The organism is Desulfosporosinus burensis, assembly GCF_054657535.1.
The window spans coordinates 173,015-288,357 of sequence record NZ_BAAHYN010000008.1 but is presented as its reverse complement, the minus strand read 5'-3'; the positions used below and the strand labels follow the sequence as shown (position 1 = coordinate 288,357).

The 115,343-nt window shown below is 42.8% G+C and carries 111 protein-coding genes, 3 pseudogenes and 2 riboswitches (2 of these 116 running past the window's edge); of the genes and pseudogenes, 15 read left to right on the top strand and 99 right to left on the bottom strand.

What is annotated here, in order from left to right; genetic code table 11:
- On the bottom strand, window positions 1-583 hold the start of the coding sequence (gene pdxR / locus ACYQ3Q_RS16200) for a MocR-like pyridoxine biosynthesis transcription factor PdxR (RefSeq protein WP_459929566.1). The gene continues 929 nt to the left of window position 1, outside the view; the window shows 583 of its 1,512 coding nt (coding positions 1-583); the start codon lies at window positions 581-583; its stop codon lies off the left edge, out of view.
- A 278-nt stretch (window positions 584-861) separates the two neighbouring features.
- Here pdxR and ACYQ3Q_RS16195 point away from each other — a divergent pair, with 278 nt between their 5' ends.
- Window positions 862-1,584 (top strand): AzlC family ABC transporter permease, encoded by a 723-nt coding sequence (locus ACYQ3Q_RS16195; RefSeq protein ID WP_459929565.1) that lies wholly within the window; start codon window positions 862-864, stop codon window positions 1,582-1,584.
- Window positions 1,577-1,894, top strand: coding sequence for an AzlD domain-containing protein (locus ACYQ3Q_RS16190; RefSeq protein WP_459929564.1), 318 nt, complete (start codon window positions 1,577-1,579; stop codon window positions 1,892-1,894). The genes ACYQ3Q_RS16195 and ACYQ3Q_RS16190 overlap by 8 nt, the downstream gene beginning before the upstream one ends.
- Before the next feature lie 604 nt (window positions 1,895-2,498).
- On the opposite strand, the gene ACYQ3Q_RS16185 is transcribed toward ACYQ3Q_RS16190, so the two are convergent.
- From ACYQ3Q_RS16185 to ACYQ3Q_RS16090, 20 genes and pseudogenes are all read right to left on the bottom strand, one after another.
- A complete protein-coding gene (locus tag ACYQ3Q_RS16185; RefSeq protein WP_459929563.1) occupies window positions 2,499-3,056 on the bottom strand; it encodes a flavodoxin family protein in 558 nt (185 codons plus the stop codon).
- Window positions 3,057-3,931: 875 nt separating this feature from the next.
- Entirely contained in the window at window positions 3,932-5,161 is a 1,230-nt protein-coding gene (locus ACYQ3Q_RS16180) for a (Fe-S)-binding protein (RefSeq protein WP_459929562.1), read from the bottom strand.
- Between the two features lie 96 nt (window positions 5,162-5,257).
- A complete protein-coding gene (locus tag ACYQ3Q_RS16175; RefSeq protein WP_034144843.1) occupies window positions 5,258-5,446 on the bottom strand; it encodes a ferredoxin in 189 nt (62 codons plus the stop codon).
- Between the two features lie 892 nt (window positions 5,447-6,338).
- Window positions 6,339-7,088 carry a hypothetical protein gene (locus ACYQ3Q_RS16170; RefSeq protein WP_459929561.1) on the bottom strand — a complete coding sequence of 250 codons (750 nt, stop codon included), beginning with the start codon at window positions 7,086-7,088 and terminating at the stop codon, window positions 6,339-6,341.
- Between the two features lies 1 nt (window position 7,089).
- On the bottom strand, window positions 7,090-10,548 hold the full coding sequence (locus ACYQ3Q_RS16165; RefSeq protein WP_459929560.1) for a RecQ family ATP-dependent DNA helicase: 3,459 nt from the start codon (window positions 10,546-10,548) through the stop codon (window positions 7,090-7,092).
- Between the two features lie 470 nt (window positions 10,549-11,018).
- The gene (locus tag ACYQ3Q_RS16160) at window positions 11,019-12,776 is read right to left on the bottom strand and encodes a hypothetical protein (RefSeq protein WP_459929559.1); all 1,758 of its coding nucleotides are present in this window, start codon (window positions 12,774-12,776) and stop codon (window positions 11,019-11,021) included.
- 275 nt (window positions 12,777-13,051) lie between these two features.
- Window positions 13,052-13,525: a hypothetical protein gene (locus ACYQ3Q_RS16155; protein ID WP_459929558.1), complete on the bottom strand. Its 474-nt coding sequence runs from the start codon at window positions 13,523-13,525 to the stop codon at window positions 13,052-13,054.
- A gap of 97 nt (window positions 13,526-13,622) precedes the next feature.
- Window positions 13,623-13,814 carry a YwbE family protein gene (locus ACYQ3Q_RS16150; protein ID WP_034145824.1) on the bottom strand — a complete coding sequence of 64 codons (192 nt, stop codon included), beginning with the start codon at window positions 13,812-13,814 and terminating at the stop codon, window positions 13,623-13,625.
- A 21-nt stretch (window positions 13,815-13,835) separates the two neighbouring features.
- Window positions 13,836-15,026: pseudogene (locus tag ACYQ3Q_RS16145) on the bottom strand (DEAD/DEAH box helicase); the annotation flags it as partial.
- A gap of 241 nt (window positions 15,027-15,267) precedes the next feature.
- Window positions 15,268-16,017 (bottom strand): N-acetylmuramoyl-L-alanine amidase, encoded by a 750-nt coding sequence (locus ACYQ3Q_RS16140; protein ID WP_459929557.1) that lies wholly within the window; start codon window positions 16,015-16,017, stop codon window positions 15,268-15,270.
- 592 nt (window positions 16,018-16,609) lie between these two features.
- On the bottom strand, window positions 16,610-17,761 hold the full coding sequence (locus tag ACYQ3Q_RS16135) for a sodium ion-translocating decarboxylase subunit beta (protein WP_459929556.1): 1,152 nt from the start codon (window positions 17,759-17,761) through the stop codon (window positions 16,610-16,612).
- Window positions 17,762-17,776: 15 nt separating this feature from the next.
- The gene (locus ACYQ3Q_RS16130) at window positions 17,777-18,157 is read right to left on the bottom strand and encodes a biotin/lipoyl-containing protein (protein ID WP_459929555.1); all 381 of its coding nucleotides are present in this window, start codon (window positions 18,155-18,157) and stop codon (window positions 17,777-17,779) included.
- A 25-nt stretch (window positions 18,158-18,182) separates the two neighbouring features.
- A complete protein-coding gene (locus tag ACYQ3Q_RS16125; RefSeq protein ID WP_459929554.1) occupies window positions 18,183-18,515 on the bottom strand; it encodes an OadG family transporter subunit in 333 nt (110 codons plus the stop codon).
- Between the two features lie 33 nt (window positions 18,516-18,548).
- Entirely contained in the window at window positions 18,549-20,096 is a 1,548-nt protein-coding gene (locus tag ACYQ3Q_RS16120) for an acyl-CoA carboxylase subunit beta (RefSeq protein WP_459929553.1), read from the bottom strand.
- A gap of 18 nt (window positions 20,097-20,114) precedes the next feature.
- Entirely contained in the window at window positions 20,115-20,522 is a 408-nt protein-coding gene (gene mce / locus ACYQ3Q_RS16115) for a methylmalonyl-CoA epimerase (protein ID WP_459929552.1), read from the bottom strand.
- Window positions 20,523-20,577: 55 nt separating this feature from the next.
- Window positions 20,578-20,970 (bottom strand): cobalamin B12-binding domain-containing protein, encoded by a 393-nt coding sequence (locus ACYQ3Q_RS16110; protein WP_459929551.1) that lies wholly within the window; start codon window positions 20,968-20,970, stop codon window positions 20,578-20,580.
- A gap of 15 nt (window positions 20,971-20,985) precedes the next feature.
- Window positions 20,986-22,680, bottom strand: a complete 1,695-nt coding sequence (locus tag ACYQ3Q_RS16105) for an acyl-CoA mutase large subunit family protein (protein WP_459929550.1) — start codon at window positions 22,678-22,680, stop codon at window positions 20,986-20,988.
- 402 nt (window positions 22,681-23,082) lie between these two features.
- Window positions 23,083-24,957 carry a sigma 54-interacting transcriptional regulator gene (locus ACYQ3Q_RS16100; RefSeq protein WP_459929549.1) on the bottom strand — a complete coding sequence of 625 codons (1,875 nt, stop codon included), beginning with the start codon at window positions 24,955-24,957 and terminating at the stop codon, window positions 23,083-23,085.
- 70 nt (window positions 24,958-25,027) lie between these two features.
- Window positions 25,028-25,465 (bottom strand): annotated as a pseudogene (locus ACYQ3Q_RS16095) (C-GCAxxG-C-C family protein).
- A 113-nt stretch (window positions 25,466-25,578) separates the two neighbouring features.
- The gene (locus ACYQ3Q_RS16090) at window positions 25,579-26,112 is read right to left on the bottom strand and encodes a hypothetical protein (RefSeq protein ID WP_459929548.1); all 534 of its coding nucleotides are present in this window, start codon (window positions 26,110-26,112) and stop codon (window positions 25,579-25,581) included.
- Between the two features lie 135 nt (window positions 26,113-26,247).
- Here ACYQ3Q_RS16090 and ACYQ3Q_RS16085 point away from each other — a divergent pair, with 135 nt between their 5' ends.
- Window positions 26,248-26,361: a carbamoyl phosphate synthase preATP-grasp domain-containing protein gene (locus tag ACYQ3Q_RS16085; RefSeq protein ID WP_459929603.1), complete on the top strand. Its 114-nt coding sequence runs from the start codon at window positions 26,248-26,250 to the stop codon at window positions 26,359-26,361.
- A gap of 58 nt (window positions 26,362-26,419) precedes the next feature.
- On the opposite strand, the gene ACYQ3Q_RS16080 is transcribed toward ACYQ3Q_RS16085, so the two are convergent.
- Window positions 26,420-26,623 carry an efflux RND transporter permease subunit gene (locus ACYQ3Q_RS16080; protein WP_459929547.1) on the bottom strand — a complete coding sequence of 68 codons (204 nt, stop codon included), beginning with the start codon at window positions 26,621-26,623 and terminating at the stop codon, window positions 26,420-26,422.
- A gap of 91 nt (window positions 26,624-26,714) precedes the next feature.
- On the opposite strand from ACYQ3Q_RS16080, the gene ACYQ3Q_RS16075 reads away from it, so the two are divergent.
- On the top strand, window positions 26,715-27,074 hold the full coding sequence (locus tag ACYQ3Q_RS16075; protein WP_459929546.1) for a GIY-YIG nuclease family protein: 360 nt from the start codon (window positions 26,715-26,717) through the stop codon (window positions 27,072-27,074).
- A gap of 5 nt (window positions 27,075-27,079) precedes the next feature.
- Here ACYQ3Q_RS16075 and ACYQ3Q_RS16070 read toward each other — a convergent pair whose 3' ends face one another.
- From ACYQ3Q_RS16070 to ACYQ3Q_RS16055, 4 genes are all read right to left on the bottom strand, one after another.
- A complete protein-coding gene (locus ACYQ3Q_RS16070; RefSeq protein WP_459929545.1) occupies window positions 27,080-27,289 on the bottom strand; it encodes a hypothetical protein in 210 nt (69 codons plus the stop codon).
- A 485-nt stretch (window positions 27,290-27,774) separates the two neighbouring features.
- Window positions 27,775-28,041 carry a hypothetical protein gene (locus ACYQ3Q_RS16065; protein WP_459929544.1) on the bottom strand — a complete coding sequence of 89 codons (267 nt, stop codon included), beginning with the start codon at window positions 28,039-28,041 and terminating at the stop codon, window positions 27,775-27,777.
- Between the two features lie 140 nt (window positions 28,042-28,181).
- Window positions 28,182-29,435: a DNA polymerase Y family protein gene (locus tag ACYQ3Q_RS16060; RefSeq protein ID WP_459929543.1), complete on the bottom strand. Its 1,254-nt coding sequence runs from the start codon at window positions 29,433-29,435 to the stop codon at window positions 28,182-28,184.
- A 107-nt stretch (window positions 29,436-29,542) separates the two neighbouring features.
- Window positions 29,543-30,001 (bottom strand): hypothetical protein, encoded by a 459-nt coding sequence (locus tag ACYQ3Q_RS16055; protein ID WP_459929542.1) that lies wholly within the window; start codon window positions 29,999-30,001, stop codon window positions 29,543-29,545.
- A 427-nt stretch (window positions 30,002-30,428) separates the two neighbouring features.
- On the opposite strand from ACYQ3Q_RS16055, the gene ACYQ3Q_RS16050 reads away from it, so the two are divergent.
- Entirely contained in the window at window positions 30,429-30,797 is a 369-nt protein-coding gene (locus ACYQ3Q_RS16050) for a hypothetical protein (RefSeq protein WP_459929541.1), read from the top strand.
- A 64-nt stretch (window positions 30,798-30,861) separates the two neighbouring features.
- On the opposite strand, the gene ACYQ3Q_RS16045 is transcribed toward ACYQ3Q_RS16050, so the two are convergent.
- The 13 genes and pseudogenes from ACYQ3Q_RS16045 to addB all read right to left on the bottom strand — a co-directional run bounded on the left by ACYQ3Q_RS16045 (window position 30,862) and on the right by addB (window position 50,253).
- On the bottom strand, window positions 30,862-31,944 hold the full coding sequence (locus ACYQ3Q_RS16045) for a GIY-YIG nuclease family protein (protein ID WP_459929540.1): 1,083 nt from the start codon (window positions 31,942-31,944) through the stop codon (window positions 30,862-30,864).
- A pseudogene (locus ACYQ3Q_RS16040) lies at window positions 31,922-32,158 on the bottom strand (hypothetical protein); the annotation flags it as partial. The gene ACYQ3Q_RS16045 and the pseudogene ACYQ3Q_RS16040, both read right to left, overlap by 23 nt.
- A 43-nt stretch (window positions 32,159-32,201) precedes the next feature.
- Window positions 32,202-32,549 carry a hypothetical protein gene (locus ACYQ3Q_RS16035; RefSeq protein ID WP_459929539.1) on the bottom strand — a complete coding sequence of 116 codons (348 nt, stop codon included), beginning with the start codon at window positions 32,547-32,549 and terminating at the stop codon, window positions 32,202-32,204.
- A gap of 184 nt (window positions 32,550-32,733) precedes the next feature.
- Complete coding sequence (locus tag ACYQ3Q_RS16030) at window positions 32,734-32,994, bottom strand: hypothetical protein (protein ID WP_459929538.1); 261 nt, start codon at window positions 32,992-32,994, stop codon at window positions 32,734-32,736.
- A gap of 458 nt (window positions 32,995-33,452) precedes the next feature.
- Window positions 33,453-34,310: a DegV family protein gene (locus ACYQ3Q_RS16025; protein ID WP_459929537.1), complete on the bottom strand. Its 858-nt coding sequence runs from the start codon at window positions 34,308-34,310 to the stop codon at window positions 33,453-33,455.
- 245 nt (window positions 34,311-34,555) lie between these two features.
- Window positions 34,556-35,800, bottom strand: coding sequence for a (Fe-S)-binding protein (locus ACYQ3Q_RS16020; RefSeq protein WP_459929536.1), 1,245 nt, complete (start codon window positions 35,798-35,800; stop codon window positions 34,556-34,558).
- A 23-nt stretch (window positions 35,801-35,823) separates the two neighbouring features.
- A complete protein-coding gene (locus ACYQ3Q_RS16015) occupies window positions 35,824-36,666 on the bottom strand; it encodes an FAD/NAD(P)-binding protein (RefSeq protein WP_459929535.1) in 843 nt (280 codons plus the stop codon).
- On the bottom strand, window positions 36,666-37,682 hold the full coding sequence (locus ACYQ3Q_RS16010) for a 4Fe-4S dicluster domain-containing protein (protein WP_459929534.1): 1,017 nt from the start codon (window positions 37,680-37,682) through the stop codon (window positions 36,666-36,668). The genes ACYQ3Q_RS16015 and ACYQ3Q_RS16010 overlap by 1 nt, the downstream gene beginning before the upstream one ends.
- A 10-nt stretch (window positions 37,683-37,692) precedes the next feature.
- The gene (locus ACYQ3Q_RS16005; RefSeq protein ID WP_459929533.1) at window positions 37,693-38,646 is read right to left on the bottom strand and encodes a 4Fe-4S ferredoxin; all 954 of its coding nucleotides are present in this window, start codon (window positions 38,644-38,646) and stop codon (window positions 37,693-37,695) included.
- Window positions 38,639-39,106 (bottom strand): hydrogenase iron-sulfur subunit, encoded by a 468-nt coding sequence (locus tag ACYQ3Q_RS16000; protein WP_459929532.1) that lies wholly within the window; start codon window positions 39,104-39,106, stop codon window positions 38,639-38,641. Before ACYQ3Q_RS16000 ends, ACYQ3Q_RS16005 begins: the two co-directional genes overlap by 8 nt.
- A 40-nt stretch (window positions 39,107-39,146) precedes the next feature.
- Entirely contained in the window at window positions 39,147-42,179 is a 3,033-nt protein-coding gene (locus ACYQ3Q_RS15995) for an FAD-dependent oxidoreductase (RefSeq protein WP_459929531.1), read from the bottom strand.
- Between the two features lie 233 nt (window positions 42,180-42,412).
- Window positions 42,413-46,558, bottom strand: a complete 4,146-nt coding sequence (locus tag ACYQ3Q_RS15990) for a UvrD-helicase domain-containing protein (protein WP_459929530.1) — start codon at window positions 46,556-46,558, stop codon at window positions 42,413-42,415.
- Window positions 46,555-50,253: a helicase-exonuclease AddAB subunit AddB gene (addB, locus tag ACYQ3Q_RS15985; protein WP_459929529.1), complete on the bottom strand. Its 3,699-nt coding sequence runs from the start codon at window positions 50,251-50,253 to the stop codon at window positions 46,555-46,557. The genes ACYQ3Q_RS15990 and addB overlap by 4 nt, the downstream gene beginning before the upstream one ends.
- A 133-nt stretch (window positions 50,254-50,386) precedes the next feature.
- On the opposite strand from addB, the gene ACYQ3Q_RS15980 reads away from it, so the two are divergent.
- Window positions 50,387-51,112, top strand: a complete 726-nt coding sequence (locus ACYQ3Q_RS15980) for a polysaccharide deacetylase family protein (protein ID WP_459929602.1) — start codon at window positions 50,387-50,389, stop codon at window positions 51,110-51,112.
- 12 nt (window positions 51,113-51,124) lie between these two features.
- On the opposite strand, the gene ACYQ3Q_RS15975 is transcribed toward ACYQ3Q_RS15980, so the two are convergent.
- The 23 genes from ACYQ3Q_RS15975 to ACYQ3Q_RS15865 form a co-directional block, all read right to left on the bottom strand.
- Window positions 51,125-51,973: a YitT family protein gene (locus tag ACYQ3Q_RS15975; RefSeq protein ID WP_459929528.1), complete on the bottom strand. Its 849-nt coding sequence runs from the start codon at window positions 51,971-51,973 to the stop codon at window positions 51,125-51,127.
- Between the two features lie 144 nt (window positions 51,974-52,117).
- Entirely contained in the window at window positions 52,118-53,392 is a 1,275-nt protein-coding gene (locus ACYQ3Q_RS15970; protein ID WP_459929527.1) for a DUF4349 domain-containing protein, read from the bottom strand.
- Window positions 53,389-53,901, bottom strand: a complete 513-nt coding sequence (locus tag ACYQ3Q_RS15965; protein WP_459929526.1) for an RNA polymerase sigma factor — start codon at window positions 53,899-53,901, stop codon at window positions 53,389-53,391. Before ACYQ3Q_RS15965 ends, ACYQ3Q_RS15970 begins: the two co-directional genes overlap by 4 nt.
- 452 nt (window positions 53,902-54,353) lie before the next feature.
- Window positions 54,354-55,766, bottom strand: coding sequence for a cardiolipin synthase (gene cls / locus ACYQ3Q_RS15960; RefSeq protein ID WP_459929525.1), 1,413 nt, complete (start codon window positions 55,764-55,766; stop codon window positions 54,354-54,356).
- A gap of 222 nt (window positions 55,767-55,988) precedes the next feature.
- Window positions 55,989-56,789 carry an energy-coupling factor ABC transporter ATP-binding protein gene (locus ACYQ3Q_RS15955; protein WP_459929524.1) on the bottom strand — a complete coding sequence of 267 codons (801 nt, stop codon included), beginning with the start codon at window positions 56,787-56,789 and terminating at the stop codon, window positions 55,989-55,991.
- A gap of 69 nt (window positions 56,790-56,858) precedes the next feature.
- Window positions 56,859-57,620, bottom strand: coding sequence for a cobalt ECF transporter T component CbiQ (cbiQ, locus tag ACYQ3Q_RS15950; RefSeq protein WP_459929523.1), 762 nt, complete (start codon window positions 57,618-57,620; stop codon window positions 56,859-56,861).
- Between the two features lie 72 nt (window positions 57,621-57,692).
- The gene (locus ACYQ3Q_RS15945; RefSeq protein WP_459929522.1) at window positions 57,693-57,995 is read right to left on the bottom strand and encodes a hypothetical protein; all 303 of its coding nucleotides are present in this window, start codon (window positions 57,993-57,995) and stop codon (window positions 57,693-57,695) included.
- Complete coding sequence (locus tag ACYQ3Q_RS15940; protein WP_459929521.1) at window positions 57,992-58,723, bottom strand: energy-coupling factor ABC transporter permease; 732 nt, start codon at window positions 58,721-58,723, stop codon at window positions 57,992-57,994. The genes ACYQ3Q_RS15945 and ACYQ3Q_RS15940 overlap by 4 nt, the downstream gene beginning before the upstream one ends.
- Window positions 58,714-59,853, bottom strand: coding sequence for a pyridoxal phosphate-dependent aminotransferase (locus ACYQ3Q_RS15935; protein ID WP_459929520.1), 1,140 nt, complete (start codon window positions 59,851-59,853; stop codon window positions 58,714-58,716). The genes ACYQ3Q_RS15940 and ACYQ3Q_RS15935 overlap by 10 nt, the downstream gene beginning before the upstream one ends.
- 4 nt (window positions 59,854-59,857) lie before the next feature.
- Window positions 59,858-60,775, bottom strand: coding sequence for a GHMP family kinase ATP-binding protein (locus ACYQ3Q_RS15930; protein ID WP_459929519.1), 918 nt, complete (start codon window positions 60,773-60,775; stop codon window positions 59,858-59,860).
- Entirely contained in the window at window positions 60,775-61,332 is a 558-nt protein-coding gene (locus ACYQ3Q_RS15925) for a cob(I)yrinic acid a,c-diamide adenosyltransferase (RefSeq protein WP_459929518.1), read from the bottom strand. Before ACYQ3Q_RS15925 ends, ACYQ3Q_RS15930 begins: the two co-directional genes overlap by 1 nt.
- On the bottom strand, window positions 61,329-62,765 hold the full coding sequence (locus tag ACYQ3Q_RS15920) for a cobyrinic acid a,c-diamide synthase CobB (protein ID WP_459929517.1): 1,437 nt from the start codon (window positions 62,763-62,765) through the stop codon (window positions 61,329-61,331). The genes ACYQ3Q_RS15925 and ACYQ3Q_RS15920 overlap by 4 nt, the downstream gene beginning before the upstream one ends.
- A gap of 292 nt (window positions 62,766-63,057) precedes the next feature.
- The gene (cbiB, locus tag ACYQ3Q_RS15915; protein WP_459929516.1) at window positions 63,058-64,035 is read right to left on the bottom strand and encodes an adenosylcobinamide-phosphate synthase CbiB; all 978 of its coding nucleotides are present in this window, start codon (window positions 64,033-64,035) and stop codon (window positions 63,058-63,060) included.
- A gap of 4 nt (window positions 64,036-64,039) precedes the next feature.
- Window positions 64,040-65,575 (bottom strand): cobyric acid synthase, encoded by a 1,536-nt coding sequence (locus ACYQ3Q_RS15910; protein ID WP_459929515.1) that lies wholly within the window; start codon window positions 65,573-65,575, stop codon window positions 64,040-64,042.
- 39 nt (window positions 65,576-65,614) lie between these two features.
- On the bottom strand, window positions 65,615-66,253 hold the full coding sequence (locus tag ACYQ3Q_RS15905) for a precorrin-8X methylmutase (protein ID WP_459929514.1): 639 nt from the start codon (window positions 66,251-66,253) through the stop codon (window positions 65,615-65,617).
- The gene (locus ACYQ3Q_RS15900; protein ID WP_459929513.1) at window positions 66,250-66,618 is read right to left on the bottom strand and encodes a sirohydrochlorin chelatase; all 369 of its coding nucleotides are present in this window, start codon (window positions 66,616-66,618) and stop codon (window positions 66,250-66,252) included. The genes ACYQ3Q_RS15905 and ACYQ3Q_RS15900 overlap by 4 nt, the downstream gene beginning before the upstream one ends.
- Window positions 66,615-67,382, bottom strand: coding sequence for a precorrin-6A reductase (gene cobK / locus ACYQ3Q_RS15895; RefSeq protein ID WP_459929512.1), 768 nt, complete (start codon window positions 67,380-67,382; stop codon window positions 66,615-66,617). The genes ACYQ3Q_RS15900 and cobK overlap by 4 nt, the downstream gene beginning before the upstream one ends.
- The gene (gene cobJ, locus ACYQ3Q_RS15890; RefSeq protein ID WP_459929511.1) at window positions 67,379-68,068 is read right to left on the bottom strand and encodes a precorrin-3B C(17)-methyltransferase; all 690 of its coding nucleotides are present in this window, start codon (window positions 68,066-68,068) and stop codon (window positions 67,379-67,381) included. Before cobJ ends, cobK begins: the two co-directional genes overlap by 4 nt.
- A 26-nt stretch (window positions 68,069-68,094) precedes the next feature.
- Window positions 68,095-69,228, bottom strand: a complete 1,134-nt coding sequence (locus ACYQ3Q_RS15885) for a cobalt-precorrin 5A hydrolase (RefSeq protein WP_459929510.1) — start codon at window positions 69,226-69,228, stop codon at window positions 68,095-68,097.
- Window positions 69,225-70,013, bottom strand: a complete 789-nt coding sequence (gene cobM / locus ACYQ3Q_RS15880) for a precorrin-4 C(11)-methyltransferase (RefSeq protein WP_459929509.1) — start codon at window positions 70,011-70,013, stop codon at window positions 69,225-69,227. Before cobM ends, ACYQ3Q_RS15885 begins: the two co-directional genes overlap by 4 nt.
- Window positions 69,994-70,731, bottom strand: a complete 738-nt coding sequence (gene cobI, locus ACYQ3Q_RS15875) for a precorrin-2 C(20)-methyltransferase (RefSeq protein ID WP_459929508.1) — start codon at window positions 70,729-70,731, stop codon at window positions 69,994-69,996. Before cobI ends, cobM begins: the two co-directional genes overlap by 20 nt.
- Window positions 70,728-71,957 (bottom strand): precorrin-6y C5,15-methyltransferase (decarboxylating) subunit CbiE, encoded by a 1,230-nt coding sequence (gene cbiE / locus ACYQ3Q_RS15870; RefSeq protein ID WP_459929507.1) that lies wholly within the window; start codon window positions 71,955-71,957, stop codon window positions 70,728-70,730. Before cbiE ends, cobI begins: the two co-directional genes overlap by 4 nt.
- A 202-nt stretch (window positions 71,958-72,159) precedes the next feature.
- A riboswitch (cobalamin riboswitch) is annotated at window positions 72,160-72,343 on the bottom strand.
- Window positions 72,344-72,530: 187 nt separating this feature from the next.
- Complete coding sequence (locus ACYQ3Q_RS15865; protein ID WP_459929506.1) at window positions 72,531-73,226, bottom strand: Crp/Fnr family transcriptional regulator; 696 nt, start codon at window positions 73,224-73,226, stop codon at window positions 72,531-72,533.
- Between the two features lie 101 nt (window positions 73,227-73,327).
- On the opposite strand from ACYQ3Q_RS15865, the gene ACYQ3Q_RS15860 reads away from it, so the two are divergent.
- The gene (locus ACYQ3Q_RS15860) at window positions 73,328-74,044 is read left to right on the top strand and encodes a 4Fe-4S binding protein (RefSeq protein WP_459929505.1); all 717 of its coding nucleotides are present in this window, start codon (window positions 73,328-73,330) and stop codon (window positions 74,042-74,044) included.
- Between the two features lie 208 nt (window positions 74,045-74,252).
- On the opposite strand, the gene ACYQ3Q_RS15855 is transcribed toward ACYQ3Q_RS15860, so the two are convergent.
- From ACYQ3Q_RS15855 to ACYQ3Q_RS15820, 8 genes are all read right to left on the bottom strand, one after another.
- Complete coding sequence (locus tag ACYQ3Q_RS15855; protein WP_459929504.1) at window positions 74,253-74,393, bottom strand: tautomerase family protein; 141 nt, start codon at window positions 74,391-74,393, stop codon at window positions 74,253-74,255.
- Between the two features lie 14 nt (window positions 74,394-74,407).
- Window positions 74,408-74,563: a hypothetical protein gene (locus ACYQ3Q_RS15850; protein WP_459929503.1), complete on the bottom strand. Its 156-nt coding sequence runs from the start codon at window positions 74,561-74,563 to the stop codon at window positions 74,408-74,410.
- A 164-nt stretch (window positions 74,564-74,727) separates the two neighbouring features.
- The gene (locus ACYQ3Q_RS15845; RefSeq protein ID WP_459929502.1) at window positions 74,728-75,705 is read right to left on the bottom strand and encodes an Rpn family recombination-promoting nuclease/putative transposase; all 978 of its coding nucleotides are present in this window, start codon (window positions 75,703-75,705) and stop codon (window positions 74,728-74,730) included.
- A 434-nt stretch (window positions 75,706-76,139) separates the two neighbouring features.
- Window positions 76,140-77,267, bottom strand: a complete 1,128-nt coding sequence (gene cbiD / locus ACYQ3Q_RS15840; RefSeq protein WP_459929501.1) for a cobalt-precorrin-5B (C(1))-methyltransferase CbiD — start codon at window positions 77,265-77,267, stop codon at window positions 76,140-76,142.
- A gap of 135 nt (window positions 77,268-77,402) precedes the next feature.
- Entirely contained in the window at window positions 77,403-78,215 is an 813-nt protein-coding gene (locus tag ACYQ3Q_RS15835) for an energy-coupling factor transporter transmembrane component T family protein (protein WP_459929500.1), read from the bottom strand.
- On the bottom strand, window positions 78,206-80,002 hold the full coding sequence (locus tag ACYQ3Q_RS15830; protein WP_459929601.1) for an ABC transporter ATP-binding protein: 1,797 nt from the start codon (window positions 80,000-80,002) through the stop codon (window positions 78,206-78,208). Before ACYQ3Q_RS15830 ends, ACYQ3Q_RS15835 begins: the two co-directional genes overlap by 10 nt.
- A 70-nt stretch (window positions 80,003-80,072) precedes the next feature.
- Window positions 80,073-80,588: an ECF transporter S component gene (locus ACYQ3Q_RS15825; protein ID WP_459929499.1), complete on the bottom strand. Its 516-nt coding sequence runs from the start codon at window positions 80,586-80,588 to the stop codon at window positions 80,073-80,075.
- Between the two features lie 19 nt (window positions 80,589-80,607).
- Complete coding sequence (locus ACYQ3Q_RS15820; protein ID WP_459929498.1) at window positions 80,608-81,426, bottom strand: AIR synthase family protein; 819 nt, start codon at window positions 81,424-81,426, stop codon at window positions 80,608-80,610.
- 108 nt (window positions 81,427-81,534) lie between these two features.
- Window positions 81,535-81,709, bottom strand: a riboswitch (cobalamin riboswitch).
- Window positions 81,710-82,067: 358 nt separating this feature from the next.
- On the opposite strand from ACYQ3Q_RS15820, the gene ACYQ3Q_RS15815 reads away from it, so the two are divergent.
- Window positions 82,068-83,306: an IS4 family transposase gene (locus ACYQ3Q_RS15815; protein WP_459926809.1), complete on the top strand. Its 1,239-nt coding sequence runs from the start codon at window positions 82,068-82,070 to the stop codon at window positions 83,304-83,306.
- A 286-nt stretch (window positions 83,307-83,592) separates the two neighbouring features.
- Here ACYQ3Q_RS15815 and ACYQ3Q_RS15810 read toward each other — a convergent pair whose 3' ends face one another.
- The 10 genes from ACYQ3Q_RS15810 to ACYQ3Q_RS15765 form a co-directional block, all read right to left on the bottom strand.
- The gene (locus ACYQ3Q_RS15810) at window positions 83,593-84,090 is read right to left on the bottom strand and encodes an L-2-amino-thiazoline-4-carboxylic acid hydrolase (protein WP_459929497.1); all 498 of its coding nucleotides are present in this window, start codon (window positions 84,088-84,090) and stop codon (window positions 83,593-83,595) included.
- A gap of 21 nt (window positions 84,091-84,111) precedes the next feature.
- Entirely contained in the window at window positions 84,112-84,321 is a 210-nt protein-coding gene (locus ACYQ3Q_RS15805) for a hypothetical protein (RefSeq protein ID WP_459929496.1), read from the bottom strand.
- Between the two features lie 23 nt (window positions 84,322-84,344).
- Window positions 84,345-84,773, bottom strand: coding sequence for a hypothetical protein (locus ACYQ3Q_RS15800; protein ID WP_459929495.1), 429 nt, complete (start codon window positions 84,771-84,773; stop codon window positions 84,345-84,347).
- A gap of 25 nt (window positions 84,774-84,798) precedes the next feature.
- On the bottom strand, window positions 84,799-86,610 hold the full coding sequence (locus ACYQ3Q_RS15795; protein WP_459929600.1) for an oxidoreductase: 1,812 nt from the start codon (window positions 86,608-86,610) through the stop codon (window positions 84,799-84,801).
- Between the two features lie 473 nt (window positions 86,611-87,083).
- Window positions 87,084-87,374, bottom strand: coding sequence for a MaoC/PaaZ C-terminal domain-containing protein (locus ACYQ3Q_RS15790; RefSeq protein WP_459929494.1), 291 nt, complete (start codon window positions 87,372-87,374; stop codon window positions 87,084-87,086).
- 41 nt (window positions 87,375-87,415) lie between these two features.
- A complete protein-coding gene (locus tag ACYQ3Q_RS15785; RefSeq protein WP_459929493.1) occupies window positions 87,416-87,547 on the bottom strand; it encodes a hypothetical protein in 132 nt (43 codons plus the stop codon).
- A 252-nt stretch (window positions 87,548-87,799) separates the two neighbouring features.
- Window positions 87,800-88,186, bottom strand: a complete 387-nt coding sequence (locus ACYQ3Q_RS15780; protein ID WP_459929492.1) for a methylmalonyl-CoA mutase family protein — start codon at window positions 88,184-88,186, stop codon at window positions 87,800-87,802.
- Between the two features lie 47 nt (window positions 88,187-88,233).
- Complete coding sequence (locus ACYQ3Q_RS15775) at window positions 88,234-88,356, bottom strand: hypothetical protein (RefSeq protein WP_459929491.1); 123 nt, start codon at window positions 88,354-88,356, stop codon at window positions 88,234-88,236.
- Window positions 88,356-88,841: a CoA transferase gene (locus ACYQ3Q_RS15770; protein ID WP_459929599.1), complete on the bottom strand. Its 486-nt coding sequence runs from the start codon at window positions 88,839-88,841 to the stop codon at window positions 88,356-88,358. The genes ACYQ3Q_RS15775 and ACYQ3Q_RS15770 overlap by 1 nt, the downstream gene beginning before the upstream one ends.
- A gap of 256 nt (window positions 88,842-89,097) precedes the next feature.
- Window positions 89,098-89,571 (bottom strand): DUF2680 domain-containing protein, encoded by a 474-nt coding sequence (locus ACYQ3Q_RS15765; protein WP_459929490.1) that lies wholly within the window; start codon window positions 89,569-89,571, stop codon window positions 89,098-89,100.
- 753 nt (window positions 89,572-90,324) lie between these two features.
- Here ACYQ3Q_RS15765 and ACYQ3Q_RS15760 point away from each other — a divergent pair.
- The 5 genes from ACYQ3Q_RS15760 (at window position 90,325) to ACYQ3Q_RS15740 (ending at window position 92,489) form a co-directional block, all read left to right on the top strand.
- The gene (locus tag ACYQ3Q_RS15760; RefSeq protein WP_459929598.1) at window positions 90,325-90,672 is read left to right on the top strand and encodes a glutaredoxin family protein; all 348 of its coding nucleotides are present in this window, start codon (window positions 90,325-90,327) and stop codon (window positions 90,670-90,672) included.
- 211 nt (window positions 90,673-90,883) lie between these two features.
- Window positions 90,884-91,120, top strand: a complete 237-nt coding sequence (locus ACYQ3Q_RS15755) for a LysE family translocator (protein ID WP_459929489.1) — start codon at window positions 90,884-90,886, stop codon at window positions 91,118-91,120.
- Window positions 91,121-91,125: 5 nt separating this feature from the next.
- On the top strand, window positions 91,126-91,428 hold the full coding sequence (locus tag ACYQ3Q_RS15750) for a helix-turn-helix transcriptional regulator (protein ID WP_459929488.1): 303 nt from the start codon (window positions 91,126-91,128) through the stop codon (window positions 91,426-91,428).
- Between the two features lie 101 nt (window positions 91,429-91,529).
- Window positions 91,530-92,000, top strand: a complete 471-nt coding sequence (locus ACYQ3Q_RS15745) for a PaaI family thioesterase (RefSeq protein ID WP_459929487.1) — start codon at window positions 91,530-91,532, stop codon at window positions 91,998-92,000.
- Window positions 92,001-92,048: 48 nt separating this feature from the next.
- Window positions 92,049-92,489 carry a DUF3795 domain-containing protein gene (locus tag ACYQ3Q_RS15740; protein WP_459929486.1) on the top strand — a complete coding sequence of 147 codons (441 nt, stop codon included), beginning with the start codon at window positions 92,049-92,051 and terminating at the stop codon, window positions 92,487-92,489.
- 294 nt (window positions 92,490-92,783) lie between these two features.
- Here the strand turns inward: ACYQ3Q_RS15740 and ACYQ3Q_RS15735 are convergent, their stop codons facing one another.
- Window positions 92,784-93,155 carry an alanyl-tRNA editing protein gene (locus tag ACYQ3Q_RS15735; RefSeq protein ID WP_459929485.1) on the bottom strand — a complete coding sequence of 124 codons (372 nt, stop codon included), beginning with the start codon at window positions 93,153-93,155 and terminating at the stop codon, window positions 92,784-92,786.
- A 200-nt stretch (window positions 93,156-93,355) separates the two neighbouring features.
- On the opposite strand from ACYQ3Q_RS15735, the gene ACYQ3Q_RS15730 reads away from it, so the two are divergent.
- Both ACYQ3Q_RS15730 and ACYQ3Q_RS15725 read left to right on the top strand, forming a co-directional pair.
- Complete coding sequence (locus ACYQ3Q_RS15730) at window positions 93,356-93,718, top strand: type II toxin-antitoxin system RelE/ParE family toxin (protein WP_459929484.1); 363 nt, start codon at window positions 93,356-93,358, stop codon at window positions 93,716-93,718.
- Window positions 93,708-93,977 carry a helix-turn-helix transcriptional regulator gene (locus ACYQ3Q_RS15725; protein WP_459929483.1) on the top strand — a complete coding sequence of 90 codons (270 nt, stop codon included), beginning with the start codon at window positions 93,708-93,710 and terminating at the stop codon, window positions 93,975-93,977. Before ACYQ3Q_RS15730 ends, ACYQ3Q_RS15725 begins: the two co-directional genes overlap by 11 nt.
- Window positions 93,978-94,038: 61 nt before the next feature.
- Here ACYQ3Q_RS15725 and ACYQ3Q_RS15720 read toward each other — a convergent pair whose 3' ends face one another.
- The 18 genes from ACYQ3Q_RS15720 to ACYQ3Q_RS15635 all read right to left on the bottom strand — a co-directional run.
- Window positions 94,039-94,638 (bottom strand): TRAP transporter large permease subunit, encoded by a 600-nt coding sequence (locus tag ACYQ3Q_RS15720; RefSeq protein WP_459929482.1) that lies wholly within the window; start codon window positions 94,636-94,638, stop codon window positions 94,039-94,041.
- Window positions 94,551-94,844: a hypothetical protein gene (locus ACYQ3Q_RS15715; protein WP_459929481.1), complete on the bottom strand. Its 294-nt coding sequence runs from the start codon at window positions 94,842-94,844 to the stop codon at window positions 94,551-94,553. The genes ACYQ3Q_RS15720 and ACYQ3Q_RS15715 overlap by 88 nt, the downstream gene beginning before the upstream one ends.
- Window positions 94,845-94,940: 96 nt before the next feature.
- Window positions 94,941-95,138 carry a hypothetical protein gene (locus ACYQ3Q_RS15710; protein WP_459929480.1) on the bottom strand — a complete coding sequence of 66 codons (198 nt, stop codon included), beginning with the start codon at window positions 95,136-95,138 and terminating at the stop codon, window positions 94,941-94,943.
- A gap of 221 nt (window positions 95,139-95,359) precedes the next feature.
- The gene (locus tag ACYQ3Q_RS15705; RefSeq protein WP_459929479.1) at window positions 95,360-96,706 is read right to left on the bottom strand and encodes a sigma-54 interaction domain-containing protein; all 1,347 of its coding nucleotides are present in this window, start codon (window positions 96,704-96,706) and stop codon (window positions 95,360-95,362) included.
- Between the two features lie 274 nt (window positions 96,707-96,980).
- The gene (gene nrfD / locus ACYQ3Q_RS15700; RefSeq protein WP_459929478.1) at window positions 96,981-97,862 is read right to left on the bottom strand and encodes an NrfD/PsrC family molybdoenzyme membrane anchor subunit; all 882 of its coding nucleotides are present in this window, start codon (window positions 97,860-97,862) and stop codon (window positions 96,981-96,983) included.
- A gap of 12 nt (window positions 97,863-97,874) precedes the next feature.
- Complete coding sequence (locus ACYQ3Q_RS15695) at window positions 97,875-98,483, bottom strand: 4Fe-4S dicluster domain-containing protein (protein WP_459929477.1); 609 nt, start codon at window positions 98,481-98,483, stop codon at window positions 97,875-97,877.
- A gap of 17 nt (window positions 98,484-98,500) precedes the next feature.
- A complete protein-coding gene (locus ACYQ3Q_RS15690; RefSeq protein WP_459929476.1) occupies window positions 98,501-101,002 on the bottom strand; it encodes a molybdopterin-dependent oxidoreductase in 2,502 nt (833 codons plus the stop codon).
- Between the two features lie 83 nt (window positions 101,003-101,085).
- Complete coding sequence (locus ACYQ3Q_RS15685; protein WP_459929475.1) at window positions 101,086-102,426, bottom strand: dihydroorotase; 1,341 nt, start codon at window positions 102,424-102,426, stop codon at window positions 101,086-101,088.
- 165 nt (window positions 102,427-102,591) lie between these two features.
- Complete coding sequence (locus tag ACYQ3Q_RS15680; protein ID WP_459929474.1) at window positions 102,592-103,467, bottom strand: thiamine pyrophosphate-dependent enzyme; 876 nt, start codon at window positions 103,465-103,467, stop codon at window positions 102,592-102,594.
- 3 nt (window positions 103,468-103,470) lie between these two features.
- Complete coding sequence (locus ACYQ3Q_RS15675) at window positions 103,471-104,628, bottom strand: transketolase C-terminal domain-containing protein (RefSeq protein WP_459929473.1); 1,158 nt, start codon at window positions 104,626-104,628, stop codon at window positions 103,471-103,473.
- Window positions 104,625-106,304: an NAD(P)-binding protein gene (locus tag ACYQ3Q_RS15670; RefSeq protein WP_459929472.1), complete on the bottom strand. Its 1,680-nt coding sequence runs from the start codon at window positions 106,302-106,304 to the stop codon at window positions 104,625-104,627. The genes ACYQ3Q_RS15675 and ACYQ3Q_RS15670 overlap by 4 nt, the downstream gene beginning before the upstream one ends.
- On the bottom strand, window positions 106,301-106,846 hold the full coding sequence (locus ACYQ3Q_RS15665; protein ID WP_459929471.1) for a 2-oxoacid:acceptor oxidoreductase family protein: 546 nt from the start codon (window positions 106,844-106,846) through the stop codon (window positions 106,301-106,303). The genes ACYQ3Q_RS15670 and ACYQ3Q_RS15665 overlap by 4 nt, the downstream gene beginning before the upstream one ends.
- 513 nt (window positions 106,847-107,359) lie before the next feature.
- Complete coding sequence (locus tag ACYQ3Q_RS15660) at window positions 107,360-109,636, bottom strand: xanthine dehydrogenase family protein molybdopterin-binding subunit (protein ID WP_459929470.1); 2,277 nt, start codon at window positions 109,634-109,636, stop codon at window positions 107,360-107,362.
- A gap of 19 nt (window positions 109,637-109,655) precedes the next feature.
- On the bottom strand, window positions 109,656-110,117 hold the full coding sequence (locus ACYQ3Q_RS15655; protein ID WP_459929469.1) for a (2Fe-2S)-binding protein: 462 nt from the start codon (window positions 110,115-110,117) through the stop codon (window positions 109,656-109,658).
- Complete coding sequence (locus ACYQ3Q_RS15650) at window positions 110,114-110,977, bottom strand: FAD binding domain-containing protein (protein ID WP_459929468.1); 864 nt, start codon at window positions 110,975-110,977, stop codon at window positions 110,114-110,116. Before ACYQ3Q_RS15650 ends, ACYQ3Q_RS15655 begins: the two co-directional genes overlap by 4 nt.
- A gap of 594 nt (window positions 110,978-111,571) precedes the next feature.
- Window positions 111,572-113,305: a sigma-54 interaction domain-containing protein gene (locus ACYQ3Q_RS15645; RefSeq protein WP_459929467.1), complete on the bottom strand. Its 1,734-nt coding sequence runs from the start codon at window positions 113,303-113,305 to the stop codon at window positions 111,572-111,574.
- Window positions 113,306-113,531: 226 nt separating this feature from the next.
- Window positions 113,532-114,944: a trimethylamine methyltransferase family protein gene (locus tag ACYQ3Q_RS15640; protein ID WP_459929466.1), complete on the bottom strand. Its 1,413-nt coding sequence runs from the start codon at window positions 114,942-114,944 to the stop codon at window positions 113,532-113,534.
- Window positions 114,945-114,958: 14 nt separating this feature from the next.
- Window positions 114,959-115,343, bottom strand: the final stretch of a protein-coding gene (locus ACYQ3Q_RS15635) for a hydantoinase/oxoprolinase family protein (RefSeq protein WP_459929465.1). It continues 1,577 nt past the right edge of the window; the window shows 385 of its 1,962 coding nt (coding positions 1,578-1,962); the start codon falls outside the window, past its right edge; the stop codon is at window positions 114,959-114,961.

Here is a 115,343-nt window from a genome sequence, read left to right as displayed (position 1 = left end):
ACCCTGAGAGAGTCAGTATGTTCTCTGTCGAAGCCGGTATGCCCTTCTCGCTCAACATTGTGGCGATTGCCCTTCTCAATGGGTTATAACCTTCTATAGCAATATGTCCAAAATCACCCGGGGCGGCCCTTCCAATATTGCGTTTAAACAACTCGGTAAAGGTCTCCATAGGATAAAGGGCCGGATCAGGCATGCCAGCGGCCAGAGATATAGTACCTTGCGCAGGAGCAGAAAGCATATCCCTTAAGATTGACGCTGACGGACTTTGAGGATAGGCGGTAAAGAGTTGGGGCCAGGGAACTTCGTTTAGGGACTCAACATCTCGTGTTTGGGCTACATAAGTCCCGCTACCCACTTTTGTCCATACCAAACCCTGTTGTTCTAACTTGCGATAGGCATTGATAGCAGTTGTGCGGCTAACAGCAAAAAGGTCAGCTAATTCCCGCTCAGGCGGTAGCTTCGTACCTGAAGGCAGGATTTGCTTTTGGATTTTGTCAGTAATGAGTAAGGCAATTTGTAGATAGAGCGGTTGCTTATCTGAGGTATTCAGCTCTGCGCTATTCAGAAATTTGGATATGTCCATTTAGCATTTCCCCTTATTTTGTATCCAATTTCTATTATATCTGTGAAATTGGATATTTACAATGTTTTCCTAACTCGTTAATATTTAAAGAAAACTTGCTAACGCCGAGCGCTGGCCATGACTTGAACAGGACGTTCGAGATTAGAACACCGCCATGGATGGCAAGGTGTCGTGATGGCTAGATGCCGTGATGGCGAGAAGGGACCTTCAGAAAGTATACAGCGTAAGTTATACATTTCTGATAAGTATTAGAAAAATTAAAAGTAGGTGGAATGATTATGCGATTATCAAATCTCCTCTCAGGTCAGAACGTACTAGCGGAAGAAGCATGGGTGGCACTCCGCGAGTGCACTCCCGTGGTGCTCGGGGTAGTGCCCTTTGGTATCACCTGCGGGATAATGGGGCTTACAGCAAAAATGTCCGGCGTAGAAACTATTTTAATGTCTGTCTTTGTTTTTGCTGGTGCGTCACAGTTCATTGGCATTACCATGCTGGGTGCAGGCATAACGGGCTGGGGAATTGTTATACTTACTACCTTGCTGGTAAACTTGCGCCACTTGATTATGGGATCATCCTTGGCGCCCTATATGATTAGGCTGCCATTTCCCCTCCAAGCACTCCTGGCATTCTTTTTGACCGATGAAGCCTATGCCCTGACCATTAGCCGAATTCACAAGGCCAAATATAGTGTGCTTTATCAATTGACCGTGAGTACTGTGCTTTATCTAGTTTGGGTTTTGGCTACTGTAGCCGGGGTAGTTTTAGGTAGCTACATTTCCGACCCCTTAACTTGGGGGCTTGATTTTGCCATGCCGGCAACGTTTCTGGTATTGCTGATACCGCTGTTGGCAGACCGCGTCAGTCTAATTGTATTCGGTGTAGCTGCATTGGTTTCAGTATTTGCTGCCCTGTATTTACCCGGTAAGTGGTATATTATTATCGCCTGCCTTACAGCCAGCTTAATAGGGGGCTTATTAGAGGGGGATAGCAAACATGCGTGACGAAATTTTTTACATCATTATAGGGATGGCCTTAGTTACTTATTTTACCAGAATCGGAGCTCTAGCCTTGTTCCGGTTTACAGGGGTACCAACTTGGTTAAACAGATGGTTAAAATATGTCCCAGTTGCCATATTGACAGCCTTAATCGTACCATCATTACTTTTACCCAAGGGATATTTGGATATTAGTTTAAACAATCACTACCTGATTGCGGGCATCGTTGCAGCTTTTGTGGCTTATAAGAGCCGTAATATTATTGCCACCTTGGGTATAGGAATGTCGATTATGTTTGTCCTGAAGTTATTTTAGATAACCACTTTTTTCAAATGCCCTACAATTACGAAAGCGACCTTACTGGTCGCTTTTACGGTCTATTAACCTTAATTCTATTTTGCGAATTGAAACGATATTGTCGTATAAAAAGCTTACGGTTTTATCGTCACTCTTCTTTACTGCATTGGTAGTGGTAATTGCCGTGATCATTATCACCAATGCGACTGTTTAGGAGGTTCTGTATTAAAAAGAGTATTTTTTGTAATCCTAGTTGTTGAATTGTTACTGGCAGGATGTGTAAAGCTGGAAAGTAACAACATGATAAAGGCCGACAATATACGGAAGGATTATGATGGATAAAGTACATATTGGCAGGGTAGTTCCACAAAGCTACTAGAAACTATTACCTAAAGACCGATGAGAAAAGCATCCTTGGGTAGCCACTTTGGCATACCAAGGATGCTTCTTTATGTAACAAATACCGAAATCAATTTGTTCATGTCCCAATTCTATGGATAATGTGAATTGGATTGCGAATGTATTCTAATAACACCGGGCATACAGTAGGCATTCTCCCAAATATTTTTCATACTATATTATTGCACAATATTCCATGAAAGCTCAGCACATATGAATATGGTTATAGCGTTGACTTCCCGTACTCCTCTGCTTTCATAAGTGCGTCTGTTGCCTTAATATCGCCTTTTTCATTAACCTTAGGGACTGCCAGAACTCCTTTGTCTTCCCATTTCATATAGTGGGCAATTTCTCTATAGGTTGCTATTATTCCGTCAAATATTTTCATACCTTCATCTGCCCCACATACCATCAAAAAGCTTTCTTTGATCTTCAAAGGGCGTTTACAACTTTTCCCTACATAAGCATACATTTTATCGATGGCTGCTTTGATTTGTGCAGGAAAGCTAAACCAATATAAAGGTGTGGAGAAAACGATGATATCCGCCGCTTCTAATAAAGGTGCAAGTTCATCAAAGTCATCTTGAAAAGAGCATGGTTTTCCTTTGCTCCAGCATGTTTTACAAGCTTTACAGCCGCTAATCTCTTGCTTGGTTGTTTCAAATTTTATCACTTCATGTCCAACGGATATTGCTCCTTTTATAAAAGCATCTGCCATCCTGTCACTATTTCCATTTCTCCTTGGGCTTCCAGTCAATACCAATATATTTTTCTTTTCCAACCTGTTTGCCTCCCTATAATATTATTACTATAGAAGTTTCTCCTCTATATCCCACTGCGAGCAGATCAAGGACACGTTATTTTCCTACAAGTGTATATGAAATAAGATTTTGCTTTTCTCGTTTGGCGGAACCCCTATTAAACAAACAATACCCATGAAAATTGCCGCTATACCAACATGACCAAAAGACCAATTATTCCTATCATAATAAATGTCAAACCATATATACTCCACATGATTGCATTGGCTCTACGAAAGCCAGCGTCTTGTATATAAATTCAACATTTACCTGTACATACCTCCCAATTCAACAAATTAAAGCAAGAACTTTTTTAAGTTCTTGCTTTGTTCATGTCCCGATTTATGGATATTTCAAAACTGATTTATGATAACAAAGCTTTTTCACGAATAACTTTACTATCATAATCGCTTTCAACTTTCAGAAGTCTCGGAAGACCTCCTCGAATTCAGCGGACGAAAAACGCATCAGAATTCGTTCTCCCACAACGGTTACGGGTCCTCCAGGGGCATTGGTAACTTTTAACCTTTCTTTGAAGTTTTTTGGAATTAGAACATCTTACTTTTCCTGTCATGTAGCTATCTAAACATAACTTGCCCTTAGCCAACGATTTAAATCAACAGGTATATATTCGTCCGCTATTTGGAACAAGGGTAGGGACAATACCTAAACCTTTTGAATCAAATCTTCATGGCTCTTGCTAACACAGCGAGTTTGTTTATCGTTTTCCGGTTACGCACAGTCGCTGGTACATCCAACTTCCGAAGATTATTAGCAAGCTTTGAATTTTCTGAAAAGTCAAAACTAGTCTTCTTCCATTTCACCAGTGCAATTGTACTGGTGAAATGGAAATAACTCAATGAAAGAATTGCTTCTCCTCATCTACCAAACCCAATGCAACTTCAATTAAGGCAGTGAGATGCATCATTTTCATACCAAGTTTGTAATGCTTATTCATATCAACAAACTGGTCCATACAGTTATGGCAAGGGATGCACCCAATTTCTGCACCTGTAGCCACTAATTGATCAACTTTAGGTTTGGCTTTAATCATACGCATTGCTTTAGTTGCAGCCACGGCACCAGCTCCTCCGCCAGCTCCACAACAAAGGTTATACTCTCTATTAGGAAACATTTCGCGAAAATCCATTACAGTGTTACTTAACACATAGCGTTGAGGCTCAACAATTCCTTCTTTACGAACCGTATTACAGGGATCATGTAGGGTTACTGGGATTGTATTTCTGGTCTTATCTAGTTTTAATGTGCCGTCTTTAATCCAATCGGCATACAACTCGACTATATGGCGAACAGGGAACTGTTTCCCTTTCCAGTAATCTCGTGCAAACACTCGGGTCGATCGGAATGCATGGCCACATTCAGTGACAATAATTTCCTTAGGGTTTAGCCTCTCAACTTCTTCAAACATCGGGCGTGAAATTTCATCGAATTCATCGTTTTTACCTGTGAACAAACAAATATTAGTAGCATCCCAGCGCTTAGAGCTGATCGTAAAGTTTGCCTTTGCGGCATGGAAAACATTTAAAATACTTTGCAAATCATTTGGATAATGTTTAATTTCTCGAGCATTGAATCCAAAGAAGAAATCTGCATTTGGAACATCTAAAGGAATCTTGTAAGTTGGATCTTTGAGATCCTCCTGCATCATTTCCTCAATCCGATCAAGAGTCTCGTCATAATCAATTTGTTCGACACCCATTTGATTACCTGTACGTATATGATCATCAGCAATAACTTGCAAATGACCAGGCGGCATTGCCACTTTCCCTCGAAAGGCTCTCGTGAGTGCGTTAATATTCACCCCCATTGGGCATTGCACAGTACATCGATCACACATTGTACAATTCCAGATGAAGGGATCGTTTTCTGCTTCTTCTCGCATACCTAGAACTACTTTACGTATAAATTTACGAGGGTCTTGATCCTCATGTAGATCGCTATAAATGCAGCCAGCTGTACACATACCACAAGTGAGGCAATTAGAAAAATCGTAGCCCTTCAATAATTCTGCCATTTCATCACGTAAGGTTGGATCTAAGTTTTTAATTCTTATTGGTTCTCTCATCTTACGATCACCTCCGACATTAAATTGATATTCGCTTTATATGTAAAAAGCGGATACTTGATATCCGCTTTTACTGTTTTACCTTACATCTATTAATTATTCAAAAGTAATACAGTGTGCTGGGCAGCCCTCGGCAGCTTCTTTGGCGGCCTCCTCACATTCACTAGGGACTGGGCTTGTGTAAGCTACTGCTATCCCGTCTGCCCCCATCTTAAAAACCTCAGGACAGAATTCAGGACATGATTCACACCCGATGCACTCATCTTGCGATACTATTGCAATCATAATGTATCCTCCTCAAATTTATTTCTCTTTGAACAAATCGTCACAAAGTTTTGCAATCTTCTTTTAGCAATTCTTTTTGTGTTTTAAATTCTGGATCCGCACCTCATGTGACCCGTTCCATCTCTTCCTAGCATCTGAAATACCTCCTTATGGTTATTGATGAGTATTTCGGGGTGAAAGAGCCGCTTTAGCGGAAAAAGAGAGCCGCCTTCACGCTCAAACTGAGCCACCTTCACGGAACAGAGAGCCACCAAAAAAGTCGATTTTCTCTGGGGTTAAACTTGACATGGGGCCCCACGGGATGTGCTTCAGTGGGTCGAGGGGTGTGGCTAAAAGGAAGACTGTCTTTTGGGTAAGCCCCACCCCCTTGATTTAGGGTAGCACATCCCTACCCATGTCAAGTTTTAATTTCGGGTCTGTAACAACGGCTTGAAACTAGGGCGGCTCCCTTGAGCGTGAGTCTGGCTCTTTTATTCCGTGATAATGGCTCTATTTCGCCGACACAGTGGTTCTCTCGGAGCGAAATATTCATTATTGACATATGCCCTTTATGGTTCTAATTATACTCCGTTTAGAACATATGTCAATAATAGTTCTGACATAATTTGTGCGTTAATTTGCCAGGAGGTTCTCGGGCAAATTTTCTAGCTATAAAAAATCCTCCTGTCTTGTATTCTTTGTTTTTAACAGAATACCAAAGTCAGGAGGTTTTTTCGCGACGCTATTTAGTCCACGCTTACGTATATATGGAATGGAAATGATGTTCAAAAATTGTTACCAATTTGCACATCATTTCCATTCCATTTAAGATCTCATTACCAGAAATATAATACAACTATGATACCCCATTATGGCAACCAAAATACAGGTATTGATTGGCAGTACTCATTAACTACCGCAAAATCAATATCAATAGTATTATAAATAAAACACTGTTAATGGCCACAAATATTTTAAAGTTCTTAGCTAATTCTTTATATTTGTCATCAGCGCGCATTGTTTCTTTAAAAAACTCTTCAGAAAGATTCATTAAACTCCGTTCTGATTCACTTTTTAGCTTAGATGTATCTGTATTGATTTTTTCCATAATTTCATCAAGAACCTTATTATTTTTTAACAACTTATATACTTCATCACTAATAACCTTTGCAACTTCCTTTTTAGATGGTGCTATTTCCTTTTCATTGGTTGTTAGAGAATTGATAATTTTCATCAGTTCTCTTTTATTTTCTTCTTCGAGTTTATTAATCTTTTCATTAATCTTTCCGTCTAGATCAGATAGGTTGTTTTCATTTTTAACTTGAATATCTTTCCACTTTTCCTCATAGGCTTGATTCATCTGATTTATATATAATTCAAATACACCTTTTTTTAACTCAATCTCATTAAATAATATGACTACTTTCTTGTAATAATCATTAAAACTTTCTATAGACTTTGAGGATAGTTCTTTATCGCTAATATATTTCGCATTGAGCTGTTTTATTTCTTCATCATAGGCTGCTATTAATTCTTTCATTTGACTTTCAAGAGTATATTTTAAATCTGAAGTTTCATTGATTAACTTTTCATATTCAGCGAGACTCTTCTCTAAATGCGTTATGTCTTTTTCTAATCTTTCATCTAATTCAAGCAAATCCAATTTAATTGCTCCTTGCCAATTTATTGTTTAGGGTGTTAATTTTGCTATTAATAAATAGCTTGTAAACAATCTCTTTAGTGGTACCACTTTTTAAGTCTTTAATTAAACAATTGGCAACTTCCAAATTAATAATCAACGCTTCATTCGTTATTAGTATTTCCTCTACTAGTTTTTCGTTAATATCAATAATGTCGTTTAGAACCCCTATAACTGCCTTAGTGTCGTTATTTCTAAAAATTGAAGAAACTAGTTCAAAGGCTTGATTTTTTGCATAGGCATCAACTTTATCTCTTTTGAGAGTGATCAGACTCCTGAAATAAAGCGCTACCGGATTATCCGTATAATCTTCTAGGTGCTTCATTGCTTTAATCTTGGCACGTTCTTGTTCGTTTTCTTCATACATAATATTAAGCAATTCTTTAGCTTTTGGGTAATCTAACCTATTTGAAGCCATTAGACTATGATAATCAGTAAATAATTTATCGATTCGTAACTCCCTTGTAACCGAAATGGACTTTTCGTTACTTATACCTTCAATATCACAGAATTTACAACCTTCTAGACCGTAAGTCACGCGATCTTGGAAATAATCCATCAGAAATTGACGTCTACATTTTGTATCATTATTAACATACTGCCAAATACTTTCTAACATATTATACTTTTGTCTTTTAATGCTTTGGAGCCTCGTTATTATCCGTTCTATTACGCTTGCCATTTTCGGATTAATAAAAACGTTTGGATTTACTTCTACTTCAAATTTAACACTACCATCATCAAAATAACTTAAAGTATAATAATGTTTAATGATTCCCTGCATCTGAAAATAAAACAAGTATGTTTGATATTTGCTAGAGTTGTTTGCTTGAATAGCGAATGTAAACTTTGGCTTGTCATTTGAATTCTGTACCAGAAACTGATAGCATTCGTTAAGATTAAGCGTCATTTCATTGGCATCCGGATAATTTTCATTAATCAATTTTGCCTGCATCCCATAATCACATTTTATCCCATTTGTATATTTGCATCTCCATCCGTAGACACATTCGGGTTCATAATTATTAATACTAGCTTGGTGCTGGATACAATCAGGTGTTCTTGCCCTTGAAATGATAATTGAGTGAGCATGCTGTCTATCATGTCCTAATCGTCCAGCTTCTTGATAATATGCCTCCAGGGAATTTGAATAGCACATATGAATAATATACCTAATGTTGGATTTATCGATTCCTATTCCGAAGCCCTTTGTTGAGACGAGCAACGGAAACTTATCTGTTTTGAACTTATCTTGTATATCGCATCTTTCAATATCACTAAGCTTAGAATGATAGAGATTCGACTCAATCCCACTTAATCTAACTTCATTGAGAATATGTTTTGTTCCATATGACCTGGTGGTTGCACCCCTCGCATTTGCATAGATTGTGAAGATAATACCTGAACCGTCTTTATGAAGATCATGTATATCTTTCTTTTGCAAAATCATGGGTATGTCTTCTATTAACGCTTTTCTCAGATTGATCTCTTTGCCACTTTCAATAGGTAGATTAATAACTTGAAAGCTAATTTCATTACGGGCTAAGGATTTTGAACATATTACATTGGCTTTATTTATCCTAAAAATGTTCAGGATATCTTCTTTGACTTTTGGAGATGCTGTTGCAGTTACTGCAATAATATTTGCAGAGCCAATCGTTGTAACTACATCTAAAAGCTTTAAATATGATGGTCTAAAATCATGTCCCCATTCTGATGAACAATGTGCTTCATCAATAATAAAATAATCAAGGCTAATGTTCTTTAGTTCCTCTTGTAATTCTAGTTGGAAGCCCCTCATTTGGAATCTTTCCGCTAATACATATAAGACCTTTAAACTACCTGCCTTAAATCTACTTAAGGTTTGTCGCTTTTCGGCAGCCGATTCTGAACCATCAATATAGTCCACAAACTCAAATCCGATAGTCTTGAGATTTGTAATTTGGTCTTTGATTAAAGATTTTAAGGGTGAAACAATTAACGACACTCCGTTCCCAAGCAGGGCTGGCAACTGATAGCAAATGGATTTTCCAGCGCCACTAGGAAGTATTCCTAAAATATCCTTACCCATTAGGGCACCTTTTACTAAGTCGTACTGACCTTCTCTAAAATCATCAAATCCCCATATTCTCTTTAATAGATATGTCAAGTTCTTCTGGTTTACATTATTAAATATGAATTTACTTCTATCTAAATTTGAATAATATATAAATACTTGTGAATTAGATGAACAAACTATTTTTAGACCATTAGATTTCTCAATAACTATATTTTTAAATTCAAGTAAGTCTCCAAATTTAAAATGCCCTAACTCAATGTCTTTCCCCACAATGAGGCCTTGGTTCCCATGACCATCACAAAACTTATAGGTATTATTGATTCTATCTCCAACAACATTCACTTTAACGATATTTCCTGAGCCCAAATTCAAAGTAGATAAGTCTGTGCATATATCCCCAAGACAACTATTAGATAAAATACTAAATCCCCATTTTAATCTGTTCTTGTAAAAATCATCAATATATTCAGGTTCATGTTTTTCCGCATAGAGACGATCAATATAACTAATCAAATCACCCTTTGAACTATCAGACGTTTGAAAAACCCAACATTGATCACAACGTCCACAACTACCACATGGTGCTATACTTTTTAAGTTTGTTATATGATGGACTTCATGCTTCAAGCGGTTTAGCGACTTGATAGCCGATTCGCTTGCGGGTTCAATAAGAATTATATCTCCATTCGTTGTGAGATTCTTCGACGTTTGAATGAGTAGATGTTTTATGCTTTTATAATTTAGCTCAGAAGTGATATTTGATAATACGACTAGATCATACTTCCCGGTTATGATTTGATCAGTTATACCTGCTTGCTTGGGGGAATTAATTGTAATATTTTTAAGATCCGCGATATTGGTTAATCTACTTGAAAAATAACTAACATTTTCTGCATAGACCTTTATATTGTCCTCGGACCTCTCCATCGAATTGATCTCTACTTTATCAAAAATGCTTTCTTCACCATGGAGCTTACATAGATTATTGAGCAGGATTATTAAATCAAGTAAGGCAAAGGTTGTAGTACCTACCCCACTTCCGATATCAAGGACTCGCAGTTCTCTGGACATTCTTTTTCTTCTCAGCAATTGAAGTAGCACAAGCTGAACCATAGGAATATTTAACAACATATAATACATTGAATAAAAGTATGGAATATCACCAACATACGACACTTTTCTATTATGATTTCTTAAAGATTCATAGCAATTTAAAAAAAGCTCCTTTTGTTCAGCCCATTCACTTCCATATTTATTAATTAATACATCTTTAATAGAATCTTCAATTATTTTTGATTGTGTAAACCTGCTACCAGGCGCAATGATATTCACTGCTGTATCTAATATCTTGTAATAGTTATTCATACTAACTCTCCTACTAAGATGATTAGTTAATCTAAGGGCCCTTGTGCCACATTTATAGCTCTAATCTTCTTCAATCTAATCATTGTTGTTACTTCTATATTTTTCAACTAATACCTGCCAATTTCTTTTTAATTTACCATTGTAATAAACGGGAATGTAAATTATATAACAGCGATATCATATTAATCATCAAACGGAGGTTTGATTTTCTTTTTAAGGATATACAAACTCAAAGAACAGCCCTCTATGCCTTCAATGGCAGGAGAACTGTTCTTTGCATGTTAAAATTATCTGATGTAGGTAATGAGGTTGGGCTTTCTGATTAATATTTCTTATATTATAGAACTTTCTTATGTCTCAAATCAAAAAATCTATTATATCCCAATTTGTATACATGATACAATAAAGTAGGAATCCCAAAAGCTAAAAAAGAATGGCTTACGAAGTAGCCATAGTTTAGGCTATTGTGTTTACTTTGTTATGCATATCCCATTTTCACTGGGATTAAGGTTATACCAAAACACGATCCGCCCGTCTGCCAAAACGCCGAGGATATAAGTTTTGGCGGCTTTGACAGAGATAACTTTCGGCTCGGTCAGTAATGTATTATGATTCAGGCGGTTAAGGTAAAACATATCCTTAGCGTTATCACTATCATCCCGCTTGTAGGTTATAAAGGAGGCATAGTTTTGGCCGACATACCAAGAGTCTGGCATCCTGATATCACCTGTGTCGCCGGGATCCTTAAGACTAAGCTCCTTAACGCTCCCTGTCCAAAAATCTAAAAAAAGTAGTTTAGACTCAGCTATTTGTGTTAATTTATTATAGAGATAGGTATTTACCTCCAGCAGACCGGAATCATACCTGATGAGGCCTGTTGAAGAGCATTCTGATGCGATACCATGAACTTCCACAGTCCCACTTTCCAGATTGCACAATGTATAACCCATGGCACCTTCATAACCAGTCATGGTGGTGATAACCTTTTGCTCATCGGCTACAAACCGAGGGTCCCTGTGAAAGGAATTCTCCAGCAATTCACTGCCAGTAATCGGTACTGTTGGGGAAAGCAGTTTTTCAGTATTATCAGTAGAGTTAAATAGCTTGACGCCTGTTTCATCGGTATAAACATATTTTAATCTATCACTCGAAACGTCGTAACCCCCAAAAAACACATCAGGATTACCTTGGGCATTGTAATGAGGTTCACGATTTATTTTCTCAGTGATTGTTATTGGTAATAAAGACATTTTCGATTGCTCAAGGGTTTTATCAATAGCTATTATTCTATCTTTAAGTCGGATCACAATACTTTCTCCTATCAGACTTACATCCGTTGGCGTAAAATTCCCGCTTACATCAAGTTTCTTTTCCACGTTCATAGTCTCAGGCTTGACAAGCATTAGGGAAGCATTTCCCCTTTTTTGATTGGGAGTATAGGCAAGAATCAATTTGCCGTCAACCTCACCCAACATTGAAAGCTCTTCCATATTACCTGCAAAGCCTTTAATTTGAGCGAAGTATTGATAATCACCCGTTAAGACAACGAGATGGTTATTAACATAATCCAACCTGCCACTTACAAAGTATAGGCTGCCATCTTCATTCTGTTTTAAGTTGTAAGACTTGGTCAACTCGATGCGACCGCTCTGAGGTGGTCCAGAATGTACTAAAACGGCCGTAACTGTGCCATCGCTGCTTCTTGTAACTTTATCTAGGTGATCTCCCCACGAGTTGACTGCATTATAGGATGGGCGAGTTCGTGGAGTGCCAAAGTCAAAAATGAATGCACTTTTTTGCTGGTCATAGGAACCAGCCTCAAGATTGGATACATCAAGGCTGGTCAAATTAAAATAACGCTCGGCATATTCAAGAACTGTATCCAAGGGAAAAAGCCGGTTAGTACTGTCTGTGTCAGCAAGGACCAAGCTTTCCTTGCCGTGTTCCGCAACATACTTAAACCAGCAGTACATCGCCACATTAAGCGGATCTATATCATGGGCGGTGTTAAACTCACGGGTGTTCCCTAAAGTAGCAATTGAATCATAAAAGTATTCCTGCCAGAGCCTTTCCAACTCAACCGGATCAGTTATTTCATCGTATTTCAGGGCTGCCTCCTGCATCATTTTTTCAGGAGCTTGCCCGGGCGAACCCTGGGTGCTCTTTTGGCATCCGGCCACAAGGGCCAGCAAGAGAACAACTACGACTAACGTTATAGCTTTTTTCATCTTTATAGAACAACTCCTGCTTAACCTTCTACTTTCTATCTGACATAAGATTTGGTTGACTACTAGAATTCAACATTTTACCTATATATTCCTGCAATAGTTATAAATGTTAGTGATAATTCATATTACAAATAATAAAGCTGACTCTACACAATCCAGTAAAGTCAGCTTTATACATATAACTAACAAGTTTATTCGTAAAATATTTAATTTGAGACTATAAGGGATCCAAATATTTGGATCCTTTTTTGGGGCCATAAAAACGTTTCTTTAGATTAATAGGAATCCTTTTTTGCTAAAGAACTTGTCCTAATGAATAACCAAGTAATAAAGATCCACCAACATAAGAAAGTAAAATAAGCAAACAATGGATAAAACCATGATTTGAAGTCAAACAAACCGACATTATGAACTAAATAGCCATAACCCACACTAAATAGTGCAAAGGTCAGGATGTAAAGATATAAAAACGGTCGTCGCTGCGGTAAAAAGCGGAGATAGATTATAACTGTAAAAATCCAACTAGGAGGAGAGAGTAAATTTTGGCCTAAAATATCGAAAACACCAGCATTTGTAAACCAAATAATGTGTAGTAGGTTCTGGAATAGACCTACTACCAGTACATCGCCGAGTCCGCCTAAAATTAATCCATATATAAAATATTCCTTGAAATCTTTTTTAGGTACGTATATGAGTATGACAATAAACGCTATTAACAAATATACCGGATAGAAAAAAGTTGTTGCCATAAAATACTCCTTGCCAAATATTTGATTATTTATCGATTAGTCTCTCAAATGAACAAGAATATATACACATTTGGCATCAGTACAACACTCTAAGCTTCTATTTTATTTCTTTTACCCTGCCAACAATACCACTTTCAAGCATGACCTTGATGCCATGGGGGTGGTTCGGCGAATTGGTGAGCAGTCTTTTAACGACACCTTCTGTAAGCTTACCGCTCTGTTGATCTTGTTTTTGTACGATCATTACAATCGAACCGATTTTGACCGCACTTCTTTTCGTTCCATCCATCATTTTGATCCTTTCCTTAGCCTAACGATCCGCCTTACTGACTTTTCTGAGTCGGCCCTTAATTGGTTTTTGTTGAAGCTCGCGGGACACCAGCTCCCCTTTATGATTTAAAATTTCTACATAGGTCGAAATATCGAGGATGTTAATAATGCCTATATCCGCTGCTGTTATACCCTCAATACTACAGAGGGTGCCAACTATATCAACCGCCCTCATTTTCGTTTTCTTGCCCGCATTGATATGCAATTTCATAATGCCTTCGCTAAGCTTGGCACCTTTGTTTTCTTTGAATTCAGGCGTTGCGTTTATCTTCTCAGTAAATCCTTCTTCAGCTTTTAGAACGGCTTCTTGATCGGGCCTTACACCGAGTGGGATTTCGTTTCCGATAAACCGATGAATATCCTCAAGCAACCTATTGTCTGAAGGTGTGACAAAGGTTATGGCTTTACCCATGTAGTCAATGCGTCCTGTTCTGCCTATCCTATGAACATAGCCTTCACAGTTATTTGGTACGTCAAAATTGATCACAAGACCAATTTGGTCGATGTCGATACCCCGGGCTGCTACATCGGTTGCTACCAAATATCTAAAATGTCCGCGCTTAAAATGTTCCATGACCCTGAGACGATCCCTTTGCTCCATGCCACCATGAATCTTATCACATGTAAAACCTTGATAGTCTAGTTCTTCATAAACTTCATCTACTTTGAGCTGAGTATTGCAAAATATCATACAGCTGTCAGGGTTCTCAACAATCACTAAGTCTTTAAGAAGTTGTAGCTTCTGGTTTTCGCTGACTTCGAATCGAGTTTGTAAAATCCGACCTGCCACTGGATCTTGTTCTTCAATGGCCACATCCATTGGATTATTCATGTAATGGCTACATAACGCACTGATATCCGAAGGCATTGTAGCCGACAAAACAATAGTCACTCGATCTTTAGGGAGTGCTTCTAGAATCCTTTCAACTTGTTCAACAAAACCCATTCTTAACATTTCGTCCGCTTCATCGATGACTAAATACTTAATTTTAGAAGGATCAAAAGTCCCTCTATCCAGATGGTCAAAAATCCGACCCGGTGTTCCAACCACCACATGCGTTTTTTGCTTCAATTCTTTTTCTTGAATGTAAAAAGGTGACTTTCCAAAGAGCGCAGAGACTTTAAGTCTCTTAAATCTGCCAATATGAAAGAAATCTTCCTTTAAGTACACCTTCTATCAAATCCTATTGAACCATCTTCTCTTCTTCGACATCTTCTTAAAAGAAGCCAATGAGACCATTTCAATGCCAGTCAGGGCATCTATAATATCAAGTTCAAAACTCATTAATAGAAATATCATGTATTGAGCTTATTATATCATAACTAAATGACAACGGTCATAGAGTATCGTTTTAAGCAGGTCATAGCTGACCTGCTTCGTTTATGGCTCATATTAATAAGAAGAAATTATTTTACTCCAGGTACTGCGCCACAGCAGCGGCTGTTTGATATTTATCTTTTCCACTCAGCAGTACTTCGTTCGGATGTTTAGTCGTCGGTCCACCAACTACGATCAACTTTTGAGAACTCATGGCTTCGGCGGGAACTGAGAGATCTTCTGGCCGCACGAATATAGCACAGTTACCATTTTTCACCGATACATCTGCACCGGCCCAATAATCTTCTTTCGTATACAACAAAACAGCTACTTGTAACACGTCATTTCCCCCTTGCAAATCCTTAAATAGTCGATCCCAAGGAAATCCTGTTCCTGGACACCTTGATCTGTTGACTGAGTCAATCCGGTAATGCCCGATGATATTATCACGAGTCACTGGTATATCTAATTTCCCAATTAGCCACCGATGTAAAGCAAGTGTAGCCTGGTACTGCGCTTCAGGCATTATATTTCCGCTTTCTCCTTCATGTTCAATGCTTATTGTGTAATAATTAGGGTTAACTCCTGGAATAAGCAAAGGCCAACTCGGTTTATTTACACTGCCATTTGCCCATGCTGGATTTCCGATATCCACATACTGATGGATTACACCGTTCTTGCCTATTCCGAAATGTGAACTAACTTTACTTGCTGGATTGGCAAACCATGCGTCAGTACCGGTTAGGGTTCCGCTCATAATGTGGTTTACAATCGCGATTATTTTATAACCCTTTGGGCTACTGAAGTTTGGCGATCCAATCCAAATGATGTTTGGTTTATCCATTTCTACGCTCCTTTTCTAGTTATAATACGTACACAGATATAAGAATGCCACTATTAAACATAGCTACAGCCAGCTCTATGATCACTCCAAAAATGACTAATAAACCCTTAATAAGCCATTTTATAAGCTAGTAGCATAAAGGCTTATTGATACTCTATATGCCAAAGCTCGCTGGCATCCCATGGACAACAGCTCATGTAACAAGCTTGAGGCCCGAAGGGACATTTTCCTCCGCAGAGGACAAATGTTCCTTCGGGCCAGCGCCGAGCGTCGTAACCCTCCCCCGTTAGTCTACGTTCTTCCTCATGATATAAATAGTACGATGTTGACATGTAAACAACGTGAGAAGCCGCTTTTAATGCGGCTTCTCACTTCGTTAGTATAGATAAGCGTTGTGGGGGTCTTTGCTTGCTTCGCTTCACATCACTGTTTCTAATCCTTATTCGACCGTCCTTGCCATCGATCTAATTGTGAAGTGATAAACAAAAACAATCCTATTAACAAGTACCCTCCGTAAGCTGACCAAAGTTGTGCCAAAGGAATCGCCCCACATCATCTGTATTAAAGGAAGGTGAACTCAGTATTTTTATTATTAATGGCCAAAAAGAGTCAAGAGCACCCCTGCAGCAACAGAAGTCCCAATAACTCCAGCAACATTAGGTCCCATGGCATGCATCAGGAGGAAGTTGGAAGGATTTTCTCGTTGACCAACCACCTGGCTGACCCTTGCGGCCATAGGTACTGCAGAAACACCTGCAGAACCTATCAGAGGATTTATTTTTCCTCCCGATACCCGATACATGATTTTCCCGATGAGCAGGCCGCCCATAGTGCTAACTGCAAAGGCTAGTAACCCCAACCCGATCAGCATGAGTGTTTGGGGTTTTAAGAAAACCTCTGCATTGGCAGTGGCACCCACGGTTAAGCCCAGAAAAATAGTGACAATATTAATCAGCGCATTTTGTGCGGTATCCGAAAGCCTCTCAACAACCCCACTTTCTCTAAATAGGTTGCCAAGCATCAACATCCCAATCAACGAGGCTATTGAAGGAAGCAGGAGTACTATGATTGACGTAACGATGAGTGGAAATACAATCTTCTCTAACTTGGTTACCTCCCTCATCTGGTCCATCTTAACCATTCTTTCCTCTTTTGTGGTCATCAGCTTCATGACGGGTGGCTGAATAAGAGGGACTAGAGCCATGTATGAATAAGCCGCTACTGCTATAGGGCCTATCATATGGGGGGCCAGCTTGGACGCTAGAAATATAGAGGTAGGACCGTCCGCCCCTCCAATAATTCCAATACAAGATGCTTCTTGGGGAGTAAAACCGAGAAGAAGAGCAATAACAAACGCAAAATACACTCCGAATTGGGCGCCAGCTCCCAATAATAAACTGGAAGGCCTTGCAATTAATGGCCCAAAATCTGTCATTGCTCCAACGCCTAAGAAAATTAGCGGTGGAAATATTTCTAAATGGACCCCCTGAAATAAATAATATAAAAGACCTCCTACCGCTTCACCTTGGGGAGGGTTCATAAGCCCTGTTAGGGGCAGGTTGACAAGAAACATTCCAAAAGCGATCGGAAGCAGCAGCAAAGGCTCAAAGCCTTTCCTAATAGCACAGTAAATTAGTACTAAAGAGATGCAGATCATCACGACATGCCCTATGGTTATTCCTGTAAACCCTGATATTTTCCAAATATCTGTCAGTGCCTCTATGAGTTTTGTCAAAAATGACATCTTAACATCCCCTCATCATTTGAGTAATATCAAAATATCCCCCATCTTAACTTGTGTATTCTTAGAAACCATAAGTTTACTAACAACGGCATCGCGAGGAGCCATAATCTCATTTTCCATTTTCATAGCTTCAAGGATAAATAATACCTCTCCTTTTTTCACGATCTGTCCCTCATTTACTTCTATGCTCAGGATAGTACCCGGCATGGGCGCTTTGATCGTTTCTTCAGCACTGGACACTTCGGAAGAGGAGGCATCCCTGGATCTCTCAGATGTTTTTACCGACGCTTCCACGACATTCCTAGCTGTCCACTTGGCATGATTTTTTGATTCAACAATCTTTTCGACCTCTACTTCAAATCTCTTGCCGTTGATGGTTACATTGTATTTCATCATTAAACCTCCAAAGTATCGTTGTTTTCTAAAGCGCTTTGATTGACTTTATTTGAAGCCTGCTTAACGGGATATCTGCATAATTGCTGACGACTGCCATAATTATGGCCATTATCTCATCATCCACTATGCCTAAATCCACCGTCTCGCAGTCAGTAAAGCTTTCCCTATCAAGGTTAACTTTGTCCTTATTGCCTGGTAAAGCAGCCATTACAGGTTGCTTAAATCGCTCTGAGTAAAAGCCTATCAGCTTCGATTGTCCGATGATAACCGCCCATAAGACAATAAGAACTAGGAAAACAATCCCCATTCCAATCAGGGCAGTATTCACACCGAGTAGCAGTTTATCGACTACGGTCATCCTGCACCCTCCAATTTCAAGAAAAATCTCTTTTTAAAAAGGAATATTGCCATGTTTCTTACTGGGATGCGATTCTCGCTTAGATCTTAGCATGTCAAGACTTTGGATGATCGTTTTTCGGGTATCACGCGGGTCAATAACATTGTCGATCAAACCCTTAGCACTGGCAATATAAGGGTTTGCGAACTTTTCTCTGTATTCAGCGGTCCTTTGTTTCATGGTAGCCTTAGGGTCAGCGGACTTCATAATTTCGTCCCGGAAGATAATATTGGCGGCCCCATCCGGTCCCATAACTGCGATTTCTGCCGTCGGCCAGGCTACTGCTACATCTGCACCTAAAGAGCGACTACACATGGCGACGTAAGCGCCACCGTAAGCCTTCCGGAGAATAATCGTAATTTTAGGGACAGTGGCCTCTGAATAAGCGTAAAGGATTTTAGCTCCATGACGGATAATTCCACGGTGTTCTTGTTCAACCCCTGGCATAAAGCCAGGAACATCGACAAAGGTTACCAGGGGTATATTAAAGCAATCACAAAAACGTACAAACCGCGATAATTTATCAGAAGCATCAATATCCAGGCAACCAGCGAGATAGGCTGGTTGATTAGCAATAATTCCGACCGACATTCCCTCAAAACGAGCAAAACAGGTTACGATATTTTGAGCAAAATCTGAATGGACTTCAAAGAAGTCACCACCGTCGACTAGCAGACTGAGGACATTTCGGACATCATATTGTTTATTGGGTTCTATCGGTATCACATTCAGAAGTTCGTCCCCTTCTGTTTCAGGGGGCTGATCCTCAAACAAAGGTGCTTTATCGTGGTTGTTTTGAGGTAAGAAGGTTAATAACTGCCTGACCATTGCCAAGGTTTGTATTTCCGAATCGGCAAGGAATTGGGCTACGCCACTAGTATGATTATGGGTCATAGCCCCGCCTAATTCCTCGGTGCTGACCTGCTCCCCTGTCACCGACTTAATAACTTGGGGACCAGTAATAAACATTTGGCTGGTCTTCTCCACCATAAAGATAAAATCCGTAATAGCTGGAGAATAGACGGCTCCACCAGCACAGGGTCCCATAATCACCGAGATTTGCGGGATAACCCCAGAGGCTAAGGTATTGCGATAAAAAATGTCCCCGTAAGCGGATAAGGCGCTAACCCCTTCTTGGATACGAGCGCCTCCCGAGTCATTTATGCCGATAATAGGCGCTCCATTTTTCAGAGCAAGGTCCATGATTTTACAAATTTTTCGGGAATGAAGTTCCCCTAATGCCCCACCGAAAACGGTAAAATCTTGGGAAAACAAATAAACCAAGCGACCATGAATTGTACCATAACCCGTAACGACGCCTTCACCTAGATTGACCACGTCAGCTTTCGTAAAATCGGTCATTTCTCCTTGAATAAAGGTATCAGTCTCAATAAAACTATCTTCGTCAAGGAGTACCTCAATGCGCTCCCGGGCTGTCATTTTGCCGTTATCATGTTGCCTTCTGATTCGCTCCACGCCACCCCCTAGTTTTGTTGCCTCTTGGAGGGCCGTTAGCTCCTCAAGTTTATCGTAGATATCCAATGTTCTACCTCCTTTAGCTTAGCTCCGGCGTTGAACAAGTTCTATAAGTGTATTGAAGGTACTTTTAGGATGTATAAAAGCGACTTTACTTCCCCCCAAACCAATTCTAGGGGTCTCATCGATTAAACGAAAACCTGAACTTTTTAATTCTAGTAATATTTCCTCAAGATTATCGACTTGAAGAGCTAGATGATGAATACCACCCCCTCGGGTTGCGAGAAAGTTCCCGATGGGACTGTTGGCTTCTGTAGGCTCTAATAGTTCCAGATTGGTCTCACCTAAAGGTAGGGTAGCCGTCCTAACCTTTTGCTCAGGTATCGTTTCTAGATGGCTACAACTTAGCCCTAACGTTACATAGACCCTTATGGCCTCATCTAAGTTTGCGACGGCGATCCCCAGATGATCAAGCTTTAATTGAATGGACATAGTGCCCTATACCTCCTCAAAATTCTTATTCGCCAAACCGTATTGCTTTTAGAATCTATGCTTGTCGGATAAACTTCACAATATCTCCTGTGGAGGTTCCAGTTCCGAATATTTCTGCTACTCCTGTTTCAATTAAAAAAGTTTTGTCTTCTTCGGGAATAACCCCTCCAGCGATCACCTGGATATCTTGCGCTCCCTCCCGGGCTAGAAGCTCGATGATTCTAGGAAGTAGATAATTGTGGGCACCGGATAAGATGCTAATCCCAATGATTTGAACATCTTCTTGAATTGCTGCCTCGACAATTTGATCTGGAGTTTGTCGTAAACCTGTATAAATAACTTCCATACCAGCATCTCGCAGAGCCTGAGCAATTACTTTTGCCCCACGATCGTGACCATCTAGACCGACCTTACCGATTAATACTCGAATACGTTGTCCTTTTTCCATGACGATTCCTCCTGATTATAAGGTGTTCTCTTGCCTGTACTCTCCAAATACTCTTCTTAATACGTCGCAGATTTCACCCAACGTAGTGTAATTGCGAACACAATCCAGAAGATAGGGCATCAAGTTTTCCGTGCTTTGTGCGGCTTTTTCCAGCCTAATTAGACCGTTCTCCACATCTTCTTGATTTCTTTTTCGGTAGACTGCTGCTAATCGTTGTTTTTGTTCTTGCTCTACTAGCGGATTTAGCTTGAGTAATCCTTGCGGTGAATCTTGTTTTCTCTCAAATTTATTAATTCCGACAATAATTCTCTCTTGATTTTCGATCTCCATTTGATAACGATAGGCACTACTCTGAATTTCCTTTTGTTGAAAACCAAGTTCAATAGCCCGTACGGCGCCTCCTAATTCATCAATCTTATCAAGGTAGAGCCAGACGGCCTGTTCTAGGTCATCCGTTAACCTTTCCACACAATAAGAACCGCCCAAGGGATCCACGGTATCCGTAACCCCAGTCTCGTAGGCAATGGCCTGTTGGGTTCGTAAAGCGAGCAGGGCTGATTCCTGGCTTGGCAGAGCTAAAGCCTCATCCCAGGCGTTGGTATGTAAGGATTGGGTACCGCCGAGCACGGCACTCAGGGCCTGAAAGGCCACCCGCATAATATTCACTTCGGGTTGTTGGGCCGTCAATGTGCAACCGGCTGTCTGGGTATGAAAGCGCATCATCAGTGATTTAGGGTTTTCAGCTTTAAACCTGTTTTTCATAATCTTGGCCCACACTCGGCGGGCAGCTCTAAACTTGGCGATTTCCTCTAAAAAATTGGAGTGAGCATTGAAGAAAAAGGAAAGACGGGGAGCAAAACGATCTATTTCTAACCCCACGTCTAAGGCAGCCTGGACATAGGCAATTCCGTCTGCTAAGGTAAAAGCCACCTCTTGAACCGCATTAGAACCGGCTTCGCGAATGTGATAGCCACTGATACTAATCGTGTTCCAATTGGGAAGATGCTCGGCACAATATTTAAACGTATCGGTTATTAGACGCATGGAGGGTATCGGAGGAAAAATATAGGTTCCCCTGGCCATATATTCCTTTAAAATATCATTTTGAATGGTTCCAGATAACTTGGAGGGGGCTACTCCCTGCTTTTCAGCAACCACAATATACATAGCCAGCAGTATGGCAGCAGGGGCATTAATCGTCATAGATGTGCTTACTTGATCTAACGGTATGTCCTTGAATAGCGTTTCCATGTCGGCCAAAGAATCGATTGCGACACCGACCTTACCCACTTCTCCTTGGGCAAGAGGATCGTCGGAGTTATAACCAATTTGGGTCACCAAATCAAAGGCAACACTGAGGCCAGTCTGGCCTTGTTTAAGTAAATAAATGAATCGGCTGTTGGTTTCTTGCGCAGTTCCAAAGCCGGCATATTGACGCATAGTCCAGAACCTGCCCCGATACATGTCGGGTTGAACACCACGAGTAAACGGAAATTCCCCCGGAAAGCTCAAATCTGTTAAGTAGTCAAGCTTGAGGTTATCTGGCGAATAAAGCCGCTGAAATTCGAGCTCGGATTCTACCCGATTCCCCTGTTTTTTTTCTGGCGATACACCAGTTTTTCCACTAAAATGCTTACTTTCCCAACGAGACTTTTCTTGGGCAATTATTTCTAACTCCTGATCCATTGCTATCCCCATATTCTTATCCATAGATTTATTCACTCCCCTGTGCTAATGCTTGCTTGATAAATAGGACAACCTCCCATAGCAAATTCGCCAAATTGACACAGCAGCTTTATGTAATGGGCTGCTTCTTAACTTCATTAGCCCCATTCTCAATTTATTAAGAATTATCTGTTATTTATTTTTGTAGCAAGTTTCATGCCAATTTGGGCCGATAAAGGAAACTTGGCTAGGGCCAAGCCTTGGCGAAGGCGGCAGCCCTAGTTGCATCGATGCTTACCAAACTATATTTTCTGAATAGTACAAAAAAATAGGCAGAATAATGCATTCCGCCTCTTTTTTGGAGATCTCCTATTAATTATGATGGAACATAATGTTACAACGAGGTTGCATAACGTTTCAAGCGTTTCAACCATCTCGCTTAGAGAACTAGAAGGTATTGTTGTATCCTTTCAATTTTCTCCAGAGCGTCGTTCGGCTAATTCCTAGTTTTTTTGCGGCCTCATTTTTCTTACCTTGCACGCTATTCAATACACGGTTAAGTTCTTCTTGTTCAACAGAACTAAGTTCAGCAGGAGTAAGTCGTTCGAATAATGATAAGAGTAAATCCTCATACCCTGCTTCTTTATAGAGCGCAGCGAATCGTTCGATAATATTTCTTAGCTCTCGGATATTACCAGGCCAATTATAATCTCTAAATACCGGGTGTTGGGAAATCACCTCAATTTCTTTGCCTGTTAGATCATGACACATTTCCGAAAGGAACTTTTTAACGAGTAAAGGAATATCTGTTTTGCGAACTCGAAGAGGTGGAAGACGAAGCTCTAAGACGTTCAGCCTGTAATACAAATCCTTTCGAAAGTTACCGTTAACAGTCATTTCCCATAGATCTTGGTTTGTGGCGGATATCACCTGGATGTTTACTGAACGAATATGGTCTCCTCCAATACGCAGAACCTCATGTTCTTCTAAGACGCGTAACAGACGGGATTGTAGGGACATGGACAGTTCACCGATTTCGTCTAAAAATACGGTTCCCTCATGGGCCAGTTCAAATAATCCAGGTTTTCCACCCTTTTTAGCTCCAGTGAAAGCACCTTCTTCGTACCCAAAGAGCTCACTCTCCAGCAAGTTATCAGGGATGGCCGCACAGTTTATAGCGACAAAAGGATGGCGAAAACGCAGACCGGCATTATGAATACCTTGTGCGAAAAGTTCCTTCCCAGTCCCGGACTCACCCGTGATTAAAACTGAAGAAGGGTTTTTAGCATAGAGAAAAGCCTCTCGTTTAGCCTTTTGAATCTGGTCACTAGTCCCTATAATATCTTTGATAAAGGTTTTGGCCACAAAACCTTTTTTATATAAACTTTTACGAATGTTTTCCTCTGCTTCTTGTATGATTCCAATATTTTGGAAAGTTGCCACAGCGCCCATTACTTTAGCATTTACCAAAATAGGTATACGGTTGATAACAATTTGACTATTCCCGATCGACTCAATCTGGTTGAGCTCTGGTATGCGACTTTGAATAACTTTAGTAAGCTTGGCAGTTGGGAAAATCTTTGTAATAGATTGACCTAGGACTTTATGTTGAGTGGTACCAATGATTTTTTCAGCACTTGAGTTAATCACCGTAATTAGCCCGTTCCTGTCAACAGCTATGATACCTTCATAAGAGAAGGCTAAAATTGCCCGTAGTTCCTCCGCTTTTCTAGCCTCAAGTTTCTTAGAAAAAGCTATTTGGACAGCTGTATCCAAGGCCCGAGTCACGCCGTCTGACGAGTATATAAAGATTCCCTTGATTTCTCGCTGGCCGATTACTTCCTGAAGAAAGCTTCCCCCAATGACAACTTTCACACCTTCGTTTTGCAGTTGGTTTAAAGTCTCTTCAATATCACTAAGATGTTGATACGTAAATTGTTTAATCGTAATATTCAGCAAGTCAGATAGATTTTCCAGATGGGGAATTTTGCTTTCATACGTAATAAGTCCGACGGTATCTGAATATTGTTTGGCTTCCTTCAGGGCAGCTAGAATGTCGAAACCAGTTACTTTAATCTCAACTAAGGGATTGGATATGTTGCCGGAGAGAAGTTTTGCGGTTCCTCCTGCAGAAAGGTAAACATCAGCTTCCCCATTTTCCTCCATATTCCTTGCCTTTTCAAGGACATCTTTTAACATGCAGTCAATCACTAATATACGGACCGGATGAGGAGCCTCATATTGAAGTCGATTGATTAACGAAGTCAAAGCGTGATAGCTAAATACTGCAATAGTAGGCTCATTGTTAGATCCTTCTTGCATAACTAAGCTCCCCCCTTGGATGGCATCACAAATACATTAGCATCGATTACATGAGTAGGGAATAAAAGAACTAAGTTAATAATTCTGCAATTATATCAGACGAATCCCGGACGAATTTGGGACAATGTATGCTGAAAAGTTGCTTTTCTTTTACAATTACCAGATCTTCCGGAATACTAAGATCATAACCTAGCAACTCTGTACACTTTACAGAGCTATTAATAGCCTTAAATCTGCTGGTAAACTCTTGAATGAGTGCATAGGTTTTATCTTATGCTGCATTATCATCTACTTCGACTTTTCCATGTTTTAAACCAATCAGCATAAAGGCCCCGGTTACCGCACCGCAAGTTTCACTGATATATCCCATACCACCGCCGAACCCTCCAGCTATTCTTTTTGCCATGTCAGATTCTAATCCTAAGTCTTCACAGTAGGTAGAAAACACTGCTTGAGCACAGCTAAATCCGGATAAAAAGCACTGGTTCGCAGCAGCCGATTTATTCATTATCTTGCCCCTTTCAAATTTCGAGTAACAACAATTTCTAAAGTGCTTGAACCTTCTGGCACAGTATTTTCTCTGGAGAATACTGTGTTAAGTCGTTCGTACAATCAAAATGTTTATTCATAATCCTCTTCCTCTTCCTTCTCTAATCCTGCAGTTCTAATTTTCTTTAAGAAGTTGACTAAACCCTTTGCACTAAGAAAAATCCATAATCCCACGATAAGTTGGGTTATTTCTCCTCCTGCTCCAAGTAATATTTCTGCGCCTGAAATGGTTATTCCTCGACCACGCATGGTATAAAAGTTCGCGACTAATGAAACTAACCTCGGCAATGAATTACCTAGAAAAAATAAACCGAGCACTGAAAATGCGACTCTTTGAATATCGCTAGCACTGATCCCTGTCCCCTCGTTAAAATGAGTTTCTCCCTTTATAATAATTACAGATAACTTATTCGATAAAAGCCATAGTAAAACTCCGAAGAGAATATACATTAATGGATAACTGATGTTCAATAAATTCTCTTTAGCCATTTGATTCGAGGTTGCAAGAGAAAAAGAAAGTACACTTGTCGATACGTTAATCCCTTGAATAATCATGTAAACACCAAGAATCTTGCAACCCAGACTTGCAACCTCACGGTTACTCATTTTTCTTTCCCCCTTTTATCCAATCGTGAGACTCCCGATTCTACAGTGGGAGTAGTACCTTATCTTATTTCTATTCTACAATTTAGGGCAATTACCTTTTTTGCTACATTGGATAGTCAATTTACTTCAGTTTAGATTGGGCAAGCTTGTGAATTTGACTATTCAGGAACACAGGCCTGTAAAGCTCTGAGAAAAGGTCGAAGCAATCGAAGTCATTGGCGGAACCTAGGATCAGAATGCTGCCAATAATACAGATATGCAAAAAGTGCTCGCCTGACCGTTAAGACTTGCGAGCACTTTTCTTTACTTAATTATAATTATGAAGTTGTATTAAAACCTTTACTTCGCCGTAACCGTTGACATAGTCAATAAACACAATCGCATTATTGACAACAATCCCCACAAGAATAATAATTCCCATAAAGGCTGTGATGCTAAACGATTGCCCTGTTAAGATTAGCCCTCCGGTTACCCCTATCATCGCTAGCGGTAAGGTAACCAAGATAATCAAAGGATTAATCGAATATGGCTTTCTTGATCGAACACCTGATGGAAGTCAATACTGGCTAAGAAATGGTTCCCAGAACAAGGAGGAAACAACGATGGATCGCAAACAAGAATTAAAGCAACCGTACAAAGAGACAAAAATTGAGGCCGGAGTCTACCAAATCAAGAACACCATAAACGATAAGATATTTATCGAAAGCACCCCAAACCTAAAGACGATCAACGGAAAGCGATTTACGCTGGATATGGGAACGTATCAGAACAAACTTCTCCAAAATGAGTGGACGGAATTTGGATCAGAGGCCTTTGTTTTTGAGGTGTTAGAAATCTTAGAAATACCTGAGGAAGGCTATTTTGATACCAAAGATGCCTTGAAAAAACTTAAAGCACAGTGGTTGAATGAACTTCAACCTTACGGAGAACGTGGCTATAATAACCCTTATCCGGCTAAATAGATGCTTTAGTCATCATTCACAATTGTTTTATCAAATATCTTCACGAGCTCTTCACTATAAGACTCTAAGTCGACTTTAGCGGTGATGTTAGGGTTAGCCAATAACATATACTCCCTGATAGCTCCAGTGATAGCGCTGGCCATGACATCAACGTTGAACTGTCGAAATTCACCTTTGTTTTGACCATCGTGTAGTATCTGTTTCAGTTCTAGCATTACCGGTTCCTCTTAAATATTGATGACTTAAACTATTTATTGATCGCTTAATCAAATATTTACATTAACGATCAACTTTGTCAAAGGTCGCTTGGTTCATCTCCCTCCTCTTGCTCTCACTAGCGTGAACAAGGTGTTGAAACACTGCACCTGTCCCCTTGATGACACTTCCGCGTAACGGCATGGGGTAAATACGCGAAAAAGAATGGATCTTTCTCAAAGGCTTGACTAGATCATGCCTTTGAGAAGACCCATTCTTTTTTGGTTCAATTAATTTTGGGACAGTTTAAAGATATTTATCAAATTCAAAGAAGACTCCCACTTCTATAAATGATCAGATGCTGATTAAGGTAAAATTATAACCTCTTAGGTAGCTCAGTGTCAATAGATGAAAAATAGATCAGCTGAAACAAGGTAGTTGTTAAAAAATTACAACAAAAAGCCGCATATTTAAAAAATGCGGCTTCCTAACCTCTAAATGACGCTTATTTTTTTAGCTCTGATAATAATTTCCACACACTATAACCAAAAAGAGCAAGAGAAAGTAACAAACTGATCTGTATGGAGCTCCATGTAGAAATTCCGATATTTACCTCAATGATTTTTCCGACGGCACCAACAAGTAATCCGACCATAATGATAATCCATAATTTAGTTGAGACATTTCTATCCTTGCGTCGGGTAAAGAAATAAATATAAAAAATTACACAAGCGAGTAACAGGCCTCTTGTAACCATAAGAAGTGTTTCCATTTTAATTTCTTCCTCATTTACGATAAAATTCAGCAACAACGCCGTACTAAGTATATCAAAACATATATTATCTATCAAGGGATATGCCTTGCATCTTTCAACTGTACCAATTTTACATCCAGAGTCGTAATGCAGTTTCTCTAAAGAATACTGGACATCATTGGGTATTCCTCGTCATCGACTGTCCCTCCAGATCTAAAACGTAAACCACTATTTAGAAACGATGAACGAAAAACAGCATCCGTTCCGAATCGTTCTCGAATCGAATCGATGGTACGATCAACAACTCTCTGTTTTTCGTAATCTTTCTCGAAAAGAGCAAGCTGCATAAAATCATTTCTACATAACTCAGAAACACGAACTCCAAGATGCCGCACTGGCTCTCCTTTCCACAACTCGTCAAAGAGTTCGCAAGCAACCTGGTGAATAGCATTGGTACAATCTATCGCTGAGGCTATCTTTCTTTGGTGAGAGCAAGAATAGAATTCGTTTGTCTTCAATGAAACCGAGACTAAACGAGCACAGTATTCAGTTTGACGCAACCTTGATGCAACCGTCTCAGTCAGAGAAAGCAAGACTAAATGGGCCGTTGTCGCATCTTCGACATCAAAAGCAATTGTCGTTGAGTTGCCTATTCCTTTTATCATTGTTCTGCGATTTACTCTAACGTCCGATATATCGTTTCCGTTCGCATAGTTCCAGACTAAGATGCCATGACTTTTCAAGAAAAGCCTAATCATATTCAGATCCGCCTGAGCTAATGCACCAATAGTGTTAATGGCTCTACTCCGCAACTTTTTGGCAGTCGCTCTCCCAACCATGAATAGTTCTTCGATGGGGAGACACCACATTTTATCAGCAATTTCATGAGGGAAAATAGTATGTACTTTATCTGGTTTTTTAAGTTCACTAGCCATCTTGGCTAAGATTTTATTAGTTGAGATCCCGATATTAACGGTAAACCCAAGCTCTTCTTTGATTCGGTCTTTAATTTTATAGGCCGTTTCGACGGGGTCAGCATAGATCCTTCCCATATTCGTGAAATCCAGAAAATATTCATCTATGGAATACTGTTCAACCAAAGGTGAATATTCACGAAGAATATCACCAAATGCACGACTACATTGCATATAGAGCCCATAATTCGGGGATACAATGATCAACTCTGGACACTTCGCTTTAGCAGAGTAGATCGTTTCCCCTGTCTGTATGTTATATTTTTTGGCGGGTATCGATTTCGTCAAAACAATTCCATGTCGCGTTTCAGGATTACCCCCTACAACTGATGGGACAGTCCTTAGATCCAGTGGATCGCCATGTTGAATTCGGTGAACAGCCTCCCAGGAGAGATAGGCAGAATTCACATCTATATGAAAAATAATTCGATTACCCATTGTCTTCACCCTTTTGATAGAATGTTTGTTCCCATTCTATCAAAACATAGGTTCGTGGTAAAGTAAATATAGTTGCCAAATAATTACAACAATCTCCACTATAGGCTTCATAAGCGACGAAATCCCCATTCGTCCCACCGCCAAACGGTCGTTTGGACCTGAGCAAATCTATCCAAGGTGTAGCGTTCTCCAGTTATCTTCCGATACTTCCCTTCCTCAACAATTAATTCAAAAAGGTCATCCTCATCAATGTCTTGTACTGTTAACGAGACAATCGGGCAGTCTAAGTCTGACGAACACCAGACCTGCTTCATGACCTTGTCCTTCAATGGATATACAAAAAGGTGGTTTTTGTAGCCGACATCCTCAACGGTCTGCCAGAAAGGTTCGACGGTTCCAAAGTTGCCTGTTTTCCACAAGCTTATCACTAGATTGACCGTCCCGTCGTTGTTCACATCTCCTAGGACAAAGTTATCGACGCGCCAGTCACCTAGCGACTGCCAGAGATCCTTTTCTCCTTCCCTAATAGTAAGGCAGTGATCGATTAGGAGGTACTCCTCGGTCATTCTGTCACGGTCAAGATCAGCGCCTAATTCGGGTGACCGGATCCTCTGACTCTGAAAACAACCCGACGACGATTACTGTTACGAGCAGGAACATGAGTATGGACAAGAACTGCCTGAGGGATAAATTTGATAGCCTGTTTCACCCATCGTATCCAGGATAGCGTAAGCTTCTTTTGAATTCATAGCGGCGGGGATATCTAGCCCTTTTGGTAGCACCTGACAAAACTGGCTTCTCCGCCAAAAAACACATCAAAGCAAAAAAATGTTGTGATTATGAACAATCTATAGTATACTAAATAAGTAAAGAAATCAAATTTTTATTTACCTTTGAAATAAGAGCAATTTGACTGGCGGGATGACACGCAGAATCCATCCCGATGGTTGTTGCTTGTTTTTTGTTTGGGTAACACTTTGAAAGGAGTCTACTATGAGCGACAACATTTCCATGAATAGCGAAACCACAACTATAGAGATCTCTAGGTTAATAATCGAGAGATATTTAGAAAGAAAACTAAAAGAAACCGAAATTGTGCACCATCTAAATGAGGTTAATGACGACGACAGAACTGCAAATCTTGCAGTGTTTATTGACGTTGCTCATCACGCAAAATTCCACAAAGCTAAAAGGAAGTCTCAGTATATCCCAGAAATAGGACGTACTAGAAAGGCGATAGAAGCAAAAATGTTAGAAAAATACGGGATAGTGTTTTATGGACCGCTATATAATAGCGATCGAGAAAAAATGCTTAAGCAAATGGCAGAACGCACAAAAAGGGAACTGGGCTTACTTCGCTAAGCATATGAGGTTAAGTTGATTTTCTCACGTTTTTCTCCAGACGGCTCAGAATGAGCCGTTTTTTTTATGAAATCTTGGCTATTATCTTTATGACTGTAGCATCTAAGGATGCTTCACTTTTCAAGCGCGTAGTCGGTATCCAAAAACTAATGACCTTTTTTCTATTCTTCTTCAGATACGAGTAAATTATTTGCGCTTCATCGATATCTTCCTGGGTCAATCTACCTGTATTACTTTTTTGTGTGGCAAATTTATCCCTAATCATCTGATTTAGGGAAAGCCTCATCTCTGTATTATCTACCTCTACCCTATTAAATACTTTTCCGTAAAGTAGCTTATTCCCTTTGATCAGGAATATCTTAGCAAGTTCATTGTCAAGAAATTCAACCGTTATGATATTCCTGTTTTTACTTGAGGATTGAACTAACGACTGCTTACCTATTACATGCCGAAGACCTAGGTAATACTCCCTATATTTGGCCGCCTTTTCAAAGTTAAGATTCTCAATAGCTTGATCCAACATTTTAGAAAGTTCATGAACAGGTACCCTATCATTCCCGTAGATAAGCTGCTGGATTTTATCAATGTGAACCCAGTATTCATCAGGATTTACTTGCCCAGTACAAACGCCCAAACAAGTACCCAATTGGCAGAACAAACAACCATTTGCCCTTTTGATCAATCTTGGAGTAGGACATTTTCGGATTGGATAAAAATCGTTTAAGTATTGTACTGTAGTCTCGACCCGATGAGGACTAGTAAAAGGTCCAAAATACAAGGCACCATCTTTTACTTTTTCGTTTACAACCGTTAACTTGGGGTACTGTTCAGCCGGAATCTTCAAATAAATATACTTTTTGGTATTCTTCAGCTGCTTGTTATACTTGGGTTTTATATCCTTAATCAGGCGACATTCTTCGATCAAGGCGTCCAATTCAGTCTCTGTGACTTGATAATTAAACGTATGAATATGATGTATCATTTCAGCGACTTTGAGATCTCTATCCTTTTGGTCATGAAAATATTGAGATACCCTGTTCTTGAGGTTTTTGGCCTTGCCAACATAGATGATATTCCCCAATGAATCGAGCATCATATAGACACCCGGTTTTTGTGGCAGTTGCTTAAGCTTTTCCTTCAAAATCATATAAATCTCCATAAATTCGTTTTTCTACCTCAAATAGTATATTATCGTTTTTTTTACTACCTGTGACGAGTTCAACTCGAAAGCCTTTCCGACTCTGCCGAACTGTAGCAGCCATGAATCTGAAAAACATCAACGACCATACCCTACTTGTCACGATGATTCCTAGCAGAATCCGCCAAGTTGTCAGCCAGAACAAGGGCCGGCTTAAGAGATATGAAGTTAGAATTCCAATGACTGTCAGAAGTTCACCGATGAGATCATGTAAGGAATATAAGTTTAACAACTGTAATACAGGCCCATAGAAATAACATATAAGCCAAAAAACATTTTACTGATTCGCGGTCATTCTCGGCGATAAGATCCGAGGAAATCATCAGGCCTAAAGCGGTTAGGCCCAGATTTGAGATCACGAACATAGTGTAATTTGATAATGAGTCATTTCTAAGGAATGCAATAATCAGGTCTAGGGCTGAAAGCATAAAGACTGATGTAAGAAATGTATTGGTCAGTGTCATTGACTTCGAGCTTTTTAAACGTGGGGCAGGTTCGGAAGTCAGACTAGATAGACTTAATTTACCAGACAGACTTACTTTTGAAATTGACATATTTCATTCCTTCTTTCTTTATTTTATAAGGAACTGTCTTCCTATTTCAACTATAACACTGTGCTCAGACAAATCTTTGTAAGTAATTTGGCTATGAATTATTCATTGAAAATTAAAAACCACCGCCCAAAGGCGATGGTAGAGGATCACTATTTACAATTCATATTCGAATATAGAGATTAATTTACTTTCGATACGGAGTTTTATCTAAAAGCGTCTGATCTATCACTTCCGCTTTTATGTCGATGACTTCCCCAAACATATACTCCTGCGGTCTCTGTTTGAACTTACTGGATGGTTTCTTTCCGAAGTAATATTTGTATATGCCGTATAAACTCGCCAGCGCTGCTCCAACTAACATGATCCCAAAGGAAAAAACGACCGTTGTAACGATGATAAAGAGAATCGCGAGGGACCATAGGGCTTTACTTAGCTTAGTAGGCATCTGAAATCCTCCTTTAATGGAAAGCAAACTTCCTTTAATGAAGCAAACTACTTTTAGAACAATTTCTAATAATATCTATTATAGAACGATCTTTTAAAAAAATCTATTCGGGAACTTCTACCAGTTCTCCGTCTTCAAAATTGATGTAATACCTTGCTTGACGTGTACAACCTTGTACACCACAGGTTCCGCTTCAAACACTTTCCAGCATACTACGTTTAATTTGGTACTGGACGGCGCATATTCTACATATTTGACTCCATGCTTTAGTGCCATCAGGGTGGCGCGGATTGGCGTTATTAAAGAGTATTCCTTGGTATTGGTACATCTGAAAAACCTCTTTTCTTCTGTCAGCAAACACATTATTCTTAAGCCATACTGATCTAAGATGGCTTACTTTATCATTATACCATTTTTCCTATCTAAGACCTACATCGTGGTTATGTTTGATGTCGTAATTATCGCATGACCTTTTCGGTGTAATAACAAATTGCTATTGTTCCTGGACCAACATGCAACCCAATAACGGGTCCTATATCCATAATCTTTGGAGTTATCTTGAGTTTTTCACGAATTACGTTGGCAAGTTCAGCGGCTTCGCCCTGACAATTGATATGCAGAACAACGACTTCTCCTAGCCCATATTGACTAATATCCTGGAGCATTTTATCCACCATGGCCATTACGGCATTCTTTTTGGTTCTTACTTTGGTGAGAATATTTGTTTTGCCATTTTCCACAGTCAAAATCGGAATAATTTTAAATAGATTTCCGATTAAGGCACTAGCTCCCCCAATTCTTCCGCCTTTTTTCAAGTATTCAAGATTCTCAGGGATAAATAAGAAGCGACTTCTTTTTATGTTCTCTAACGCTGCTGCTTTGACCTGCTCTAATGTCTGTCCTGCTTTTGCCGCTCTGGCAGCTTGGATAACGGCAAACCCAAGTTGCATACAATTAGATCTTGAATCGACGATCTCTATCTTAGCATTCTCAAACTTTTCCAAAACCATTTCTTTGGCAAGTTGAGCTGTGGATAAAGTCCCGCTCATTTCTGAAGATAAGAAAATACAACATAGACTATCGCCCATCTCAACCACACTGATCATTTCATCAACCATTTCCCCGATCGAAGGTTGTGAGGAGGTTGGAATTCCTTTGGCAGCCATCATCTTATAGAAAGTCTCGTTATCAATATCAGTTTCTCTCATACTCTCAGTGCCAAAGGATAGATTCAAGGATACCATCCTAATATTGAATTCTTTCCTAAGTTGTTCCCCTAAGTAGCTGGTGCTATCCGTCAAAATTTGTACTGCCATTATTTTAGCTCTCTTTCGTTACATGCCAATCTCCATAATCTCATAAGCACGTATTTATTATAGCTATATTATAACCTTTATCAAAGCATCGTGTATTTGTTATTCAGAATTTATTTAAAAATTTCTGAGAGAATGTTAGTAACGACTTTAATAGATTAATAGATTAATAGATTAATAGAAAAAGCCCCGAACGAGCGGTTATTTCCGCCGACGGGGCTTTTTCAGGTACCTACTAGCATTAAGATTTAGACAGTCTCTTCTGCTTCTGCAGAATTCTCAAGTTCTTCATCCGTTACCAAGGCATTTTCGATGAGCGTGCTGAGATGATGCATCTTCATGCCCAGCTTATAGAATTTATTCATGTCGTTAAACTGGTCAATGCAGTTATGACAAGGGATGCAACCTACTTTTGCCCCTGTAGCCACCAATTGATCCACTTTTGGCTTTGCTTTAGCCATGCGCTGCTGCTTGGTCGCCGCCACTGCTAAAGCACCGCCCCCGGCTCCACAACAAATGTTATACTTTCCTTCAGGATTCATTTCGCGATAATCCGCCACGACATTTTTAATGACATAGCGTTGTGGTTCATAGACTCCTTCTTTACGAACAGTATTACACGGATCGTGAAGGGTCACTGGAAGCGGATTTTTGGTCTTGTCTAGCTTTAGCCTGCCTTCTTTGATCCATTCTGCATATTTCTCGACAATGTGGCGTACAGGGAATTGCTTCCCTTTCCAGAAGCTACGCTGAAACATTCTACAAGAGCGGAAAGCGTGACCACATTCAGTAACGACTAGTTCTTTAGCATTTAAGCGCTCAGCTTCTTCAAAGAGTGGCCGAGTAATTTCTTGGAATTGATCATTCTTTCCTGTGAACAGACAGATATTAGTTGCATCCCAGCGCTTACTGCTAATTGTAAAGTTTGCTTTGGCTGCATAAAAGATGTGTAATATAGTCTGAAGTTCATGTGGATAATGTTTAACCTCTCTGGCATTGAAACCAAACATGAAATCTGCATCAGGCTTGTCTAAAGGTATTTTATAAGTGGGATCGTTTAGTTCTGCCTGAAGTTCCTCCTCAAGCCACTCTATAGTCTCATCAAAATCGAGTTGTTCCACAGCCATCTGGTTGCCTGTGTTTATATGGTCATCGGCAATGATTTGTAAATGACCGGGAGGGGTGGGAGTTTTCCCTCGGAACATTCTTGTAAGGGCAGCGATGTTTACACCCATGGGGCATTCCACAGTACATCGTTCACACATATTGCAATTCCAGACGAAAGGATCGCTAGCTAATTCTTCCCGCATTCCAAGTGCTACTTTGCGAATGAATTTACGAGGATCCTGATCCTCAATTAAATTACTATACACACAACCAGCTGTACACATACCACAGGAAAGGCAATTGGAAAAATCATATCCTTTTAATAATCCAGCCACTTCATCTCTCAAGGTAGGATCTAAGCTTTTAACTCTAATGGGTTCAGCCATTCTTACTATCACCTCCGACTTGATTAATATTCATTAGGGAGCTCTTTTAACTGAGCCATGGAAAAGACCGGTCCATCTTTACAGACATACTCTGTTCCGATATTGCAACGACCGCAGATTCCCAAGCCGCACTTCATACGCATTTCTAAGGACGTGTAAATTCGCTCAGGAGGGAAGTTGAGTTTTTCTAAGACAGGTAAAGTATACTTGATCATGGCAGGGGGTCCGCAAACGACAGCATAAGAGTTGACCGAAGAAGGAGCAATTTGTTCAGTAATGGTTGGAATAAAGCCAACATGTTTATTCCAGCCTTCTGCTGGCTTGTCGATCGTGGTGACCAAATTAATGTTGGGGTTGTTCTCCCACTCAGCTAATTCTTCCTTGTAGAGCAATAAGCCAGGGTTTCTGGCACCGTAAATAACCGTAATATCACCATAGTCACCACGATGTTTAGGATCGAGCATGTATTTAGCCAATGAACGCAGAGTCGTAAAAGCAAAACCGCCACCGATAATGACAAGATTTTTTCCTTTAAACTCTTCGATGGGATAGTAATTACCCATCGGTCCTCTAACCCCTACCATGGTACCCTCTTCCATGAGGTGTAAGGCATTAGAGACACAGCCTACTTTAGCTACCGAAAACTTGAGAATTCCAGGTTCAGTCGGAGAGGTTGCTATTCCAAAGGGAGCTTCTCCATGACCATAGGCGCTTAGTTCTGCAAACTGACCTGGCATATATTTGAAGTTCTCTTCATCTTGTTTGTTTAAATACTCTAGAGTAAAGGTGTTGATCAGCTTGTCTTCAGTTTCTACTAAATTTTTAACCAGCTTCATTGTTATGGGTATATAAGGATTCTGTTGCATCATTCCACCACCAATTCTGCTTTGTTAGCCCCATCAATGACTTGTCGAATATCCATATTAACTGGGCAACTTTTTATGCAGCGACCACAGCCTATGCACGACATAGACCCATTGTTATGGACAAAATAGTTGAACTTGTGCATCAACCGCTGACGCCAACGGGCCTTTTTCTGATCCCGTGGGTTATGACCAGAACCATGAAGTGTAAAGAGAGGGGCCATACAGCCATCCCAGGTTCGCACTCTGGTACCTTCATTTTTTCGCACTTCCTCGGAAATATCAAAGCAATGGCAGGTAGGACAGGAGAACGAACAAACATTACACCCGATGCATTTTTCTTGGAGAGTATTCCAAAACGGATTATTAAACATGTTGTCAAGTTTACTAGTAATCGTTGAAACATCTACCTTGCTCGTGGTTTCTGCGCTTTTAATTTTATCAACCAAAGCTTGCTCATCCACTGTCAGTTCTGATAATGCTTCGAAACGAGCAGCTAAGGCTTGCCCTTTCTCAGTGATCACTTCTACTTCGTAAGCATCTCCGAGATCGATCAAAAACAGATCTGAACCCTCACTGCCTGCAGGAGAAAGACCAAATGAGGAGCAAAAACAAGTAGGGGCAATTTTATTACAGGCAACTCCGATTATGACTGATTTATCACGTCGTTCAAAATAATAAGGGTCGGTATACTGATCATTTTTGAAAACCATATCTAAGAGTTGCATCCCTTTAGCATCACACGGTCTAATTCCAAAAAGAACGGTATTTTCAACTTTAAGTTCGCTCTTAACGGTTACCTCTTTACCCTCTTTCTTATAAGACATGAGTTTTTCATGTTGAGGGAAAAAGAAGGCTTTGGGAGGAAGCTTAGAATTTAGATAATCTTGCTTGACTTCTGAGAAGCTTTTGACTCCTTTGAAAGCAATTCCGTTAGCATCACTAACCGGAGCAATTATTTGGTACTCAGCGACTAAAGCATCAAATGCTTGGCCAAATTTTACTTTACTTATCTTCATTATCTTCACCTCACTCCTTTACCAAGAACTGTTCTTCTGGATCATTTGTGCTATAGACATTTAGAGCAGGTTTAACTTCTTCGTTGATCCCTGATTCATGGTTATACATTTCGTAAACATCTTTAGTCATTTTGCGATTTAAGGCCCGAATATCGACCCCTTGCGGACAAGCACGACTACAAGCTCCACAATCAACACAACGACCAGCTAAGTGCAGAACACGGCCAGCTTGGAAGAGGAGATTTTCGGCACGATCCACTCCACCTGTCAGCCACCTTGGGGAATTGCAATCCACAAAGCATTCCTGACAATAACACAAAGGACAGGCATTACGGCAGGCATAACAGCGAATGCACTTGCTCATTTGTGCTTTGAAATACTCTTGTCGCTCGCTCTCAGATTTGTTCTCCATTGCTGTTACGTCTGCAAAGGCAGCGGCGTCTTGAGGAACTTCAATCAATTCGCCAATCTGGAGATCCGCTATAACTGGATTAGGGTAACGGCAGGTCTGGCAGGTAGCATCTTTTACTTCTGTAAAGAGATACTCTTTATCCCCTTCCATTCCCTTAACGGATACTTTTCCGTCGGTTATACTAGCTTCGAGAATTTCCCCTACTTCGGCCACGATCTTTCTCTGATCGATGACCCCTTGACAGGAAACACCCATGATATACAAGTCATCTCTAAGCAATTGGTTTTCCTGTAACAGGACGACTAAAGCACGACTGTCACATCCTTTAGCGACAATGGCCTTCTTGCCAGGAGTCTTTGCTGCAAAAGCTGCTAAATTATTCTCACACGTTTCATCCCAAATCAAGGAGTCAACCTCTTGAGCGGAATGCACAAAGCAAGGAGTCGCTTTTAACGGTAAGGAACCCTTTTCGTAGCCAATAACAACGTCTACTAATCCTTCAGCCAGTAACTGACGGGCCTTTTCTCGGATTTCGTTTATGATATTATTCATCCGTTGCACCCCCGTCATCTACTTTAAAGACCCCTTTATTAGGTCCAAGTGCACTAACCCGCTCGGTAACCCCTTTTACGACTTCCGCAAATCGGCCGCCTTCTGCAGCTGATACCCAAGAAAAGCTAACTCGATCTTCTTCTAAACCCACATGGGTTAGCAACGATTTAATGAGCGCAAATTTTCTGCGTGCAACGTAGTTGCCACTTATATAATGGCAATCCCCTGGGTGACATCCGGAGACCAATACTCCATCAGCGCCATTAGCCATAGCTTTTAAGATATACAAAGGATTGATTCTGCCGGAACACGGGACCCGAATAGTTCTAATGGTGGGTGGATATTGAATTCTGCCAACACCCGCTAGATCCGCGCCTGCATAACTACACCAGTTACACAAGAAAGCAGCAATTTTTGGCTCGTACTTTTTATTTTCAGCTTCTACCTGAATTTCTCCCATAATCATCTACCTTTCCCAATCATTATTGGCTCACAAACATTTATAGGAAATTCAACATCTCAACAATTTGCTCGTTTGTGCACCCTCTGAGGCTAATGGCTCCGCAGCGGCAACTTGAAGCACAGGCTCCACAGCCTTTACATAGAGCATCGTTAACAACTGCTAGGCGGTTGACCAAATCAACCGTGACTGCTTTGGCCGAACAAACAGCTTCACAAGTCCCACAAGCAGTACATTTACGCTTGTTAACAAAGGCATTTAGACCAGCAGATTCAACCTGCTCTTGAGACAAGGCCACACCCGCGCGTCCTGCAGCAGCTTTAGCTTGCGCAATGACTTCTTCCATGTTCTTGGGACTGTGTGCGATACCTGCCATAAAGACGCCATCAGTACTAAAATCGACTGGGCGCAATTTCATATGAGCCTCTAAGAAGAAACCTTCAGCATTTAAGGGGATTTTGAACCACTTAGAGAGTTGTCTGCCATCGGCAGGTGCTTTAATGGCAGCAGCTAAGCAAACCACATCTGCTTCAATTTCTAAGGGGCGATCTAAGACGTGATCTCGTACCGTTACAACCAGGGTCTGCCCTTCTTTGGTCAAGACTGGCTTTTCATTCTCACTATAACGGACAAAGATGATTCCAATTCGTCTCGCTAGCTCATAGTCCTCTTCAAAGTAACCATAGGTTCTCATATCGCGGTATAAAACGAAGACATTAGCCCCTGGATTTTTGGTTTTGACTTTAAGCGCTAATTTAACCGATTTAGTACAGCAAGTACGGCTACAGTAAGGGTTTTCTTCACAACGCGAGCCAACGCATTGAATAAAGACGAAATTCTGGGCATTATCTATCTTTGAGTCATGGTTATAGATTGCCTCATCCATTTCAATTTGAGTCATTATTCGCTGATCTTGACCGTATAAATATTCCTTAGGCTTGTATTCTTGCCCACCAATGGTCAGGATTGCTACACCATGTGCTATCTGTTCGCCATTTTCTAAAGTGGTTGTAAAGCTACCTAAGAAACCACCAACCTCTTTGATTCCCACACCTACGTGGAGTTTAATGTTGGGATGGTTGCTTACTTGGTCGATAAGCCCAGCAACAAATGCTTTCATATCTTCTCCTCTGAAGCCAGTGGAGAATCTTCGAGCTACACCACCAAGCGCCTTGTCTTTTTCAACCAAATGAACTTCGTAACCTTGATCCGCAATGGATAGGGCACTGGTCATACCCGCTACTCCGCCTCCGATCACCAAGGCAGCATGGTTCATGGCCATGAAGATAGGTTGAACTGGCTGTTGCATGGAAGCGCGGACAATCGCTAACTTTGTCAGATCTTTAGCCTTTTCGGTCGCCTTTTCCGGCTCATGCATATGAACCCAAGAACATTGGTCACGGATATTGGCCATGTCAAATAGGTGAGCATTCAAACCGGCTTCCTTCAACGTCTCTTGGAATAAAGGCTCGTGGGTTCGTGGACTACAGGAAGAGACCACAATTCTATTCAACTTTTGTTCGCTAATCAGAGCTTTGATCGAAGCCTGAGCATCTTGAGAACAAGCATAGATTTTATCCGTTGCATAAGCCACGGTGGGCAGAGTCTTAGCGTACTCAACGACGCTAGGCACATTGACAACGCCACCAATATTGACCCCACAGTGACATATAAAGACACCTGTTCGGATAACATCTCCTGCAACATCCAGTTCGGCTGGATATTCTTTTTCACTGACTAAGGTTCCCCGCTGATCCGCTAATAAAGCGGAAGCCGATCCGGCAGCTGCACTGGCTTGCATAACAGTTTCCGGAATATCTCTGGGCCCGCTAAAGGCTCCCGCCGCAAAAATTCCTGCTTTAGAGGTATTTACCCCAGTGAGCGGTTCAAGCTCAGCAAAGCCAAATTTATTGACTTTAAGATCTAACAGTTTGGCTAATTCTTTAGAACTATCTCCTGGTTCAATCCCCACTGATAGAACGACTAAATCAAATTGGTCAGTGCTGATTTGGCCGTCTTCTGTAGAGTATCTTATGATAGCGTCTCCTGAACCATCTTTGGCTTCGGTCACTTCATAAATACGGGAACGAATGAAATTAACCCCATGTTGATTTTTAGCGCTCTCATAATACTTTTCAAAATCTTTACCAGGAGTTCTCATATCCATGTAGAATATGGTTGTATCAACGGGTATATGGCTGTGCTCTTTCGCGATGACCGCTTCTTTGATTGCGTACATACAGCAAACGCCTGAACAGTAATTCTTATCTATTTTGACGTTTCTAGAACCGACACACTGAATCCAAGCGATCTTCTGAGGTTCTTTTTGGTCAAAAGGCCTTACCAAATGGCCATCAAAGGGCCCTGATGCGCTGAGAAGGCGCTCGAACTCAAGGCTGGTAATAACGCTTTTGATTTGTCCATAACCATAATAATCGAGCGTAGACGCATCAAATACTTTAAAGCCAGGATTTAGAATCATCGAGCCTACTTCAACATCGAATTCTTTGTCTTCCATTTGATGGTCTATTGCCCCAGCTTGACAGGCCTTAACACATTTCAGGCAAATGTCTTTGCCTTTTGCTTTACCACGGGTTTGAAACAAACAATTCTTTTCGTCAATGCCATAAGCATTTGGGAAGGCTTGTGAATATTGTTTAAACGCAGCCTTACGCTTTCCTAAGCCCTGATTAAATTCATCATCGACTTTTACTGGACAAGCTTCAGCACAGGCTCCACAACCCGTACATTTTTCCAGATCAATATAACGTGCCTTTTGCTTAATGGTGACTTTGAAATTTCCTGCTTCTCCTGCGGTTTTGACAACTTGTGAATTGGTGTAGGTTCTTACATTAAGATGACGTCCGCATTCAACTAATTTTGGGGATAAAATACACATCGAGCAATCATTGGTTGGGAAGGTCTTATCCAACATTGGCATAGTTCCGCCAATTGCTGACGATTCTTCTACCAAATGAACTAAGTATCCCGACTCTGCTAAATCCAGTGCAGCTTGAATCCCGGCAATCCCTGCGCCAACAATCAAAACAGAACCTATTTTATTTTGACTCATTACAACCCCTCTTTCTTCCTTACTCCTTATTAAAGATAGTTACAACAATCACAAGGAACAGTTTATTAATTCGCCACATAAAGCATAAATCCTTTCTCTATATGACAAAAATTTTAAAAATTAAGTTATTTACGTAATTAGACTTATCTTTTTTAATCAAAGCAGCTTAAAGCCATGATTTTTTCAGGAATCCCACTCCTAGAAGTGGGATTCTAGGGTTCTTTTTACTCTATTTAACAGATTAATGGGAACGCCTTCCCTAGTATATCTTGGTGAAGCTCGGTAAAAATATCTATTTCTCGTCCTAAGCTAAACGAGTAGAGCGTGCTTTTTACGACCTTGATCTTAGTTAACTGCTCGATAGCCTGAGCATAAAGTGAAAGTTGAAGGGCATATCGTTTTCGCAAGATCTCCTCAGGATCCATCTCGTTATCTGTCTGAAATGAATCCGTCTTGTAGTCGAGAATTTCCGCTTTTTCCTCTTGGCGATCGTCAATATAAATAATCACAACATCGATAACCCCTTGAACTAAAACAGTTGTTTGATCCTCAGCTGGGATCGTCAAGGTAAATGGGACTTCTCGAAGTACTTTTTCTGCCTTAAAGAGCCGTTGTCCAAGCGGAGAGCCCAGAAACTCAACAATCTGACTTGCCGGAATGATGCTCTTTTGCTCGGCACTGAGAATTTCACGTTGCTCGAGTAGATTCAAGAATTCGAGAATATAGTCCAACTGTTCTGTCTGAACTAAAGTTGGCCAGAGATTTCTCAGTTCCTGAAAGGGAATGTGCTGCATTACCGTGTGCAAGGCTGTTCCTCGTTCTGCAGCTGTCATTGATTGTGCGACTTGAAGAAATTTAGGTCGTTGCATAAAATCAGCTTGCTTAGAGAGCGTCGATATCGGGGAAACGTCGTCTTGTGTATGCCAATTATTCTGCCGTTTTAGTTCGCTCACACTTGTTTTGGCAATCTGGCGAACGGATTTATGGTAGGGATATTGCCAGCTTAGCCGCTGGCTGACCTCACCAAACCATTGCTCAACAGTTTTGTCTTCAACTGGACACCCTGATTTGTTTTGGTTTACTAAGTTAATACTTTTTTTTAGGTTCGCTATTTCACGATCGTTATCGTTATCCTTATCATCTTCTTCTCGATATACTTCGTCACTCTCTTCGTGACACCTCTCGCTACTTTCTTCATTAACTGGGGTTAAGCTTTGATGAAGATGAATTTCCCAGCGCGAACCTGCTTCAGGTAGGGAAAACGTCCTTTGAGGGTTTTCTGGGAATTCTGCTGTCCCGAAGAGCGCTTGGGGATGGCGGGCTAGGGCAGGTCCAATCCAATCTAGAAAGCATTTGGCACTCCGAAGTTGACCATCTGGTAAAGGGATTTCGTTCCACTCTGAAGTTCGTTGCCATTTGGCAAGTGTCTTATCGAAGGTATCGATATTACCATAGAGAAAAAGTCGTTCCTTAGCTCGAGTGAGTGCTACATAGAGGATCCTTAATTCTTCAGCCAATGATTCTTGGGCTAGACGTTGTTTGAGAGCGTACTGGATTAAGGAGGGGTAGCGTACATTGTTTTCCACATCGATAATCGGCATGCCCATTCCTAACTTTGAGTGGAGGAGCACCTTCCCCTTGAGGCTTTGCGTGTTAAACGTTCGTCCTAAACCAACGACAAAAACGACTGGGAACTCTAAGCCTTTGCTGGCGTGAACTGTGATTAAACGAACAACATTTTCATTTTCTCCTAAAGCACGGGCATTGCCCATATCTTTGCCTTGTCCTTGAAAGCGATCTAAAAAACGGAGAAAACGGAACAAGCCACGGTACCTTGTGGATTCAAAGCGACTAGCACGGTCATAGAGGACCCTTAGGTTAGCCTGACGCTGAATGCCTGCTGGCAACGTCCCCACATAAGTCAAGTACCCGGTCTCTTCATACAGAGACCAGAGCAGATCCGCTAAGGAAGATCGACGAGATCTGGTTCTCCAGGTTTGTAGGTTGATCCAAAACCTGGTGATTTTATCCTTAAGTGCCGGAGCAGTGCCTAAAATAACTTGAGCCTTCTCTAGTCGTCGCTCCCAAGATTCTTCATAGAGATCTAAGATTTGTCTGAAATCCCTTTCTAGCTCCTGGGTCAGATTTTCATGTACTAGTCCGGCCCATACTCCTAGGGTTAAGGCCTCAAAGAAGTCTCCTTCAGGCAGCATCATCCGGACTTTGCCTAACTCACTTCCATTTAGACCCACGAGCGGAGAACGCAGGACCGCCGCCAAGGGAATATCTAGACGTGGATTGTCGATTGTTTTAAGCAAGGACAACATGATTTCCACTTCGCTGGCTCCGAAGTAACCGCTGGTTGTTTCTGCATAGACGGGAATGTTAGAGCTTTGGAATTCCTCTACATAGATCGGGGCAACCGCTGAATACGAGCGCATCAAGATGACAATATCAGAATAGCGGACGGGACGAAAATGTTTAAGTTCTTTATCAAAGAGTTGAAATTCTGACTCTTGAACCATGTGCTGTATTCGTTCACAGACTAAACGGGCTTCGATCCGTGCCTTATCAAGATCTTCCGGAGATAAGGTTTCTTCCGTCCCTGAAGAGGATTGCGCCTCCTTGTCTAAGGTACTTTCTATAGAAGAAGATTCTCTGTCGGCCGTTCCCTCATCACAAGAAAGGTCGGTTAAGTGTTTCTTTATACTACTAGAGTCAATCAGGTGAACCTCAATGGGTCCTTCTGCTGTGCGCAGTTGATCCTGTCCAGAGACGAATGAGGCACCATATTGTAGAGCTGCTTGATCATCGTAGGAGATTTCTCCTGCGCCCTGCGTCATAATCTGACGGAAGAGGAAATTTACTCCGTCTACCACTTCCAGACGACTTCGAAAGTTCTTGTTTAGATCTATGACAATCTTCGCCTCAGCTGTTTCACTCAGCGAACTAAGGGTCCAATGAGGCAATGTGCTGTATTTGGTAAGAAATAAGCTGGGATCGGCCATGCGAAAGCGATAAATGCTTTGTTTTACGTCTCCGACCATAAAAAGATTGGGAGCCCCCTCTTGCCTCGAGACAAGCTGTAAGATGCGCTCTTGTACCGGGTTAATATCTTGGTATTCATCCACCAATACTTCCGCGAAATACTCCTTTAATCCTTGGGCAATCGGAGAAGCATCCCCCTCTACCTCCAGTAATTGCAGCGCAAAATGTTCTAAATCGGTAAAGTCTAAGATGTTCCGAGCTTCCTTGGCTACCCTATAGACTTGAGAGAATTCTTGGACTAAAGCTCCCAGCGTTTCTACCATCGTACCCATCTCGCGAAGGGCAGGAAGTTGGAGCTTGATAGGAAAGGCAAAGACGTTATCCTTGAGAGAATTGAGTTTCTTCTTAGCCTCATCTCTTAATTTCTTGCATTCTTCTTGTAATGACTTTTGGGTTGCTTCGTCAAAGTCCTCTGGTTCCAGGTCAGAGGTGGGTATTTTCTTAGATTTCGAACGAATTGGCTTTAACTTAGAAAAATTAACGGCGCATTGCAATCGTGTTTCGACCTCGGTCCAATCTCCTTCTTTCAAGACACGATTTAGTAAGCCAACTTGATTTAGATCATCTTGGATTGTCTCTGCATAGGACGCTGGCCCTCCTTGATGGTGGGTGATCTGGAGGGCTCGTTCAAGTAGATTTAAACTTTCACCGACACGATCTAGGAGTCCTTGGCGGACGGATTGTCCCCATTCGCTTTGCATCAAGGATTCAATGGTTTCCCACACATAGGCCTTCTGAAGAGCATTCAGCCATTCAGAAGGGAGTGGTTGACTATAGGCGAAATTATAGAGATGCAAAACATGATCCATCAAAGGTTGGTCATCACGGTCCGAACCAAAGGCATCAACAAGCTTCAGAAAGGCTAGGTCTTCTCGTTCATAGTGGGTTTCAAAGAGGTCTTCAACCATGTCCTGACGCAAAAGTTCAGCTTCTGCTTGATCAGCAACTCGAAAGGCTGGATCTAGTTCAAGTTGGTAAAAATACTTGCGGATCAATTCTAAACAAAAGGAATGTAAGGTTGTAATGCTGGCCCGATTCAGCAGGGTGCGTTGGTTTAAGAGACGCTCAACTGCTCCAATCTCAAGTTCCTGAAACAAAGCCTCATCCAAAGCTTTGCCGATACGCTCTCGCATTTCGTTAGCTGCCGCTTTAGTAAAGGTTACGACAAGAAACCGATCGACATCGACTGGCTCTTCTAGGTCTGTGATTCTATGAATTAAGCGTTTTACGAGGACCGCAGTTTTACCAGAACCAGCTGCAGCAGCTACCAAAAGCTGGCCCCGAAATTGGATGGCGGCTAATTGTTCCGCTGTCCATTTTGGCTCACTCATCTTCGATCCCCTCCTTCCAACCAGTTGAGATCAAGGTTTTTAGAGCTTTTGTGTTCTTTTAATTGAGGGCGGTCATCGGATGAGGATCCAAAACTTTGCACGGACAAAGTGGTTTTCTCGACACGCTTCCAGACCTCCTCTTGCTTTAAGGCAGGTAGGTCTCGATATTGGTTTTCTGGAAGATAAGGATCAAAGTGACACACGGGTTTATAAGAACAGTATTGACAGCCCGTGCTCTTTCCCCTTCGGTATGGAGATAGGGAAATATCTCCATCTAATAGCCTTTCCCCAGTCTGTCGGAACCACTTATGAAGATAATCACTAAGCATCGAAAACTGGTCCTCAGTCAGGACGTTGGCGCCTTTCTTAAAGGTTCCATCTTTTTTTAAGTTTAGCCCTAGTAAATCCGATTGTCCGGTGGCAAAGGAAGAATCCATGGCTTCTAAGACCCTTGGATTAGCTAATAGATACCCACTGACTTTGATGGCTTGGACGCGACGTTGTTCCAATTCTTCAGAACTGATCGGGATCTTCTCTTCCAGCTGGGGTTCTAGGACAGGGAAATACAGAAACCCTGCGGGGACCTTCTGCAGTATAGCGCTATCCAGATTGGCAGTTTTATTAAGCAAGCTATCTGACTGGATTTGCGACTGATTTTCAGCTTGCCCGGACAAAACAAACGCTGAGGTTGTCGTATTAAGTAAGACTTCAGCCCCCTGTAATGCGACATTTAAATAGGCGAGTAATTGGAGATTTAGTCCATAATAAATCGTATCCAGCGCTAAGCTTAGCTCACGGGATTTGTAATCGAGAATTCGCAAATACACTTGTCCATCTAGAAAGGCGGCATCCACACGGTCAATTTGTCCGCATAAAAGCAGAGAATCCTCTTCCGTCAAAGGGATCTCAATTCCTGGCAGTGCTTGATCAGGACCAAAGCCAACTTCCAGCTGAATTGGAATGAAAATCCCTCTGCGAGCATGTTCAGCCAGGACTTTCACAGCGTGATGAACCGTGCGCTTTAATTTATGAGTTAAATAGCGGTAGCGTGCGCTGCTGAGGAGGATTTTATGTTGCAGACTTGGGGCTAGTCCATCCGCAAGTTCATTGACGAGTGCCCAAGATTCTTCCTTAGTCAATTTGCCCCAATCTAAGCCGCGTTCCTGGAGTTGGATCGCGAAATCATGCAGGAGGGTATGAAAAAATTCACCCATATTGGGGCTAGATAGCTGATAAGTAGGTCTTTCTCGAAGTTTGAGCCCATAACGGGCATAATGACCAAACGGACACTTAGCAAATTGTTCTAAACGAGAGATACTGGCCTTGAGACGTTTACCATATAAGCGGCGTGCTAGAGGACGTTGAATTTTTTCTTCCTGGTTTTGGCTGACAAGACTAGCGCGAAAACGTTCCATTTGATTATTGCGAAGAGAGTCCTGGGTCAGCCATTTCTCAGCAGCTTTCCACAGTGGGGATAGTGGCTCCCCTTGACGCAAGGTGCGTAGTTGTTCTGCATACGCTTGAAGGGCAGTATCGGGATGACTAAGGCGTTGAATATCCTCTTGGTTCCCAAAGAAACTTTCGGAAAGGTTTGGAAAAAGCTGCCTCAGTCTTCTCACAACCGGTGAAACTGTGAGACCTTTCCCCTCCTCATCCGTGAGCGGGTAACAAACTACTAGTTTTTCAGTAGCTCGGGTAAGCGCTGAGTAGATAAAAAATTGTTCTTCAAAGGTCTGAGCCTTTCCTTTGGGAGCCAGTGGGATACCAACAAGCTTCAATTGTTCCCTTTCATACTCGTCAAAAACACCGTCTGTTCCTGGCCGAGCAGGCAGTACCCCCTCATTGGCTCCTAAGAGAAAGAGAACCCTAACTTCAGGATTCCGGGAACGATCTAACGACCCCACTAATACTTGGTCTAGTCCAGGTGGTATCAGGCCCAGTTCGATAGCTTCAAGGCCAGAGGCGAGAATTAAAGAATAGTCCTCAAGCTTCAAAGACTCATCCCCTAATCCTGCCACAATTTCATCAAGGACTTGGATAACGGCTTCCCAGATTTGGGCATGGAGTTTGGCCTCGCTAAGATTTCCCTCCTGCTGAGCCTGCAGTGACCATTCCTTTAAGGTTGCTTGAACATTAAGCTTTTCTAAGAAATTATATAGACTTTCTGTCGCGTTCCGTACATTCAAGGTCTCTGGTTGGTTTCCGGGTATAATCCCTAGGATAAATGGATTGATTAGCTCATAGACTGTTTGCCTAGCAGAATTTAGTTCAGCTTGAAATTTCAATTCCTCAGCACGTTGTTCCTCATCTTGCCCCAAGGACCATTGGCGATGGTAACGCCAGGTTACGTTTCTACTCCAACCCTCTCCGTGAATTCCATGTTCCAGTACATAGTTTTCCAGCCGATCGATAGCATCCCTTGGCAGAGGGAAAAAGTCCGTCTTTAAACAACGAAAGAGTGGTTCGTAGCTCCAGTGTCGCTCCACCACTTCTGGAATGGATTGCACCAGTTCAATCAAGGGATGGTGTAGGACAGAGCGTTTATGATCTAAAAAATATGGGACATCATAGGACGTAAACACCTGAGTAATCAGGTCATGGTAGCCCGAAAGATCTCGACTCATGATAGCTATTTCGTTCCAGCGTAACCCTTCATCTCTGACCAAGTCCCGTAGTTTCCGTGCCACCCCTTCCACTTCAGCCCGCCGGTTAACGGCCGATAGGACTTGAATTCCCTCTCCATCTAATCTTGAGACACCCACTTCTGTCTTAGCTTCAGACATTTTTGTGACAGGGTAAACAAAAAAATTCGTTTCTAAATGACTAAGCCAAGGGTGCTTAAAGCGCTTTGTGCTCTCGAGAAACGTTGGAGGGTGTAAAAGTATACCCGTCTCTGCTCCAATACGTTGCAGATCTTGATAAGTATGCCAAGGACCTGTAAAAAATTCCTCCCCGACCTTAAAGATCCCCTCGTCTTGTGGACGTTCCTCTCTGATTAAGATTGGATCAAGAGGAAGTGTAATAATTACTTCCTGGGCAGTACAAACCAGGGTTTTTAAGACTTCTAATTCCTGAGGGGTAAATCCTGTAAACCCGTCAACCCACACTTTAGCCCCTTGAAGAAGGGGTGCATTAGGGAGTTTTTCTGCCAAGATCGATAATTCATCATCTGGGTCGCGGGTTCTTAAGCCTAGAGCTGCTTGGAATTCTTCATAAATAAGGGCTAAATCCTGGAGTTTATCATTTAAAATTCCATCAGTTTTCGTGACCTTTCGTAAAGCACTCGGAGCAATCCGGTAAGTTTTGAATTCCCCAATAGCTTGAGCGAGAAGATCAGCCATACCTGGTCGGGTAGCAGAGCGGGCGAAGGCTTTAAAATGAAGACGATGCTTTAAGAGGATCCTGCGGAGGAGCATCCGTTTACCTATCGTACCGATCAGAATCTTTTGCCCTCCCCCAGTTTCAGAAAAGACACGCCAGCCTAGTCTCCGAAAACTTAAGACTTGAGCGCGTAAACTTCCACCAAGATCAGGAGTATTGGCTAGGGCTATTTCCATCTGATAAGTTGCCTGCTCGGGAACGAGGAGGATGAGTGTTTCCCCCAAGGGTTCCCTGCGTAGTTCGCTACGGATTTCTTCCAAACATAGAGTGCTCTTGCCACTACCAGCCCGCCCGACTACGAAACGGAAACCCAAATCAATCGCTCCTTTCTAAGGACATGTTGTCCCTTTAAGTTAATTTCATGAAGTTAGTGAAGTTAAAAGATTCTTGGCATGGAACTAGTTCTTCATCCATAGGAATATATAAGCGATTGGAGGGTAGATAGTGTTGCAGATTTACGTATTCTCTCGACGCAAATTGCTGATAAGGTTCCTATTGCTCATCATTACGGTAGGATTTCTGGGTATGACTCAACGTTCCTTGACGACCCCCTCACTGGTTCGGACGCCGGGAACCTATTACCTGGCACATACTAAGGAAAAAGTGGTAGCCTTGACCTTTGATGATGGGCCTGATCCGATCGATACTCCCGCTGTTCTAGATATCCTCAAAGCAAAGAATGCTCGGGCCACATTTTTTGTTTTAGGGAAAGCGGCACAGGCCAACCCGTTCTTGCTAAAGCGCTTGATTAATGAGGGCCATGAAATTGGAAACCACAGTTTTAACCATGATTATCAACAGCGCAAGTTAGTTGCGGAATTAAGTCAAACAGACAAAATAATATTCGAGGCTACTGGTACCCACACCTATTTCTATCGTCCCCCAGGAGGGTTTGTCTCTAAAACCCAACTAGAAACGGTCAAAAAAAATGGCCATATTGTGGTGCTCTGGAGTGTGGATAGCAAAGATTGGCGTAACCCTGGCGTTAAACCAATAGTAGATAACGTCATGCGCGACGTTTTTCCAGGTGCCATTATCCTGATGCATGACGGAGGATATCAGAGAAGTCAAACGGTGAAAGCATTAGGTTCAATCATTGACAATCTTCGAGCGCAGGGGTATCGCTTAGCTACTTTGAGTGAACTTAGAACCTTGGATTCAGAAATGAAGTAACTAGGTATTGAATCAATCATTTTTAATAAAGCCACGACCTAAAACTTCTCCTGCATTTTGGATAATGATGAAGGCCTGTGGGTCTATTTCGCGCACAGCTCGTTTTAGACGGCCTATTTCTGGCAGACTGACGACACAGATAATAATATCTTTTGGTTCGCAAGAGTAAGCTCCTCTGCCATGCAAAAACGTTGCACCCCGGCCCAGATCAAGCATAATTCGATCGACTAGTGCCTCAGCATGATCTGAAATGATGGTAATCGATTTCGTCGGAACTCCGCTCTGGATTACATCAAGTACACGGCCATAGACGAATAGCATAACCAAGGTATAAAGTGCCGCTTTTGGACCAAGTACTGCCCAAGAAATTAGGATGATAACTCCATTAATAGCAAGGGCAGATGTACCCATGGGCACACCATACTTCCGTTGAATAATTTTAGAGACGATGTCAGTGCCACCTAGGCTCCCACCAAAGTGAAATACGATAGCTGTGGAAACCCCTAAGATGACCCCTCCATAAAGAGACCCTAGAAAAACATCGTCGAAATCAAGAGGTTGAACACCGATGAACAGATCCAGAAAAAACGAGAAAATGATCAATCCCCATATGGTTTTAAAGACAAATTGTTTATCTACTTCTCGCCAACCTAAGACTAGCAACGGCACATTCAAGATAAAGGTCACGACCCCAATCGGAAGGTTCACGGTATAGTAAAGGAGCAGTGCAATTCCACCAACTCCACCTCCACTTAACCCGGAATAGACAATAAAACCCTGAATCCCGTAAGCAGCGAGGATGGCGCCGACAGCAATCCCGATAAATCCTCCGATATACTTTGTTCGCTTTGAGAGTTTCAAATGAATACCTCCTGCTTTACTCATGGTTAAAGATTACATTTATTTCATTATACAGACATATATCTTAAACGTAAAGTTAAGGGCTGGCCAGAGAAAGGGCCTAGACCATGCTGATATGCAGGTCTAGGCCCTTTCCTGAGGTCACTAAGAATTTCTTTTCTTCCATACTCGGTAAACGCCCCATCCCAAAGCAGCGATGATTAGGAATGGAGACGCATACCCTAATCCGACGACAAGATAATTTAGGGCATTCCAAGTGCTACTCAAGGTTTTCAATACTGCGTCCCCAGCAGCTTTCCAGGTTTCACTCCAGGAGATTGGGTGCCAAGGGTTCTTAACATTGAGATTAGGGCTTTGGACGGTGACGAGCTGAAAGTTTACTGTCGAGTAATCCACTTGATTATTCCAGAGTTTTAATTGGCCTTTAAGGTGTTCGATTTCTTGTCGGACGTTGCCTAGGGCATTCTCCACCTTAAGCACATCCTCGACTGTTTTGGCCTGGTTCAAAATTTCGAGATAACGTTTCTCTTCTGCCTCTCGAACTTGTAAGCGAGACTGAACGTCATAGTATTGGTTGGTAATGTCGTTAGTAAACAGTCGCTGATCGAGCACCTTGCCCCAAGCTGAGAGCGAATCTTGTAATACGTTAAGTTTATCGGCTGGAATCTTAACCGTAAGTTGGGCAGATGAATGATTATCTGACCCGCTTTGTTGAGATGAAACGACATATCCTTGAAGTATTTCAACTTCCTGGCTAATCAGGGTGACCGAGTCATTCAGGATTTTTACTTCGAGGGTTAAGGATAAATCATGAATAATTTTTCGGGTGACCCCGGCATCGGCTGGAGGAACGATATCTTGATCTGGTGGAACAGGAAGAATTGCCAGCTGATTCTGTTTGAGGGATGATGTATCAGCCGTATTTAAAGATGGCGCTTTCTGCTCTGCCCCGTCCATAGCGGCCATATCGCCATATAGAGCTCCGCCCTTGGTCGTGGGTTCTCCCTTTGCTCTAGCAGCACCTGCCAGTTCAGGAGCTGCAATTGAGGATTGTGTAGATTTCTCCGAGCTCATACGGGGAAAAATGTTCCAAGATGAGTTCATAGCACCTTGCCCAATGATGACAAAGAGGGCTAACATAGCAACTGAAACACTGAGTTTCCAAGGAAAAACTCCCATCCAGGCACGCAATTTAACTCGCGTCCGTTGAGCTAAGCCTTCTTTGCTATCCATAGGCAACCTTTCCCCTTCTTCAGCCTTCGCCATTCTTTCAAGGGCCTTTTGTTTCACACTCTGTTTAATCTGCTCATTACTCTCAGGATCTAACTCCATCGTACGGAAAAAGGTTTTCATACGTTCTAAATCACCATCTTCTTCCCAGAGGGCCATGGGTTCTGTTTTATTCAAATGCCATTTCATAGGACCCTCCCTCCTTTGCTTTGGTTCCCTTGATAAATTTTACGGAACCCTTTCTTAGCCCTATATAAAAGGCTATCCACAGCCTGTTGGGTCGTTCCTAAGATTAGGGCAACTTCCCCAGCACTAAAACCCTCTATCAATCGAAGTTGGATGACGTTGACCTGTTGAGGAGAGAGTTTTGCTAAGGTTTCTCCTACACTTAAAAGGGTCGCCCAGGTTTCACTTTGATCACATTCCTGAGATAGGGGCTTAGTTGTTTCCTCCAAAGTTATCATGGGTTTGCGTTTATGGGTCCGGTAATAATCCGCAATCTGATGAGTTGCAATTTTTAGAGCCCATGCTTTTAGAGCAGTCATTTGCTCTATATCAGCTAAACCCCGCCATACCTTTACGATAATATCAGCCGTGACATCTTCAACATCCGACTTGGGTACGCGGATCGACACAAATCGGTAGATCAAGGGAAATAGTAGTTCATAGGTCTCATCAAAGGACGAATTGGCCTCCACCTCGTCGTCAGCCTCCTGCCTTCTCTTTAATATGTTTCAACCAGCTTTGTCTATGCGGCTTGCTTAAGCTATCATATCATATATTTTGGAAGTGTATTATCCGTATAAGGACTTCTTAGTTTCAACACTTACAATATCTATAGACGTACCCGGAACGACTTATCTGACGACAATTGAAAAAATATTATTTTATAATCTGCTTTAAACAAACAAAAGGATGTCACTAGGCCACTCCAAGGCACAGCTGACATCTTTCTATTTGCCTTAACTTGATTCAGCTCGGGACTTCGCTGACGTCAATCTCAGTAAGATAGTCTCCGGAGTCGCCATCTCTAAAGAAATACCTATCTACGTAGGATAGAGTGTCGCCGTAGGCGCTATGCCTACAGAAATACTTACCGGCATAGGATAGACTGTCAACGTAGCCGCTGATTACGAAAGGAACTATATCATTATAAAAGCGCTGAAAACAGACGGGCACTCGATTCTTTGTATCGTTCAATGACTGGACGACCTCGAAACTCCTTAAGAATAACTTCCTTAGACTCTTTTAGGTCATCCAGAAAATTCTGGGTTAAGTGTTCAGTCACAGACTGATCATAGACAAAGGTACAGATCTCAAAGTCTAAGTCAAAACTGCGAAGATCCATATTTGCAGACCCTACAGAAGCAAGCTGATGATCTATGAGCAGGATCTTGGCATGAAGAGTTCCTTTCATGTATCGGAATATTCTTACGCCCGCCTGAAGTAATCCTTCAAAATAAGAATTCATTGCCCAATAGGTCAGTTTGTGTTCGGGGATTCCCTGTATCACGAGTTGCACGTCTAAACCGCTGAGAGCTGCCGTTTTTAGGGCCATGATCAAACTCTCATCTGGGATAAAGTAGGGTGTTTCTATGTAAACGCTCTGCTTAGCCATTGTGATCGCACTAAAAAAACTCTGTAAAATTGTGGCCCAGTTGGAATCTGGTCCACTGGCGAGTATTTGGACGGGCAGCTTCTGAGTAATGTTAGATGGGGGGTAATAACAGGCTCCAGTATATTCTTGACGAGTTACAAAATACCAATCGTTCAGGAAAGTTGATTGGAGGGTATGCACAGCTTCTCCTTCAAGTTTTAGATGCGTGTCCCGCCAAAAACCTAATTTAGAGTCACGAGATAAGTACTCATCTCCAATATTGAGACCTCCCATAAAACCTGTTCTTCCATCCACCACGACAATTTTACGATGGTAACGCAGATTCAATTTGGACGTTAGATATGGAAAGCGAATCGGGAAAAACCATTCTGCCTGAATCCCTGCTTCTCGCATACTTCTTATAAAACTACCTGAAATTGATAAACTTCCCATACCATCAAGCAGGACACGAACTTCCACTCCTTCAGCAACTTTACCAGTTAAGATCTTTAGGACATCTTCGCCAATTTCATCGTCTTTAAAGATATAATAACTAAGATGTATATGATGGGTTGCTCCTTCTAAGGCGTTAAATAACGCTTGAAATTTCTCTCCACCGTTCAAAAGAACTTCAATTTGATTATGCACTGTTAGAGGTCCAAAGCCCATGCTTAAAAGTAGAGTAGCTAATTTTACTTCCGATTCTGTAACTAAGTGGGATGACAAATCGTTAACTTTATTCTCCGTCTGTTGCTGAAGTACTGATCTTTCCAATGGATTAGCGGGGATATGTTTGCGGCGAAATAATTGCGCCTCAGTTTTTCGCCCAAACACTATATAAAGCGCGAACCCTAAGAAGGGAAGAAGACCGAGTAAGAAGAGCCAAGTAATCGTATTTCCAGGGGCTCGATTTTCAAGGAGTATGACTTTTCCAAGAATAATCACCTGAAGAAGATTTATAAACAACAGAAAACACCATATCATAATGTTACCGAACCTCTCCATAACTGCATTTTTTCATAGAGTCTAGTTTTCTCCAAAATTACGCATTGTAATCCAAATCATAAGCGTTCAAGGTACAAAGAAAGTAGGAACCCTTGATTTAACTTGATCAAGGGTTCCTACTTTTATCCTAATGAACTTTTCATCTTATATTGAATCAGTTCACTATATTCCATTGCGATATAACTACAACTTACGAAAGGCTTCTCGTGCCTCCTTGATGGTTAGTGGATTAGCTGACGAGTTAAGTCCCTCTTTATGCTTCAAGATCTCCCAAAGGTGGGCGATTCGAGGCAGACGCAAGTAAGCCTCTCTAATCAGTGCGGGATCCGAAAAAACCTGCTCGGGTGTTCCTTTAATAACGATATGTCCCTCTTGCATAACATACACTTTATCACAGTAGATAGGAACAATATCGACTTCGTGAGTTGAAAGTATGATTGTCAAACCTTTATTGACCTGTAATCCTTTTAAAGTAAGCATCAGGTCAGCCGCAGTTCGAGGATCTAGACCTGCCGTTGGTTCATCTAGAACAATGATTTCAGAGCGCATCGCTAAAACTCCGGCAATTGCCACCCGTTTCTTCTGACCGTAGCTCAGTTGATGAATGCTGTGATTCCGTTGATCCCACATTTTCAATTGCTTTAAGGCCGATTCGACTCGTTCCTGAATTTCGAAGGAGGATAACCCTAGATTTTTCGGGCCGTAGGAAACGTCTTCATAGACACTCGCTGCGAAGAGTTGGTCATGAGGATCTTGAAAAACCATCCCCACATGTGAAAATACCTCAGTTTTAGACCACTGGGATATCTCCTTACCCATCAAAAGAATACGTCCAGAACGAGGTTTCAAAAGCCCGTTGAAGTGCTGAAACAAGGTTGTTTTTCCACAACCATTGGCGCCTAATAGCGCGACACATTCCCCCGCATTTACGGAAAAGTCTACGCCGTGCAAGATTTCCGCCCCATTGGGATAGGCAAAATTCAAATTTTGTGTTTCCAACAATACCACAACGTCACCCTCAAATTCCTTATGGTTTTATCATTTTTAAATAGTTTATCTCCCTAGGAACCAGCTGCTAAGAATAATCATTAATCCCAAGCCGGATACTAGAATGTCATTCCTTTTTAGAGCACGATCATTTAGAACGGATATTTCCCCATTGTATCCTCGGCATCTCATGGCTTGCCATAACCGGACGCTCTTGTCGAAAACACGAATAAATAATATCCCACCGATGGCCCCAATGGATTGTATACTTCGCCACCATGTTCCATAACCCAATCTCATCTGCTGGGCCTTTTGCAGGCGTTCTAACTCATCTAATAACGTGAATAATGAGGAATAGGCTAGGGTCATGATTTCAACCAGAAATTTTGGAACCTTAAACCAAGCAAGAGCTTGAATCCACTCTTGAACGGTCGTTGTCAAGGTTAAGACTGACATTATACTAATCCCACCGATAATTCGAGCTGCAAATAAGGCACCTCGTTCTATTCCTTCATAGTACCCAATCACACGAAAAGAGAAGATATGCCATTCAAACAAGGGGGTGTGACCATTAATGAAAATCTGAGTACTTCCCACAAAGGTCGCAAGCAGAAAGATTGGAAGCAAGCGCCGCCACAACAAACGCCAGCTTACTCCGACAAAACGTAAGAGCAGTATACTTATAACTCCAAAGCAAAACGGTAATAGCCAGGAACTTGTGCTTGTAGCCGCAAGCAAACTAGCAACGGTAAGGAGTACTTTGACGCGGCCGTCAACGTGAGATAATTTTGTCGTTGGATTCTGTTCTCTTAGACCTTGCGCCAGCATCAATTTCCCCCCTCGCACATAAACATAAAAGTGCGCTCGTTCAATTAAAGTTGGATCAAAACCGGATCATGGTTAAGGTTTGGACAATTTGCTTGGGCTTTTGGTTCGACCGAAAAGATCCCGCCATACATACCCAATCCAAAAGCCGGCAACCGCTCCACCGATAGCAAACAGAAAAAGTAAGAGATCTCCCTTATCCGTATTAATCAGAGGCGGACGTTCCCCTGCACCCACTTCTGAGGCATATTTTTCGGCTATAGCATTGACTTGAGTATCCGCACCTGGCATTTCTGGACCATATACCCCGAGATATATAATGACCCCAATGAATATAATTAGGAATCCCCATCTCCATACTGGTTGTTGTTTCATCATATTTTTCCTCTTTCTGAGAGATCCGAACTAGAGTACTCTTCCAAACCCAGGTTTTTCTTGCCTTCAGAAGCCGGTAAAATGTGCAGCATTATTAATATGTCAGGACGATGGTCGGCAATATATTTCAAGACCAAACCTGTAAATATCCCCTCCAAGATAGCTATCGGCCATTGGGTGGGAATAAACACAATTAAAACTGCCTGGAATACTTCCCGAAAGGGATGTGTTCCATGAATGGCCAACGCTAATTGGGTCGATGTCCCCACATAAATTGCGAAATCTCCGACAAATCCAGCCATAAATCCTGCCCAAAAGAGACTAATCTTAGTCCGTCGCAGTCCCCAAAAAAGCGTCCACCCTACAAAGCCGCCAAAAACGCCCATAGTCAGGGTGTTTGCGCCAAGTGTTGTTAATCCGCCGTGGGAAAAGAAGAGAGCTTGAAATAAGAGAGCGACCAGACTCATTAACACCGTTATAGCAGGTCCCAGCAGTATAGCTCCCAAAGGAGTCCCTCCAGGATGGGAACTCGTTCCGGTCATGGGAACAGGAATTGGCAGGAGCGAAACTAGGAAGATCCCTGCGGTCATAACTCCCACTAATTGCTTCATCATCGGAATTTCTTGACTCTTTTTAGCAAGGCTTTTTGCCCCAACGGCAACAAAAGTACCTGCACCAACCCAATACGCCAGTGCGTAGGGGCCGGGAAGCATTCCCTCAGCTATGTGCATTCGTTGCCACCTCCTTTATCATTAACAAAGAATCCTTGCAAACCCTCAAGAAGCTGTTGCATAACGAAGATATCTTTGATCGCAACCCGAATAAAATTGCCCGGCAGACCTGCAAAGCTGGCACAGTCTCGCACAAGAATCCCTGAACGTCCTAAATGCTGAATTAATTGTTCTGGCGTCTGGTTCAATACCTCGATCAAAGCAAAATTAACAGCAGTCGGCCAAAGTTTTAGGTCTAAAAATTCAGCTAAGGCAAATTCTCGGTAAAAATACAATCTACTCTCCCTCAATTTTTCTCGCACTTCATCCGGAAACCCTAAATCCTCGAGCGCTGTGATCCCGGCATGCTGTGCAAGCACATTCACAGACCAAGGATCTCGGAATTGCTCAAAATTAGCTATTAAGGACTGTGATGCAAAGACCGTGCCCAAACGTAAGCCTGGTATACTGTAAAACTTGGTTAAGGAGTAGAGAACCATTAGATGCTCGTTGGCAGCTAAATAGCTGCGAGCTGAATGACGATCCTCATCCGGCAAAAAATCAAGGAAAGACTCATCAAAGAGAATTCTACACCCGATTTCTTTGGTTAAGCTTAGAATTCGTTGAAACGTTTCTTTTTCAAGGACACTACCCGTTGGATTATGGGGAGAGCAAAGAAAGAGTAAGTCACACCCTTTGAGGAGTTCACTCCAGATCTGGTCACTATCACGCTCAGATCTGGAGTTTTCGCTTTCTCCGTCCGTTCGATTGAACTTTGCCCAGCCCTCAGGGCCAAGTGGGATATAGTGTACTTCAGCCCCAACCGAACGCGCGGCCCGTTCGTATTCACTAAAGGTGGGAATAGGTATTGCTACTTTCTTCGGTTTCAACGCTTGCACTATGGTGAATATTAATTCACCGGCACCGTTACCAACCATGATCGTTTCGTTAGGTTGTTCCAAATGGTTGGAAAGTTTCTTTCTTAAGGCTAGACTCTCAGGATCCGGATAATGGACAATATCCCCCATGCCTTTTTGCAAGGCAGCCCACACCGCGGGTGGTGGTCCAAAAGGATTGATATTTGCGGAGAGGTCTATAAATGAATCCAAGCCATACAATTCTTGCGCTCTGCGGAGATTTCCACCGTGCATCGTATCACCCCGTATTTTCGATAAATTCCAATTTAGAAGCGACGATTCCGCCCGGATGACTATTAAAAAGATCGAAGTAGGCGGGTGTAAACCGTTGCTGTGCTTCAAACTGTAAGTTTTTGCGTACTTCATGAGCGGAAAAGCCATTTTGCGGAAATACTCCGGCTAACAGTGTACCGCTATGAGCCGTCACAACTCCAAGTCCTCCATTTTGCTTTACCCAGGTCAAAAAAGGCTTAAAGAATGATTTATAATTGACTTCTAAATTACACTGTGCACTGATCGTGCCTGCTGTGGCCAGTTTCTCTAAATCTCCCTGCTCTATTCCTTCGCAGGCCAATCGATACGCCTTCTCAATCTCAAGTTCATTGCGCCGATAGTGCTCAGCTAAACCTGGTCGCGCGTTAAATACTCTGGTATCGATCGTTCCACCCCAATCCAAGGCCAAAAACACGGCAGGGACTGAAGAACCTAGCACGCGCTGGTTATGTCCTTGGACATGCTCAATCTCAGTGATCCCGGGGAACATCACGCTGTCGCTAGGTTCAATCTGTAAAGCAAAATGTGCTAAACGCTCAGGAGCAGGATCCTCTCCGAGGGCAATCAGGGTGGCTGCCGCCACGGCAGTAATGTCAGCCGTCGAGCTCGCCATTCCTTTCCCTTCCGGAAGTTGTTGTAAAAAATCTACTTTACCACCTAACGTAGGAAGACCTAAATTAGCTTTGAGTAATTCCAGTACTTGGAGGGCTTTAGTTTTGTGCAGAGGAAGATCCCAGCTATTAGTATGCAAGTTCAACGCTACTCTGGCTTCAGAAAAACGATCAATGGGACAATCTACGAGAAATGGAACTCCTCTTCGAGCCCCTTGTACCCATTCTCCACATGTCCCCGGACAGCGGGCCAACCCGACAGTGAAATCCATTAATATTCAATCCCCCTACGACTGCTAATTCCTTTTGAGAAAGGATGTTTTAGCATGTTCAGGTCATACCAATTGTCTACTAAAGACTCGATGGTTTCGGGCATGCCACGACCTGTAAGAATCCAGTCCAAGGAAGAACTGGTCAAGAGAAGCTCTTTCAATGGATTGATCTCTAGAAAACCACGGTTTAAGGCATGGCTTACTTCATCTAAGATAATCATTTGGTAGGTGTCTGCCTTAACTTCTCCCGCTACGAAATCAAACGCTTGTTGAACTAACTCTAAGGCGATCTCTGGGTTGCGATTTTGTCGGAAACATTCTCCACACCCTATACAGTGTTTCATTCCAGTACGGATCATCCCTGCCCAGCGACAACCCACTCCAAATTGAATGATCGGAATGGCTAAACGATTAAGCCCTACAAGTTCACCGCTATAAGTGCTCCCTTTGAGGAATTGCACCATCAAAACACGTTTCCCTTGGCAGTAGGCGAGCGCAGCTTCTCCGAGGGCTGAGGTCGTTTTCCCTTTTCCTTGTCCGGTATAAACGGTTATCATACCCCTAGTCTCCCAGAACGGGAAGCAAACCAGTGCTCAAGTAACTCTTGATGTCCCGAAAAATGCAGGTGAAGATACGAAGCGACAAGATTATCCCGAGCATATCCTTCCAAGCGATCCGCTTGGCCTGCTTTAAACAATTCGTAGGCGGGAGGATAGTCTTTGTCATAGATCACTCGAGAATAGTGAAATTCATGCCCCTGAACTGTAGTTCCGCGCGGACCCAGGAAATTATCCTCACGAAAGACTCCTTTACGATAGCCTATACCCTGCAAGCGCTTGGTCATTTCAGCTTTCATCGGAATAAGGCCCACCATTGGAAGCTCGTTGCCTTCAAAATCCTTAATAGAGTTACCGAGATACATGTACCCTCCGCATTCAGCATAGATGGGTTTACCACTGGCCGCATAAGCGCGCAGGGAGTCTAAGAATGAGCTGTTTTCGCTCAAACGATTGAGATGAAGTTCCGGAAAACCCCCACCTAAGATAATCCCATCCAGGTCCTTAGGGAGAGCATGATCGTGTAAGGGGCTAAACGGTACAATTATCGAATCCAATCGTTCTGCAAGGTCTAAAGCATCTTGATAGTAAAAAAGGAACGCCTCATCCCGCGCTAAGCCTAGCTTGAATTTATTCTGCTGGGCTTGAGGAGCGGGATGAGAATTAGGCTCAAGAATGCTAGAATTATTGACAGAACATGTGGCAGTTTTCTTAGTTTCATTCGATGAAAATGATTCACCACTAAACTCAGGGGCAGCCAGCATTATACTTTCGACTTGATCCAAGTCAACGTGTTTAGTTATTAGATCGGAAAGTGTCTCGATAAACCCTTCTAAAAGTCCGCCTTCCCCTACGGGAATCAATCCCAAATGCCGTTCAGGAAGGTGCAGGGATAGTTCTTTCGGGAGAACTCCAAGGACTGGGATCTGGAGATCACAGAGGGCTTCTCTGAGAATATTTTCTTGGGCCATCGATTTGACGCGGTTAAGAATGACACCCTGTACTTTTGTCTGAGGGTCAAACGAGTTAAAGCCGTGGACTAGGGCGGCCACGCTACGTGACATTGAAGAGGCATCGACAATTAGGATGATCGGAGCTTGCAGAAGTTTTGCTACATCTGCCGTACTTCCAAAACCTGCGGTACCACTCATACCATCAAACATACCCATGACTCCCTCAATCACCGCCCAACTCTCCTGAGCACTTTGAGCAAAGATGGCAGGAAGATGCTCTCCTAACAGCCAGCGGTCAAGATTGCGGGAAGCCCTTCCCGTTGCTGCCGCATGATAACTGGGGTCGATGTAATCCGGCCCGACCTTGTACCCTTGGATTGGACGATCGCGCTTTTTCAAAGCCGCCATCAAACCCGTAGCAAGGGTTGTTTTACCTACGCCGCTGTGCGTTCCTGCAAGGACAATCCGTGGAATCTTCATGCTGTATCTCCCTTCCAATTCGATGCGCGAGGCACGAGGTTCGAGGTTCGAAATCTATGTTCGCGAAGTAAATATTCTACATACAGTCAGAAATTTTAACTTATCTTATATACTTTCTGGAAGGTCCCTTCTCACCATCCCGGCACCTTGCCATCCATGGCGGTGCTCTAACTCAAACGTCCTGTTTGAGTCTTGGCTACTGGGACACTCGGCCATTCATGGCCATCGCCTATGGCTTGGCGCCAGCCAAGTTTTCTTTATTCGCACCTCGCGCATCGAACTTCGAGCATCGCTAAAAATTAACTACTAAATAAGCTACAATAAGTGCAGGCAGAAGGGATAACCAGGTCGCCGTTTGAACCAGTTGACGGCAACGGACAATGTCTGTGGCTCCTACTGGATGAAGAGCATCTCCCATTTCTGCTCGGTGGTGTGTCCGACCATGATAGATATTGATGCCGCCAAGCTGAATGCCAAGTAACCCAGCAACCACACTTTCCGGATTCCCACCGTTGGGACTAGGATGACTTGAGGCATCTCGCTTCCACATTCGGTAGGCGTGACCCACTGACATTCCTCTTAACCAACCTGCGAGCAGTAAGATCAGAACGGATAAGCGCGCGGGTATGTAATTCGCCCAATCATCTGTGCGAGCCGAGAACCAGCCAAAGTCTTCATAGCGCTCGTTCCTATAGCCGACCATAGAATCCAAAGTGCTGACCGCTTTAAAGGCCATCGCTAAGGGCGCTCCTCCGAGAGCGGCGTAAAAAAGCGGGGACAAAATCCCATCAACGAAGTTTTCGGCCAGCGTCTCAACGGTTCCTCTAGCAAGCTCACCTTCGGAAAGATTGCTAGTGTCACGGCTAACCAACCAAGAAAGCCGTGTACGAGCCTCAGTCAAGTCCCCTTTTAGCAAAGGAACTAGGACACTTAGTCCAGCATCTAAGAGGGATTTACTAGCTAAGGTTGTGAAAATAAAATAAGTGGTTAACCCAAAACCCAGCAAGGGATGCAGTGTCTTCGCTGCCAATACTGCAACCCAGGTGAGCAGATAACTTCCCCCTACTACAAGGATCGTTAGCAGGACCCCGTTGCGGCGTCGCAGCTTGGGAGTTCCTAGATTGAGCTGGAGCTCCAGATAGGCAATCAGGTTCCCTATTCCCACGACTGGATGGGGCCAACTGCGTGGATCTCCAATAACCTGATCAAGTATAAATCCAAACAGAACAGCGATCGGAAGAAGCGCTGAAACGATACTCAATGTTTCCATAATTTTAAGTTAAGCTCATAATGTCTCGAATCCGTTCCAGATCCACATTTTGACGAACTAAATCTGCCAACTCATTAAACGCAGATTCACGAAGTGCTGCTTGAGAAAGTGACGCTTCTACCGGTCGTGCAGACCCTCTGCGCTGCCAAAGCCAGTTTAAAAGGGATGTCCGCAAGCTATCATTATCGAAAATTCCATGTAAATAGGTTCCATAAGCATTTCCTACCTGCAAACCATCGACATTAGACTCTCCATTCGAAGTCAAATTGAACAGCGGAGTATGCCCCTCATCCATCGTGGTTCGACCCATATGGATCTCGTAACCAACCACTGTATCACCAGTACAGGCTTTCAAGAAGCCTTGCTCCGCCAGAATGGTCCCCTTACTCTGAACGGTATGTTTCTGAGGATAGAATTCTGTCACCATCGGCAAAATGCCAAGCCCTGAGACCTCTTCCAGCTCGGACTCTGTATGCAACGGATCCTTCACTAAGCGTCCCATCATTTGATAGCCACCACAAATCCCGATGACAGGAACCTCTTTTTCATCAAGCTTATGAATGAGAGTCCCTAAGCCGCTCTCATGAAGAAAATGCAAGTCAGCGAGAGTGTTTTTGCTGCCGGGAATGATGAGGAGATCTGGTTTTCCCAAATTCGCAGGGTCAGTAACATAGCGCACCGCAACATCGGGTTCATCCTGAAGCGCATCAAAGTCCGTAAAATTAGAAATGTAAGGTAAACGAATGACTGCCACGTCCAATTGGTCTGCTAAGGAAACCGAGGGTTTTTCGTCTGCTTCGTTTAAAGCTACGGAATCTTCATCTGGAATACGGATCTTGAAATAAGGAACAACTCCCACTACTGGGATTCCTGTTTTTTCTTCGATGAAGTCTAGGGCAGGCTGAAGAAGCTTAATTTCCCCTCGAAACTTATTAAAGATAATCCCTTTGATCAGTGCTCGTTCTTCAGGTTCCACTAATTCCAAGGTTCCTACAACGGCTGCTAAGGCCCCGCCACGGTCAATATCTGCTACGAGTAAGACCGGTGAATTGGCCTCCATGGCAACCCGCATATTAACAATATCATTGGATTTAAGATTGACTTCAGCCGGACTTCCTGCTCCTTCAATCACTACGATTTCATAGTCCTTGAGCAAGCCGTGGAGTGCCTCTGTCACATACGGCCAAGTCATACGCTGATATTCCCCATGGTAACGCAGAGCTGTCACATTCCCCTGAGACTTGCCCATAATAACGACTTGAGAGCCGGTTGGCCCACTGGGTTTAAGTAAAATTGGGTTCATTCGTACCTCTGGTTCGACTCCAGCAGCTTGGGCCTGAACCACTTGAGCTCTCCCCATCTCTCCACCTGCTGTGGTCACAAACGAATTAAGCGCCATATTCTGTGCTTTAAACGGACTTACATGGTAGCCTTCTTGATAAAAAATTCGGCAAAATGCAGCAGCCAAAACGCTCTTGCCAACGCTTGAAGAAGTCCCCTGGATCATAAGTTTGGCTGTTGATTGATTATTTGAAGACATTATTTTCACCCTCTTTTTCTTAAGCGGTGCTTTTTGAGCTTATTTAAGCTGTTTTAAAACAGTATAAATTAAGGCGTTAATTACTGTTGCAGCGATGGGACTTCCTCCTCGCGTCCCACGGACTGTAATCGAGGGGAACTCTTGGTGCTCCCAAAGTAAATCCTTGGACTCTTTTGCTCCGATAAAACCCACGGGAATTCCGACGATCAAAGCAGGTCGGGTCTCCGGATTCTCAGCTAAACGTAAGACTTCGATGAGAGCCGTTGGAGCGTTTCCAATCGCGACGATTGAGCCACGCAGACCCTCGGCATTCATACGAAAAGCCGTCATTGAGCGTGTGATGCCCCATACTTTGGCTTGTTCGGGAACTCCGGGAGAATTCAGGAAGCATTCCACAGTTCCACCCAACGATTTGAGTTTTTCTTTGGAGATCCCTGCTCGAACCATCTCAACGTCCGTGATCACGTTGGCGCCCTCTTTTAGAGCCTTTAGCCCGCAGGCAATCGCTTCTGGATGAATCGCAATTGCCGATTCTAAGGTCGGATCTCCAGTTGTATGAATTATCCGTTCTACCACTGGAAAGTCAGCTTCTAGCCAGGGACGGGTTAGTCCAGCGCGAATAATCCGCATACTTTCTACTTCGATTTGACTCGGGTCTAGAATGAAGGCTGTTGTCATTCAGCTAAAGCCTCCTTGATGCGCAGACTGGCCAAATTCGCAATCCCGTCATCAGCTCCCAGTTCTTTGGTAAAGATGATCTCCACGTTCGGATTCTGTTCCCGAATTTCTCGTAATTCTTCGTGGATATCCACCGTCACATGGATTCCACGGAAGAGAAAGAGTGGCATTACAACAATGCTTGATGCGCCACCTTTAATTTTAGCTTCTACTGCTTCGGGAAGGCTCGGGTGATCATGAGCCATATACGCAGGGGTTACAGGTTGTTCCATTAAGCGACTCACTTTTTCGGCGACCACTAAAAGTCCTTGATTAGCCTCAGCACGGCGGCTACCGTGTCCTAAGAGAATTAGTTCTGATTTCATGGTATCATTTCCTCCAATTGTTTTATAAATTGGGTAACTGTACAACTCTTTGAATCCATTTCGACAACGGGTCGTTTTAGAATAACCAAGGGAAGGTTTAAGCTGAGACAGGCCTGTACTTTTTCGAGGGTTCCGCCAACTTTTCCACTTTCTTTGGCTACCACCACCTCGATCTTTAATTGCTTAAACATGGCTTCATCCCAGGCTTGGGAAAATGGACCCTGGGCGGCAATAATTTGATTGGGTTTAAACCCTAATGATTCACAACGCGCCAACACCTCAGAAGTAGGGAGAACGCGAACATAGAGCATTTTGTCATTCATTGAAGGATGAGCTACCCACTCAGGCAACCCATTACTTCCGGTGGTGAGCAGAATACGTTGTCCTAACTTCACTGCTATTTGTACAGCGGCCGGTATGTCCTCTGCCCAATGAATAAGGGGATGATCAGCTAGCTCCAGTTCTGAGCGCTCCCAGCGGAGGTAAGGTATGGCTAGCTCTGCGCAGACGGTTTTGGCCATTTCTTTCACTCGTACCGCGTAGGGATGAGTAGCATCCACCAGAGCTGCAAAGGAATTAGCTTGGAGAAGATCAGTGAGGATTTCTGCATCCATCGCTCCCGAGCGAGCTGGCAGCCCCTGTTCTTGTGCCAAATCTGCGCCATAGGCTGTCAGAGTGGATACTAAAACATCATGTCCCCTCTGCATCAGGGCATCCGCAAGCTCTCGCCCATCCTCTGTACCTGCTAGGACTAAAAGCCTCACAGTTTATACCCTCGAGGAGTCACCATATAGGGGCCAACGATTCGGGTTTGAGAGTTTCCAATAATCACGGTCGTGAGCATGTCGATGGGGTGCTTTGTGAATTCCCCCAGGGTGGTAATCAGCACGCTCGATTCATCCCCTCGTAAAGCCTCACGAACCAATCCTACAGGTGTGTCAGGATGACGATAGCGGAGGATAATCTCCCGCACCTTCTCTATGTGTTGTGGACGACCGTTACTTTTCGGGTTATAAAGTGCAAAGATAAAATCACCTTCGGCAGCTAAGCGCACTCGTTTCTCGATGACTTCCCATGGCGTCAAAAGATCACTTAAGCTAACCACTGCGAAATCATGCATTAAAGGAGCACCTAACATGGAAGCTGCTGCAGAGGCTGCCGTCACTCCAGGAATGATTTCCAAGGGTAGATCGAGGAGGTTTTCTTGTTCCAGACACTCGATAATAATCCCAGCCATGCCGTAAACTCCGGCATCCCCACTGCTTACGACGGCTACTCGGTGTCCTTCAGCCGCCAAACGAATGGCTTCTCGACAGCGATCAATTTCTTGACGCATCCCAGTTGCAACAACTTGTTGATGGGTTATAAACGGCCGAATAAGGTCGATATAGGTTTTATAGCCCACGATAAATTCAACCTCATTTAATACCGACTGAACCCGTGTTGTCATATGGTCTTGGTCCCCCGGCCCGAGGCCTACGACAAAAAGTTTTCTATGCTGATCGCCACTGTGACCCCCTGCCCCTTGGTCTTCGGCAGAACTAGCCGTCCCCTTTTGGCTCCCAGTAAACTCGCTGCTTCGCATACACCGTCCACTCCTATCTTTTCACTTACAAAGTTTGATCGACTTAACTGTTCTTGAAGATTAACCACTTGTAGTTCATCCGTTCGGTAGGTTTGAAACGGAACTCTTAGGTATTTAGCCGCTTCAATCAGACCCACTTCGTCAGATTTCAGGTCAACGCTATAAATTCCTTTAATAGCTTTAAGGGAGGCTCCGAGCTGTTCTACTGCCGTCCTGATTCTCTCTAAAATGACTTCGCTAGAAACCGCGCGACGACACCCTACCCCAACACTTAAGATCGGTGGGACTAAATACAGGCAATCCGCCTTAAGGCTTGAGTTTGGAAAAGCATCGATAATAACATTTGCTTGATCTTTTTCGTTTTCGGACAAGAAACGATAATTTGGATCACTTACCCAAGTATGATGCTCAGGTTTAAAAGGATAACTTGTCCAGACATTGAGACGATTTTGCTCTAAGAGCAAGCGATTGACCGCTGGCAAATGATCGACAGGTTCTACTTTCCAGCCATACCTGCGGGCGTATTCGTCAGGCGCCACCATTCCCCTTACATCCGTGGCTGTCGTAATAACGGGCAAAGCACCAAGCTGTTCAGAGATCTGATGGGCCCAAGCGTTTGCGCCACCTAAATGACCAGAAAGCAGAGGAATCACGAATTTCCCTGCTTCGTCTAAGACAAGCACAGCAGGATCTCGATCTTTTCCTTCTAATAAAGAGGCAATTTGACGTACAACAATTCCTGTAGCCATGACAAAGATCAACACCGAATACTTTTGCCACAGACTCGGTACGATATCGCTCAAACGAGTAAAGATCTGCAGTTGCAGCTCAGTCTGTTTTTGTGCTTCACCCTGATTCTTAGTTTGACCGAGCACTTTCTCATGAATATAGACTTTTTGAATAACGGTATTCGGAAGACCCTCTCCAATACGTTGGATCGTGTCCAAGCCTCGGTCGGTTAAGGACACAAGCGCAACTTTCGTTTTTGCGTCTACGTCTTCGCCTTCGCCTATGTTTATGTTCACTTTTCTGTCCCTTGCCTATATTCATGCGTAAAGGTCGGGTCATAAAGTTTGGAACGGGCGTACCCCTTGGCTGGATCTAAGAAGTCTCCGACAAGGATTTGAGCCTGTTTACGAATTCCTGCATTTTTAACTTTTTCCACGATGGTTTCTAAGGTTCCCAGCAGAACCTCTTCATCCGGCCAACTTGCTTTTGCGACCACAGCAATGGGTGTGGAGGCCGGATAACCACCATCCAATAAGGCTTGGACGACGGATCCCATATCCTGAACACTTAGGAAAATCGCCATACTAGCTTGATGTTGCGCTAATTTGGCAAGTGCTTCACGTTCTGGAACGGGAGTGCGTCCAGCTAAGCGGGTGAGTATCAAGGTCTGGCTAATTTCCGGCAGTGTAAATTCGCGTTTAACCGCTGCGGCAGCTGCAAACACCGAACTGACCCCTGGAATAACAGAATAAGGTATTTCTTGTTTATCTAAATGTTCAAATTGTTCCTTTATGGCTCCATACATACTGGGATCTCCCGTATGGAGTCGGACGATGGTTTCTCCGCTTTGGGCTCCCTCGAACATAAGAGCGACCACTTCTTCCAGTGTGAGATGGGCGCTATCATGAAACGGGGTACCAGGACGACAAATGCCAAGTAATTCCGGGTTAACTAAAGACCCAGCATAAATCACGCGATCCGCTCTTTCCAGCGCGCGAGAACCTTTGATCGTGATCAGTTCAGGATCCCCTGGACCAGCACCGACGAAGATTACTTCACCCTTAGTTATTTTCTGGCTCACTGTTTTCCCTCCCCAACAAATCTTTTTTCACGAGTAACAAACTGAGATAATCGATTTTGTCGACTGTGAAATCCTCTGGTTTAGGTTCCCAGCGGATTTTCTCTCCAGATTGTCCGAGGCGAGTTAACAAGACCGCTTTTCTCTCGCGCTCTTCCAGAAGCGTTAAAATCTCAGGAAGCCTGCGGGAGACTTTCATTAAAACTAAATTGGGGAAATTGAGAAATTCTCCAACATCTTCGGTACTTGGCAAGATTAGAAGAGGCTCATCCCCAGTTGCAAGAGGCAAGTTAATCTTGGCTGCCGCCGCGGACATAGCTGTAATGCCTGGCACTGTGATAACACATTCCTGTGGTAATTCCTCCTGAAGGATGTTAAGTAGGTAGCTGTAAGTACTATAAAGGGAAGGATCACCCAGAGTGATAAAGGCAACCGATTTACCCTGTTTCAGTTCAACTAGAAGGGTTTGTGCTCCATCTTGCCAAGCCTTTGTTAAAACCTGCTGATCCGAAGTCATGGGCATTTCGAGTTCGACAAGTCGGACATTAGCTGGACAATGAATTTTGGCAATATCCCAGGCCACACTTTCTCGATCGAGCTTGGATTTGGGGATAGCTACCAAATCCACTGATTGTAGGACATCGACGGCTTGTAAAGTCAAGAGACGAGGATCACCGGGACCGACCCCGACTCCATAGAATTTTCCCCATGTTGTATTCATGATGCTTCCCCTCTTCGTGCTGAAATTATAAAGATTGGATTCAAAGCTTGGGCCATATGCAGAGTTTGTACTGCTTTCCAACGGACTGCTTGAATAGAGACCGTATCGATATCCTGATAGTTAAAGTCTGTAAGCAGTTTCAATCCTTGAGCCACTGTTTCGATGGTCACTGCTGTGATCACGATTCTTCCCCCTTCAACAAGGGGCACCGTACTTAAGATTTCTGATAAACGTCCATTACTGCCACCAATAATACAGACATCGACTGGGGGAAGTTCCCCGAAAACATCTGGCGCAGCTCCGGAAATCAGACGAAGATTTGAAACCCCAAACTTGAGCTGATTGGCAAGAATAAGTGCTTGAGCCTCTGAATTATGCTCAATTGCATATACTACACCCTCAGAAGCGAGACCGGCTGCTTCGATACTAATACTCCCCGTACCCGCTCCAATATCCACGACCTGATCATATTTCGAAATTTGGGCTTTGGCGAGTACTTGAACCCGAATTTCCGCCTTGGTCATGGGAACCTTTCCGCGTAGAAACTCTTCGTCTGGAATTCCAAGCCTGCAACCTACCCCCTGTTTAGGGGAGTGCTGGGCTTTTTGAATAGTATTTGGATAGAGGATAACAATTGCATTCTTTAACAAGATTTTCTCCTGAGCCAAATGCTCTGCGTCCATTGTTGACCAAAATTCCTCTGGATAAGCAAGGGCATTACCGACTGAAATAAGAGGGTTATTGCCACGCTCCAAATAGAGTTGCGCGATTTTCTGAGGCGTATTTTCTCCACCAGTTAGAACCGCTGTGGGACGAGTAATTACCTGAGGAAGTACAGACAATTCTCGACCATGAACACTTGCAAAGATGGCCTCTTGCCAAGGAAGCCCGGCTCTTGCAAAAGCGAATTGAAGAGAACTGATCCCCGGATAGACGTCGATTATTTCCTCCGGAAATTCCTTCTTAAGTCTAGGTAAAAAACTGAAAAACCCAGGGTCGCCTGAGACGAGAACCCCGACAACGTTCTCTTCTAGAAGTGCGCTTCTGATCACTTCTATACTGCTAGCTAGGTCACCGGATAGGGAGTACTGGCGTCCTGTGAAATCAGGAAAGAGTTTTAGAGCCCTAGTCCCTCCGATTAGAATTTCGCAGTTCTTTACAAGTTCAGTAATTGCAGGGGGCAACCATTCCGGCCTTCCAGGGCCGATACCGATTACTTGTAACATGAAAAACCTTCTTCCCTTGTTTAATAGGTATAGAAAACTTGGCTGGCGCTAAGCTTCAGCGCAGGCGGCCGCCTTAGTTGCACTTATGCTTAGAAAGTATATAACGCAAGTTTATACTTTCTGATAGTATAATAAAAAGCGAGCCTGAGCGGCTCGTATGGTTTACCCTAAATAAACACACACATCTCCTATCGCTCGTAGGTTTGTGATGCTACTTAAGGCAGGTTTCCTGGCTTCAAATCATCATTCTCATCTCTGTCCTAGCATTTGAGCGTAGGATTTCCGAAGAGAACTCCTTGTTTACAGTGGCGGGACCGCGTCGGATTTTCACCGACTTCCCCTTTTAGATCCTTTATTACAAAGGAACCTTAAGCATAACGCTATTAAATTTATGAATAGTCCAATTCGACTGATAATGGGATATTCTATAAGTATATACTAAATTCCTCTTTTTCAAAATACCTTCCTAAAAAAAAGAGTTATATCAACCAAGTATTCTTTTTCCTATCATTGAACAAATAAGCGACACAGCTAATTTGCCCGTTTGATTCATATGATAGGCCTAGTACACCACTATAAATCACTCATATACTTTAAGGCTTCTAAATCTAAAATTTTGAATTCAGTCAAGTAAAAATCAATAACTCCCTCATCCCTCATTTTACACATTTCTCTGGACATGGATGGACGAGACACATTCAGGAAATCCGAGAGTTCATTTCGATTTAAGGGCAGAATTATGTTTTTGTCGCCTGTCTTTTTATATTGCTCCAATAAATATGTGCAGATTTTCCCGCGCATACTTTTGATCGTCAGATATTCAACCTTCTTGTTCAACATCATGGCTCTTTCGGAAATTATCCTTAAAAAGTTCTGGATCAGAATTCTGTGCCATGAACACATCTTGTCACACTCGCCAACAATTTTTCCTCTCGGCAGGAAAAGAACCTCACAAGCTTCATGGGCCTGAACAGTTGCTGGCCAGATCATTTGGCTGGAAAAGGCGACTAACTCACCAAAAATATCCCCTTGCTTTAAAAGTGTCATAACAATCCTGTTTCCTGCGGCATTTTCTTTACTGACCGTCGCTGTACCCTTGAGAACTATTCCAACGCTTTCATAGGGATCTCCGCCCGTCACAATATAATCACTTCTTTTATAGCAGCAAACTTTAGGCTTCAAACAATTCAACATAGCTAATATGGCATCTCTTTCAATTCCTTGAAAAAGGCTTACTTGTGAAACTTTATCCAAATATTTTTCAAACATCACACACCCCTACTCATTTTTGTATCCTCAGATACCGACTTAATTCTTTCATTGTAATATAATGAACCTGTAAAAACAATCATTTGAAAGGGGTTATGACAATGTTAAGAAATATTATAAAAATAGATGAAGAAAAGTGTAACGGCTGCGGCCTTTGTGTCACTGCTTGTCATGAAGGTGCCTTAAAGCTGATTGACGGTAAAGCCCGTCTTGTTTCTGAAAGCTATTGTGACGGTCTTGGAGACTGTCTACCTGAGTGCCCGACCGGAGCTATCGTCCTTGAAGAGAGAGAAACTGTCGTCTATGACGAAGCAGCTGTCAAAAAGCATATGGAGAAAAACAAGCCACAGCCTGTAGCCTCCCTTCCCTGTGGTTGCCCCGGTACCCAAGCAAAAGTGCTGGCCAAAAGACAACTTGAAGACATACCTGTTCATTCCTCAGAAAACGCACACTCCCGGCTTGGTCAGTGGCCCTGCCAGTTAAAATTAGTACCAGTAACTGCACCTTATCTTAATAACGCGCATTTGCTGATTGCCGCTGACTGCACTGCCTTCGCCTACCCAAATATTCACGAAAAATTTATGCGCAATAAGATCACCTTGATTGCCTGTCCTAAACTAGATGATACCGATTATTCAGAGAAACTGACGGCGATCCTAAAACAGCATGAAATTAAAAGCGTGTCCGTCTTAAGAATGGAAGTACCCTGCTGTGGCGGTTTAGTTCAAGCTGTAAAGAAAGCCTTGTCAAGCAGCGGAAAAATGATACCCTGGAATGTCGTCACAATAGGAACTGACGGAAGAATTATCGAGGATTGATCAGAGTAATGATAACTGAGGGAAACAGAGGGACAGGTGCGTTGTTTCGCGAAACAATGCACCTGTCCCCTTGTTTTCTTGTTTTACGCTTGTTTATAATATCCCCATTTGAATGAACAACAGATGTATTAATCTCTTCGAAATCTATACATCTGTTTTTTTGTGCCAAATTTATCTGATAAAAGCTGAGTGCCACTGCCGATATTATCTATGTCATTTTTTTATTAATTGTAACAAACGCATCCACAGGTATGTTGAGTATTTCGCTTGCTTTTGAAGTCAGCTCCTTGACTAGCTTTGCTTTTTGTTCTATGGACATTTTACCAGCCTCTATCATAATTACGGGCATAGCATTACACTCATTTATCTTGGAGGACCGATTTCCGGATCAGTAACAACATTTACACAGGCGGGCTTACCAGAAGCTAAGGCCCGATCTATTGCGTTCCCTACTTCCTCAGGGTCGGTAACAAATTCGCCATAGCCACCAAGCTGCTGAACAACTTTCTCGCAGGGCATTCCTATCAGCCAGACTTATGCAGTTAACTATTATGAATGTTAGGGAGGGCACCCAATACTGCAATTGGATAATTCATAATGTGTTTGATAGACATTAGAAAAACGGGGGGACAGGTGTATTGTTTCATAATTGAACAATACACCTGTCCCCTCTTTGTTTTACCCTAATTCTTCAATAATCTAATATCTTCTTCAGATAAACCTGTTGCTTTTGCGATTTTTGAGATCTCGATTCCAAGGTCTATCAGGTTCTTAGCAACTTCTGCTTTACCCTCTGCTTTACCCTCTGCTTTACCTATTGCTTTACCTATTACTTTACCTTCTGCTTTGCCTTCTGCTAATCCCTCTGCTAATCCCTTTGCTTTACCCTCTGCTAATCCCCTCTCAATCCCCTCCTTCAATCTAAGTTCCGCTTCCCTTACTGCCGCCTTTTCATCTAATACTGCCTTGCGTCTCGAATAGTACTCTTCTCTCACATTAGGATCATCACTTGATTTCTCCCATGCCGCTATCGCTTGATGTAAAACGGGATCTTGCATTGCAATCTCCTCCAGTGTTTTTAATATTTCCTGATTTTCTGAACCTTCCAGAAGCAGTAACCATCGTACTAAAACATTCTCCCAAGGGCTTACTTCCTTGCGCCGCCACTTCATGATCAATTTTGGCAACTCCATAAAATGCATCTCTAAGGCATCCGTTAGTTGAAATTTTTCTTCATCTTCATAAAGATGGAACACGTTATGGTAATTCTTTGTCTCATTTAAATAGTTAAAATCCAGAATATTAATCGTGACAGCTTTAGTCAGTTCCTTATAAGCCATCCCTTCACGCATCTGTCTGGTGTACATTTGTGCCCAATAATACAGGGAACGTTTCTTCATATTATATTGATCGTTTAATTGTATTTCTATGTTGATCTGCATTCCTTCGGTGGTTACAGCTCGAACATCTAGGATGGACTTCTTATCTTCTTTATATTCTTTATTGAACTCAGGGTTCAAGATCACAATGTCTTCGATTTGACTTTCCTGCGGCAACCTTAACGCAGCATTAAGAAAAGCGATGAGGATCGCTTCATTTCCCTCTTTGCCAAAGATAAGTTTAAATGCATAATCGACCTTGAGGTTAATTAGTTCCTTCACTTTTCACGCTCCGTTCAATCACACTTTTAAAGATATTCATCTTCTGTCAGTAAATTAAACAATGGATTGAATGATAACCATATTATACCATGATTGAACGGGCCACTTCAATTTATTTATCTTTTCACAACTTAGAACGGTAGAATCCCCATAACAGGGCATCCTAACTCATCCAAGTAATTTAGCCCTATTTCCTTTGTTAAAAAACCTAATTAGCAGAGTCATACCGCCATTTAGCAAAGTACTTTTTCTCGTAACTGCGATTACCCCTTCGATCTTAATAGTTTATTAGTATCTCCGGAATGAATAAATCATCATAAATAAAAGGTCAGAATATGATAGACGGATTGTCTAGCATATTCTGACCTTTTAAAAATAAAGCCAAACCTGTTTTTGGTTGCGGTTCAATTAGAGTGAACACGTTTTGCAAATGCTCAGGTCTCAATTGACCACGCCCAACGTTGTTCCTCAACGATCCTTTGAGCTTTCGAATCCCAGCCAACTGGTTGGCCGTTTAATAAGGTCATGATCGTACCAACGCTTAGACGTCCAAAGGTAAATGCTTGGGCTCTTTCACTCGCCAAGTTTGCCAGATGATGGAACAATTTTTGCTCTCCAAGGAGCAAGAGTTCTGAGGTGGCCCCTTCGGTCGTTGGAAACTCTGCCAGATGTTTTAAGGTGTCTAGATTAACCCCAGCTAGCGCGGCATGAGCAAGTAAGATTTCCATTCGGGCATCTGCCACACGATTATGGGTATGGAAAATTCCGCCTGCAACTTTAATGAGCTTTCCGATATGCCCTACGAGAATCACTTGTTCAATCCCCCGGTAGGCAGCTTCTTCTAATAGATAGCCAACAAAGTTACTCATCTGGATCACAGCTTCAGTCGGGACTTTAAAACGTTCAGTTGCCACTCGATACCCATAGTGCCCTGGAGTGAGAACTATGGTTTTGTGCCCATAGGCTACTGCCTGGTCCAACTCCGGTAGAATCGAGGTTTTAAACGCCTCCTCGGACATCGGTCGGACTATTCCGCTTGTCCCAAGTATTGAAATTCCTCCAACGACCCCTAGCCTCGGATTAAGAGTACGCAGGGCAGCAGTTTCTCCGTTAGGAACCTTGATCATAATTTCGAGTTCCTCTTTAGGAAAGACCTCCCGAACAGCCTCAAAAATCATCTTCCTTGGAACCGGGTTAATGGCACTTTCCCCAACCGAGATGGCCAATCCTTTTTTAGTGACAGTCCCAACCCCCTGGCCCCCACGGATGTGAACCTCTCCTAAAGGGGAAATATAGCGTGCGATCGCCTGAATCTCAAGCCCATGCGTAATATCCGCATCGTCTCCACCGTTCTTCAGAATGCTTGCCCTCGCTTCTGGATATCCAGATTCACCCCCATGGATGGGCATTGTTAAGCGCGCCGAATTCGGTAGTGGAATCTCTACCCGCTCAGCTAAACTTTCCCCTCTAAGGAGCAGACAGGCTACTTTGGCTGCACCCGCTGCACAACTACCTGTGGTATATCCTTCGCGCCAAGTATGTCGATCTTTTTCTCGCGCCATAATTTCTCTCCCACATTTCAAATTAATCAAAGTAATTTTCATTACTTTGATTATTGAAAGAAAGTATAAGCCATGTGCTGCCTCGTTGCAACTAATCTTTAAACATTAATACCTTCACTAAACCATTTATTAAGCCTATAAAACTCCTAGTTGAAGTTGGAATCGAACAAAGAGTGCCAACGTCAATAACATAACAACAAAAGCAATTGTCCAATAGTCCCTTGGGGTAAATGCTAGCTCGCGCATCGATGTCCAATTCCGGTTCAAACCATACCCTCGATTGAGCATTGCCATCGAAAGCGAATTGGCCATCATAATCGAATTGATAAACAAAGGAATCATAATCGGAAGGTAGGATTGGAGGGAACCGATGATCCCCTTCTCTTTGAATTTTGTCCCACGTGCCTTTTGAGCCTCTAAAATTTGCTTGCGTTTTTTATCCAGGGTCGGAATAAATCGTATCGCCGTTGTCAGCATCATGGCTACCTCAACGGGAACCTTCATCTTATGAAAGAATTGGGTGAAGTCATCCATGGACGTGGTCAAAGTCAAGACAGAAGAAGCGATCATCATACTAAAGAGACGCAAGATAAACGTAGAGCCCATCAAAAATCCCCCCAAAGTGGCCCCTAATCTGTCTCCTGGCAGGGCATAAAAGAGGATCGCTTGGCTAGAAACCTGTTCAAAGCGCTCAGGTGTAAAGGTAAATCCTGTGATTAGAATAATCGAAATAATGATAGGAATCAAGGGAACCAGCATTCTTCCGATCTTTCGCAACGGGATTTTAATCCAAATGGCTAAAAGCCCTGTCGAGAAAACAATCAAGAGTTGAAATCTTGGATCTTGGAATAGAAACGATAGAATCATAAACCCTAAGAAGCCGAACATTTTGGTCCGTACATCCAGACGATGGATCAACGTGTCTCCCGGTAAGTGCTCTAATAACATCCCTTCTGCTCCAGTCTTTCGAACAGCGCTATAAACTCACGTGATTCGATGAAGGTTCTATGACCTAAAATATCCTTCAATTGCGAGGAGAGCCTACAGAGTTGGGGTGGAATAATGGCAGAGTCGAGCAGTATTTGTTCCTTAGAAAAAACATCACCAGGGGTACCATCTAACATAATCCCGCCCTCTTTCATGACTATGACCCGCTTGGCATATTGGGCAACTAAGTCCATATCATGGCTAATCATGATAATTGTGGTCCCTGCAGCATGGAGTTTACTTATCAAAGCCATCATTGACTGAACACCTGCCCAGTCCGAGCCAGTGGTCGGTTCGTCAATGATTAGCAGTTTAGGCTTTAAGGCAAGAATTGAAGCCACGGCAATCATTTGCCGTTCTCCTTTACCCAAACTAAACGGATGAACACTACGGTATCTTTCTAACCCAGTATACTGAAGGACCTCATCCACTCGTTGTTTGATTTCCTGGCCTTTGTAGCCTGCATTTTTAAGCCCGAATTCTAATTCTTTCTCGACAGTAGCGGAAAAAATTTGATGATCAGGATTTTGAAAGACGTACCCGATGGTTTTTGATAGATCAGACGTATCATACTGTAAAGTATTCATTCCCTCAACGATAATCTCTCCTCGGGTTGGTTTTAAAAGTCCATTAAAATGTTTAGCTAAAGTTGTTTTTCCAGCACCGTTTTGCCCGATGAAAGCCACGAACTCTCCAGTTTTAATCGTCAGATTAATTCCTCGCAAAGCGGGCTGGCTTGAATTGTACTGGTAAAATAGATCGCTGACTTGAACTGCGATTTCTGTTTCTGACCAATATGGTTCCTGCTTAAACAGGCGATTCTTTATCTCTCCTTGACCTGGCGCTTGCCCATGCCCATGTTTGTGCCAATGTCCGTATTTGGGTAACAACGCTCTAATTATGTTTTCCGCAGACGGAATATCTAAAGGGATTTCAGCAAAGGAAATCCAGCCCTTCTCGTAAAAATCCCAGCCGAGCTGACTGACGGGTAACGGCTTTATCCCCAACTGACTCAAGAGGGGAAGATCGCGAAAGAGTTCAGTCGGCAGTCCCCTCCAGAAGACTTCCCCTTGCTTAAGGACAACGACCTCATCTGCCTTGTGAATCAGTTCTTCGCTGGAGTGTTCAACTAACAAAATGGTCAAATCCTTTTTCCGTCTTAGATCATCCAGCGTTTGATAGATTTCTGATCGTCCTATCGGATCGAGTTCTGAAGTTGGTTCATCCAGCACCAAAATTTGAGGTTCCATCACGAGCACACCGGCAATCGCCAAGCGTTGTTTTTCTCCACCTGAGAGTTCTTCAGATAAACGTTGCTTATATCCTCTTAAGCGGACTTTTTCTAAGCTTTGATCGACCCTCAGATTAATCTCATCGAAGGGAACTAAAAAATTGCGAGGGCCAAATGCGGTGTCCTCCTCAACCGTTCGACCAATAATTTGGGTCTCTGGATCCTGTAGGACAAGCCCAAGAACTTTGGACATCGACTGAACTGCAGTTTTCCCTACATTTTTGCCTGCTATGCTCACCTGTCCTGTTAATTTTCCTTCCAGCAGCTGGGGAATTAGACCGTTTAGACATAAACTCAAGGTTGTTTTTCCCGCCCCTGTGGATCCCATTAAGACAATAAATTTTCCTTTTTCCACGGTCAAGCTTATGTTTTTCAAACTAAGTTCTTGGGCGTTCGGATAACAATAAGAAATATTATGGAGTTCGATAGCATTTTCAACGGGTTTTACGGTTTCCACGATTTCTACGGTTCTTACAGCTTCTGCAGCTTCTGCAGCATCTACAGTCTCCACGGTTTCACCTCATCACCTAAATGAGTCGACTTCCCTTAATTGCTTTGTAGGCTACTGCCGAAATAATCACGTTGAGAGCTGCCCCGACGACGAGAAAAGGCATCAAGCCCATTACCCCTCCCATACCCATCAACGGCAGCATGGCAAAAGATGATACAACCCCATTCAGGATAATTCCGACGATAACAGCCGGAATCAAACCGAGCTTTTCATTCACCCAGCGATAGGCCACAGCCCATAAGGCCATTTGTAAAGCAATATATAAATGGATCGGAATCGTCATAGGAAATCCGATCACCGCTGCCGTCAGCAAATGCCCAAAAGCAATGACAATCGCCCCCGTAAGTCCTCCAAAGGCCAGTGCAGCGAAAAATCCGGGTGCCGAATCCATACCGATAGTTCCGACCGGACTTGGGATCTTAATCAGTGATCCCACAGCACTTAAAGCAATAAAAATGGCCATAATCGATAGTCTTTTGACACTCCAAGCGGAGAGTTTTATGTCCTGTTGTTCTGTTTCTAAATTATTCATAAACAATTCCTCCTTAAATTTAGTACAATGTACCGATTTTCGTTAAAGGTAATAAAGGAAACTTTGATGAAAGGACATGATCAAACGTCCTTGATGATGTAGATGATGTAGATGATAGAGATGTCGGAAATGATAGTGGTGTTAGTGATGATTGTGATAATAAAGCGGAAGAAGAAAATATAAGACAGGTCGAAGGTCCAGCAGATTTATCCAAGTCGAGAGGACAAGTTGAATCAACGTGCAATCGCTTGTTTATCGTGGAGGCAAGTAGTTCGGCTTCCAAACGTATCCCTCTTGACCCTACAGAAATGATGTCATGAATACTTGAGATCTCTAAGAGGAACTGCAGAGCTTTGACTTGGACAATTTCTGGATCCTCTGGATTATTGAGCTCTGATCCAACTTTAGGCAAGCCTAAACAATAGACGTCATCTCCTGATTGGGCTGTTCCAATACGCAACTTGTTTTTCTCAGCCACCCCGATCACACTAATTCCGAGACCGGTTTGCTGAGTCGTCATGTTTTTTTCTGTGCTGATCGCCATGGGTAGAGTTTCTAATCCTGCAGCTTCTAGTTCATCGTTCACCCCCTTTATTATTTCATCTCCTGTCGGGTACGGCTCATTAGAAATCGCCACCGTCATTAATTTTGGCACAGCCCCTGTGGAAAGGACTTCTAACAAAGCGACTCTTGTCGTTAACCTTCCTGTAATAGACCAGGGAACCTGATATGTATCTAATTCCTTCATACCAATGGCACCACAGGAATCACAGGAAGCCACTAAATATTGTGCCTTGTTTAACGAAACAACCTCAACATCTCGACCCTGGTATCCCAATCGTTTCACCCCATTCTCTAAAAAGTCAAATAAAAAAGTTCATAGTCAATTTTCTTCTCAACTCAAGGTTGGAAAGAAGATTGACCATGAACTTTACCTTAATCCATGTTCTTAAATACGTTACAGGCAGGTCTCCTGACTCAGAATCATCAACGTTATACGCCTTCCCGGTTTCCCAGTGGCAATGCATAAGTCTCCTCTTTACAGTGGTGGGTCCGTCCGGGATTTTCACCCAGTTCCCTATTCTCCCTCATTCAAGGGCACCAGTAACAAACGAATATTTAGTTATCTGTATTTTAATGCAAGATGCCTAAGATTACAAGATTAAATTCTAGCTTTTTTTTAGTTTTTGCTCGATTACATATTCATTATTAGATCTGTAATCGTCAAAGATTTAATAACGCGCTTCTTAGGCTTTGTAATGGCAGATGCTTAGAGAAATACTTTGGTTAATATTTTGAATCAGTAGCGTTGCATAAAGCTTTTACGCAAAAGTCAAATTCTATGTTACAAAGAAAACCAACGGAAAATGGCGTAAACTGCAGATATCCCTGATTATTCCTGTCAAAACCATAAAAAAAGCCTTATAATTAGAGTTAGGGTAGTTCTTGCCCAAATCTCTAATCATAAGGAGATAAAAAATGCAAGGCAAGAATACTACAAAATCCACATTTATGCAACTGTTTCAACCGGTTTTTTCTAAAAATATTTGGACTAAAATTCATCAAGAAGTTCCAGACCTTGATAAGCGAGTCCAAAAACTTAAAACAAACCAACTCGCGTTACTTATCAGTAATGCTCAACTCCAAGAATTTAAAGCTTTACGAAAAATCAGTGCCAGTGTTCAAAGTAATGACTTCAGTCGTACCATTGGCTTAGAAAGCATTAGTCATAGTCAAATTTCACGAAGACTTAGAACTCTTCCTGTTAGAGTCTCGGAAATGCTTTTTAAAAACCTATTAAACGAAGTAGCTCAGAAAAAAGGGTTCGGACTGATCCAGCAACGCCTTGGAAACCTGTTCATGATTGATGCATCTACGATAAGCTTGTGCCTTTCTAAGTATCCTTGGGCTGTGTTTAGAAAAACCAAGGCCGGAATCAAAATGCATCTGCGACTAAGTTTCGACGGAATGGCTGTCCCTGACGCAGTGATTATTACTCCGGCAAAGACGGCAGACAAGAAGAAACTGGATGAACTGATTGTCAAAGATACTGACGCCCTTAATATTTTTGACCGGGGTTACGTGGATTACAAACTATTTGATGACTACTGTGAAAAGGGTATTCGATTTGTAACTCGCCTTAAAGAGAATGCTGTGGTTGAGTTTCTTGGACAACGAAACGTTGAAGAAGATGGTCCAATTGAAGAAGACGTTGATGTTATTCTTGGAACGAACAGCCGAAAAATGAAGCATAAACTTCGTGTCATTACCATTGATGATTCGGTCAACGAACCCTTTTCCATCGTCACGAATGACTTTAATCGAAGTGCCGAGGAATTTGGTGAGATTTACCGGTATCGCTGGCAAATAGAGCTGTTCTTTAAGTGGCTGAAACAACACGCTCAGATCAAACATTTTTACGGCACAAGTGAGACATCAGTTATTAACCAGTTACTTTTAGCACTCATGACTTATTGCGCACTCGTTCTTCTAAAACTTGAAATCGAGGATAAAAGAGACTTACTGAATTTGCAAAGAAGCGTTATCTCTTGTTTATTTGAAAGCTATGATTCGTTTCTAGAAAAGCTTCGGCGAAAATGGGGAAACGGTTCTCGGAGAATCAACTATGATCGTATTTACAAAATGACAGAGCATCAGATTATGAATGAAGAGACGGATTGGCTCAATGATTTAACCTACGATCCCGTTATCCCCTAAAGTTATATTATGTAAAAATGTGGAAAAGAACTACCTTCTATGTCAACGCTCCTTTGGCCTATGGGAGGAAAAACCACATGGATGTATACACCAATAATGGTATATTAAGTAATTATAGAGAAAGCATTTTCTTTATTGACATGACTCGATCTAGTTTGATGCAACGCTACTGATTTTGAATATACTTAATTAGTCAATTCACTGTATACTACGTAAAATCACTTAAGATATATAAGGAAAAGCTGGCTGATCTAATAATCACACCAGCTTTCATCCCTCCGACTAATTATCCATTATTCTTTCTAGAGTAGCGTCGGGTACAGGTGCTTTCACCAGAAGCCAAACAGCTATCTGTTCGGACAGTGAAATCCTGTGAGATTACCTTGAGCGCCGTCTCAAACCACTTGTCACACCCTGCTTGACATTGTCCCGGTGCTCCGTAATCCTTGTAAGAACCTACCCACGGACAGCTATCATGGATGAGGAGAACGTCATTTCCTTCTTTAACCGATTTAGCTCTTTCACCCATGACCAGACTAGCTCGCACAAAGGCATTGACTATTTGTTCTAGGTCCGCAGTATCTCGTCCTCGCTTGAGATAACTTTCCGCAGTTCCCTCTCCAACTGATTCCCAAAAGCGATCTACTAAGGCGACGGTTTCCTCTGCTCCAAATTTTTCCTCCAGAACCATTCTCCAGCGATGGAAAAAATCATGGGAAATGAAAATCATGGAACGCCAATCTCTTTCCAGCTTCTTGATAACATCAGCATTTACTTCTGACAAGCTTACTCCTCCTTAGGCGATTTAAGGTTTAATGCCTCTTTCGGCATAAAACAATTCCAAAGCTGCCTGATATTCCGCAATTTCTTCCTCCGAAACTACCTGGCCACACTCATAGCAACTATTCGTTAAACGGTCATACCAACGGCAACTACACTCACTACAGCCGAGTTCCGGGGCCCCACTTGGATTTAAAAAAATCATTTCTACCACTGCTCCTTCAAGCCTACTCAAAACTCTCCCAGACAGTTTCAAGGTTAACGACAAGCCCCCAGAATTGGAATCCCTAAAACCTCTACTAACTCTTCATAGCCTAAGTTTAGTAGTTCATTCTTGTTTTTCATGACATAATAGAGGATATTGCCCTGGCGAATCTGTTCTCTCATTTCATGAAAGGGATTATCTTGTGCTTTACTCTGCAGGGACTCTAGGGCTGCATCATCAGCTATCATCAATAGGTCTACACTGGCATTCTGAAAACCTGTAAAGGATTGGTAATCAACTATCATTTTATCGGCTTGCCTTCGCCAGATCAACATGGTTCCAACGGGGGATTCAAACTCTTTTTTGGGCAATATCCCTAAGCTGGCTCCTGGTAGCATATCGGTAAAGATCTCCTGCCTGCGGTCAAGTATGGCTTGCCAGCTTTCAGCATCTAAAAACGTTTCGTAGACTGTTGATACCACGATAGCTCACCCCCGTATCTCTCATCTAAATCCGTACGCCTAAACGATATCCCTCATGAATAGCCTGTAAGAGTCCCCTGGGAACTAAGGCATCACCAATCCCGTGTAACTCATCAACCATAAATTCAAACTCTTGGAACAACTCTTGATTTGGCTTTCTGGGTGAGGCAACAATCACCGTATCTGCCTCGACAAAAATCTCTTCCCCTTTGTCATTGACGACGGTTACTCCACCTGCTCCGATTTTTATCGGTTTACAAAGAGTTAAGGTCCTTATTTTCAGTTGGTCTATCCAAGAGGAATGCCGCCATTTCCAAGTGGGGATGACATCGCCGGCAATGCGTTTTTCCTTTTCCACAATGGTGACTTCTTTACCCTCCTGAGTAAGGCCTTCCGCCAAGGTCAAACCAATCTTGCCGCCCCCTAATACGACCACCTTTTGCCCCACTTTAACCTTTCCTCTAGCAACATCGGCAGCCATTACTAATACCCCTTCTTGTTCCGGTACCGGGATGGCACTCATATCAACTCCAGCTCCCACGGCAAGCACTGCGACATCATATTGATGAAGAACACTTCTCATAAGCTTGGGGTTTACATCGGTATTGAGGTTGACCTTGATTCCTAACTTATCGAGCATGGTTTTATAATAGGATATTTGGCTTTGGAGGTCCTCTTTATTGGCAATGTCATAGGCTGCATAGCCTACAAGACCACCGCCGATGCTGTCACTCTTATCATAAATTGTAACATCATGCCCTCGCTTAGTTGCGGTTATTGCGCACTCAATCCCTGCTGGCCCTGCTCCGACAACCATAATCTTCTTTTTAACCACAGCCGGAGTAATATGGTATTCCGGTTCAACTTCATGGCCTAAGGCAGGATTATTGGTACAGAGATAAGGTAGATCTCTAAATAGTCGGGCTAGACAATTCATACAGCCTAAGCAATGTTTTGCCTCATCCAGGCGATCCTCTGCTGCTTTATGCAAAAGTTCCGGCTCTGCAAGCATTGGCCGACAAACTTCCCAATAGTCGAATTCGCCATCGGCAATGTTCTGATTGGCCATCACTGGATTAGGTAACCGTACCCCGAAGGTTATGGGTATATTCGGTAAAAGTTTTTTGGCCCTGATGGCTAGACGGTTCCAGTGACCGGGAGGAACATCCCGCCCGATGGAAGATTCCGGTGCTTCTTGCCAACCGACGGTTACACTGATCATATCTACTCCGGCATCTCCGGCCATCTTCATGAGTTCAAAACATTCATCCTCTGTGTTGCCACCATGCGCGTCCATAAGTTCGGCCCCATTGAGGCGGACGATTAATGGATGATCATCCCCTTGGGCTTCTTTGATAGCGTAGATCAGTTCCCGCATGAAACGACCCCTGTTTTCTACTGAACCACCGTATTCATCCGTCCTGCGGTTAGTGAACTTGGAATTAAAGTTCGCTAATAGATAACCCATAAAACTAGTGATTTCTGTGCCGTCAAAACCAGCCTTAATCGCCCGTTTAGCTGCTTCTGCATGTTGGGTTACCATGGCTTTAATTTGTTCTTTAGTTACTTCCCGGGGCTGACGGAAATGGGGTAGGGTTTGAGGTACTACCGAGGGTTGGACACAATAACCTAGGTCAATTCCCCCATACCTGCCAGCATGCAAAATCTGCTGAATGGCCACTGCCTCGTTATCATGGATATAACCTGCAATTTGTTCAAATTGGGGCAAAAACTTATCATCGAACAAAGCGATCTGGCGAAAATACGATTTCCCTTCCCCTAAGGGATCTGGATAGGCACCTTGGTTCGTAATAATTCCACAACCCGTTCCCGCAATAACTTTATCTCGGGCGAGTTCCCTTGGAGTAATAACACCATCACGGGTGTTGTAATTGGAGACTCAACAAGCTCCGTACTTAACTCTGTTTTTCGTGGTGTATTTGCCGATCTTCCCAGGTTGAAATAAATAACTTAACTTTTCTTCGCCAGGCTTTTTCATAAAATCGCACCCCCATTATAATTGTTGTTTATTCACTTTTCAGACTTCTTTGAACAGTATTTAATGCAAATATCATGCCAACTCAAGAGTCGCTGAAACAATGAGTTCTCTATAACATCTGGTGCGAAAATGCGACGCTAACTTGTCTTTTAGAGCCGAGGGCACTACATTCTTCGCAAGCGCACCGGCTGTTGCATTAATACAACAGCCGGTGTGATTATGCGACAACTGGACTGTTCAATAATTTTCTCTTACAATGCAAAAATTGACCCTTTAAGCTCCCACTTGACTAAGATTCATGTATCGGCCTTTCAAAATAGTACAAATGGTATCTCCAAAACGTACCGCCCCCAAAAACGGGTGGTCATTTCAATCACAGCAATCGACGTTCCTTCAAAAATCCCGAGTTGATTAGCCAATCCAGTAGCGATCGCTTGGATTAGGACTCCATGGGCAATTCGTCCACCGAACTTGGTATTGGCCTTAACCCATTCTTCATCCGTATGCAAAGGATTATAGTCTCCGGAAAGCCCGGTAAAGCTAACGACATCGGCCTTGGTAATTGTACGTGAGGCGATATAAAACTCAACGCCTACCTTCATCTGGTCAAAGCTTAACTACCAATCTGTCTTGACTGAGCTCTTCAAGGACGAAGCGACCCCAGCCAATCTGGCAACCCAAGAGTTTCTGGCCGAATTAAGAGATAACGTACACCGTTAAACGTTATAGCGCCTGTATCACTATCCCAGGCCAGTTGGTCAAGAATACTAGCCATTCTTAATCCACTCCAATTTGACCCACCCAGCCCTCTGGGTATCCTCCATATATTTGCTTAGCATTCAGCAAACTAACCTTACCACATCTTGTTTAATCATTTCGTGGTCACGTTCCCTAGAGTTTCCGTATCCAATACCGCCAGGCAAGCGTGCATTTACAACATCGTTGAGCTTCAACTTACTCAAACAACCGGTTTGCTAATTTGGGTACGAATGAACTGAGCCGCTCTGGAGGTCATTCTCAAACAAACTCAACACTTTCTCACTCCAGAAATAGGATCTCCGCCATATGAACCACCTAGGGGATCCGCAGTGTCTGCTACTCCTGACTCATCAGCTACAATTTGTAGGGTCCGTAAGGCGGTTAAGGTTGCCTTCTCTGAGGGGATGGCATGCCCTTCATCCTTGGTATTGACAGTCAAGGCCTGCCCTCCTCCTAGAACGATAGCCAGAGTTTCAATGGTGCCACGCACAATATTGTTCTCAGGTTGTTGAACGGTATAAGTACTGCCGCTTGTACCAGCAAAGAACAACATCTTCCAGGATTTTGGGTCCATAGCCGCATAGTGTTCGCGCAACAATTTAGCCCAAATCCGCCGAGCAGCTCTAAATTTAGCGACTTCTTCAAATAAATTCATATGGGCGGAGAAGTTAAAACTAATCCGGGAAGCAAAATCATCAATCTTTAACCCTCTGCAGCGGTCACAGGCAAATTGGTACCGAGAGATATATAATCCTCATTGTTGATTTGCCGAGCTAGAAACACGGCAGCAGTTTCCTTGGCTGTAGCCTGCATTTTCACAAGCATTAGACCCCCTCTCCCAAGCTAAATAATCTGTCTAACCCCACTATACCTAAGTAATCAGTGTGTCCCCCAGGGTTATCAAGATATTTAGTCACAAAGTCCTCAAATAATCCAGGCTGCCCTTTAACACAGGCCTTAGCCACCCGCACATATTCCTTAAGAAATTCGGCGTCGACCCGATAATGGTTTTGAGAAGCCATAGGATGAGCGCCATAGGGTGCCAGAACCACAGCATCCACAAATTCACAGGTTAAGGAAGTATTTTCCGAGTGGCGTCTGATCTCTTCTGAAGAGACAATCCTTTCCACTTGGACAATAACCTTCTTGCCGGCCTGGGCTAGAAGCTGATCGACAAAGGTCGCTCCCAGATGTTGTACATTGCCGTAACAATCGGCTTGGCTGGCGTGAAGTAAGACTACATCCATTTCCAAGGGCGGAACCGCGAATAAAGGTGGCCCACCGAAAGGGTCCTCGACATAGCGTAAGATTGGATTCAGGCTTGGTATGGAGGACCACTATTTATAATTTGGCGCCAGCCTCATAGATTGCTTTACGTACAAAGTGCCAAAAATACGTCTGCTTGGCTAATGTTATCATTCTCACCTCACTTAAGAAACCTAATCCCAACAACCCTTCAAGCCGTCGGGTGCCTTAATTTTACCGAGTAGCTATCTAAATATTAGGACATTAAATTAGGCTCAGCGTGAAAATTACGCTGAGCCTTTAACATATTACTTAGTTATTCTAAGCAGCGCCTCTGCCCATTCCACCCCTTGAGCCTCCTCCATTACGTTGCCCCATACCTTGGCCATTTCCCAGACCCATTCCTTGACCTTGACCAAATCCTGCTCCCATGCTCTTTCCTATGGCTGCGCTTCCTGTTCCGTCACAAGTCGCTTGATTCGTCACTATTGCGTTGTAAATTGCATCTGCTTGTTCTTGAGTGAGGTTACCATCGGTGACCCTTTGGTCAAGGATTGCTTTCTTTTGCTCAAGAATCTCAGCTTTGAACTCATCTAACTTGCCAGCTTCTTTGGCTATTGATCCATAAGTTATCCCTGTTGCTCTTTGTGCGGTAACTTGTTCGACTGTTTGACCTGTTAAACTTGCTGTGATTTCTGCTGGAGTCTGACCTGTTAATGCTGCGAAGGCGGTTCCTGTCACCCCTAAGATTCCTACGATAGTGGCGACTGCGATGTAAGATTTAAAGTTTTTCATTTGTTAATACACTCCTTTATGTTTGTTTCTTTGATCGAATTATAGTAAAAGTGTAAGTCATAAGTATGTCAAAAGTTTGAAACAATTATGTCATTATGTTTCAAGTTCAAATTTATCCGTCAACAGCAAAATAAATGAATCTAACTTTCCACAATAAAAATCCCCTCACTAGGAGGGGTATAGGAAAAAAGGAGGTGTAGAAATGAAAAGAAGTTCAATATTTCAACCGCTAAACTAGCGGATTGTTATCTCTGTTTTTTATCATAATATATAATTGTAACCAGTTTGTGACCTTTGTATGGAGAATATGTGAAGCCTAATAATGAGAAAGAAGTATGCCTTTATTGCTTAAAGGATTATCCCTTAGTTTTATTATGTCGGTAGCACCAAACGGCGGATTGACATACAAGAGAACCCGATTTATAATTAGTTATACCCCTTAGGGGTATAACCGTCCTTTAGTAAGGAAACGAAACATCATACCGATACTAAGGTATGACCTGCTCTGCCAGGAATGCAGAGAGAAATTCTCTGTATACTGCAGTGTATCAGCCAAAAGGAAAGCAGACGTGTTGCGCTATCAAAGTCCTAAGATCAGCCAGCGGTTTACTGCAGTCAATATCGGTACTAGTAAAAGTAGCGGCACCGTCAGCAGTAGGGTCTACACAGCCTTCGGGTTTTTGGATGCTGAAAAAACTTGTAGGCAATAAGAATTCTGTTGAGCATACGCAAAAGAGAAAGGAGTATGTTTCTATGAAGAACGTCATCATATTCACCACACAAACCTGACCGCATTGTTATACAGCGAAGAAGTTTCTTTCGCAGCATAAGATTCATTTTGTGGAAAAGGATATCAACCGTGATGAGCAAGCCCGCGCGGAGTTAATCCGCAGAAACGTCAGCGGGGTTCCTTCTTTTCTGATTGGGGATGAGTTAGTAGTCGGATTCGATCAGGTACGGATTCTACAGCTAGTCGATCATAGGGTTATTGAATGCGAAAAATGCAAGACTAAGATGCGAGTTCCTATTAATAAAGGGACACTCCAGGTGACTTGTCCGAAATGTTCGTATTGCTTTAATACTACGCCGGAGAAAATTTAAACTGGTTATGCAGGAAACCCGCTCAATGGAGCGGGTTTTATTACTTGACTAGTAATCTGCTATTATACGAATAACTAACGAATATACAACATTCATTTCGTATCCTCCACAATATTAAGCCAAGAACAAACGGTAGCGACAACTTGACTAATTCTGGATAACAATTTGCATGGGTTACGCAAACAATATTAATTTCGTTTAACTGTTCACAATGACAGTAATTCCAAGCTTTGTTATGCCATACTATACTGCTCCGCCTGCACTTGCAGTATTTGCTGCAGCTATAACAATTATTGGATTTTGCGCATTTGTTACATGGGTTCTCTTCGGTGTAATGTTCAAGGAATTTTTGAAGAAATATCAAAAGACTGTTAATATAGTTATGGCATTATTTTTAGTTTATTCTGCGATAATGGCATCTGGGGTAGTTGAGCTAATTAAGAGGTGATTCATATGGATAGATTTATATATAAAAAATCAACTGGTGTTACTGCGCTAAGACTTGATGACATTTGTAGAGAACTTGATATTTCAAAATTTCAGTTTATCAGAATGTTTAAAGCCGGTACTGGAATTTCGCCATATCAATATTTTCTAAACTGCAGGGTAGAACTTGCAAAGCAGTTAATAGAAAAAAACAAAGATGTTTATTCGGCAGTAGCAGAATGTGGTTTTGTTGATTTAACACATTTAAATAAGCATTTTAAAAGTATATATGGAATAACAGCATTTGAATATAGGTCATCCCTAAGTTAGGGAGGAATAGTGACAAAAGACAGTACTCCTTATAATCGGCTTTTTTCATGAAGCGGACAAGCCATGTAAGTTGTGAAATATATAAGAAAGGTGTGAGCAATATGGCGGAATCAAAAAGTGGTTTTCCCACACAAACCTCTGATTTTGCAAACCGTGTTCAATCAAGTTTTGCCCAGCAATCGGTAATGCATCTAATCGGTGCGGAACTCGTTAAGGTCCTTCCGGGTGAAGTTGAGATTTTAATTCCGTTTCGTGATAATCTTACCCAACAACACGGTTTCCTGCATGCGGGCATTATAACAACCATCGTTGATAGCGCCTGCGGTTATGCGGCCTTGAGTCTAATGCCTGCCGGCGCTTCGGTCCTGACAGTTGAATTTAAGGTTAATCTTCTTGCCCCAGCGAAGGGCGAAAGGTTTGTAGCCAGAGGGATGGTAGTCAAGCCGGGGCGGACGATAACTGTTTGCTCAGGCGAAGTTTTTGCTCTAGGTTCAGAAGAGCCCAAATTGGTTGCCACAATGACAGCAACGATGATGACGCTTCAAGGTCGTCCTGGAGTCGCCGAGGGTTAAGAACTTTGAAACTCTGTGTGATAAGTAGAAGAGAGAGGGAATAAAAGGATGAATAGTGAGACTAGAAGTGAATTAGCTGTTTGTGGATTGGATTGTACAAGATGCGCGGACTATGAAAATGGCGAGATCAAGAGCTTAAGTGCGAGACTGGCATATCTGCTTAGAGGTTATGAACGAGTGGCAAGTCTGAAGTCGGTAAATAACCCCCTCTTTAATGAATATCCTATATTTCTCGAATTTCTACAGCACTTTGCCCAAGGAGCTTGTGGTGGTTGCCGGAGTGATAATTTACGGTGCCCTATCGAATGCCATGCCAAAACTTGTCATCGACAACATGGTGTGGATTTTTGTTTTGAATGCAACCAGTATCCATGCGACAAACAATTTGAAGGCAAGACCAGAGAAAGATGGCTGGAGCGAAACAATCGAATGAAGGAAATAGGCGTTGAGAATTATTATCTGGAACAAGGTAAATTGCCCAGATATTAACAGAAAGTCTATTGGGAGTGTTATTTAAGCAAATACCGTTGAAAGATATCCCTTTCAACGGTATTTATTTTCTTCGTATTATCCAAATACCGTAAAAAACTGATTTTCCAATGAACATCGCATTATCCTATTTATGCTAATAGCTAACAAAGTTATTCTCTAAAAAATGAACCCATTTAACCATGCTATCTTGCGTACGGTTTCGATAACGTTCCGTGAATTCCCGAACTCTGGTTACTACATTCATATCCTCTCAGATTTTAGGAATTCACTGTTGTACGATGTCGACCTCTTTTAAGGAAAGAACAAAGCAATTTCAATTCTTTCTTTGTTCTTTCCTATATTATCCCGTCTTAACTTGATCCGACCGATCTCACCTGTCGTTTTGATATGTGTCCCTCCGCAGGGTACCTTTCCAAAACCATTAATCTCCCAATACCTCTCTTCCTTCTCTACGTCACTAAAATCACTAGTTATAGGCAAATTTGATTCAATTATCCGACTTGCCTCACTTTGTAGAAAAGTAAATATTTCGGATATGTTTCCGTTCCAAATAAAGTCTACTCTAGCCTTTGTATCCGTGATATTTGCACCGATTTTGTCTGGACGGTCGAATTTCTGGTTAACAAGTTCTAGGATAGTCTCGGCTGCAAAGTGTAGTCTCATTATTTGATACCGTTTTTCCCAGTCAATCTCAATTAGTACCTCATCATCAACGTTTAGTTCATGATCTCCTTCGATCGTATAGAATATTTCTTAATCTACTTTCTCTGCCCTTAAAATATTAAAGCCATTGATCGTTCCACTGCGCTTGAGATCATAACATATACGTGATATCATTAAACTACGAATTCGAGGTGATCAATTTGTACGAGATTGAATACTATACTGAAAAAGGCTACTGTCCTGTAATAGAGTTTATTAGTGGACTCCCCTCCAAAGCACAGGCCAAAATCTTGCGAGAGATTGACCTTTTTGAACAGTTCGGTCTTTATCTCGGTTATCCTCATATAAAAAAGCTTGAAGGCTCTTATAATAAATTATGGGAGCTTCGTATCAAACAAAGTACAGATAACTTTAGGATTTTCTATTTCAGTTTCGATCATGGTAAATTCATCCTACTTCATGGTATTAGAAAGACTTCGAAGAAAACTCCTAAAACAGATTTAGATATTTCGATAAAACGGTTAAACAATTATCTTAAAGGATGTGAGCAAAGTGAATCATGATGAAGTAAAAAAACAATTGCTTCAAAATTCGGAAGTTCAAAAGGAATATGAAGATCTCAAAGTCCTCTATGATATTAAACACGAAATTATTAGACTTCGATTAGAACAGGGTTTAAGCCAAAAAGAACTGGCTGAAAAGATTAATACAAAACAATCTGCAATTTCACGGTTAGAAAGTGGCGAGTATAATCCTAGTATAGAGCTTTTAGCTAAGGTAGCCAATGCACTCGGCAAAGAACTCCAAATTAGCTTTCAATAACAGTGGCTTTTCAAGAAGGAAGCTTTATGAGGTGGTTTGTGGTTTGTGGTTTTGTCAATGCTCAACGGCCAAAAACCATAGCACTAACAATTAACAGGATAACCATCGCTGAAGAACGCAGTGTACTGGCTACGGACAAGCGAAAGTTTTCCCAAGTCAATTTACGCATGCTCAAGGCTAAGATAATTGCCCCAAAGGAACCAAAGGCCCCCGATTCGGTGGGGGTAAACCAGCCCCGGAAGAGCCCACCGACAACAAAGAAAAACAGTAAGAAGACCGGAATTACTCCTTTCAGAGAAAGCAGCTTTTCCTTAAACGGTGTTTTTGGCCCAGCCGGACCGAGTTCAGGATTACGCATACACAGATAGGAAATAGTGGCCAGGAAGAGCAGCGTTAGCATTATACCAGGAATAATAGTGGCAGCAAACAACTGACGAACAGATTGTTGCGTCTGGATTGCAATAACAATCAAAACAGTGCTGGGTGGAATGATTATCCCTAGTGTCCCGCCTGCAGCTACAGAACCTGTACTTAAGGCTGAATCATATTTGTATTTATTGAGTTCAGGTAGCGCTATAGTCGACATCGTAGCTGCCGTAGCCGAGTTGGAACCGCAAATTGCGGCGAATCCAGCACTGGCCAAGACTGTAGTATCTGCCATACCGCAAATGGGCGATAAATAACCCGAATCAGAGCATTTCCAACAACGACAATTAGCATGAGAATTAATGCAAGTCCGGCCAGCCAAGTTAACCCCTGATTAAATATGACGATCACTTTATTTATAACCTCAATCACACGCCCCACAGGTTTCATATTAGGCACCTCACCAACACTTTGAACTTGCACATCATTTTCATTCTGCATTAAGAAACTTCCCCCCAATCTCCCGATAATAATAGCTATAATTTCTAATATAGGACACTTCTTCAATCCAAAGGAAAGAAAAGTGCCCTATATTTCTTACTTACTATACTTCGCAATCAATTCAAAGAGTTTAGTCTTATCTTCTTCAGCAGGTAAACCTTTTTCTGCAGCTGCTTTTACCGCCTGCGCTTGAAGAGGTTGGAGAAGGTCGTCCCATTTCTTCTTTTCCTCGGGAGCTAACGTTATTATATTTAATCCCTGCTCCTTTTGGCTCCATTCCAAGGTTATAAACAATACTATCTTCTATCTATTGATCTGTATATGTACATTTCTACGAATCATAGCCCATATTTTGGTAGATAATCTCTGAATAATCTTACAAATAGTCACAACTGTTCTCTGAACGGTCGTCTTGTCTTGTCTCAATAAACAGAAAACCGTTTGCCCTAACCTTATTGATCAGTTAGACAAACGGATACTCTCACTCATAATACCTAGTTAATAGTGTCAGTCAGTCAATCCCCTCGAAATTTTATCCCGTACTTCTTAGCTTTCCTAGCGATTGTTGAATGATCCATGCCCAAGGCTTCTGCAGAGCTGCGTGTCGAACTGTAAACCTGAGCGGCTTTATGGATTAGTTCCTGTTCTAAAAGTTCTCGCGCTTTTTTCAGGTCCATTAAACCGCTTACCAGCACGCGACTTTCCTGGTCACTCTGCAGGTCAAAATAATCACTCAGGACCTCGTCGCCCAGCTTAATAACCTCACTGGGGGAAGATACCACGAGACGCTCAACAACGTTTTCCAACTCCCGGACATTACCCGGCCAGTCATATGAGGTTTCGAAATAGCGTATTACTTCAGGCAGAATTTTCTTCTCGATATGATACTTTTCGTTATACTTCTGGAGAAAGGTTCTGACTAGGCCGGCTATGTCCCTTTTCCGTTCCCTCAGAGGTGGAATGTGAATAGGCACCACATTTAACCGGTAAAACAAGTCCTCGCGGAAGGTCCCTAGTTTAATCATAGCCTTAAGGTCTCGATTAGTAGCAGCAATAAATCTGATGTCCACCTTTACCTGCTTAACCCCGCCTATGCGCATAAAACGCAGCTCTTGGATCACTCTAAGCATCTTAACCTGAAGGCTGAGCGGTAAATCTCCGATCTCATCCAGCAAAATGGTCCCTTTGTCAGCTACCTCAAGTAGACCCACTTTGCCTTCCCGGCCAGCCCCAGTGAAAGCTCCCTTTTCATAACCAAAGAGTTCGGACTCTAATAAGTTTTCCGGTATAGCCCCGCAGTTTATGGCCACCATAGGTCCTTCGTGGCGTTGACTGACTCGGTGGATCAATTTAGCCACGACCTCTTTGCCCGTTCCTGATTCACCGGAAATCAAGACAGTGGAATCAACCATAGCGACTCTTTGGGCCAATTCTGATACTCTCCTCATTGCAGGACTGTCCCAAACCACATCCTCCACGTCCAACAACCTTGTGCGTAGTTCTAATAGTTCTGAATGATACCTCGTCACCAAATCTTTGAGCGCCAATACTTCGGTTGCATCGCGGAAAATAGCGACAACACCCGTCATTATTCCTTGCTCAAAAATAGGTGTAATATTAGCGACAATATCAATGCCAACCGAAACTATATGAGCGTGGTCATCAACAACAGGCTTTCCCGTCCGTAACACATCGAGAATGTGGGAATTAGGCTCAATCTCAGAGACCTTTCGTCCCAAAACCTTTTCAACTTGAACCCCGAAACTACGGGTGTAAGCTGGGTTGGCATAGAGTATTGTCGAATCCATAGCAACTATAATGACACCGTCGTGCATTGAGTCCAAGACGCTATTCGTAAGCATTCTGCCGTCCCCTTTGAATCAATATCTAAGGAACAATGGAAGCAAGTTTTGGAAATCTGATTCCTAGAGTGCAACAAAAGGTTCCCAAGTTTAATATTAGCACTATGTTAATCCGGTGAATAGAGCATATATTGTGAGTATTCGTTTTTATTGACCTTAGACTAAACACCAGTAAACTTGTTCGGGACATATAAACTATAAGGGTGGGCACGTCTTTTCGTGCACCACCCAGCTAGTACTTAATAATATCTTGGTGAAAACCATCATCGGAAGCTTACATTGTTAATTGACCCAAGACTGGTTTGTAAACACCGACCCTTAACAAGAGGTAAAATAAGAAGTAATGCCCTACAAGATCAGCGGCAGTAATCAAACCAACGACTCCCGCGCCACCAGCTGTACCCACAAAGTAAGACATTAGCAGAGTAAATACAAGCCCAAAACCGAGGGCTAGGACATAAAATGGTATGGCGTAAGTTCCGCTAACTAGCAAGCGCAGTGATTCTTTGGCAGCAGCCGTAGCATTGGTCATACTCAGTAAATAGAGTCCTATGACAATCAGATTTGTGATCAAAAGGACTATTTCCATATTACTTAAGAAGACAGTTGCAATGGCCACTTCGGCGAAGCCAAACTCAATCAGGAAAAGAGTCAGCGTTGTTCCGCCCAGCAAAGAGTAAAATAAGCAGAGCACAGGCATCATGGCCGTATTCCATAAAGGAATAGAAGGCGAAGAGTTCATGAGAAACCCGTCATAAATCGCCACAACAAAAGCACTTAGCCCTGCAATCAAAGCGAATACCGAACTAGCAGCACTCCCTGCTGGCGAAATCAAAAAGAGTGTTCCTGAGACCATCATGATCATCATAGCCCAAAATCCACGAGCAACCCAGGATGTTCCAGGTTTCATAAGACCTCGCCAAAATCGCTCCGGTCTCCCCAGATAGAGCAGGTGGGCACCCCCTTTACCGACAAGCACAATCAATAAACCCACTAAAGCACCTATCCAAGAATTCGTGAGAAAAACTGACATTAAAAATAACCCTGAACCTATTTTTCCGAAAAAGAACGCCGCTGCTATCAAAGTTGCCCATTCTGTTTGGAGACGAAAACCGGAGACAAATTCATTACCTACCAAAGGCATGGTTTTTGGCAATTTAAACACCTCCTATTCAATATAATAAACGGAAGGTTCCGTGTTATCCTCAGATAAGGGCTGAAAGCCCCCCCGCTGACGGATTAAACGGCTTACCTTACTTTCTGGGTTAGATAAATCCCCAAAGATACGCGCATCAGCAGGACAAGTCTGAACACAGGAGGGATCCAAGCCTTGATCCACCCGTTCTACACAGAACGTACATTTCAGGACGACCCCTTCCTGCCACTTTGGATATTTCACGAGTTCATAGGGGGTCAGTTGTTTACCGTGATAGCCATTTTTCAAGGAACCTTTCTTGAGGAAGATCCGGTTTTTATAAGGGCAAGCAACGTAACATGCCCTGCATCCTATGCATTTATTGTCGTCTACTAAGACAATTCCGTCCTCTCGCTTGGTAGTAGCCCCTGTCGGACAGACTCTTACACACGGTGCATCTTCACAATGATTACATAAGACAGGTATGAATTTTTTCTTGACTATAGGATATTCCCCAGCCACTTGCTCCAAAACTTTCGTGAAGAGAACCCCTGGCGGTGTACCATTCTCCGACTTACAAGCAATAGTACAGGCTTGACAGCCCACACATCTTTTTAAATCAATAACCATTCCCAAATGCATTAGTGTCACCCCCCTTCTCAAATTTTAGTAATTTTAACCTTGGTTGAAGTTTCCAGGTGCCCTGTCATCCCGCAGGTCCATTTGAGATCAGCAGGTAGCAATCGATTAAAATGAGTCTGCCTTTTCACCTTGGGAATGGGATGGTTAGACCAGCTGCTGATACCGTTTGACATAGCGACACACCCCGGATGGATTTCTTCCAACACGCTAGCCCGGCCAGTGACTTCGCCAAACGGAGAAGTAATCCTAATGCTGTCACCATTTTTAATTCCTTTGGCCTTGGCCGTTTTCGTATTAATCATGACCCCCATATGCATGGGGATATTCTCCATAGCTTCATTAATCCAAGGTATAGAATTGCTTTCTGAGAAATTGAGCAAGGTCTCTTTAAAGGCAAAAGCGTATAAATCAAATTCCGGGGCAATGTTGTGCAAAGGATGACTGTCCCGCCAGACTGGGATCGGTAAATACATGGAAGTATCCCATTTCCGTCCTGCAGCTTTCATCTTGGCTTGAAGATCATCACCAGTGTCTTTAAAGAAGTTGAAATAGATGGGAATCCGATGACCATGATAAGGTAAATACATTTCTTCTGGTGTCTGATGTCTTGTGGCATGACCATTTTCCTGGAACCAATCAAGCCCATGGTCAGGACCATAGATGCTCTTAGCCATACGGTCCGTCAGCTCAAGATTCGTATATTTTTTATCCGGTTCCAAGTAATACTCGGGTTTTAAGAAGACCGTGAAATTCAATAAGCCATTCCACTGTTCTAAGCACCCAATTCGCGCAGCCAATTCAGTTAAAATATCCGTTGCATCTCGACTATCGTAGAGAGGTTCAATGACCGGACGTCGATAAACGTGACCAGTAATTACCGGCGGCTCTATATCGACTAAGAGATGAGATTCAAGATAGGTATGATCAGGAAAGACAATATCGGCCCATTCCGAAGATTCATTGAGGACCACATCAATAGCTACAATAAAATCTAACTTTTTAAAAACTTCGACCACCTTATCTGTCGCTGAAAGATTCCACATTGGGTTAGAATGCTGAATAATTAAGGCCTCAGGTTTAAAGTCAAAGCCAAATTTCTCTGGATGCAAAATATTATCCGCGCCAAGGTGTCCAGGGTCAATTCCAATCGGAAACCATTCCATCAGTTGGAAGCTGTAAGGCTTGTCAGCAAAAGCGTAGGGTGGGTGCAAAAGATGGGGTTGGGGCTTAATCATCCCGTCTGCTCCCGGCTCCACAATTAAACAACGATGATCTAAGCCAACCCCGATGTGACCTCCAGGTACATCGATATTCCCAATGATTAGATTGATCAATTTCATGGCTAAAGAATCAAGACCACCGTCAACATGCCCAATGGCTCCACGGTAGTAATTAACCCCTGCTGGACGATACGGATATTCCTTCCCTTCGATCACAATCGTACTACCAATCCGGGCCGCTTCTCCGTATTCACGGGCAATCCGCCTAATGGTTTCAGCAGGTATCGTACAAATCTTGGACATACGCTCTGGCGTATGGTCTTTTAAAGTATCTTTAATAACTTGAAAAGACGGTCGACATTTAAGGCCATTGACTACATAGTTCCCTTCAATGGCATATTCCTGGATACTCTCGTCATCAAAGACTTTAGCAGAATCTGACCCTGTATCCCAAACTAAGGCTTTGCCATTCTCTGGGTCACGAACAAAATTACCATCAGGCCCAACTAAGTAAGGACCATTTGTATGTTTTTTAATAAATCCAGCGTCGTAAATATTTAATTCGTGAAGCAGAACATTGACCATTCCTAAGACAAAGGCTCGATCCGTGCCGGGCAGTACAGGTATCCACTCATCGGCCTTAGCTGCGCCAGTAGACATTCTAGGTTCAACTACTACGACTTTCATTCCCCGATTAACTCTAGCCTCTGCCATACGTTTAATGGATCCAGCGACATGCAAGTGTGAAGAAAAACCGTCACCGCCTCCGATTTGAATCCAATAATTGCAATATTCATAGTCATTCGTCGCTGCAAATGAGCCATCTAAGGTTCCATTAACGGGATGATAGGCCGCCCCACAATATTGCCCGACTGTCGAAAAATAATTGGCTGATCCATAAGCCGCACCCCATCCCCAAATGTGGATACGATGAAAGTCATTGATCGAAACTAACAACTTACGTGGATCTTCCTCTCGAATCTTTTTGAGTTTTTTGGCAGTAATATCATAAGCTTCTTCCCAGGAAATTGCCTCCCACTTAGGATCGACCCCAATTCCCTTTTGGGGGTTAGTTCTTCTTAAAGGAGTTTTGACCCGGTTCGGATCGTAAAGTCGCATGATTCCCGATTGCCCTTTAGGACAGAGCTTTCCCTTATTGTTAATATCATCGGGATCCCCTTCGATTTTTAAAACGACCCCATCTACAACGTGAACCCTAATTGCGCAACTGTGAATACACATTTTACAGGCACTTTTCACCCAGTAGTCCTTCTGGGCCGTTAATTCAGCTTGACGCAAAGTCCATACCTCCTTCTTTCACTCCTTGCCCTAACCTAACCTAACCTTGGTCAGACTTAGCTCGTCGTCTTCCTGAATCAATCCTATAGGCTTCTCTTCAGGAATTGACCTGTTGCCTCAGAGACCATTTGTCCATCCTTGACAGCGACCTTTCCTCCTTTGATCGTCATTATTGGCCAACCACGAAGTTCTTGACCATCATACAGACTAAAATCAGCTCTGGAGCCTAGATCTTGATGGCGCACTGTTTTAACTAAATCAAGATCCACTACTACTAAATCAGCGTCGCTCCCAGGTGTAATGGTCCCTTTGCGTGGGTAGAGTCCGTAGATTTCGGCTGGGTTTTTGCTCATAACTTCTACTAAGCGTATGAGATCAAAATCACGCTCATTGACTCCATAATTTAACATTACCGGCAAACTCGTCCCTACCGCTGGATATCCAGGCATAGCTCCCCAAATTCCTTTTTCCGCACCCTTCAGATCTAAGGTTAAGGTAACATTGTCCGTACCTACAGTATCCAACAAGCCGCTAGCCAGCCCCTGCCAGAGGGCATCTACACTTTCCGGATCTCGGAAAGGTGGAATCATATGGGCTACTAACCCCAAGGGACTAAATTTATCGATGGAGAGATAAGGTGAGGTAGTTTCCGCAAAAAGTTTGGGGTAGCGTGGTTTCAGTTCCGCCAAAGCCTTAACACTCTCAGCCGTGGAAACATGAACAATATACATTCGACTTCCTGCCAGATCATTGAGATAAGCTGCCCTCCGCACTGCATCTTCTTCGGCAGCATTAGGATGTGTATCTGCCCAATCAGCAAGGGTTTCGCTACCCCTGGCCCGGACTTTTTCAGTAGCTATCTTGATCAGATGAGGATTTTCAGCATGAACACAAACTATGGCCTTATCTCCTAAAGCTGCTACAATTTCCAGGGTTTGGAGCATGAAGCCATCGTTAACGTCTGGAATGAGTCCGGGGATTCCTGACATGTACATCTTGAACGAGGTAATACCGAGTTCGTTAGCATAGGTAGAGATTTCACTTTGCTGTTCGGGAGTCATAATAGCTAAGTGAAAAAAGACATCAGCGGCAGCCTTAGCATTGGCGAGATCTATGACATCTTTAAAATAAGACATATAGGGATTCGGGCCCCCCATAAAAGCGCCGACGGTCGTTATTCCGCCCATTAAAGCAGATGCTGTTTCCTTTTCCATCTCTTCAGCCAAATCGCCAAATATTCCCAAGTGAATGTGAGGGTCAATAAGACCAGGTAAAACATACTTTCCAGCTACTGAGATTTCTTCGTCCCCGCTTAAATCTGTACCAATCGCTACAATTTTACCATTCTCCATTGCCACATCGGCTTCAAAGATACCCTGCCCCGGAATCACCAAACGACCGTTTTTTAATACTAATTTACTCATGAACTATACCCCCTTCTCTATTTTCCTATGGTAATGGGAATCCGGTTTCTCACCCCCCTAATCACCAATAGTCCCACAATAAAGCCTGTGTTCTCAGTGAACTCGTTCAACTAAACTAAATCTCAAGTCCTGCAGGTATTGTTGACAATGATAGGGAAAACGCAATCAAGTCTCCAGTTTTCTTTGTAATCGTTGCCACTCCAGACCAACCTCTTGTTGAATTTCCTCGATCTGAGCTTGGTTAAGATGTCTATACCTTTTTTGCAGCGTTAAATATTGTGAAACAGGTGTCCCTTTAGAACCGAAGTTCAGTGTATAACGCTCTCCATTTTCTACTTCATACAATGGAAAAACCCCTGATTCTACTGCCAAACGGGATACTTTCGGCCCAGCATTGTCTGCCAAACCCCAACCATCTAGGCAGGGGGCCAAAACTAAAATAAAACGTAACCCCTTCATTTCCTTGGCCTTGGCTACCTTACGCGCTAGATCTTCAGGATAACCCGTGGTTGCTGTAGCCATATAAGGAATACGGTGGGCAGCCATAATCTCCGCCAGATTCTTCTTGGGTGTTTGTTTACCCGCAGGAGTAGACGCTGTGTATGCCAGGTAAGGGGTTGCCGAGCTTTTTTGTGATCCTGTATTCATATACCCTTCATTATCCAAACAAACGTAGATAAAATCTTCATTGCGCTCGGCCGCAGAGGATAAAGACTGGAAGCCAATATCATAGGTTCCGCCATCACCGGCCATAACGACAACTTTAGTATGGTCGTTCCCTTTTGCTTTCAGCGCTCGGGCGATACCCGTCGCCGAGGCAGCACTGGCCTCCAGAGTTGTTTGATAAACTGGCATACGCATCGAACTTAAGGGTTGCGGACCGGAAATAATGGCGATACAAGAAGGTGGCACTACTCCGATCGTATCCGGTCCCAAAGTGTTCACAATATAACGCATAGCCAAGGCTTCACTACAACCAGGACAGGCAGCATGCCCGGAATTAAATACTTTTTCTTCATTAATTTGATAACCCATCTTCATTCATCACCCCTTCCAGACAGAACTTATCACGGGTTGTGTACTCATGGCTCCCCGCACTAGAGCTTCGATATTACTCGGAGAAATATTCGTCCCGCCTACACCTGTCAAATATCCGTGAATTGCGGGGCAACGCTCTAAACCATATAAGGCTGCTTTAAGTTCTTGATGAAGGAAGCCACCTGTCCCAGGGGCAAAATTGCGGTCCAAAACCATGACCTTAGGTACACCACTTAAGGCCTGGCGCACTGCCTCGACGGGAAACGGCCTGAACAATTTAACCTTGATTAAACCGGCTGGTACTCCTTCTTTGCGTAGATTATCCACGGCATCCCGAGCAGTACCTACCATACTTCCCATGGTAGCAATCACTAATTCAGCGCCCTCGCAGCAATACTCCTCAATAATTCCATAACCTCGGCCCGTAAGCTCCTGCCACTCAAGATCAGCTTCTTGAGCGACATTAATGACACTTTCCATGGCCAAACCCAAATCTCGGCGATGACGATAGAACATCTCTTGATTGACGGTATTTCCCCAAGATTCCCCGATCTCGGGATCTAATCGATGGAGGGGATTAAAATCAGGTAAGTATTGATCCACCATCTCTTGTGCCGGAACCTCAACAATATCTAAGGCGTGTGAAACATAAAATGCTTCATGCATAACCATAGCCGGGAGCATGACCTTTTCGGCAACCCGATAGGCTTGCAGGACAGTATCCAAAGACTCTTGACCATGTTCACAGTAATATTGAATCCAACCCGTGTCTCGTTGTGCCAAACTGTCTGTTTGATCAGGCCAAAAACCCCAGGGCGAACCAATGGTCCGGTTGACATTAAACATCACGATGGGAGCCCTAGCTCCGGAGGCATAATGTAACATTTCGTGCATTAACATTAAGCCCTGAGACGCAGTCGCCGTAAACACTCTAACCCCTGTCAACGAGGCTGTGATACAAGCTGCCATTGCGGAATGCTCAGATTCGGCTGTCATTAATTCAACCACCATTTCACCAGCGGCTTGAAACTCCGAAATTTTTTCCACAATTGGGGTTTGGGGGGTAATCGGGTAAATGGGCACTACTTTTGGTTGAGCCAGCCTTACACCATAGGCAACAGCATGGTTACCATTCACTAGAATGCGGTTGTTGTTTTTGTTCATCGTCCTGTTTCCTCCTTCAATACAACCGCTCCACGTGGACATTCCTGAACACAACTTCCACAGCCTTTACAAAATTGATCTAAAATGCGGTAATGTTCTGTCAAGGAAGAGTCTTTAACCACTGCCATGTCTGGACAAAAGTAAAAACAATTGTCGCACTCCACACATTTACCACAACTGAAACAGCGCTCTGATTGGGTCTGAGTTTGTTGGGGACTAAAACCTATTTTAAGCTCTGCAAAGTTTTTGAGCCTTTCTTCAACCGCAACTGTGCCCTTTTCTTCCCGATTTTGCTCTGGGAAATAAAACGTATTAATTTCCTGGTATGCAACTACGTCTTGTGACGTTTGCGTATCTTTCGAACTAATCCCCTTGGAATACAGTTTCTTTAAATAATTATCGATACTTTGGGCAGCTTTTTTCCCTTGCCCAATGGCTGTGGAGACAAAGCGCTCTGCAGGTGTCACATCTCCGCCAGCAAAAATTCCAGGTCGATTAGTCGCTAAATTAGCATCTACCCTGACTAAAGATTGTCCGACATTGATTACGCTATCCCAACCGGTCAATTCGGCATCTTGTCCAACCGCCAAGATAACATTAGTTGCAGAAACGCTAAATTCAGTACCAGAGCGTGGAATTGGCCTAAGTACTCCTACTGGAGAATTCTCATCTAACATAACCTTGATACAGTGCAAACTAAGCGTTTCATAACTTATGGCTACATTCTGAACCATAACACCGGCTAAAATCTCGACTCCTTCTTCCATAGATTCAGTCAGCTCATCAGGCTGAGCGGGCAGTGAATCTCTAGCCTCTAAGGCTAGTACCTTAACCTGACTACCTAAACGCCGGGCTGTACCAGCGACATCTAAGGCCACACTACCTCCCCCGATGACAACCACTTCTTTCCCTAATGGAGGAGCTTCTCCACGGTTCACCTTTTCTAAAAAATCTAAGCCTTTAAACACCCTAAGGTTATCTACTGAAAATTGGGGGAGGGTTTTAGAACTCTGAGCCCCTAAAGCCAAAAAAACGGCTGAATACTCTTTTTCCAAACCGCTTAAATCACTGGCCTTAACCGGATGATTCAACTTTACTTCAATACCTAGTGCTTCTAAGCGTTTTAATTCCCCGTCCCAGGTTTCCTTGGCTAATCGATATCTAGGAATCCCATAGCGCAAAACCCCGCCCAGTTCAGGTCGAGTCTCAAAGACGGTAACCTTATAACCAAGTCTTTTGAGCTGATAAGCACAGGATAGTCCTGCTGGTCCACCACCGATCACTGCTATCTTCTGGTCTAGTGTTACTGTTGGCTGGGGTAAGGCCCACCCCTCACTCAAGGCTAAATCGCCAACAAATTGTTCAAGGGCATTGACCGCGACTGCACCATCGTATTCACGACGATTACAGGCACCCTCGCAGGGATGATGACAGATTCGCCCTGTTACCGCAGGAAAAGGATTGTTGTCCACAAGAGAAGACCAAGCCTCTCGATAGTGTTGCTTCCTGGCTAACATGATCCAAGTAGGTATCTCCCCGTCAACTGGACAAGCACAGTGGCAAGGTGCTAAACGCTTTTGATAAAAAGGGATAGCACTACGCCAAGTCCCTGTATTCAAAATATCCGTCCAGCCGGTCGTCCAGATAGAAGGTACTTCCTTAAAGGTCTCTTTCAATTAACACCCCCCTTTCTAATCAATCTATACCCATCCTCACAGCATTTAAGGTTTTGATCCACTTTAACCGGGCTCATCTCTGAGACAACTTCACATAAAACCTCAAGCGTAGGTTGACCTATCAAACCAGCAACCGCCCCCACCAAGGTTGTATTAACGATCCTTCCTAACTTATTATCGCTAGCTATAGCCATGGCATCTATGGTAACAATCCGAAACCTTCCTAAACCAGTAAAATGTTCGGGCGGTTGAGCTGAATTGATGATGACGAAAGTATCCTCAGTCGCACCTCTTAATAGAACATCATTAAGTAGACTGGGATCGAAGCAGACTATTACATCTGGATTTTCAATGTTACAACGTAAACGGATAGGTTGGTCATCAACTCTAATGAAAGAACTGACCGATGTTCCCCGTCTAGCCCCTCCATAAGTGGCATAGGCCTGAACATATTTGCCTTCCCGGAAAAATACATTCGCTAAAATATCCCCTGCCATTTGCGCCCCTTGACCGCCACGTCCCTGAATAATAAATTGCAGCAAACTCTACACCTCCTCCTGTTTTAAATCCAAACTCATTCAATGCAAGTTAACTTCCAACTTTTTCAATCCAAGAGGATTTATCCTTAAAGGACCTAATCTTGAGTGTCGACGGTAGTATTTACTGCTTGAACAGTTAAAATAATTCTTAATATTCTGATATTAATTTAAAGCATGGTACAATAATATACCGCTCCCCTTCTCGCAACAACTGAAATAAGAACATCACTCTTCTGACAAAGCGGTTATAGGCTGGTACAACAATTTACCAGGAGTTTTCTTCTTTACAAAGGGACAGTTTTGTCGTCGAACCCCCTTAGTGATTAATTTTATGGTATATTTATGTACCATAAAATTAATCACTAACCTAATTCCAAGTACTTGACCACAGACTTAGCGTGGAACTCGCATGCTTTACACGGTTCCACGCTAAAAAAAGAAATCTTTGTTTACTAAACTTCCCCCGACAGTTATAGTCGCTGCTAACCGTCCTTGGCTAAGTTGAATTATCCTCGTTTACTGATCTTCACTTTGCAGTGCAGCCAACACTCGTTCTGGAGTCATCGGCAACTCTTTAAATCTGATCCCGATGGCATCATAAACAGCATTGGCAATAGCGGCTGCCGTAGCCACTAACCCAGATTCTCCCACACTTTTAGCTCCAAAAGGTCCAGTTTGGCTAGCTGCCTGGACTAAAATTGTTTCAATTTGCGGCATGTCTACCGAGGTCAGAATTTTATAATCCGATAAATTAGGGTTTAGGGGCTTACCTGTTCCCAAATCAATACGGTAATCCTCTGTTAATGCGTAACCGATTCCCTGCTGAACTGCTCCTTGAATTTGGCCTTCTACTGAGGCTGGGTTTACAGCCGTTCCAACGTCGTGAGCAGCAACCACTCTTATTACCTCAATGATTCCAGTTTCAGTATCAACTTCGACTTCGGCGAATTGGGCTGCGTAAACGGGTGGATTACCTGGTGGCTCCTCACTTACTGCTCCGATAAATTGATGACCATGGCTACCAAAGTGAGCAGCATGCGATATTTCTGCCACGCTCAGTGATTTGGAGGAATCGTCTCGCGCCCAAACTCTGCCCTCCTTCACCTCAAGTCCTTCAACAGGGATCTCTAGCAGTTCTGCTGCCATTACCAATAACTGTTGTTTGGCCATTGTAGCGGCCTTTTTAACAGCGTTGCCTCCAGAATAAATCTGGCGACTGGCATGACTACCAATGTCAAATCCATTGACATCTGTATCCGACGTTTTGGTAATCATCACCTCGTCGAAGGGAATTCCAAGTTCTTCGGCGGCAATCTGGGTTAAAGACGTTGCACTACCCGTACCAACATCAGAATTACTGAAATTCAAATTAGCACTACCATCTTCGTTAATTTTAATGATAGCGGCAGAGGTTTCATGGAGCATGGGTCGAGCTCCGCTCACATGCATCATGTAACCCATTCCAACTCCACGCTTTTTGATCCCTTGACTTATACGTCCACAATTTCTATTTTCTGTCCATCCGATTGCTTTGGCACCACTTGCGATAGACTCCTCTAAACCACAGCTTTCAATCACCCAGCCGCTCCACATCCAAACCTCTCCGACACAGGGATGATTTTTAAGTCTCAGCTCTAGAGGATCTATACCTAATTTTTCTGCGATATCATCGATCTGTGACTCTACGGCAAAAACCACCTGAGGGTTTCCATAACCCCGAAATGCACCACATTGTGTAGCGTTAGTATATACGGAATAGTTATCTACTTTTATATTAGGAGACTTATACATAGCCAAAAACCAACCGGCCACAGGTCCGGCCAAGGATGGGGTATGCGTGGCATAAGCACCACCATCGATATAGGAGGTAAATTGGCGAGCCGTAAATGTACCATCTTTCTTCATACCGGTTTTGAGAGTCATTGTCATGGGATGTCTGGATTCTGTCGCCAAAAAGGCCTCTTCCCTCGTATACCTGAGCATGACCGGTTGTCCAACCTTCATAGCCAATAGGGCGGCGATTGGTTCGTTAACCACACCTAAACGACTACCAAATGCTCCTCCCACCGCTGGCTTGATGACTCGAACTTGTCCAATCTTAATACCTAAGGCATGCGCCGTAATTCTCCGAACTAAATGAGGCATTTGAGTCGAGGTCCAGATAGTTACTCGACTATCCTTGTCTGGTGCCGCCAAAGAAACTCCACAAGGTTCCATACTTACTTGGTTGACTTTGGGCACTTGATAAGTGTCTTCAAAGATGTAATCTGCTTCGGCAAAGCCTGCCTCAACATCTCCAATTACGACTGGCGTATGACCATAGGTGTTCTTTTCAGCGTCGTGTAATCGAGGTGCTCCTTCCGCCAAAGCCTGTTCTATAGTTACGACTGCCGGCAATACCTCATATTCTACTTCAATAAGTTCTAAGGCATGGGTTGCCGTATCTTCATCAACAGCCGCCACTGCCGCAATTCCGTCCCCGACGTAGAGAGCAATATTTGTAAGGATATATTGATCCTCAACTAAAATCGCCCCTGGGGAAGGAGGAAAACCTGCACTATTCCACAAAATCTTTGGTGTATCCTCATAGGTTAGAACAAGCTTGACCCCCGGCAGTTGCTTGGCCTTTGAGGTATCGATTCTGATAACCTTAGCGTGAGCGTAAGGACTACGCAGCACTTTACCAACCAACATATGGGGCAACACCATATCCCCGGTGTATAAAGCACTCCCACTGACTTTTTCCCGCGCGTCTACCCGGGGTAATGAATGACCAACAACAGAATAACTCATAATTGCTTCCCTCCTTTCCCTATCGACGACTTACATCCATAATCGCTTCGACGACCTTAACATAGCCTGTGCAGCGACAAAGGTTTCCTGTGATTCCCTCTCGTACTTCTTTTTCTGTAGGATGAGGATTGCTATTCAATAATGCTTTAGCTGTCATAACAATTCCCGGGGTGCAATAACCACATTGTATTGCCCCGTGGGCAACTAGTGCTTCCTGAATAGGATCTAATTCCATAATCCCACCTATGCCTTCAATCGTGGAAATTTGCTTACCAACTGCATCGACCGCTAATATAATACATGAGTTCACTGGCTTACCATCCATTAATACTGTACAAGCACCACATTCCCCGCTGTCGCAGCCTTTTTTTGTACCAGTTAGGGCCAGGTCCTCTCTAAGCACATCCAATAATGTCTTTTTTATCGGAACATTGACTAGATATGTTTCACCATTAATTAGCAAACTTATCGGTGTTATCATAGTTCTCCCTCCCAAGCTTCAACAAGTGCTCGCCTTGTTAGAACACCCACCATTTGCTTACGGTAACTGGCGGTGCTCCGAACATCGTCAATTGGGTTAACTGCCTGCTTAGCCAATTCCGCTGCCTGCTCGAAAGCGCTCAGCGTTGCCAAAGAATTGGTCAAGCTATCCTCCGCGTCCTTGATACGTAACGGAGTTGAAGCAACGGCACCAACAGCAATCCTGGCTCTGATTTGCTTTGTTCTCGGCTGCGGCGTTAAGAGCACTGCTACATTAACTAAGGCAATTTCATGACTTTTGCGCTTACCATGTTTATAAAACACACCCTTACTGTTCAGCGGTGGAAGATCCATTTCTATCGCAGTAAGTAGTTCTCCTTGTTGTAACACCGTTTGACTAGGTCCAACATAAAACTCCTGCACAGGAACCTTGCGTGACCCACTTGGTCCCATAATCAGTAAGCGTGCCTCATACATTAAAAGAACTAAGGCTACATCTGCCGCAGGAGATGCATTACATAAATTACCACCAATCGTTGCCAGATTACGCACTTGAGGAGTACCCAAACTCCTTGCTGCATCAACCAAAACAGGGAAGTGAATGCGAACCAACGGGTTCTGGATCAGGGAGCTTATTTGTGTTAAGGCTCCTATGGTGATGGTTACGCCCTCATAGTTGATTCCCTTAAGTTCTGCCAGGCCTTTTATATTGACGATACCCCTCCAGTTTATAGGGCCTTTCTTCATTTTAACTAACAGATCAGTTCCCCCTGCTAAAGGTCTGACCTGATCTCCCATATTAGCTAGTATGGAAACTGCTTCTAACAGGTTTCCAGGTTCCCAGTAGTTTAAATCCGACAAAAGCTTCACCCCCTAGAATATTTCAGTGGTTAATTATAATGAATTTATTAGCCTTACAACCTAAATCCTCAAATTTAGAGTATATTTATAATATTCTGATTATTAATTCCTAAAAAATAAGGAAACTGCGCAATAGCATTTTCCAGCACCTTGTCTCTTTTAGTGGGAGGAATTCCCCCATTTCCAGCACCGTATCACCCAGACAATTCCAAAGATATCATTGAAAATCCGGTAAAGTTTTTGCAAATATCCCTGCCAGACTTTCGCCTTATCACCACCTTGCTACTCTATTTAGTCATAGATCCCTTCCGTTATGGCGAGTCACATAACTTTATTTAATGCAAGATGAATTCCTAATTTCGTAAAAAACCTCACTATTAGCCTGAACAGCTTATCTAGCGTACTATATAGTATAATTTAGGCTTTCAACAGTACCTTGAACCAGACTGGATCACGATACAAAAATAACCTTGGTACATTTCTATACCACTTTTTCCTGACATTTCCTGAAACAGACTCTATAAGCCGACTATTATTTCAATCTCTTCGATACACAATTTACCACTCTTTCCAAGGAATGTACCACCTTTTTAACTAGACCGTTGACATTAATTTATATTTTTGAATTTTACGTAGCACTGTGGGGTGTGAAACACCTAGAAATTTGGCTGCCTGCCTTATCGTTGGATAGGTCTGCAGAGTTTTACGCAAGAGTTCTATTTCCAACATTTCAATGGCTTTTTCGAAGGGTAGAGGTTCATTAATTTGAATTACGAGAGCTTGTTGCTCAGGTACGCTACTCACATTAAATGGCAGATGTTTAAGAGTCAAAACCTCATCTTCATTCATAATCAGCATTCGTTCAATCAGATTTTCTAATTCGCGAACATTACCTGGCCAAGGATGACGTTCAAAAGCCAATAAAATTTCCGGCTCAAACCTAATATTGCTAGAATATTTTCGGTTAAAGCCTTCTAAAAAGTGGATAGCCAAAGGGACAATGTCATCTGTACGCTCCCTCAGGGGAGGGAGGTGAATTGGCACGACATTTAAACGATAAAAAAGATCCGCCCTAAAACTATGTTGAGCTACCATTTCTTCTAAGTTTTTATTCGTTGCGGTCACAACCCGCACATTAAATTTAATGGGTTTGGCGGCACCTATTCTAAGTACCTCCTGTTGCTGCAACACTCGCAATAATTTAACCTGCATAGTCATGGGCATTTCCGCGATCTCATCAAGAAGTAGAGTCCCGCCCTCACAAAGTTCGAAAATACCTTTTTTCCCTCCACAACGCGCGCCAGTAAAAGCTCCCTCTTCATAGCCAAAGAGTTCTGATTCGAGCAAGTTCTCTGGAATGGCTCCACAATTGATTTGTAAAAAAGGCCCATTGACACGAGGACTTAACTCATGAATTAAAGTGGCCACAATTTCCTTTCCTACCCCGGACTCCCCAGTAATTAAAACGTGAGAATTAACATGAGCTACACGAACGATCAGTTTAAAGACCCTCTGCATACTCGCACTTCGGAATATAAATTCCTCATGACGCCACAGCTTTGTTCTCAACTCCTTAATTTCGTGGGCATAGCGGATATTCTGTTGTTCTGTAGTTTCTATCCGTTCTCGCAAAAGATTCAGTTCAGTCATATCACGTATATTACAGACTACGCGCAGAACTTCCCCTTTTTCGTTAATAACGGGGCTGCCAGTAATTAAAATTTCTTTACCGGTTTTTATTTTTTGTTTGATAGTCACCGGTTTTTTCTGGCTTAGAACAAGTAAGGCGACGGCTTGAGAAACTGTCCCGTCATCTTGAAGCTCTCTGACATTACGGCCAACTCCATTGTCTTGCTTGGACAAACCTGTAATTCTTTCATAACTAGTATTGACTCTTAATAGAGTACCTTCTCCATCAATAATCCCAACACCATCGTAAAAGGATTCGAGAATAGCCTCAAATTCTTTATTTAACTCTTTAACGTACCCTAACTCCATAGCTAAAGATTCGAGGTCAGAAACATCTTGAAATACTGCAATTGCACCAACTACCGTGTCGCCTTCAATAATCGGTGTACGATTGGTGACCATAATTAGGCCGTTTTGTTCGAACTTTTGCCCAAACGAGGGTTTACCACTATAGAGTACCGACGTAAGTCCCGCAGGTAATAAATCACCGAGTTTCTGTCCAATGACTTTACCAGCAGCGACTCCCAGCATGCGCTCCGCCTGGCGATTGAAGATTGTAACTCGCTCTTCGGCATCAATAGCTACAATTCCATTATGCACAGCATTAAGGACCTCGTTCAATTTATTAAACCATGACAACCTTTGCCACCTCCCCAATCCAGTATTTGTTTTCTACCTTTCATCTTCATCTTCTTTTGTATCTTTTAACATTCCACATCTTTCCTTTATATCCTTCCAAGAGTGAACGTATTATCCATAAAAGCCCGTCATCATGAAAAAAGTGAACCAAAAAGGTTCATAGCCAATTTTTCCTTTCAACTTAAGTTGGAAAAGATTGACTATGAACCTTGCTTATAATTCAGTATTAGAAACCAGCCATTTTTTTCAGTTTTCGCTCAATTGACTTGTCTAAGTAGGGGATTTCATAATTATCTACGATTTCATTGACGCGTTTTTCAGCTTGGCTAAGCATGGGCAAAGAGCCGTTTAATCTCCATTGGTCATAGGTTTCACGATTCGATAAGGTAGGCTGCCAAAACTCGGTGCGGAAATTCTGATAAGTATGGTCTGAAGTTAGAAATTGTCCCCCCGGACCCACATCATGAATCAGTTGCACAGCTAAATCTTTTACATCGAGGTTAGTTCCTCTCAGAAAACGCCGTACCATACTGCAAAGTTCGTCATCCATCATGAATTTTTCCATAGACATGGACATATATGATTCTAGGATACCTGCTGCATGGAGAACAAAATCCACCCCCGCCAATCCAGCAGCCTGAAGATTCATCATACTTTCATAGGAAGCTTGGAGATCCAAGATCTTACTATCTGTCAAGCATCCCCCAGCTCGACAGGGTAAACCATAGGAGTGGGCTATTTGGACTGCGGTGGCAATGATCCAAGCTCCTTCGGGAGCACCAATACTTAAGGAGCCGTTACGCATCTCAGTTATTGATGAAGCTGAGCCATAAACCACCGGTGTTCCCTCCCGAATGGTTTGAGCAAGGGTGATTCCTGCCAGTATTTCCGTATTCTGCAAAGCGAGTGCACCCGCTAGAGTAGTCGGTGAGGTTGCTCCAGCAATGCCTAAGGACGCAATAATTACGGGTTGTCCTGCTTCTGCATAAGCTATCAAGGCCCCAACCATTCGTTCATCCAACATCAAGGGAGTGATTGTATTAATTAAACTTATCATAACAGGTTGTTTCAGAATGCCTTTTTCACCATCGAAAAGTATTCCAGCCATCCGCAAAGTATCTTTAGCATGCTTCTCCCCAGTTACACTGCCCATAAATGGTTTATCCGAATTAACAAGACAGGCATACAACATGGCTTTATGCCTGTCTTTCTCAGCAACATCACTAGGCTCTACCAGCACTCCGCCAGAGATCCCCATATTGGCGCTTGAGCCAGAAAGTTTAGCAAACTTGATGAAATCTACGAAGGTAGCCTTGCGCCTCAGACCTGAAGCTAAGGTAACATACGGTGCTCCGTATCCTGGAGCAAGAACCGGGTCTCCAGCGCCGACGGTGACATTATTGCTGGGATTTCTGGCATGAATGGTAAATTGGCGAGGGGCTTTAGCTAGAGCCTCCATCACTAGTTTAGGAGGAAAATAGACACGTTCTCCCTCTACTTTAGCACCAGCAGCCAGTAAAACTTCTCTGGCCACTGTATGATCAATACTAACTCCGGTACGTTCCAAGATTTCGAGACTTGCTGCTTTTATTTTTTCAATTTCTTCGGGTACTAGTGTCGCAAGAGTTGGCCTTGTCAAAACCGTGTCCCCCTTTATTCCTCCCAACTAGGATGACCGATGGCCGTGACTTCAAGGCGCGTTTCCAGAAACACGACGTCATCTCCTCCGGCCGTATGACTTAGTACTTCTTCTTTCTCAATGAATAACTCCGGATTAAGCACTCCCGCGCGATGTGCTCTCTGCAGAGCTATTTGTTTGGCTTTGTCTAAAGCATTCTTTTCGGCCTCTTCCAGATATAAAAAAGCTTCCCGTTTCCAAGGAGCATGGACTACATACCCCCCTGCTACACCTGGTTTAATCAGGATGCGAATGAGTTCAGCAACCTGACCGGAAGCTGCCCCCACCGCATTAGCCACTTCGGCATGCAACGGTATCATAACTGGAGTATTCAAGGTATTCCCTACCGCGGGAAGATAG

Bases quoted from the DNA above. Each gene is read 5' to 3' on its own strand.
- ACYQ3Q_RS16195 (WP_459929565.1), top strand. From the start codon at position 862: ATGCGATTATCAAATCTCCTCTCAGGTCAGAACGTACTAGCGGAAGAA.
- ACYQ3Q_RS16190 (WP_459929564.1), top strand. From the start codon at position 1,577: ATGCGTGACGAAATTTTTTACATCATTATAGGGATGGCCTTAGTTACT.
- ACYQ3Q_RS16180 (WP_459929562.1), bottom strand. From the start codon at position 5,161: ATGAGAGAACCAATAAGAATTAAAAACTTAGATCCAACCTTACGTGAT.
- ACYQ3Q_RS16175 (WP_034144843.1), bottom strand. From the start codon at position 5,446: ATGATTGCAATAGTATCGCAAGATGAGTGCATCGGGTGTGAATCATGT.
- ACYQ3Q_RS16165 (WP_459929560.1), bottom strand. From the start codon at position 10,548: ATGAATAACTATTACAAGATATTAGATACAGCAGTGAATATCATTGCG.
- ACYQ3Q_RS16160 (WP_459929559.1), bottom strand. From the start codon at position 12,776: ATGAAAAAAGCTATAACGTTAGTCGTAGTTGTTCTCTTGCTGGCCCTT.
- ACYQ3Q_RS16155 (WP_459929558.1), bottom strand. From the start codon at position 13,525: ATGGCAACAACTTTTTTCTATCCGGTATATTTGTTAATAGCGTTTATT.
- ACYQ3Q_RS16150 (WP_034145824.1), bottom strand. From the start codon at position 13,814: ATGGATGGAACGAAAAGAAGTGCGGTCAAAATCGGTTCGATTGTAATG.
- ACYQ3Q_RS16140 (WP_459929557.1), bottom strand. From the start codon at position 16,017: ATGGATAAACCAAACATCATTTGGATTGGATCGCCAAACTTCAGTAGC.
- ACYQ3Q_RS16135 (WP_459929556.1), bottom strand. From the start codon at position 17,761: ATGTCATTTTTGACAAAACTCATAGAGGCACTGACAGATATTTGGAAA.
- ACYQ3Q_RS16130 (WP_459929555.1), bottom strand. From the start codon at position 18,157: ATGATGAAATACAATGTAACCATCAACGGCAAGAGATTTGAAGTAGAG.
- ACYQ3Q_RS16125 (WP_459929554.1), bottom strand. From the start codon at position 18,515: ATGACCGTAGTCGATAAACTGCTACTCGGTGTGAATACTGCCCTGATT.
- mce (WP_459929552.1), bottom strand. From the start codon at position 20,522: ATGTCCATTCAATTAAAGCTTGATCATCTGGGGATCGCCGTCGCAAAC.
- ACYQ3Q_RS16110 (WP_459929551.1), bottom strand. From the start codon at position 20,970: ATGGAAAAAGGACAACGTATTCGAGTATTAATCGGTAAGGTCGGTCTA.
- ACYQ3Q_RS16105 (WP_459929550.1), bottom strand. From the start codon at position 22,680: ATGGATAAGAATATGGGGATAGCAATGGATCAGGAGTTAGAAATAATT.
- ACYQ3Q_RS16100 (WP_459929549.1), bottom strand. From the start codon at position 24,957: ATGCAAGAAGGATCTAACAATGAGCCTACTATTGCAGTATTTAGCTAT.
- ACYQ3Q_RS16090 (WP_459929548.1), bottom strand. From the start codon at position 26,112: ATGAGTAACCGTGAGGTTGCAAGTCTGGGTTGCAAGATTCTTGGTGTT.
- ACYQ3Q_RS16075 (WP_459929546.1), top strand. From the start codon at position 26,715: ATGGATCGCAAACAAGAATTAAAGCAACCGTACAAAGAGACAAAAATT.
- ACYQ3Q_RS16070 (WP_459929545.1), bottom strand. From the start codon at position 27,289: ATGCTAGAACTGAAACAGATACTACACGATGGTCAAAACAAAGGTGAA.
- ACYQ3Q_RS16065 (WP_459929544.1), bottom strand. From the start codon at position 28,041: ATGGAAACACTTCTTATGGTTACAAGAGGCCTGTTACTCGCTTGTGTA.
- ACYQ3Q_RS16060 (WP_459929543.1), bottom strand. From the start codon at position 29,435: ATGGGTAATCGAATTATTTTTCATATAGATGTGAATTCTGCCTATCTC.
- ACYQ3Q_RS16055 (WP_459929542.1), bottom strand. From the start codon at position 30,001: ATGACCGAGGAGTACCTCCTAATCGATCACTGCCTTACTATTAGGGAA.
- ACYQ3Q_RS16050 (WP_459929541.1), top strand. From the start codon at position 30,429: ATGAGCGACAACATTTCCATGAATAGCGAAACCACAACTATAGAGATC.
- ACYQ3Q_RS16045 (WP_459929540.1), bottom strand. From the start codon at position 31,944: ATGATTTTGAAGGAAAAGCTTAAGCAACTGCCACAAAAACCGGGTGTC.
- ACYQ3Q_RS16035 (WP_459929539.1), bottom strand. From the start codon at position 32,549: ATGTCAATTTCAAAAGTAAGTCTGTCTGGTAAATTAAGTCTATCTAGT.
- ACYQ3Q_RS16030 (WP_459929538.1), bottom strand. From the start codon at position 32,994: ATGCCTACTAAGCTAAGTAAAGCCCTATGGTCCCTCGCGATTCTCTTT.
- ACYQ3Q_RS16025 (WP_459929537.1), bottom strand. From the start codon at position 34,310: ATGGCAGTACAAATTTTGACGGATAGCACCAGCTACTTAGGGGAACAA.
- ACYQ3Q_RS16020 (WP_459929536.1), bottom strand. From the start codon at position 35,800: ATGGCTGAACCCATTAGAGTTAAAAGCTTAGATCCTACCTTGAGAGAT.
- ACYQ3Q_RS16015 (WP_459929535.1), bottom strand. From the start codon at position 36,666: ATGCAACAGAATCCTTATATACCCATAACAATGAAGCTGGTTAAAAAT.
- ACYQ3Q_RS16010 (WP_459929534.1), bottom strand. From the start codon at position 37,682: ATGAAGATAAGTAAAGTAAAATTTGGCCAAGCATTTGATGCTTTAGTC.
- ACYQ3Q_RS16005 (WP_459929533.1), bottom strand. From the start codon at position 38,646: ATGAATAATATCATAAACGAAATCCGAGAAAAGGCCCGTCAGTTACTG.
- ACYQ3Q_RS16000 (WP_459929532.1), bottom strand. From the start codon at position 39,106: ATGGGAGAAATTCAGGTAGAAGCTGAAAATAAAAAGTACGAGCCAAAA.
- ACYQ3Q_RS15995 (WP_459929531.1), bottom strand. From the start codon at position 42,179: ATGAGTCAAAATAAAATAGGTTCTGTTTTGATTGTTGGCGCAGGGATT.
- ACYQ3Q_RS15990 (WP_459929530.1), bottom strand. From the start codon at position 46,558: ATGAGTGAGCCAAAATGGACAGCGGAACAATTAGCCGCCATCCAATTT.
- ACYQ3Q_RS15970 (WP_459929527.1), bottom strand. From the start codon at position 53,392: ATGAAATGGCATTTGAATAAAACAGAACCCATGGCCCTCTGGGAAGAA.
- cbiQ (WP_459929523.1), bottom strand. From the start codon at position 57,620: ATGCTGGCGCAAGGTCTAAGAGAACAGAATCCAACGACAAAATTATCT.
- ACYQ3Q_RS15945 (WP_459929522.1), bottom strand. From the start codon at position 57,995: ATGATGAAACAACAACCAGTATGGAGATGGGGATTCCTAATTATATTC.
- ACYQ3Q_RS15940 (WP_459929521.1), bottom strand. From the start codon at position 58,723: ATGCACATAGCTGAGGGAATGCTTCCCGGCCCCTACGCACTGGCGTAT.
- ACYQ3Q_RS15935 (WP_459929520.1), bottom strand. From the start codon at position 59,853: ATGCACGGTGGAAATCTCCGCAGAGCGCAAGAATTGTATGGCTTGGAT.
- ACYQ3Q_RS15930 (WP_459929519.1), bottom strand. From the start codon at position 60,775: ATGGATTTCACTGTCGGGTTGGCCCGCTGTCCGGGGACATGTGGAGAA.
- ACYQ3Q_RS15925 (WP_459929518.1), bottom strand. From the start codon at position 61,332: ATGATAACCGTTTATACCGGACAAGGAAAAGGGAAAACGACCTCAGCC.
- ACYQ3Q_RS15920 (WP_459929517.1), bottom strand. From the start codon at position 62,765: ATGAAGATTCCACGGATTGTCCTTGCAGGAACGCACAGCGGCGTAGGT.
- cbiB (WP_459929516.1), bottom strand. From the start codon at position 64,035: ATGGAAACATTGAGTATCGTTTCAGCGCTTCTTCCGATCGCTGTTCTG.
- ACYQ3Q_RS15910 (WP_459929515.1), bottom strand. From the start codon at position 65,575: ATGTCTTCAAATAATCAATCAACAGCCAAACTTATGATCCAGGGGACT.
- ACYQ3Q_RS15905 (WP_459929514.1), bottom strand. From the start codon at position 66,253: ATGACAACAGCCTTCATTCTAGACCCGAGTCAAATCGAAGTAGAAAGT.
- ACYQ3Q_RS15900 (WP_459929513.1), bottom strand. From the start codon at position 66,618: ATGAAATCAGAACTAATTCTCTTAGGACACGGTAGCCGCCGTGCTGAG.
- cobJ (WP_459929511.1), bottom strand. From the start codon at position 68,068: ATGACAACACGGGTTCAGTCGGTATTAAATGAGGTTGAATTTATCGTG.
- cobI (WP_459929508.1), bottom strand. From the start codon at position 70,731: ATGAATACAACATGGGGAAAATTCTATGGAGTCGGGGTCGGTCCCGGT.
- cbiE (WP_459929507.1), bottom strand. From the start codon at position 71,957: ATGTTACAAGTAATCGGTATCGGCCCTGGAAGGCCGGAATGGTTGCCC.
- ACYQ3Q_RS15865 (WP_459929506.1), bottom strand. From the start codon at position 73,226: ATGTTTGAAAAATATTTGGATAAAGTTTCACAAGTAAGCCTTTTTCAA.
- ACYQ3Q_RS15860 (WP_459929505.1), top strand. From the start codon at position 73,328: ATGTTAAGAAATATTATAAAAATAGATGAAGAAAAGTGTAACGGCTGC.
- ACYQ3Q_RS15855 (WP_459929504.1), bottom strand. From the start codon at position 74,393: ATGCCCGTAATTATGATAGAGGCTGGTAAAATGTCCATAGAACAAAAA.
- ACYQ3Q_RS15850 (WP_459929503.1), bottom strand. From the start codon at position 74,563: ATGCCCTGCGAGAAAGTTGTTCAGCAGCTTGGTGGCTATGGCGAATTT.
- cbiD (WP_459929501.1), bottom strand. From the start codon at position 77,267: ATGGCGCGAGAAAAAGATCGACATACTTGGCGCGAAGGATATACCACA.
- ACYQ3Q_RS15835 (WP_459929500.1), bottom strand. From the start codon at position 78,215: ATGTTATTAGAGCACTTACCGGGAGACACGTTGATCCATCGTCTGGAT.
- ACYQ3Q_RS15825 (WP_459929499.1), bottom strand. From the start codon at position 80,588: ATGAATAATTTAGAAACAGAACAACAGGACATAAAACTCTCCGCTTGG.
- ACYQ3Q_RS15815 (WP_459926809.1), top strand. From the start codon at position 82,068: ATGCAAGGCAAGAATACTACAAAATCCACATTTATGCAACTGTTTCAA.
- ACYQ3Q_RS15790 (WP_459929494.1), bottom strand. From the start codon at position 87,374: ATGAAGGTAGGCGTTGAGTTTTATATCGCCTCACGTACAATTACCAAG.
- ACYQ3Q_RS15785 (WP_459929493.1), bottom strand. From the start codon at position 87,547: ATGGCTAGTATTCTTGACCAACTGGCCTGGGATAGTGATACAGGCGCT.
- ACYQ3Q_RS15780 (WP_459929492.1), bottom strand. From the start codon at position 88,186: ATGAATTTATTTGAAGAAGTCGCTAAATTTAGAGCTGCTCGGCGGATT.
- ACYQ3Q_RS15775 (WP_459929491.1), bottom strand. From the start codon at position 88,356: ATGCTTGTGAAAATGCAGGCTACAGCCAAGGAAACTGCTGCCGTGTTT.
- ACYQ3Q_RS15765 (WP_459929490.1), bottom strand. From the start codon at position 89,571: ATGAAAAACTTTAAATCTTACATCGCAGTCGCCACTATCGTAGGAATC.
- ACYQ3Q_RS15755 (WP_459929489.1), top strand. From the start codon at position 90,884: ATGACAGTAATTCCAAGCTTTGTTATGCCATACTATACTGCTCCGCCT.
- ACYQ3Q_RS15750 (WP_459929488.1), top strand. From the start codon at position 91,126: ATGGATAGATTTATATATAAAAAATCAACTGGTGTTACTGCGCTAAGA.
- ACYQ3Q_RS15745 (WP_459929487.1), top strand. From the start codon at position 91,530: ATGGCGGAATCAAAAAGTGGTTTTCCCACACAAACCTCTGATTTTGCA.
- ACYQ3Q_RS15740 (WP_459929486.1), top strand. From the start codon at position 92,049: ATGAATAGTGAGACTAGAAGTGAATTAGCTGTTTGTGGATTGGATTGT.
- ACYQ3Q_RS15735 (WP_459929485.1), bottom strand. From the start codon at position 93,155: ATGAGACTACACTTTGCAGCCGAGACTATCCTAGAACTTGTTAACCAG.
- ACYQ3Q_RS15720 (WP_459929482.1), bottom strand. From the start codon at position 94,638: ATGGCAGATACTACAGTCTTGGCCAGTGCTGGATTCGCCGCAATTTGC.
- ACYQ3Q_RS15715 (WP_459929481.1), bottom strand. From the start codon at position 94,844: ATGCAGAATGAAAATGATGTGCAAGTTCAAAGTGTTGGTGAGGTGCCT.
- ACYQ3Q_RS15705 (WP_459929479.1), bottom strand. From the start codon at position 96,706: ATGCTTACGAATAGCGTCTTGGACTCAATGCACGACGGTGTCATTATA.
- ACYQ3Q_RS15695 (WP_459929477.1), bottom strand. From the start codon at position 98,483: ATGCATTTGGGAATGGTTATTGATTTAAAAAGATGTGTGGGCTGTCAA.
- ACYQ3Q_RS15685 (WP_459929475.1), bottom strand. From the start codon at position 102,426: ATGAGTAAATTAGTATTAAAAAACGGTCGTTTGGTGATTCCGGGGCAG.
- ACYQ3Q_RS15680 (WP_459929474.1), bottom strand. From the start codon at position 103,467: ATGAAGATGGGTTATCAAATTAATGAAGAAAAAGTATTTAATTCCGGG.
- ACYQ3Q_RS15675 (WP_459929473.1), bottom strand. From the start codon at position 104,628: ATGAACAAAAACAACAACCGCATTCTAGTGAATGGTAACCATGCTGTT.
- ACYQ3Q_RS15660 (WP_459929470.1), bottom strand. From the start codon at position 109,636: ATGAGTTATTCTGTTGTTGGTCATTCATTACCCCGGGTAGACGCGCGG.
- ACYQ3Q_RS15655 (WP_459929469.1), bottom strand. From the start codon at position 110,117: ATGATAACACCGATAAGTTTGCTAATTAATGGTGAAACATATCTAGTC.